Genomic DNA, 115,343 nt, shown 5'->3' with positions numbered 1-115,343 from the left:
GATGCAGATGTGAAGCCACGACGACGCAGACCAGATACGGTTGGCATACGTGGGTCATCCCAACCATCAACCAATTTCTCAGTTACTAGTTGGTTTAGCTTACGCTTAGACATCACTGTGTATTCAAGATTTAGGCGGCTGAATTCGTACTGGTGTGGACGACAATCAATTGTGATGTTGTCTAAAACCCAGTCGTACAGACGACGGTTATCCATGAACTCTAGAGTACAGATAGAGTGCGTAATGCCTTCTAGCGCATCAGAGATACAGTGTGTGAAGTCGTACATTGGGTAAATGCACCACTTATCACCAGTCTGGTGGTGAGTCGCGAAACGTACACGGTAGATTACTGGGTCACGCATAACCATGAATGAAGAACCCATGTCGATCTTCGCACGAAGACACGCTTTACCTTCTTCGAACTCACCCGCACGCATTTTTTCAAATAGCGCTAGGTTTTCTTCGATTGGGCGATCACGGTATGGGCTTGGTTTACCCGGAGCCGTTAACGTACCGCGGTATTCACGAATCTGCTCAGGACTTAGCTCATCAACGTACGCTAAGCCTTTATTAATCAATTCAATTGCATATTCGTAAAGCTTGTCGAAGTAGTTTGATGAGTAACATACTTCACCATCCCACTCGAAGCCCAACCAGTTTACATCTTTCTTGATAGACTCAACGTATTCGATGTCTTCTTTTTCAGGGTTTGTATCGTCGAAACGTAAATTACATTGGCCCTGGTAGTCCTGAGCAATACCGAAGTTCAAACAGATAGACTTAGCATGACCGATGTGCAGGTAGCCATTCGGCTCCGGCGGGAATCGAGTATGCACGCTAGTGTGTTTACCATCCGCTAGATCTTTATCAATGATCTGGCGAATAAAGTTTGATGGACGAGCATCAGCTTCACTCATCTATAGCACCTCAAAAATATTAGTATTGTCAGAGAAAACAGTACTCCGTAACCGTACTCGGTTTACAGAGTGCATTGTTCCTAATGATCCACAATTCTTAGCGATTAGACAACAAGAACCGTCGTTAAAACGGCAATATTTCTCTTCTTCGCTTGAAAGCACAGCATATTAAATCTGCACAAACAAAAAAAGACCTCCCGAAGGAGGTCTTTATAGAGAGTCATTAAGATGTAATTAAGGCAGTTTTACATCTGATAGGTCTTCACCTGCACCGATTGCTTTCATTTCACCAGCAACGATTTCTGCAAGAGGACCAAGGATAACTTGAAGGTTGTTTTCGCCAAGCTTAACCACACCTTTCGCGCCTAGTTTCTTAAGTACTGCTTCGTCAGCAACAGAGCGGTCTTTAAGCGTTAGACGTAGACGAGTGATACACGCGTCGATTGAAGTTAGGTTATCGTGACCACCTAGCGCTTTCAGGTATTGACGAGCTAGGTCACCTTTTGCTGCATCACCAGCTGGAGCAGCTGCAGCCTCGTTATCGTCGTCTTCACGACCTGGCGATTTCAGGTTGAAAGCGCGGATTGCGAAGCTGAATGTGAAGAAGTATAGAGCACCGAAGCCAAGGCCTATTGCTAGAAGTACTAGAGGTTTTGTCGCTAGACCCCAGTTCAACAAGAAGTCGATAAAACCAGCTGAGAATGTAAAGCCATATAGCGTACCAAACATATTTGCAATAACTAGAGATAGGCCTGTAAATACCGCGTGGATTGCATATAGAGCAGGTGCAAGGAATACGAACATGAACTCTAGAGGTTCAGTGATACCTGTTAGGAATGAACAGAATGCAACTGAGAATAGCGCACCACCAACTTGGCTACGTTTTTTAGCAGGAGCTGCTAGGTACATAGCAAGTGCCGCACCTGGTAGACCAAACATCATTACTGGGAAGAAACCGTTCATGAATACACCAGCGCCTTTATCACCACCGAAGAAACGGTTAAGGTCGCCAGATTTAACAATGTCAGTTACTTCTTTTACTGTTGCAGTAATCTCTGGAGTTACAGAGTTAGTAAATTCGAATGTGTGAGTTTGACCAGCAACAAGCGTCTTAGCTAGAGCTGGGTCAACACAAAGCTGTTGTAGTGCAGGAAGCGCTTGACCAGCCGCAGTTGCGCCGGACACTAGAACTTCTTGACACGTGCCCATACCGAACCAGAAGTATGAGTTTAGTACGTGGTGTAGACCTACAGGAATAAGTGCACGGTTAAGAGTACCGTATACGAATTGACCGATAGCACCAGAAGTAGAAATTGCGTGCGCTAACGAGTCAAGACCGCCTTGGATTGTTGGCCATACAACACCAGCAATTGCACCAGCTACTAACGAGAATAGACCCGCCATGATCGGTACTAGACGTTTGCCTGAAAAGAATGCCAACCACTCAGGGAGACGGGTCGCATTGAAGGCATTGTAAGAGTGACCAGCGATAATACCTGCGAAAATACCGCCGAAGAAAGACATATTGATATCAGCGTTAATTGTTGTCGCTGTCGCTGTTAGAACAAAGTAAGCAACTGCACCAGCTAGACCTGCTGCACCGTTACCGTCTTTAGAGAGACCAATCGCGATACCTAGACCAAATAGCAATGGCAGATTGCCGAAGATCGCTCCACCAGCTTGCGCCATAAATGCAATGTCTAATACATCACCTTGACCAAGTCGAAGCAAAAGGCCAGCAATTGGAAGCGTCGCGATAGGCAACATTAATGCCTTGCCCAGCTTCTGTGTGTACCCGAGAATATTCACCTTAAGTTCCCCCTATAGGATTTTATGTTTTGTTGAATGACTTATTTCAGTCGTTCAATTTAGTCGTTACCAGTTTATGACATTAATTTTGCCCCGCAAATTAAAACCTCATTGTTTGTGATCATAATCACCAGAAACTGGTCATTCAGAAGGTTTTTGCTAGCGAGATCATAAAACTTATTTTATTATACGAAAAAATGGCGTTTTAGAGATAAGATTCTCGGACTTTATGCAAGACAGAATCAGTGTTATTTTGGTATCTCTACAGATGATTCGCAGTAACTTTGCTCTGGAAAACAATCATAAAAACTAATTCATTTATTATTTTTCAGTTAGTTACTCTGATAATGACATCGATAAAACGCGACTTGCTGTATGTGACTCGTTATCTAATTCAGTGATACAAACTAAGTACCAGCCCGACTCATGGAGTCGCCAGTTAGATAACGGAACAGAAAATGAATTCTCATCTATAAGGACTAGCTGACTATGTACGCGCTAAGTAACTGTAAAATCTATACCGGTAGTGATGTTCTTACCGATCATGCTGTCATCATCGACAATGACCAGATTCAATCAGTTGTGCCAGTGACTCAACTACCAGAAGGTATTGAAGTAAAAGATCTGGACGGTGCTAACCTAAGCCCTGGTTTTATCGACCTACAGCTAAACGGCTGTGGCGGTGTGATGCTTAACGACGAAATCACACCAGAAACGATGCAAATCATGCATGAAGCAAACCTTAAATCTGGTTGTACAAGCTTCCTACCTACTCTAATCACATCTTCAGACGAAGACATGCGCGCTTCGATTGCTGCAGCTCGTGAGTACCACAACAAATACCAAAACCAATCGCTAGGTTTGCATCTTGAAGGTCCGTACCTAAACGTAGCGAAAAAAGGTATTCACAGCGTTGACTTCATCCGCCCTTCTGACGACGGTATGATTGACCTGATTTGCGCAAACGCAGACATCATTGCAAAAGTAACGCTAGCTCCAGAACAAAATGACCCTGAGCATATCTCTCGTTTGAAAGCGGCTGGCATCGTGGTTTCTATCGGTCACACCAACGCAACATACGCAGAAGCACGTCAAGGTTTCGAAGCAGGTATCACATTTGCCACTCACCTATTCAATGCGATGACGCCAATGGTTGGCCGTGAACCAGGTGTGGTTGGTGCGATTTACGACACCCCAGAAGTTTATGCAGGTATCATTGCAGACGGTTTCCACGTTGATTACGCAAACATTCGAATTGCTCATAAAATCAAGGGCGAAAAGCTTGTTTTGGTGACGGATGCCACAGCTCCAGCAGGTGCTGACATTGATCACTTTATTTTTGTCGGTAAGAAAGTATATTACCGAGATGGTAAGTGTGTTGATGAAAATGGCACACTAGGCGGCTCAGCTCTGACTATGATCGAAGCAGTTCAGAATACAGTTGAGCACGCAGGCATCGCTTTAGACGAAGCTCTACGAATGGCTACACTGTACCCAGCAACCGCAATCGGTGTTGAGGACCGTCTTGGCCGAGTTCGAAAAGGTATGGTAGCAAACCTTACTGTTTTCGATCGTGACTTCAATGTAAAAGCGACGGTTGTTAACGGACAATACGAGCAAAATTAAGCATGAATGGCGGACAGATTGGTAATGTAGATTTAGTAAAACAGCTTAACAGCGCTGCGGTATACAGGCTGATTGACCAACAAGGTCCAATCTCCCGTATTCAAGTCGCGGATGTTAGTCAGCTCGCCCCAGCGAGTGTTACCAAAATAACCCGCCAACTTTTAGAGCGCGGCTTAATTAAAGAAGTCGCGCAACAAGCTTCTACCGGTGGTCGTCGAGCAATCTCGTTGACCACTGAAGTAAAACCTTTCCACTCTATCGCTGTTCGATTAGGTCGTGACTACGTGCAATTCTGCTTGTACGACTTAGGCGGCACAGCATTGGCACAAGATCAACACGAGCTTCATTACAGCAACCAAGCTGATTTGATTGCTGGATTGATTGATTTACTGAAAGACTTCGTTAATCGTTGCCAAGACAAGATCGACCAACTTATCGCGATCGGTATCACACTGCCTGGTTTGGTGAACCCAACCACAGGTGTTGTTGAGTACATGCCGAATACAGATATCGATAACCTCGCTCTAGGCGAAATCATTCGTGAAAAATTCAATACCGCGTGTTTTGTTGGTAACGACGTGCGTGGTATGGCACTAGCTGAACACTACTTTGGCGCGAGCCAAGACTGCCAAGATTCGATTCTGGTCAGTGTTCACCGCGGTACTGGTGCAGGTATTATCGTGAACGGTCAGGTATTCCTTGGTTTCAACCGCAACGTCGGTGAAATCGGTCACATCCAAATCGACCCACTTGGCGAGCAATGCCAATGCGGTAACTTTGGCTGTCTAGAAACGGTTGCTGCCAACCCGGCCATCGTACAACGAGTGAAAAAGCTGATTGCACAAGGTTACGAATCAAGCCTTACTCAGCTTGAACACATCACCATTGATGACGTTTGTACTCATGCGATGAATGGTGACGAGCTGGCGAAACAAAGCCTAGTTCGCGTAGGTAACCAACTTGGTAAAGCTATCGCAATCACGATTAACTTGTTTAACCCGCAAAAAATCGTCATTGCTGGTGACATTACTGCCGCGGAAGAAATTGTGTTCCCAGCAATCCAGCGCAACGTAGAAAACCAATCTTTAAAGACTTTCCATAACGAACTTCCTATTGTTGCCTCTCACATTGATAAGCAACCAACGATGGGTGCATTTGCGATGATCAAGCGCGCTATGTTGAACGGAGTTTTGTTACAAAAGTTACTAGAAGACTAAGTTTATACAACCAATTGCGTTACAATCTCGGGCTGTGGTTTCACAGCCCGTTTTTGTATATCAGGAATATAGCTCAACAGTATGGAAATTATTCTAATTACAACGGCGTTTCTCGCCGGCTTCGTCGCTCTAAAATGTAACCTCCCCCCTTTGGTCGGTTTCCTACTTGCAGGTTTTGGCCTTCATGCGTTTGGCTACCAAAGTAATGACGTCATTGTCACGCTCGCAGACCTTGGTGTGACCTTGCTGCTTTTCACCATTGGTTTAAAGCTGGATGTAAAAACGCTGCTTTCTAAAGAAATTTGGGGCGGTGCTACAGCGCACAATATTCTCTCGACTCTTCTCTTTGCGCTGGTTCTCGTTGGGCTGAAGCTGCTTGGGCTTTCATCCCTTGCCACCATGGATCACAGTCAGATCCTACTGCTCGCTTTCGCTCTCTCTTTCTCTAGTACCGTATTTGCAGTTAAAACGCTGCAAGAGAAAGGTGAGATGAACGCCACCTACGGCACACTAGCCATTGGTATCTTGGTTATGCAGGATATTTTTGCTGTGGTCTTCCTTACCGCTTCCACAGGTAAGATTCCTGAATGGTACGCCATTGGATTATTTGCCTTGCCGTTTCTCCGCCCATTGTTCTACAAGCTGCTAGACAAAGTTGGTCACGGCGAGATGCTGGTGCTGTTTGGTATCTTCTTCGCGCTCGTGGTCGGTGCCGGCTTATTTGAACTGGTCGGCATGAAGCCAGATTTGGGTGCTTTGATATTGGGTATGCTATTGGCTGGGCATCGTAAAGCATCAGAGTTATCAAAATCGCTCTTTAATATGAAAGAGCTATTCTTAGTCTGTTTCTTCCTTAACATCGGTTTATCTGCGTCATTGAGCTTTACGGGTGTTGGCTTAGCACTGCTATTTATTCTGCTGCTGCCAATCAAGGGCTTGCTCTACTTCCTCACCATCAACCACTTTAAGTTCCGAGTACGTACTTCATTGCTGACGTCGCTATCGCTTTTCAACTACAGTGAGTTCGGTCTGATTGTTGGTGGTCTGGCTTACAAGATGGGTTGGATGCCGAGCGACATGTTGGCCGCAATTGCTGTCGCTGTGTCTATCTCGTTTATTATCTCTGCCCCGCTAAACCGATTGGGTCATCAGATTTACCAACATTCAGGTAAATGGCTACAAGAAACCGCAGCAGAGAAACTGAACCAACGAGACCAACTCATCAATCCTGGTCATGCTCAAGTACTGATCCTTGGTATGGGACGAATTGGCACTGGCGCCTACGACGAACTGCGCGCTCGCTATGGCAAGATTTCACTGGGTGTTGAAGTTCGTGAAGAGGCCGCACACAAGCTTCGCTCTGAAGGCCGCAATGTCATCTCTGGCGATGCGACTGACCCAGATTTTTGGGAGCGTATTTTGGACACTGCTAATGTCAAAATGGTGCTTCTTGCAATGCCACATCACCAAGGTAACCAAACCGCACTGGAGCAACTGCAAAGTCGAAACTATAAGGGACAAATTGCAGCGATTGTTGAATACCCAGACCAGCTTGAAGGCTTATTAGAGACAGGGGTCGATGCTGCATTTAACATCTATAGTGAGGCTGGTAGCGGTTTTGCACGTCATGTTTGCGATCAACTTCAACCTCAATTTACACCGATGAAATAAGCATTGAGGTGGATATATTTTCAGAGCCCTCTTTTAACAAGAGGGCTTTTTTGTACGTTTTTCAAACCAAACCTTGATTTCATTCATCAAAATTAGACATTTTTTAAATACTATCTAATCAACAAGGCTTTTTATCATTTTTTTAATCATCAAACGTTGCTTTTTTTACTCAGAATGGCAAATTGAACCTATACCAATTAAAAATTGTTTAGTTTAAAAAGGATGTTGTATGTGTTCAGTATTTGGCATTTTAGACATTAAGAGCGATGCAGCGACATTGCGCCCTATCGCACTTGAGATGTCGAAAAAGCTTCGTCATCGCGGTCCAGACTGGTCTGGTATTTACTCATCAGAGCGCGCAATCCTAGCGCATGAGCGTCTGGCGATCGTTGGTCTAAATAGTGGTGCCCAGCCACTATACAGCCCTGATAAAAAACTCATCCTTGCGGTAAACGGTGAAATCTACAACCACAAAGAGATTCGTGCTCGCTATGAAGGCAAATACGAATTTCAAACCGATTCAGACTGTGAAGTTATCCTAGCGCTATACCAAGACATGGGCGCTGACCTTCTTGAAGAACTAAATGGTATTTTTGCATTCGTGCTTTACGATGAAGATAAAGATGAATACCTAGTTGGCCGTGACCACATTGGCATCATTCCGCTTTACCAAGGTTACGATGAGCACGGTAACTACTACGTTGCGTCAGAAATGAAAGCACTTGTTCCTGTGTGTAAGACCGTGAGTGAGTTCCCTCCAGGCTGTCACTACGGCAGTGCCGATGCAGAACCTCAACGCTACTACATCCGCGACTGGAACGAGTACGCAGCAGTGCAAGGCAATAGTACAAGCAAAGAAGAATTGACTGAAGCGCTAGAAGCAGCAGTGAAACGCCAACTGATGACTGACGTGCCATACGGTGTGCTTCTTTCTGGTGGTCTGGATTCTTCTATCACTTCAGCAGTTGCAAAACGATTTGCAGCGATGCGTATTGAAGACGATGAGAAATCTGAAGCATGGTGGCCACAGCTGCACTCATTCGCAGTGGGCCTAGAAGGTGCACCAGACTTGAAAGCCGCTCGTGAAGTTGCAGACCAGATTGGTACGGTTCACCACGAGATGACCTACACGATTCAAGAAGGTCTGGACGCGATTCGCGATGTGATTTACCACATTGAAACGTATGACGTAACGACTATCCGCGCTTCAACACCAATGTTCCTAATGGGTCGTAAGATCAAAGCAATGGGCATCAAGATGGTACTGTCTGGTGAAGGTGCAGATGAAATCTTTGGTGGTTACCTGTACTTCCACAAAGCGCCAAACGCAAAAGAGTTCCACGAAGAGACTGTACGTAAGTTGCTTGCTCTGAACATGTTTGACTGTGCACGTGCTAACAAATCACTAGCAGCATGGGGCGTAGAAGGACGTGTACCTTTCCTAGATAAAGAGTTTATTGACGTAGCAATGCGCTTGAACCCAGCAGATAAGATGTGTGGCAACGGTAAGATGGAAAAACACATTCTTCGTGAGTGTTTCGAGCACTACCTACCAGAATCAATCGCATGGCGTCAGAAAGAGCAGTTCTCTGATGGTGTAGGTTACAGCTGGATCGATACTTTGAAAGAAGTGGCAGAACAGAAAGTAACGGATCAGCAAATGGAAACGGCGCAATTCCGCTTCCCTTACAACACACCAACAACCAAAGAAGGTTATGTATACCGCGAAATCTTTGAAGAGTTGTTCCCGCTACCATCTGCAGCAGAATGTGTACCTGGTGGCCCTTCAGTAGCATGTTCTTCAGCGAAAGCGATTGAATGGGATGAGTCGTTCCAAAACTGTGTTGACCCTTCAGGTCGTGCAGTACAGACCGTTCACAACGACGCATATTAATTATTCGTTGTTTCAAAGAGGGTTGGCTTCACCAACCCTTTTAAAGCAAACACAATAGATACGATCAAAAAGAGGTGCTTACGCACCTCTTTTTATATTTGATGGAATCAGGCTATTTTAAGTCTAAATCGCTGTTGTCTATGCTGACAGGCACACGCTTGGTGATCATCTGAACCAACATTATTGAGCGCTTCTCACCATCTTGTTCTTGGAAGATGGCATCAATACCGGCAAACTGCCCGCTCTTCACCCGTACTTGATCACCAGGTTTTGGCATGCTCTCAGCATCGGCCTGGTCGTCGATACTTTTATCCAGCTGCTTAAGCTCATAAACCAAGTCACCCTGTATCTCTTTCGGCTGTGCACCAAAGCGAACAAAGTCTACCACGCCTCGCGTAGAGCGAACTGATGTGAAGTTTGGGCCTTCTTCATAGTCAAATCGGGCAAACACATAGCAAGGGAACAGTGGCTCTTCGACTTTCTGTCGTTTACCACGTAAGATCTTTTCGACTTCGACAGTAGGGTAAAAACACTCCACACCTTGGTTTTCAAGGTGCTGCTTCGCCCTAACTTGCTCCCCTCGCTTACAATACAATAAATACCAACGTTTCATTAAAAGCCTTATTCATAAAACAAACGGTTCTACTTAAAAGTGGGTCATAAATTATAAATTCATTTATGAAATTTAAGTTTTCAGCCAAAAGAAAATGCAAAAACACCAAACAAACCCTCAAATAATCAGCAGGTTAAGTCCGAAAAATCACATTCAACATGTTGACTGCAATTTGTAAAGAACTAATCAAAAGTGTATACATACTCGGCATTAGATTTGTGTTAACTAAATATAAGAATAACTAATGCAGGTTGTTCAATGAGTGCTTCTCTTTTGAACCACAATAACAAATACAGGAAACTTCAAATATGTCTGACTTGAATATACTCAAGCAACCTAAACCATTCTACCTCATTTTTTCCATAGAGTTTTGGGAACGCTTTGGGTTTTATGGTATGCAAGCGATCCTCACAGTTTACCTTGTGCAAGTTATGGGGTTGGCTGAATCAGACTCCTTCGTTTTATTCGGCGCATTCTCCGCTTTACTATACGGCTTCATGGCTGTTGGTGGGTGGATAGGCGATAAAATCATAGGAACCAAACGCGCCATTACCCTCGGGGCTGTAATAATGATGGTTGGCTACATTTTGCTAGGCATGTCAACAGCAGATTTGCACATGGGCGGAGAAAGTTTAATTTACTTGGCGATGGGTTTTATCACTGTCGGCAACGGCCTGTTCAAAGCTAACCCTTCTAGTCTCCTAGCGAAAGTCTACCCAGAGAATGACCCTAGACTTGATGGAGCATTCACACTTTACTACATGGCAATTAATTTGGGTGGTCTAATTTCAATGATTCTTACTCCGATCGTTGCAGAAAAAGCGGGGTACGGACTCGCCTTTGGTATGAGTGCTGCTGGGCTTGCTATTACCGCTATTAATTTTTTATTGTGTAAAAAAATGGTTTCAGATGTAGGTTCCCCTGCAGACCTCAAGCCACTTGTGATTTCTAGATTAGCTCTTGTTGTAGTAGGCTCAATCATGGCCAGCTTTTTATGTAACTTTTTGCTGCAAAATCTAATGCTAGCTCACAGTATTCTCCTTGTTGCGGGTATTTGCATCGTAACACTTTACTTCAAAGAAGCTCTAAAGATAAAAGGCCAAGAAAGGAGTAAGATGCTAGTCGCGTTTGTTCTGATGTTGCAAGGTGTAGTTTTCTTTGTACTTTATTTCCAAATGCCGACTTCTCTGAACTTCTTTGCGATTCACAATGTAAGTCATGACCTCTTTGGATTTGCAGTTGAGCCTGAGCAATTTCAAGCTCTTAATTCCTTCTGGATTATGTTGGCTAGCCCTATTATGGCTATGATTTATGGAAAGTTAGGAGACAAGGTCTCTATGCCTTTCAAATTTGCAATGGGAATGCTCCTATGCGCATTATCGTTCTTAATTTTGGGTTGGAGCGTCAACTTTGCAAACATCGACGGTATCGTTAGTTCTAACTGGTTGGTGGTAAGCTACCTATTCCAATCACTGGGGGAACTACTTGTTTCTGGTTTAGGGCTAGCGATGGTTGCACAGCTAGTACCACAAAGGCTGATGGGATTTGCCATGGGTATGTGGTTCCTGACTTCTGCAACCGCAGCGGTAGTGGCTGGCTGGGTTGCTAGCTTGACGTCAGTTCCAGAGGGCGCCGAGAGTGCGGTTGAAACATTAACTCTCTATGGTGAAGTCTTTAGTAAGATTGGATATGCCACCTGTGGGATTGCAATCATTACCTTCCTGATAGCTCCAAAGTTAACAAAAATATGTAAGGGTGACGAAGTTCCAGAGCTTAGCGAAGCCTGCGCATAGTAATTAATAGCCTTACTTAGCCAGTACTGTGTTTCTTGCAATAAAGGGGCATTATCAATAAACATGATTGAAAGGGTCGCGATTGCGACCCTTTTTGTTTTCTACAACCCAAACTAACTTGGAAGTGGATACAAGTTTCGCTTTAAAGCTTAGAGCGAACGAGCTCAACCATCATCTCGATGTGCTCATCATTGTCATTCAAGCACGGGATGTAACTAAAGCTCTCACCACCGGCTTCCAGGTAAATCTCTCGGCACTCTTCTGAGATTTCTTCCAATGTTTCCAAACAGTCTGCAGAGAAAGCTGGCGTAATCACGTTAAGTTTCTTCTTACCTTGGCTTGGTAATACTTCCAGCGTCTTATCCGTGTATGGCTGTAGCCATTCTTCACGACCAAAACGTGATTGATATGTCATTCCAATTTGTGCTTCACTCAAACCCAGCGCTTCACCAAGCAAGCGAGTCGTCTCTTCACAATGCTTAGGATAAATATCACCATTGTCTGCATAACGCTTAGGGATACCATGGTAAGAGCAAAGTAGGTAATCGCCTTGACCATGCTCTGCCCAATGGTCACGAACCGATTGCGCAAGTGCTGCAATGTATAAGGGATGGTTGTGGTAATCACGAATAAAGCTGAACTCAGGCATTACTGGCATCTTTTTGAATGCCTTCGTCATACCGTCTGAGACTGCGGCCGTAGTTGTACTCGAGTATTGCGGGTAAAGCGGTAATACAATCACTTCCTCTACGTCTTGTGCAATCAGCGATTCAAAACCAGATTGTAAGCTTGGATTACCGTAAGTCATACCCAGTTCAACTGGCATATCGAGTGCTACAGCTAACTTGTGAGCTTGTCGTTTTGAGTAAACCATCAGAGGAGATCCCTCTTCCATCCAGACGGACTGATACAGCTTAGCGACTTTCGGCGAGCGAATTGGCAAGATGACACCGTGAAGAATCGGACACCAAAGCCAACGCGTCATATCAACGACACGATGATCATGAAGAAACTGACTTAAAAAGCGTTTTACTGCTGGTGCAGTTGGCTCATCAGGCGTACCTAAGTTAACCAATAACACACCCTGTTTATTATTGTTGTTTTTCATAATATCCTACTCATGGTGAACGGCTTGCATTGTACGGTGGAGCAAACCAGATGGTTCATCGTACTTACAGGCAAAAATAAAAAAGCGACCCGAGGGTCGCTTTTAAATATATCAAAATATTAAATTTCGCCGTTAGCTAATTATGCTAGTGCTTTCTCAATATCTGCGCTTACTTCTGCAACTTGCTTAGTGCCGTCGAATTTAAGGTACTTAGTGTTACCAGCTTCAGCTTCTTTACCGTAGTAGTTGATAAGTGGTGCTGTTTGCTCGTGGTAAACACCTAGACGTGCACGTACTGTTTCTTCTTTGTCGTCATCACGAACAACAAGATCTTCGCCAGTTACGTCATCTTTACCTTCCACTTTTGGTGGGTTGTAAACAACGTGGTAAGTACGACCTGAAGGAAGGTGAGCACGACGACCAGCCATACGCTCAACAATCACATCGTCAGCTACGTCAAATTCGATTACGTAATCAACGTCAACGCCCATCTCTTTTAGGCCGTCAGCTTGAGGGATAGTACGAGGGAAACCATCAAGTAGGAAACCTTTTTCGCAATCGTCTTGAGCAATACGCTCTTTGATTAGACCAAGGATGATCTCATCAGAAACTAGCTGACCAGCGTCGATAACAGCTTTAGCTTGTTTACCAAGCTCTGTACCTGCTTTGATAGCAGCACGAAGCATATCACCAGTAGAGATTTGTGGAATACCGTATTTATCCATGATGAAGTTTGCTTGTGTGCCTTTACCTGCACCTGGAGCACCTAGAAGAATGATGCGCATGATTTATCCTCTTTAATATTTAAGATTTATACCGAAGCTCACAATAGCTGGACTTCTAGGAATAACCCCACGAAGCACTGGCAACGATAAGTTTCGGTATAACGTTTAGGCGAGCCAAAATACACGCCTTATTACTCACATTCAAGTGTTGAGATTCTAACACAGGTTCACTGCGCTATGAGCAGATTAAGACTAAAGAATGTTAGCGATGCCAGCTTTCACGTCTTGTTGATTACTAACTCAACACTTAAAGTGTGAATCTATGCGTTTACAAACAAAAAGCTCGCATTTCGCGAGCTTTTTAGGGGTATTGAGTTATTAAACCTTAGTCAAAAGCTTGTTGATGGCACCAACGAATTGCGAAGGATCTTCCATCGAACCACGCTCAGCGAGCATCGCTTGGCCCAGTAACACCTCAACCCAGCGACCAAACACTTCTTCGTCCGCTTCATCCGCCATGCGTTTCACTAGTGCATGCTCTGGGTTAATTTCGAAGATGTATTTCACTTCTGGTACCGCTTGGCCAGCCGCTTCAAGAAGCTTCGCCATCTGCGTGCCCATTTCGAAATCATCCGTCACGACAACAGCGGGTGTTGTTGCCAGTTTAAAGGTGGTGCGAACTTCTTTCACACGGTCACCTAGGTAAGACTGAGTGCGTTCAACAACAGACTTAAACTCTTCTTCCGTTTCTTTCTGTTTTTCTTTTTCCGCTTCGTCTTCAAACTTGCTTAGGTCTAAGCCCGCTTTCGTGATCGACTGGAACTGCTTACCATCAAACTCTGTTAGGTAGTTCATCAACCACTCGTCAATTCGATCGAACATCAAAATAACTTCGATGCCTTTCGCTTTGAATTGCTCTAGGTGTGGGCTGTTCTTCGCCGCAGCGTAACTGTCTGCCGTTAGGAAGTAGATCTTGTCTTGACCTTCTTTCATACGTTCAACATAAGAAGCCAAACCAACGGTTTGTTCTGCTGAGTCCACTTCAGTAGATGCGAAACGCAATAGACCAGCAACTTTCTCTTTGTTTGCCATGTCTTCTGCAACACCTTCCTTCATCACAAGGCCGAACTCTTTCCAGAATGATTGGTATTTCTCTGTATCATTCTTTGCCATGCGCTCTAGCATAGTAAGCACACGCTTGGTACAAGCATTACGTAATGACTGAGTGACTTTGTTATCTTGTAGGATTTCACGTGATACGTTCAAAGGCAGATCGTTTGAATCGATCAGGCCACGCACGAAGCGCATGTAAGAAGGCATAAACTGCTCAGCGTCATCCATGATGAACACGCGCTGTACGTACAGTTTCAGACCCGATTTATGATCGCGGTTCATCATATCCCAAGGTGCTTTCGCTGGGATGTAAAGCAGACTGGTGTAGTCGTTCTTACCTTCTACGCGGTTGTGGCTCCACGTAAGAGGATCTGCAAAATCGTGAGAAACGTGCTTGTAGAACTCTTGGTACTCTTCTTCAGAGATCTCTGACTTATTGCGCGTCCAAAGTGCTTGAGCTTTGTTGATCTGCTCCCACTTCTTCTCACCCGTTTCTTTGCCTTCATCATCACGAACCGAAGTTTGGATAGAAACAGGGATACCGATATGGTCAGAGTATTTGCTGATCACATCGCGTAGACGCCATTCGTTTAGGAACTCTTTACCTTCTTCACGCATGTGAAGCTCGATGTCCGTACCTCGAGAATCTTTGGTAATGGTCTCAACGGTGTAGTCACCTTCGCCAGCAGACTGCCATTGCACCGCCTCATCAGCAGCGAGACCAGCCGCGCGAGTGCGCACAGTCACCGCATCTGCAACAATAAATGCTGAGTAGAAACCCACACCAAACTGACCGATAAGTTGAGAATCTTTGCTCTGATCATCTGACAGCTTAGAGAAAAATTCTGCAGTCCCTGATTTCGCGATGGTACCTAGGTGTTCAATCACATCATCACGGCTCATACCGATGCCGTTGTCAGAGATGGTTAATGTGTTCGCGCTTTCATCGAACGCAAGCTTCACGCCTAAGTCAGCGTTGCCCTCATATAAATCTGGCTTAGATAGCGCTTGGAAACGAAGTTTATCTGATGCGTCGGACGCGTTTGAGATCAGCTCTCGTAGAAAAATCTCTTTGTTGGAATAAAGAGAGTGAATCATCAGATGAAGTAGTTGTTTTACTTCCGATTGAAAGCCACGAGTTTCTTTGTTGTGAGATACGGTTTCGCTCATGTTTGCTCCATAACATCTAAACTAATTAGACTTTTAATGACAAAGCCCTAACCGCCGCTTCATAAAAGCGGCATTACTAAGATGTCATTTAACATGTGGCTGACAAATGTAAATTCAAGGTCAATATTGCTAAAAACGGTGTTTTTTTAGAAAATTTTAATTATCCTACATGTCTAAAAGCATCTAAAACGTGGCACATGTCCTTTTGCGTACGCCTTGTTATGTGACGCAAATCACTATAATTACAGAATCATCCATCTAAGAAGAACTAAATGACTAACATCGGCACCAAATTTCTGCTTGCTCAAAGATTCGTCTTTGACCCAAATAGTAATTCGCTCGCTGACCAACAAAATGGCAACGAAGTTGTACGATTAGGCAGCAACGAAAGCCGTATTCTCCTCATGTTGGCAGAGAGACCTAACGAAGTGATAACACGTAACGAACTGCATGAGTTCGTTTGGCGTGAACAAGGCTTTGAGGTGGATGACTCAAGCTTAACTCAAGCGATCTCTACACTGCGTAAAATGTTGAAGGATTCAACAAAATCACCAGAATTCGTTAAAACCGTGCCAAAACGCGGCTACCAACTTATTTGCTCTGTTGAGCGTTTAAGCCCGCTTTCTGCTGACTCTACCCCTGATATTGATGATCAAGAAGAAGAGAACGAAGCGCCAGTGGTTGATTTAGGGCAATTTGCCGAAGCTACCACAGAAACGCAAGCAGACATCGCTCCAGAAGCCGCCGCTCCAGTAGAAAAGCCGAAGCCAACACCAGCGCAGAAGAACGCGAACTGGCTATTCCGTATTTTGGTTGTCGTTGCTTTGCTGCTGCCAGTCTGTGTACTGATGTTGACTAAGCCAGCAGAATCTCAATTCCGTCAAATTGGTGAATACCATAATGTGCCAGTAATGACGCCAATTAACCACCCTCAATTAAATAATTGGTTGCCTTCCATTGAGCAATGTATCCAACGTTATGTCGAACACCACGCCGCGGAATCTTCACCAGTCGAAGTCATCGCGACAGGTGGTCAAAACAACCAACTGATTCTGAACTATATCCACGATAGCGATCATTCATACGAGAATGTCACGCTGCGTATTTTCGCTGGTCGTAATGACCCAACCGACATCTGCAACTAAGGGAGGCTGAAATGAAGATTAAAATAGCATCTGCGGTTTTGGCCGTATCCATCCTTTTTAGTGGCTGGCTATATTGGGGCAGTGACCTAAAAGTGGAACAGGTTCTGACTTCAAACGAATGGCAGTCAACCATGGTGACACTCATCACCGACACTCTGCCAGACGATACAGTTGGCCCACTACGCAAAGTTAATGTTGAGTCGAATGTGAAATACTTACCTAACGGTGAGTACATTCGTGTGGCGAACATTCAATTGTTTGCTCAAGGCTCAAATACTGAATCAACCATCAATATCTCTGAGAAAGGTCGTTGGGAAGTAAGTGATAACTACTTGCTGGTTTCGCCTTCTGAATTCAAAGATATCTCAGCATCGCAATCGAAAGACTTCTCTGAGTCACAGCTTCGTCTCATCACACAAATCTTTAAGTTGGATGCAGAACAAAGTCGCCGTATTGATGTAGTCAACGAAAAAACACTACTACTGACTAGCCTGAACCACGGTTCTACGGTACTGTTTAGAAACTGATTTTGATTCAATGATAAGGGGCCAAGATGGTCCCTTTATTTTTCGCATGGATTGGCTAGATACTCTCACTCTCTTCTTCGGTTCCCTCGTTGCAAATACACTCGCTTCTCTCTCTGGCGGCGGTGCAGGATTATTGCAATTTCCATTATTGATCTTTCTCGGCTTACCCTTTTCTGTCGCTCTTGGAACACACAAAGTGGCTTCCGTCGCGCTGGGGCTTGGCGCTGCAAGCACGCACCTCAAAGCCGGCACAATAAAACCGAAGATCGCGCTTTATCTGATTCTAGTCGGTAGTATTGGTGTCGTGATTGGTGCAAATCTGATTGTCCAAATATCTGACGATATCGCAGAGAAAATGCTCGGCGCGATGATCCTTGCTCTCGGCATCTATTCCCGCTTTAAAAAAGAACTTGGCCAAGTCGAGCTTGCGATCCATCGAGACACATTGGGTTGGATCATCGGCGGATTAGGATTGATGCTGATAGGCGTCGTGAATGGTTCGCTAACTGCAGGTTCAGGTCTCCTCGTGACGCTGTTCCTCGTGCGCTGGTTTGGTTACGATTACAAACAAGCAGTGGCTTACACCATGATCTGTGTCGGTCTGTTTTGGAATGGTATTGGTGGTGTTGCCGTCGTACAAGCAGGCGCTCCGATTCATTGGGCATGGCTACCCGTGCTGTTATTGAGTTCATTTTTAGGTGGCAGTTTAGGTGCGTGGGCAGCAACTCGATACAGCAATCGCGTTATCAAGATTGCGTTTGAGCTCCTCACCTTTGCAGTCGGCATCAAACTGCTACTTTAGTCTTTTGAGAAAGGAAATGAGAAATGGATAAAGCCATTATAGACATTTACTACTGTCGCCAGTGCAATTGGATGTTGCGCTCTAATTGGCTATCGCAAGAGCTGCTTCATACGTTCAGTGAAGAAATTGAGACCGTCAGCTTGCACCCTGACACAGGTGGTCGTTTTGAGATTTTATGCAATGGCACGCGTATTTGGGAGCGTAAAAAAGACGGCGGTTTTCCTGAGGCTAAGGTCCTTAAACAACGAGTAAGGGACATCATCGACCCAGAGCGTGATTTAGGCCATTCAGATACAAAATAGGGAGCCAGTGGCTCCCTATTGTTTGATATCTATGTGCTCTATGACTCGTTGATTAGATCGTGGTTTGAGCCAACACTTCACCTTCCGGGGTTTGCACCATGAGTGTATTGCCTTCCATTAGACCAAAGCTACGCGACAAACCATTTCTTGGGAAAGTCATCGAACCAGGGTTGAAGATCACTGCCCCGTCCTGCATTTCGGCAACAGGCACATGAGTATGACCATGAGCAATGATGTCACCTTCACGCAGTGGTGGACGTTTTGCACTGTTGTACAAGTGCCCATGAGTAAGGAACATGCGCTTACCAGATTCGAGTAGTATCCACGAATAATCCATCATCATCGGGAAACTCAACAGCATTTGGTCAACTTCGCTGTCACAGTTACCACGTACAGAAATAATCTGATCGCTGTATTGGTTCAGTAACTCAGCGACTTGAGGTGGGTTGTAACCTTCTGGGATAGGGTTTCTTGGCCCATGGTTTAGCGTATCCCCCAACAAGATGAGATGATCGGCACCAGAGGCCAAGTAAAGCTGAATAGTTTCTTCGGTTGCTGGCAAAGAGCCGTGCAAGTCTGAGGCAAAAAATAGTTTCACGACATCGTCTCCTCAAAAAATATGAGGCTATTCTACGGCATTCTTATAGAAGCTCAACCGAAGTACCTATTAATGGCTGCGTAGCATTTCCACCAGCATTGGCACTAGATAGAACCAAGCGACATAGCCAACACCAGCTAAAACGACGATCCAAAAAATGAACGATAGAAACTTCGACTTCGCTAAATGGTTGAGCGGATCAGGCTCACCACATCCGGGGCAAGTATGAGCTCGTTTTGAAATTTGTTTTTCACAAACAGGACAAGCAACTAGCGGCATGACATGACATCCTCAATTATTCTTTAATTCTCAAAGAATAAGCCTCAGATTGCAGATATGCAATGGCACAACTAAGCCATAAATGCTTCCATACACACCACCTACCCGAGTGCCTTTTTCTTTTAGAATCAGCATCGCATAGTTTCTCCATGCTAAGTGTGAGCAACACTCAAAGTCTGATAACATTTGTTACACTTGTTCAAACGGCGAACTTCGCACCGCTTGGGAAGAAAACACTTCTAACTCGTTAGGAACTAATAATAAAATCGACATTGCAAGTCATTGATATGATCATGCAAGACGGTTAACGACTATAATGTCTGAATGGTTTCACACTCAAAGGGATGACATGAAGATACTACTGACTGGCGGAACAGGCTTTATTGGTTCTGAGCTACTCAAAATGCTCACCACTCATCAAGTCATTTTGCTGACGCGCACCCCCGCGCAGGCAAAACAGCGACTTCAGCATGCCGATGTCGGTAATATTGAATACCTTGATTCCCTCGATTCACTGGAAGATCTCAATGATGTTGACGCAGTAATCAACCTTGCAGGTGAGCCCATCGCAGACAAACGCTGGAGTCAGGAACAAAAAGAGATCATCTGCAACAGTCGCTGGAAAGTGACCGAGCGCATTGTTGAACTGATCCACGCCAGTACCGAGCCCCCTTCAGTATTCATAAGCGGCTCTGCGGTTGGCTATTACGGCGATCAACAAGACCATCCCTTTGATGAATGTCTACACGTAAACAGTGAGGCCTTCGCTCATTCTGTGTGTGCTCGATGGGAGCAAATCGCCAAACGAGCAGAATCGGAGCAGACACGTGTGTGCCTATTACGAACTGGGGTTGTTCTTGGCCCTAATGGTGGTGCTCTCGCCAAGATGCTGCTGCCTTATAAACTGGGCTTAGGTGGCCCGCTAGGCAGCGGTAGACAGTACATGCCTTGGATTCATATCTTGGATATGGTTCGCGCCATCATGTACTTAATCGAAACGCCGCATGCGCATGGCGAATTCAACTTGTGCGCTCCACACCCAGTTAGCAACAAAATTTTTAGTGGCACATTGGCCAAGACTCTTAAGCGTCCGCATATTTTGTTCACCCCGAAATGGGTGATGAACGTGGCAATGGGGGAATCTTCTTGCCTGCTATTTGATAGCATACGCGCAAAACCGAAAAAGCTTACCGAGCTTGGCTTTAAATTCAGTTACTCCCGAGTGGAGCCTGCACTCAAGAACTTGCTTCAAGATAGAAGTTGTTGAATCATAAGGCTCATGAACTCTCAGTGAGCCCTAAACTATGAAAAAGTCTGTTCTTATCACCGGATGCTCTACCGGCATCGGTTACGTATGTGCCCACGCTTTGCAAAAGGAAGGCTTCCATGTCATTGCTTCCTGCCGACAAGACCAAGACATTGAACGCCTAACCAACGAGGGCTTAACGTGTATTAAGCTGGACCTGAATGATCCTAAGAGTATTTCGTCCGGCGTCGCTCAAGCGCTCGAGTTTGCTGAGGGTAAACTTTATGCCGTCTTCAACAATGGCGCTTACGGCCAACCAGGTGCTTTGGAAGATTTGCCGACAGTTGCCCTTCAAGCACAATTTCAAACCAACTTCTTCGGCTGGCACCAACTCGTAAGAGAAGTGCTGCCGCACATGCGTAAACAAGGTGAAGGGCGCATCATCCAAAACAGTTCCGTACTCGGCTTTGCCGCCATGAAGTATCGTGGCGCCTATAACGCCTCTAAATTCGCGCTAGAAGGCTGGACAGACACCCTACGTTTGGAACTGATGGACACCAACATCAAGGTAGCATTGATCGAACCAGGGCCGATAGAGACCCAGTTTAGACAAAATGCCTTAAAGGCGTTTGAGCAATGGATTGATGTGGAAAGCAGCGCCCACAGAGCAGCTTACGAGGGCCAAAAGCAGCGTTTAGATAACGACAAGTCGAACAACAAGTTTGTGCTTCCTGCTGAATCTTGTATTGAGCCCGTGCTTCACGCACTCACCAGCGATAAGCCTAAGATTCGCTACAGAATCACCACACCAACCAAAGTCTTTGCCGTTTTAAAGCGCCTATTACCCACTCGTCTTCTTGATAAAATTTTGCGACAAGCAGCATAAAAACTTTTTATCACAATGTAATTTTACCGTAACAATGTGATGTCATTATGAGCATGTAGGTTAAAAAAACCTCAATGTTCGAATCAATTTCTAGGTTAGTATCTTCATCCATCGAGCCTGAACGCGATGTGGATACTCACTTTAGATTTGGTATCGCCACCCTTTCTGTTTTGTATTTTCGCGAGACAATAATGACATTAAATCAGCTTAACTGGCTTAGTGTGGGTGTAGTGTTGACCATGTTCATCCTATTTTGATACCACACCCAGCACACAACGATAACGTCTAACAAGACTCTTTAACCCGTGCTGGACTTGCCAAATTTAATAGCACTTTCGCTTGCTATCAAGAATACGCTGCTTCGGCAGCGTTTTTCCTTTCTATCGCTTGAATTTCCCAAATATCAACTCCATATCTACAATCAACAACAAGAAACAAAAAGCAAGGATACTCTGATGCAATCCCCATTTATCGTTGAGTTAACAGAACAAAACTTCCGTGAAACGCTTGAAGGATCAATGAACACGCCGGTGTTGATTCATTTTTGGGCGAGCGCTCAACCAGAAAGTGCGCAAGTGATTCCTGAATTACAAATGCTGGCTCAGCAATACAACGGCGCTTTCACCCTTGCTCTATTGAACTGTGAACAGCAGCCTGCTCTTGCTTCTCAATTCGGCGTACAAGTGCTACCGACCATCGCATTGTTTATGAATGGTCAAGCAGTCGATGGGATGGGTGGCCCTCAGCCAATTGACGCGATTACGGCAATGCTGCAAAAGCATCTACCAAGCCAAGATGAAATGCAGTTGAAGCAAGCCAGCGAACTGCTCCAACAAGGTGAACATGCTCAAGCTTTGGCGATTCTACAAACGTTATCGGAAGAGCTTCAAAACCGTGGTGATGTCAAACTAGCGATGGCAGATTGTTTACTGGAAACCAAGCAGTTTGAATTGGCACAAACGCTGTTGGGTACGATTCCACTGGAATACCAAGACAACTACTACAAAGGTTTGATCGCAAAGTTAGATCTACATCTTCAAGCCGCAGATAGCCCAGAGCTTCAACGCCTTGAACAAGAGCTAGCCGCAAACCCTGATAATTTAGAACTCGCGTGTGAGCTTGCCGTTCAATACAACCAAGTCGGCCGTGATGAAGAAGCTCTTGAGCTGCTTTGGAACATTCTCAAAGCTAACCTTGGTGCCCAAGACGGTGAAGTGAAGAAAGTCTTTATGGATATCTTGAGCGCACTTGGCCAAGGTAACGCATTGGCAAGCAAGTACCGCCGTCAACTTTACTCGATTTTGTACTAATCAAATCTTCGTAAAGTTAAAGAGTTTGAATAGAAAAGGCCGAGAAAAATCGGCCTTTATTTTGTCTGGAATTTATCGAGCCTCTCACTTCTACGATTGTTTCATCAGCCTAAATGAGTAAAAATGAATCAACACTATGCACTTAAGGGAATAGCACATGCCAATTGACTCATTGATCACCATCGGTATTTTCGTTGCTCTAGCCGTTATCCTCCTCGCTTCTGCAGTAAAAACCGTTCCGCAAGGCAACAACTGGACGGTCGAACGCTTTGGTCGTTACACCCATACCCTCAAGCCAGGCCTTAACCTCATCATTCCTTTTGTTGACCGTGTCGGACAAAAGGTCAACATGATGGAGCGTGTACTCGACATTCCAGCACAAGAAGTGATTTCGAAAGATAACGCCAATGTAGTCATTGACGCGGTAGGGTTTGTTCAAGTCATCGATGCCGCGAAAGCCGCTTATGAGGTTAACGACCTAGAACATGCGATTCGTAACCTAACCCTCACTAACATTCGTACCGTACTTGGCTCAATGGAATTGGACGAGATGCTTAGCCAACGTGACATGATCAATACCAAACTGCTCTCTATTGTCGACCAAGCAACCAACCCTTGGGGCGTAAAAGTCACTCGTATTGAAATCAAAGATGTTCAACCACCAGCGGACCTAACAGCAGCAATGAACGCTCAGATGAAAGCAGAGCGTAACAAACGTGCGGAAATTCTCGAAGCTGAAGGGGTTCGCCAAGCTGAGATCTTACGTGCCGAAGGCCAAAAACAGTCAGAGATTTTAAAAGCGGAAGGTGAAAAGCAATCTGCTATCTTACACGCGGAGGCTCGTGAGCGCGCCGCACAAGCAGAAGCAAAGGCGACTTACATGGTATCGGAGGCAATCGCTAAAGGTGACGTAAAAGCCGTGAACTACTTTATAGCCCAAGGTTACACCGAAGCATTGAAGAGTATTGGCCAAGCTGAAAACGGCAAAATCATCATGCTGCCAATCGAAGCCACTGGCCTAATGGGCTCTGTCGCGGGTATCGCAGAAATGTTCAAACAAAGTAAAGACTAAGGTCTGCTTATGGATTTATTTAGCCTATTAGAAGGTGTCACCTTTTGGCATTGGATTGCGTTTGGTCTCGCGTTACTCGCAGTTGAATTGCTCGGGACAGCCGGCTACTTTTTATGGCTCGGCCTCTCTGCACTAATTGTGGGTGCTATCCTGTCTTTCTTACCGATTAGTTGGCAAATGCAATGGTTAGCATTTGCTGCTTTCAGCCTAGTGACAACTTGGCTTTGGTGGCGAAAACAATTGTCGAAGGATCGCAAATGCGATAAAGCTCGCGACCTCAATCAAAAGCATAAACAATTGATCGGCAATATTGTCACTTTGGAAGAAGACTTCACTGTAGGCATGAACCGCTTAAGAGTTGCCGATACGACTTGGTCTGCCGAATCAGAACACGACTTACCGGCAGGAACTCGAGTCGAGATTGTGGCTGTAGAGGGCATCATTCTCAAGATTAAGCCGGTTTCTCGCTGATTTGTGTCAAAATAATAGGGTGCAAAGCACCCTATTTCATATTTATTCTAACTACCTCTTTTATTTCATTGAGTTATTTAAATTATCCATAAAAATTAAGTAACAGAAATATTATCAACATCCTCTCTTTTTCATCCAATCTTCATTTATTAAAATTGCACAATTCAGACACATAGAAAAATATAACTCCTTTTTCGAAATCTAAATTTATTTTAAAAAATAAAACACTGTTGAATTTAATTTTGATCTTTCTAGTTCTCTATACATACTTAACGCATAAGCATGTCAATTAGGTGCTTATATTTTTTAAGGTAAGTAAGAGGAAGTACTATGAAAAAGACAATGATGTTATTCGCTGTCGTCTTGTTTTCATCGAGTGTGTTTGCCTACACAGGCTCTAACGGCAACAGCGCGACAGGACCTAACGTGCAATGCTACCTGCCAGATGGGACTAGCGATTACATGCCCATAGTATTATGCCAACATCAAAATGGTACGATAAAGAAATAAAACAATTCTAACTTTAAATTGAAAGATCAGTTAATTATTCAGCCTAAGCTGGGTATTAATGAGTGGGAGGATTCACCATGAAAAAGATTGCTGCTTTATTTATCGCGTGCTTTATTTTTGCATCTCCAATTTCTTTAGCACAAAGCTCAGCGGGGCACGTATTCGGTGCCGGCGTAGATTGCACATTTGATGATGGTACAGTAAAACATTTGCCACGTGAATTATGTACAATGTACGGTGGTACATTTAAATAAATAACCTTATCAATGGTTATAACGAAGTTTATCTACTTTTACGTTGATAAGCTTCGTTGGCCATTAAATGAATAAATTTAGAACTTGTAGAAGTCAGAACCGATAAATGCATCCCACCCTCTTTGCCATTCCGCTTTGATCATGACTTCTTGAGGCTGACCTGCACATTGGTCAGTGTAACGAGCACCTTGGATACCTTTTTCAAATGCTTTGAAAGGATCACAGAACTCTGCTTTACCTTCTTCATAGCCCGCCTTGTAGGATGCTTCGTCAAAAGAAACACTTTCTTTTAAGTTAGCTAAAACATCGTTGTCGTAGCGGTAGCCATTTGAACCAAAACGTTCACCTTGCCCATACCAATACTCGGCTGGAGTTTTAGGTGCAGTACTACAAGCTTGAAGAGATAATAATACAAATGGAATAATCAGTGCTTTCTTCATAGTTAGATCCCTGGCCTCTGAAACAAAAAAAGCTGAGCGTTTGCTCAGCTTTTTAGACACTATCTAGCGTTTACAGTTCGATTATTTAACAGCAAAAGGAATTGTTAGTGCTAGCTTGAAATCTTCTTCATCTTGGAACAAGTTAGTGTAACCCGTCCAGTTCGGAGCATTTGTATCGTTGTAGTAGTTGGTGTAGTAGAAGCTAATGTTAGCATCTTTTAGCGCACCAGCTTGAATTGCGTAGTTTGCAAATAGGCTGTACGCGTATTCAGTAAGATCATCGTAGCCTTGAGCAGATGAACCGAAGCCGTAAGCACCACTTAGACCAGCGCTAAAGCCTTTACCACCGATGTCAGAGAAGTCACGAGATACAGAACCAAATACCGCTAGCTCTTCATCGTGGTTAAAGTCAGAACGGTTATTCCACCAGATTTCGTATGCACCGTTTGAACCACCATATTGGCTAGTTAAACGGTAAGCCATGTTACCAACATTTGCTGGGTCACCAGAGTCTGCGCCAGTGTATGTTGCTTCAGCGCGGTATGAGTATTGACCAGAAGAGAAGCTTGTCAAAAGTGCTAGCTGGTATGCAGTGCTATCATACTGTTCGCTATCATCAACGATGTACAGTTGAGGAGACCAGTATAGACCACCTTCTGTTGTACCTTTCAATTTGAAGTGAGCGTTCCAACGGTCACCATCAGATAGACCACCGTATGCCGCATCTAGAGAGATACCGTTATCTAAAGTGTAACGACCACCTACAGAGTAAAGTGTTCCTGCGTCTTCACCCTTAGTTGTTCTGAATTCGTAAGTTTCTTTAAACCACGGTGCTTTGTATTCAGTCGCAACAACCAAACCTAGGTCAAAACCACCGATTTTTCCGCCAACTTGACCACCTAGGTAAGTACCAGGAGCGAATGACCAGTTAACACCTAGAGAGCTAGGTACAGATGGTTGAAAGTAACCAAGTTTCGCAGTAGCAGAATCGCCTAGTTTGAACTTCGCTGCCGCAGTAGCAAATGAAACGCCATTGTCTGTACAGTCAGTCCATACATCAGAACATGCGCTGTCTTTCGCTTTTTTATCGTATGGGTTGTTAACACCCCAGAAGTTCATTTCGTGATCTGCACCACCGTTTTGCCACATGTCGAATGTGCTGTAGATAACAATATCAAGACCAGCAACACCGCCAACATAGCCAGAGTTGAAGCCTAGGTTTGCAAAGATAGAACCATGGTCTAGGTTCGTTACCTTTTTGGTGTCGTTACCATTTGCATCTACATTACCACGGTCACGAGCACGCATCCAAAAGTTAAGGTTACCGCTAATAGTCGACTCAGAGAAAAACTCTGAAACTGCGCCAGCGTACTCTGGGCCTAATGGGTCTTCAGCCATTGCTGGTGCAGCTACTACTGCTCCCATCATTGCCGCCGAAAGAGCTGATACTTTAAAAAATTTGTCCATGGAAAAAAACTCCTAAAAATGGGTATAGCTGTATTTTTTTATCTCACCTTAAGTTGGCCGCCGAAGGGGAGAAGTAAGTTCCTGAATAAACCTAAATCATCTCTAATTTAGTTATTTTTAGCTCCTGCATACACACCGTGTATCCACGCCATTAAGACTAACTTCGCATCTAAAAACATCCAAACGGAACTTATTTTTTTTCTAAAAAAATATGACCAACGCCAAAGTTCCATATAAGTTGTTGATCCAGATCTTATTTTTAACACCAAAGACACAATTAAACTCCAACCCCTTATTATTCAGTTACTTGAAGAGATTCGACAACGCTCAATTTGAAGTCGATCGCAGACTTTTTTGCTATGAGAGATGAATAACTGAAGGAGAGATCCTGATCACTGAAATCAGTAAAAGGCGCATTGGATGGCTATTAGGTGACTTTTTAATTGCAAAGAAAAAGCCCTAAACGACTGGCATTTAGGGCTTTTAGTTATTTTTTAGCTTTTTTGATAAGCGCTATTTCATTAAGTTGAGCAAGTCTTGTTCAGTTTGAATCTCAATACCTAGCTCTTGTGCTTTTGCAAGCTTAGAACCAGCATTCTCACCAACAAACAAAATGTCTGTTTTCTTCGATACACTACCCGTTACTTTCGCGCCTAGATTCTGTAATGCTTCTTTCGCTTCTGAGCGACCTAGTTGAGAAAGGGTGCCAGTTAATACAACCGTCTTGCCTTCCAATGGTAATTCAACACCTTCTTGTGGTGCTGCAATCTCTGGCCAGTTGATGCCTTGTGCTAGCAAGTCTTGAACAACGGCTTGGTTTTTCTCTTCACCAAAGAACGTCGTAATGTGTTTTGCTACAATCACACCAATGTCCTGAACTTCAATCAATTGCTCTTCTGTTGCTTGCTGAATTGCATCTAGGTTTTTGAAGTATTGTGCTAGGTTGGCCGCTGTCGCCTCCCCGACTTCACGAATACCCAGCGAGTACAAAAAGCGTGGCAACGTTGTGAGTTTTGATTTTTCAAGCGCATTAACAACGTTGGTTGCCGATTTAGGCCCCATACGCTCTAGTACTGTTAAGACACCCGCAGAAAGCTTGAATAAATCAGCTGGGGTTTCCACCATCTCACGATCCACTAGCTGTTCAATCACCTTGTCACCCAGGCCATCTACGTCTAACGCTTTGCGGGAAACAAAATGCTTTAACGCTTCTTTACGTTGTGCCTGACATACTAAGCCACCAGTACAACGTGTTACCGCCTCCCCTTCGATACGCTCAACGTGAGAGCCACATACCGGACAAGCATCTGGGAAAAGGATTTCACGAGCCGTTTCAGGGCGACGCTCTTTGATAACAGACACCACTTGTGGAATCACGTCACCAGCACGACGAATAACAACTTGGTCACCGACCATCACTTGCAAACGCTCAATCTCGTCTGCGTTATGAAGTGTCGCGTTAGATACCGTTACGCCGCCAACAAATATTGGCTCAAGCTTGGCTACTGGTGTAATCGCGCCAGTACGACCAACTTGGAACTCTACTTCGTTCAGTGTGGTGATTTCTTCCTGAGCCGGGAATTTGTAGGCAATCGCCCAACGAGGAGCACGAGCAACAAAACCTAAACGCTCTTGAATCGCAATGTCGTCCACTTTGATAACGACACCGTCAATTTCGTAAGCCAAAGCTTCACGGCGAGTAAGAATATCTTGGTAGTACGCTTTAACCTCTTCCAAGCTATCGACTCGCTTGGTTTCTGGACACATCGGCAAGCCCCACGATTTGATTTGCAAGAATCGTTCGTAGTGACTGTTAGCAAGAGTTGCCCCCTCCACAACGCCAACACTGTATGCATAAAAGCTTAGAGGACGTGAAGCCGTGATACGAGAATCTAATTGACGTAGGCTACCTGCTGCCGCATTGCGTGGGTTAACAAAAACTTTCTCGCCTTTTTTTCGTGCGTTCTCGTTAAGTTTGTCAAAACCGGCTTTTGGCATGAATACTTCACCGCGCACTTCTAGACGCGTCGGCCAGTCTTTACCTTGTAACTTTAATGGAATAGCACTGATGGTTCGTACGTTCTCAGTGATGTTTTCACCCGTCGTACCGTCACCACGAGTCGCAGCTTGCACCAATACACCATTTTCATACAGTAAGCTCACGGCCAAGCCATCAAGCTTAGGCTCGCAACAGTATTGTTTAATGGTATGGCCAACGACACGGTCTTGAGCTCGTTTATGAAAGCCATCTAGCTCTGCATCATCAAAAGCATTGTCTAATGACAGCATTGGCACTTCGTGAGTAACTTGGCTGAATTCAGACAATGGCTGCCCACCAACACGTTGGCTTGGAGAATCAACAGTAACCAGTTCTGGGTGTTCGGCTTCAATATCCAATAGTTCACGCATCATACGGTCGTATTCTGCATCTGGAATCTCTGGGTTATCTTCCACGTAGTAACGAACAGCGTGGTAATGCAGCGACTCTTTTAGTTCTTCTAGTCGCTGAAGTACTGATTCAGACATATTAAAGCCCCGTGTATATTCATCAATGAGGTTGGGAATCTAAGAAAAAAGGCTCCTAACGGAGCCTTTTCATTATTTGGTGTTAAGGTTATGCGTTAGCAGCATTAAACTCAACTATTTGACGGCGATATGATGCTAATCGATCTGGTGTCATCAAGTTTCGTTGATCATCCAGAACGTTACCGCCCATATCGTCAGCGATTTGTTGCGCAATGCGCAGCATTAGGTTGAAGTTTTGGTCTGCTTCACCGTAGCAAGGTAGCGTCATGAAGAACGAAATACCTTTGGTGCTAAATTCTGCTGGGTCGCCATGCTCTAGCGTACCTGGTTGCATCATATTGGCTACGCTGAATAGCACTTTGCCGTTACCAGACAAATCTACATGACGATGGAAAATGTTCATCTCGCCATAAATGAGGCCATTTTGTTGCATGCTGTCGAATAATTGAGTGCCCACAAAAGGCTCGTCGCCAGCGCAGTGGACGTTCAATACAATCACTTGCATTTCTGGTTCAGGCTTCGGTTCTTCGACAACCGGATCAACGACCACTGGTGTAACTTCCTCTTCTGGCGTTTGCGCTGCTAAAGGAGCTTCAAACACTGGCTGGAGAGTTTCTTCCACAACTTCTGCGACTTCTTCTTTTTCAGCAAAAGCCTTCGCAGGTTCTTGTAGTACAGGTTCGACTTGCTCGTCATCCGTCTTCGTCGCAACAAACGCTGGAATCTCTTGCTCTTCTCTCTGCTCTTTGTCTTCTTTTGCCTCAAGGACATCATCGATCAGAGGATCAGACGAGAATTTGTTATCGAATGAATTTTCCATCCCAAAATCTGGCTCTTTGCGATCTTTACGAATGATTTCAAAATCGTCTTCTGGAGCAGGAGCAAAATTGCGCTCTTGTTCAGGAGTGTCTTTATCCTCTTGGTCAACGTCCAACTTGCCAAGTGGCTTGTTACCAAATTTTGCTTTGCCTTCTTTTTTGCTTGTCCACAAACCATGAAACAGCAACGCGGCGATGGCTAATGCGCCAACAACAATGAGTACGAATCGCAATTCCTGCATTATTTACTCTCAATCTACTTGTTCTTACTACTCGCACATCCTTGAGCAGCAACCCAAGTGCAATAAATCCGAATGATGCTTTTACTTTACCAAAACTATATGTAGGTTTAGAACAACTTAATGCAAGAAGTTCCGCTTTTTGTTGTGATTCTTGCCACGATTCCACTTTACAAGACCTAAATTGTTAGGGCATTGAAAGAAAAGCATCCACAGGTACAATGAGTTTTCACTTACACGAAGCAAAATGGATATGAAGTCGAATAATCAGCCTAGAACCGGATTCGGTTACTTCCTATATGGAATTCAAATAGCACTTTCTCCAGAGATACGTCGCTTTGTCGTCTTGCCACTGCTTGCCAACATCTTGCTTGTTGGTGGTGCTATCTTCTATTTATTCTCTCATCTCGATGTTTGGATCGAGAGTTGGATTGGCAAATTGCCTGAGTTCCTCTCATGGCTTACCTACATCTTGTGGCCAATTTTGGTGTTGACCATTCTTGCCACCTTCTCTTACTTCTTCAGCACATTGGCGAACTTCATCGCCGCACCATTTAATGGTTTGTTGGCTGAAAAGGTCGAAGAGTCCCTCACTGGACAAAAAGTCAATGACGATGGCTTTGCAGCTTTGATCAAAGATGTGCCTCGAGTCATAGCCCGAGAATGGCGCAAGCTGCTATATGTGTTACCAAAGGCGATCGGTTTATTTTTGCTGCTACTCATCCCAGCATTAGGCCAAACCGTTGGGCCTTTCTTGTGGTTCATCTTCACTGCGTGGATGTTGGCAATTCAGTACTGTGACTATCCATTTGATAACCATAAAGTGCCTTTCAATGACATGCGTTACAAATTGAAACAAAAGCAAGGTAAGGCATACGGCTTCGGTGTACTGGTTTCTGTCTTTACGACCATTCCAATTCTTAACCTCATTGTGATGCCAGTTGCAGTATGTGGTGCGACAGCCATGTGGGTGACAGAATTTAAACATCAACAGTAGCCCACTTTTAAACCTATTCAGGGAAGGCAGAATCAGCCTTCCCTTTTATTTTGCTCATTTCTCGACCAACCTCATAAGATATAACTTTTTAATCCTTTTCCCTTTTTTTTATACCGCATATTCTTCTAACCATATTCACAAAACGTGTAATGAAGGAACATCACTATGAGCAAGATCTACGAAGACAACTCTCTTACCATTGGTAACACGCCACTCGTTCGCCTAAACAAAGTGAGCAACGGTAAAGTTCTAGCGAAAATCGAAGCGCGTAACCCAAGCTTCAGTGTTAAATGTCGTATCGGCGCGAACATGATTTGGGAAGCAGAAAAAGCGGGAACGCTTAAGCCAGGCGTTGAGCTAGTTGAACCAACAAGTGGTAACACAGGTGTTGCGCTTGCATTCGTAGCAGCAGCTCGCGGTTACAAGCTAACACTGACTATGCCTGAGTCTATGAGCCTTGAACGTCGTAAACTTCTTAAAGCACTAGGTGCAAATCTAGAACTAACAGAAGCAGCAAAAGGCATGAAAGGCGCGATCGCGAAAGCAGAAGAAATCGTTGCAAGCAACCCAGACAAATACCTTCTTCTACAACAGTTCAACAACCCTGCTAACCCAGAGATTCACGAAAAGACGACTGGTCCAGAAATCTGGGACGCAACTGACGGCGAAATCGATGTATTCGTAGCAGGTGTGGGTACGGGCGGTACGATCACAGGTACAAGCCGTTACATCAAAGGCGAAAAAGGCAAAGCCATCACTTCTGTGGCAGTAGAGCCAGCTGAATCACCAGTGATTGCACAAGCGCTAGCGGGTGAAGAAATCCAACCAGCACCACACAAAATCCAAGGTATTGGCGCAGGTTTCATCCCTGGCAACCTAGATTTGGAACTTCTTGACCGCGTCGAGCAAGTCACTTCTGAAGAAGCGATCGAGATGGCTCGTCGCCTAATGGAAGAGGAAGGCATCCTAGCAGGTATCTCTTCGGGCGCCGCCGTTGTTGCAGCAAACCGTCTTGCAGAACTCCCTGAATTTGCAGGAAAAACTATCGTAACCGTTCTACCAAGCTCTGGTGAACGTTACCTAAGTACAGCGCTATTTGCTGGTATCTTTACCGAGAAAGAGAACCAACAGTAATATGTGGTCAAATCAATTTTTCGTTTAAAAAAGCCCCGTTCAGGGGCTTTTTTGTTGATCCCTGCCCCACCTTTGGTAATATCAGGGTGTTTTATTTTTAGGTTCAAAATAAAGAATCTAAACCAAAAAGGTTTCAGTGTGATTACGCACGCAAACAGTTGCGTAATGACCAAACTTTTGACTAGTATCAGTTCTGACACGCTTTGAACTCTCCCGTGCTAGCGCACAAGGTGTAAAGCAGTTAAGCTAAAACTTAGTCATAAACTAACAAAAAAATACATTTATTGGGGTATATCACATGTACGAGAAGCAAGTAGAAATCACAGCAGAAAACGGTCTTCACACTCGTCCAGCTGCGCAGTTCGTAAAAGAAGCTAAAGCATTCGACGCGGACATCACTGTGACTTCTAACGGTAAAAGCGCAAGCGCTAAGAGCCTATTCAAGCTGCAAACACTAGGCCTAGTAAAAGGTACTCTAGTAACTATCTCTGCTGAAGGCCCACAAGCTCAGCAAGCAGTTGACCACCTAGTTGCTCTAATGGACCAACTACACTAATTCGGTCTACTATTTCAGAAGCCATTTTGTGAAAGCAAAATGGCTTCGTTGGAAATAGGCTCAAAACTAAGCTAATACTATTCGTTAGCGCACCCATTATTCTCCCGTTTTATAAAGTTGACCAACTTAAGGTAAGGCTATGATTTCAGGCATCCTAGCATCTCCTGGTATTGCAATCGGTAAAGCACTACTACTTCAAGAAGATGAAATTGTCCTAAACACAAACACTATTTCTGATGATCAAGTAGAAGCAGAAGTTGCACGTTTCTTTGACGCTCGTAACAAATCTGCAGCTCAGCTAGAAACTATCAAGCAAAAAGCGCTTGAAACTTTTGGCGAAGAAAAAGAAGCGATCTTTGAAGGTCACATCATGCTCCTTGAAGACGAAGAGCTAGAAGAGGAAATCCTAGCACTTATCAAAAACGACAAGATGACTGCTGATCACGCGATTCACTCAGTGATCGAAGAGCAAGCATGTGCTCTTGAGTCTCTAGACGACGAATACCTGAAAGAACGTGCAACTGACATCCGTGATATCGGTTCTCGTTTTGTTAAAAACGCACTAGGTATCAACATCGTTTCTCTAAGCGATATCGATCAAGAAGTTATCCTAGTAGCTTACGACCTAACACCATCTGAAACAGCGCAAATTAACCTAGACTACGTTCTTGGTTTCGCTTGTGACATCGGTGGTCGTACTTCTCACACTTCAATCATGGCTCGCTCTCTTGAGCTTCCAGCTATCGTTGGTACTAACGACATCACTAAGCAAGTTAAGAACGGCGACATGCTGATTCTTGATGCGATGAACAACAAGATCGTCATCAACCCATCTGACGCTGAACTAGAAGAAGCAAAAGCAGTTAAAGCTGCATTCCTTGCTGAAAAAGAAGAGCTAGCTAAGCTAAAAGACCTATACGCAGAAACAACTGACGGTCACCGCGTAGAAGTTTGCGGTAACATCGGTACTGTTAAAGACTGTGACGGTATCATCCGTAACGGTGGTGAAGGTGTTGGTCTGTACCGTACTGAATTCCTATTCATGGACCGTGATGCGCTTCCAACTGAAGAAGAGCAATACCAAGCTTACAAAGAAGTTGCTGAAGCAATGAACGGCGAAGCTGTGATCATCCGTACTATGGATATCGGCGGCGACAAAGATCTTCCTTACATGGATCTTCCAAAAGAGATGAACCCGTTCCTAGGCTGGCGTGCAGTACGTATCAGCTTGGATCGTCGTGAAATCCTACGTGACCAGCTACGTGGTATACTACGTGCATCTGCACACGGTAAACTACGTATCATGTTCCCAATGATCATCTCTGTTGAAGAAATCCGTGAGCTTAAGCAAGCAATCGAAGAGTACAAAGCAGAACTACGCGCTGAAGGTCATGCATTCGACGAAAACATCGAAATCGGTGTAATGGTTGAGACTCCAGCTGCAGCAGCTATCGCGCACCACCTAGCGAAGGAAGTTGCTTTTTTCTCTATCGGTACAAACGACCTAACTCAGTACACACTAGCGGTTGACCGTGGTAACGAGATGATTTCTCACCTATACAACCCACTATCTCCAGCTGTACTTACTGTGATCAAGCAAGTTATCGACGCTTCTCACGCTGAAGGTAAGTGGACTGGTATGTGTGGTGAGCTAGCTGGTGATGAGCGTGCAACACTTCTACTTCTAGGTATGGGTCTGGACGAATTCTCTATGAGCGGCATCTCTATCCCTAAAGTGAAGAAAGTTATCCGTAACTCTAACTTCGCAGAAGTGAAAGCAATGGCTGAAGAAGCACTTTCTCTACCAACAGCAGCAGAAATCGAAGCAGTTGTAGAAAAGTTCATTGCAGAGAAAACTCAATAATCAACTAATTCCAATGAGATAGGCGCTCAAAAAAAGTCGTCTATCTCGAAAGATTGGTATACTATAATTCGACAGAATTAAATAAAACGTTAGGAGCATGACACAATGGGTCTGTTTGACAAACTTAAGAAGCTAGTATCTGACGACAGCGCTGACGCAGGTGCAATCGAAATCATCGCACCACTTTCTGGTGAGATCGTGAACATCGAAGATGTGCCAGATGTTGTTTTCGCTGAGAAAATCGTTGGTGATGGTATTGCTATCAAACCTGCTGGTAACAAAATGGTAGCTCCTGTAAACGGTACTATCGGTAAGATCTTCGAAACAAACCACGCGTTCTCTATCGAGTCTGACGACGGTGTTGAGCTATTCGTTCACTTCGGTATCGACACTGTTGAACTGAAAGGCGAAGGCTTCAAGCGTATCGCAGAAGAAGGTCAAACTGTTAAAGCTGGCGACACTGTAATTGAATTCGATCTAGCTCTTCTAGAAGAGAAAGCGAAATCAACGCTAACTCCAGTTGTTATCTCTAACATGGACGAAATCAAAGAGCTGAACAAGCTTTCTGGTTCTGTAACTGTTGGTGAAACTCCAGTTCTACGTGTAACTAAGTAATTTTTACTTAGCCGAACACGAAAGAAACGCTGCCAATGGCAGCGTTTTTTATTACCTGAAACTTTTGTTCTTGAGCGATGTTCATCGCTGCAACCTATTCAACTAAGTAAGCCAAGTGCCGAGCTCGGTCTCTGCTTCGCTTGGGCTAGCAATGCGGTAGTTGCATCTTGCAGTACTTGTGAACGCACCATCTCCGTCGCTTCTCGCGCAAAATCCGTATCTCGTATCCGCCCTTTTGATTCGGTCACACTTCGGTTCACCGTGTTAAGGTTATCCATGGTGCCACTAATCCGGTTTTGAAAGCCGCCTATTTCACTTCGATGTGAATCAACGTACTTAATCGCGGCATCAATTACCCCAATTGACAGCTGTGCACCACCAGCAGTCGACATATCGATATCGTCCATGGTGACTAACCCACCAGCAGTAACGTCAAGCTCATCCGCTAAACTGCCCTTTAGTTCCACACCCTCTGGCGCATTCAGCGTTGAAGCAAAAAATTGCAGCTCATTGTTTTCCGTTACTGAGGCACTCACTATCGATTGCTGCGCATTGATGTAAGTGGCAACTTGCTCGATGCGGTCTCCTAGTTTGAGCCTAATAGATTCAGTTTGAGATTGCCCTTTGCTGTCTTGATATTCAAGTTTGAGGGTTTGATTATCTTTAGTGACTCGCCAATCTTTATCGACCGCATCACTTACATAATGCTGTCCTCCCATCTCTGGAATATGGCTACGCATGTTGCGTAGCGTCAAAGAGATTGAGTTGGCATTCGCGCCAATATGGAAGCTTTGTGAACCGTAAGATCCATCAAATAGGTTTTTATCTGCAAATGTCGTCGTGATCGCGACACGATCTAGCTCATCTTGCAGCGCTACAACCTCGTACTGAATACTTTGCCGGTCACTTGAATCATTGCTGCCATTTGCTGCTTGTAGCCCTAGAGAGCGTAAGCGTTGCAATATATCGCTACTCTCATGCAAAGCGCCTTCTGCGGTTTGTGCCACCGAATATGCGTCGTGCGCATTTCTCAAGGCGACATCAAGCCCTCTTGTTTGAACATTAAGAGTATTGGAGATCTGTAGACCAGCAGCGTCATCACTGGCGGAGTTAATCCGATACCCCGAAGTGAGATTGCGCTGCGATTCTATGTTTTGCTCAGCTGCGTGACCGAGGTGTCGCTGCGTCATCATCGCAGTGACATTGGTATTTAAAGAGACCATCTAATCGATACGAACTCCTTGTTCCCGTCCTGTACGGTGTACCTAATGCGTGATTTGAATAAGCAAAAAGCCAGGGTTTAGCCTGGCTTTTGTATCACGTCGATTAGGTTATTAACCTAGTAGGCTTAGCGCTGAGTTCGGCGCTTGTTTCGCTTGCGCAAGGATAGAACTTGACGCTTGCGATAGAATTTGTGACTTAGTCATTTGAGTCGTTTCTTTCGCGAAGTCAGTATCTTTAATACGGCTCTTCGACGCGTTCACGTTCTCGTTGATGTTATCCAAGTTGCTGATTGCGTGGTTGAAACGGTTTTGGAAAGCACCCAGCTCTGCGCGGTGGCTGTCTACGTATTTCAGTGCCGCATCAATGATAGCCACAGATTCTTGTGCGCCACCTACTGATGTTACGTCGATAGTATCAACCGTTACGTTATTGCCGTCGCTTAGACCTAGCTCACCAGATAGGCCGCCTGAGAATTCAACGTCACCTTCAACTTTGTTGTTACCCGCAAACACTTGCAGTTTGCCGTCTTGGTCTACTGACGCTTTTACTAGGTCAGTTTGACCATTGATGTACGTCGCTAACTCTTCGATATCGTCACCCGCTTTCGCGCTGATGTTGATTTCTTGCTCTTGACCAAAGCTGTCAGTCAGGCTGATTTTCAGGTCGTTTTTGCCCGCTTCAACGTTCCAGTTTTTGTCTTTACCGTTGTCAGCTTGGTAGCTCACGCCGCCCATCATTTTATTGTCTGAGCGCATGTCTTTTAGGTTAAGCATTACTGCTTCACCGTTGTCCGCACCGATTTGGAAAGACTGAGTACCGTAAGTACCGTTTAGAAGCTTGTTACCACCGAAAGAAGTCGTTTCAGCGATACGGTTTAGTTCATCGTTCAGTGCTGTTACTTCTTCTTGAATCGCAACACGTTCTGCTTTTGAGTTAGAACCGTTTGCTGATTGAAGAGACAGGTCACGCATACGTTGTAGGATGTTAGTGGTCTCGTTCATTGCACCTTCAGCAGTTTGTGCAATAGAGATACCGTCGTTCGCGTTACGAACAGCCACATCCAGGCCACGGCTTTGTACGTTCAAGCGGTTCGAGATTTGAAGACCCGCAGCGTCGTCTTTCGCGCTGTTGATTTTGAAACCTGAAGACAAACGCTCCATAGAAGTTTGTTGTGCTGAGTTTGCGTTGTTTAAGTAACGCTGAGCGGTCATCGCTGATACGTTTGTGTTTACATTCACTGCCATGGTGATTTCTCCAATTGATTTTCCGATGTAGCGGTTTCCGACGTCTCGGAAAACCAAGTAGTTCTCTCAAAGTTACTTCTATTAACGACTCGGTTTTCAGAAGCTTTAGAAAAAAATCAAAAAAAGTGAATTTGCGAGATTTGGCTAGAAAAATTGAAGAAAAGTAGAAAAAAGGCCTCAAGTTTCTGCAGTTTAAGCCGAGCGCTGTAAATTGAACAAAGAACAACCAAAAGCCAATAAAAAGCAGTGAGTTAGATGAGATTTAGGAAGACTTTATCTGGACGATAGAAAAGAAAAAGCCCCTTTTCCTTTGAGAGAACTGGGGCTAGGTTGGCAGCCAGAGCCTATGTGGAGATCAAGAGAAATGAACACATAACCGGCACACCGGGTGCAACCTTACATTGAAAATGATTGGCAGGTGAGAGATGAGAGAGCCGCACATTCTATTATAACGTTGCTTGCCATAAGCCTGCATTCCCATCCACGTCTGAATGTATTGAATACAGGCTAGGTAAACTACTGCAATAGTGACATCGCAGAGTTTGGCAATTGTTTCGCTTGAGCAAGAATCGAAGTACCTGCTTGTTGCAAAATTTGAGCTTTGGTCATTTGCGTGGTTTCTTTCGCAAAGTCCGTATCTTTAATTCGGCTGTTTGACGCATCAACGTTTTCTTGAATGTTCGCCAAGTTATTGATGCTGTGGTTTAGACGGTTTTGTTTTGCACCTAGGTCAGCACGTTGTGAATCGACGTACTTAAGCGCTGAATCCAGTACAGAAATCGCGTTTTGAGAACCTTGCACGGTTGTCATATCGATGTCTTGCACTGATGTGCGCACTGCTTCATCACTTAGACCTAAATCTGATGCTAGACCACCAGAGATTGAAATATCACCTTGCACGTTCGGGTGCGCGACGAATACTTGCAGTTTACCATCTTCGCTTACCGATGCGTTGATCATATCAGATTGGCCGTTGATGTACGTTGCCAACTCTTCAATATCGTCGCCTGTTTTTGCGTTGATGTTGATCTCTAGGTCATCTGGATTGCCGTCTTCATCTTCACCCATGCCTGGAAGGGTGATTTTTAGATCCGCTTTAGTAGGATCGACGCCCCAGTCTTTGTCTTTGCCATTCTCAGAGAAGAAAGTCACACCGCCCATACGCTGGTCATCCGCGCGGATGCTCGTTAGTGCCATGATCATCGCTTCACCAGAGCTTGAACCAATTTGGAATGCCGCTTCACCGAACGAACCGTTCAATAGACGACGACCACCAAATGATGTTGTTTCGGCGATACGGTTTAGTTCATCCGTCAACGCAGATGACTCTTCATTGATCGCTTGGCGTTCTGCAGGAGAGTTAGTACCGTTTGCAGATTGAATCGCCAAGTCACGCATACGTTGCATGACTGACGTCGCTTCGTTCATCGCACCTTCTGCCGTTTGGGCAATCGAGATACCGTCGTTCGCGTTACGCATCGCCACATCAAGACCACGAGACTGCGCAGTAAGACGGTTAGAGATCTGTAGACCTGCCGCATCGTCTTTTGCACTGTTAATCTTGTGACCAGATGATAGACGCTCCATTGAGGTGTTAAGTTCGTTGGTCGCCTTGTTTAAGTAACGCTGCGCGGTCATCGCGGAGACGTTAGTACTAACTGTTACAGCCATTATGCTCTCCTGTTGAGTTCGCAAGCTTTTGCGAAGCGGCCAGCTTTACTCTCATTTGGATAAGCACTGACCGTAAAAAATTCGTTGCTAAATCTGCTTATATGGCAAGATTTAGGATCTCGTAAGTCTGTTCTGACAACATCAATACAATTTGTGTGCCAACTTGTTTCAAACTATTTGTTCTTTTAATAATGAACAAATAAACAACAAGTTATAGCGCATATGGGGCACGAGCCTTGTCTTGCTCATATTTTGTTGTGTTGCCGAGTTGCTGTTTCTCTATTGCCGCTCAAATTACCGTTGGCTTGATTGCCGCTTTCGGTCAAATCATGCCGCTTGGCTCGCATTACTCGGTGCTTTTCGTTGATTTCTCGCACTTAAGGCTTGGCACATAAGGCATTAAAATCGAACGTTTCGAGCACCGAACGCACTGCATAGACGATAGGCGCGTTAAATATAGTTAAACAACGTCAGGTCTTTGGTTTTGCCAAATGCCTGTTGTGAGGCTTGCAATGCACGTGAATTCTCACTGAACTCAATCACTGCCTTGGAGTAATCCAAGTCCTCAAAATTGCTCTTCGCTTTCGCCAGAGACAAATTAAAATCTTCGTGGTTTTGCTCTTGAATATCGAGCGTGCTCAACTTAGCACCCACATCGGTTCTCACTTTGTTCATGTGAACAAATGCCGCTTGGAATTCTTCCGTCATTTGATGCAGCTTTGCCGTCGCCGATGCGTCAGATACTGAGCTCTCTGACCACTGCATGGTTTCTTTGAATGCATCAAAAACACTGAAGGTTTGGCGCGGCTCCAGCGTGATGCTATCCCCTGCGGATACTTGCCCTTTCAGCTGAATGTTGACGCCTTCATATTGGATGCCATCAATTGGCGAATAGTCATCGACCTGAACAATGCTGCCGTCTTTTTCCAGTTGGTAACCAAACTTGCCATTGCTCATATCTACAAAAGTCACTTTGTAATTTGAGTCACTTCTAGATTCATCGGTCGCTTGTCCAAGCAACAGTTCAGAACCCTCTTGCAGGTCGTATTGCGGTTCAAAATCACCAAAAGGGTTTGGTATCTCCGAGAACACTTTATTACCCGGATAGTTGATACCCAGCTCAATATTGCTGGCGATCTTCATCTTGCGTTGATAACCGTCACCGGTATAGACCACGCTACCGTCATAATCACGAAAGAAAGGCTGTGATTTTGGTTTCGTTCCAGCAAACACGTAGTTACCCGACTCATCTTGAGAGTTCGCAAGCGCCATGAAGTTGTTGGCAATTTCTTCCAGTTCGCGCTTTTTCGCTGCGCGGTCTTCTGGAGAAAAGGCACCGTTGATCATTTCCATCGAAATACGCTTCGACTCATCAACAAACTGCTCTGCGTTAGCAACAACCACTTCTTGGTTTTCTAGACGGTTACGAACCAGAACGATCGCATCTAGGTACTGCCTTAACTGCTCTTCTTGCTGACCGATACTTTGAATGTAATGTGTCGCCAGAGGATCATCGCTTGGCTTAGTCAACTGCTTACCAGAAGCCAATTGCTCCTGATTATGGTGAACTTTGTTTTCCTGACGGCGCAGGTCATTCTGCACCGACTGGTAGTTATGGAAGCTAGAAATTCGCGTTAACATCTAAAGCCTCCTTTAGCGCAACTGCAAGATGGTATTGAAGGTGTCATTGGCTGCCTGCATCACACGAGAAGAGGCCATATACGCCTGTTGGAACTTCATCATATTTGCCGCTTCTTCATCGAGGTTTACGCCCGATATCGACGCCACGCGCTCTTGTGCTGCCTCGCTTTCTAACTGAGCAACATCCGCTAATCGACTTGCAGTTGATGTCTTCAAACCCACATCAGTGTTCAAGTTGAAGTACAAGCTCATGATGGTCGACTCATTGCCATTCATCTTCTTGTCAGTTTGGATGTTTTGCATCTTACGCAAGTTGCCATTATCACCCTCAGACGGCACTAAGTTGGCGGTAAACTTATCGTTCGCCAATGCGCCTGCACTTAGCTCAAATACGGTTGCGCCGCCGTTGTTATAAGCAGGGTGATTACTCGGAAGGCTGACTGAGACCGGCCCAGTCGGTGGATATGGCTGCGGAGCCATAAGCACATTACCTTTGGTATCTGTCACTGCGAATTGGTCACCTGTTGGAGACACCACCACTTCAAATTCACGCAAGTCACCCGCATCAAGGATTTCAAACTTCGCATTACCTTGAGCAAAAGTGGTCGATGCTTCGTAACTTTGCGCGGCGATCGCTTTTGGATCAGTTGTTTCGACTTTCATTTGTGCTGCGCTGCTACGCGTAGGACGAAGTAACACGTGCTCGCCGACCTTTGGTTCATTGCGAACTTCAACACGCATTCCGTCGATGTAGAACGCATTGCCTGCATCGGTATTAAGTTTGACGGTCTCGCCATTTGGCTTAGTCACCGCATAGCTGTCACCATCGTAACGCAACGAGTACTCACCACCTTTCAGTGCACTGATATCATTGATGTAAACCGCCATATCAGCCGTCGATTGAGGGCCTGCAACGACACGAGATTTGGCTAGTCGCTCTGAGTTCACATCGGTAAACAATGAGTCACCCACATTACCGTAGTGATCCAAACCTTGCGATTGCAGGTGGTTTACCTCACTAGAAAACGCCGTCGCTAAGCGGCCAAGCTCATCCATCACTTGTGGTATGTGCTCGTCACGCATCTTAAGTAACGCGCCAATTTTGCCGTCAATATCGTCTGATTTGATGGCTTTAATGCCGCCACCTTCAACCATAGCCAGGCGACGTTGATGAACATCTGGTGAGCCATCAATCATTTTCAATTGGCTCGCTTCGGTTCCCGAAACTAGCGTATGACCATTACCGATATGAACATTGAAGCCTTCTGAATTTTTGCGCGGGGTCACCGTCACCTTGGTATATTCAGACAGCTCTTTTATTAGTTTTTCATGTTGGTCCATCAAGTCATTATGAGGACCTGGGGTACGCATCATCAATCGATGAACATCGCGGATTTCAACGGCAAGTTGATTCACGCGTTCAATGCCCATATCCAGTGACTTATTCGTCACGTCCGATTGCTGACGCACGGTTTCATGGAATTCGTTGAGGGTATCGCTGAGTAATTTGGCTTTTTCCAGCACCACTTTGCGCGCGCCCATGTCATTTGGGGTATCCGCCATGGTTTTCACCGCATCGAACCACTCGTTCATGTTCTCTGGGATCTTTTTCGATGCCACTGAAGACAACATGCTAGAAAGCAAATCAAGGTTCTTCTCGTTATCGAGCTTGTTGGCATAATTGGTTGTGGAGAGGTTCAGCTCTTTAACGGCAAACTCATCCCAAGAGCGGCGAACATTTTCCACATGCACGCCCATGCCGTAAGTCGAACCACCAAATTGACGCGGATCGTTGGTGCCTTGGATAACAGACTGACGACTGTAACCCTCTGTATTTGCATTAGAAATGTTATGACCAGTCGTATTCAACTGTCGCTGAGCGGTAAGCACACTTTGTGTACCTACATTCAACAAATCTGACGCCATACATGCCCCCAAAAACGAAATAAAATCGGTATTGACCGATCACCTAGTTAACAATTAGCAAAAGGTGTGCCAGTTTAGGAAAGAAAGAGAAAGCACGAAAAAAGAAAGGCTTGCACTGTGGCAAGCCCTCTCAAAATGTCTATCAAGCATTCGTAATCGGGTGAATTACATACTCTCGATTTTTTGTTTCACTTGCAGCACTTTGTCTGCATAGCTTGGGTCAGTTGCGTACCCTGCGCTGTGAATTCCACGAATGAAGGATTCAGAATCACCGCCTTGTTGAAGAGCAGTCTCGTAGCGCGGGTTCTCATTCAAGAAGCGGACGTAGTCGTTAAAACTATCTTGGTAGTTCGAGTAAGAACGGAATGCCGCCGTCTCTTTCACAGGCGTGTTATCGTGGAACTCTAGTGTTTGAGTCGTCACTTTATCACCCTGCCAACTACGGTCAGCTTTAATGTTAAACAGGTTGTTGCTGCTGCCACGTGCGTTCTTAACGACTTTTTGCCCCCAGCCTGTTTCTAGCGCGGCTTGGGCCAATAGCAATGAAGGTTCAACACCCAAGGCTTTCGCTGCACGATCTGCGTATGGCTTCATCGAATTAACAAAAGACTCTGGCGAATCAAAACGTGATGGCTCTGAACCCGTTCGTGATAGCTGACCTGATTCAATTAAGCGCTGCTCGATTTCACGCGCTTTCTTCGGATCCACACGGCGGTATTCCACAGCATTGTTTGCTGCATCGCGCATTGCTGTTTCAGCCTTGTCGTCGCCTTGCCCAACCGTCAACTGCTTAACAATCATGTCAGCCAAACCCATCGAACCCGATGCACTTAAGTTACTCGCCATTTGCTCGTCCAGCATTTGACGGTAGAACTTTTCGTTTTGGCTGTTCATTAAGTTTGACTCAAAGCCTTCGTTCGCTTCGCGCATCGACTTCAACATCATCGAAGTAAAGATCGATTCAAACTGACGAGCGGCCGCTTGCAATGCTTCATGCTCACCATCTTTGCCCTCTTTCACCGCTTTTTGACGAAGGGTATCAAGGGAACTGATGTCATGAATAAAACCGATATCGTTAGGATTGTTGACCATGGTTTCTCTCCTAATCGATTAGATGATTATCAGCTGGCCTTCAATGGCACCAGCTTGTTTCAATGCTTGCAGAATTGCCATCAAATCCGACGGAGCTGCTCCGACTTCATTCACCGCACGGACAAGGTCATCCAGTGTCAAACCCGGTTCGAATTTGAACATCTTGCCTTTCTCTTCATTCACTTCGATATCAGAGTCCGGCACAACCACAGTTTGGCCACCAGAGAAACCGTTTGGTTGGCTTACATTGAGATTTTCTTTGATTGCTACCGTCATACCACCGTGCGTCACTGCCGCAGGTTTCAGGCGAACATGCTTGCCAACCACAATGGTACCGGTACGAGAGTTCACGATGATTTTCGCCGCGCCATCTGCAGGGTCGAACTCTAGGTTTTCGATTGCCGATAAGAAGGCAACACGTTGGCTCACATCACGTGGAGCACGGACACGAACAGACGTCGCGTCAACCGCACTGGCCATTTGAGGACCAAGGAAATTATTCACCGCATCCGCCATACGTTGCGCAGTGGTAAAGTCAGAATCAAGCAGGTTGAATGTGATGTAGTCACCACGTCCGAATGGGTTTGGAATTTCACGCTCTACGGTTGCACCGCTTGAAATAAGACCAACCGTTGGGTTGTTGCCCACGATTTTAGAGCCATCAGCACCTTCTGCACTGAAACCGCTCACGACTAGGTTACCTTGCGCGACAGCGTACACTTGGCCGTCTAGACCTTTTAGGAAGGTTTGTAGCAAGGTGCCACCACGCAAGCTTTTTGCACTGCCGATCGAAGAGACCGTAACGTCTACTTGCTGACCCGGCTTAGAAAATGGTGGCAAAGTTGCCGTTACCATAACTGCGGCAACGTTCTTAATTTTTGGTTTGGTACCCGGCGGCATTTGAATGCCGAAGTTTTGCAGCATTGCCGCGAAGCTTTGTTCTGTAAACGGGTTTGATTCACCCGTACCCGGTAAGCCTGAAACCAAGCCATAACCCACAAGTTGGTTGCTACGCACACCTGCCACTTGCGCGACGTCTTTAATACGTGCGCCTTGGGCTGTGGTTGCAAATAGCGCAACGCTCAACAGTGCTAATAGGATTCTTTTCATGCTTACTCAATCTCTTGCAGTCAATTTGCCGTCTTTTCGACGTCTTACAGGGCTACATTAAAGAATCGTGCCAAGAAACCTGGCTCTTGCATATCTTGTGGCGAGCCTGTGCCAGAGTATTGGATTCTTGCGTTAGATACGCGATTTGACGCAATAGTATTGTCGAAATTGATGTCATCAGGGCGAATTGTGCCGCTTAGACGAATATACTCATCACCCGTATTCAGCGTCATCCACTTCTCACCACGGATCACTAGGTTGCCGTTTGCCAGCACCTCAATGACTTCTACCGTGATGTAACCGCTGATGCTGTTGCTTTGCTTAGCCGAAGAGTCGCCTGCAAAGGTGTTGGTGTTGTTCAGATCGTAGGAGAAGTTGTATTTACCACCAATTTTCAGCTCCTGACCACCAACAGACAGAGGTTCCATCTTCGCATCGTTGGTTTTTGATAGATCGGCGTTGGCACTCTTAGTCGCACGAGTGGTTTCGTCGAGCGTTACGGTAATGATGTCGCCGATGCCTCGTGGTTTAGAATCGTCGTATAGGTCGGTAATGTGCTCAGTGCTAAACAAAGAGCCCGTTGCTGCCGCATAGTGCTCCGGTTTTTGTTTAGGATGAATCGGTGCCCATGCCGGATCGCCTGCCACCGGATCGGTTCTGCCGCGCATTGTATCAATGATGCCGCTGCTCTCTTCTTTCGACTTATCGCCTTCAACCGCATCCACCACCGTTGTCGCTTGGCTGACTTCGTCGGTTTCAATCGGTTCTAGCATCGCACAACCAGACATGGTCGTGATAAGTGCAAGTAGACAAATACGTTTCATCATTGGCTCCCTAAATCCCGATCTTAGTAATTACAACTGCTGGTTAACGAAGCTCATCATCTTGTCGACAGATGAGATTACTTTTGAGTTCATTTCGTACACGCGCTGCGCTTCGATCATGTTGACCAGCTCTTCCGTCACGTTCACGTTAGATGCTTCCAGCATGGATTGACGAATTTCGCCTAAACCATCAAGACCAGGGACACCTTCTTGTGGGTCACCGCTTGCGCCAGTCGGTAGGTAAAGGTTCTGACCGATTGGCTCAAGACCACCAGGGTTTACAAAATCAGTGATAGTTAGCTGACCAACTACAACGTTGTTTTGCTCACCACGAATACGCACTGAGACTTCACCGTCGGTACCAACCGTGATAGAAATTGCGTCCTCAGGAATCACAATCTCCGGCTCTACTGGGTAACCAGAGCCAGAAGTCACTAACGTACCTTCACCATCCAACGTGAACTGACCATTACGGGTGTAACCGATGTTGCCGTCTGGCAAAGTTACTTGGAAGAAGCCGTCGCCTTCCACCATCATATCGAGTGCGTTAGTGGTGGTTTGCGCGTTACCGTGCGTGTGCACTTTTTGCGTCGCAACCACTTTAGAACCAGCACCCAGCATCAAACCACTTGGCAGTTCTGTGTTCTGAGAAGACTGGCCGCCTGGCTGGTTGATGTTTTGGTAGAACAAATCTTCAAATACCGCGCGGCTCTTTTTGTAACCTACGGTCGAGGCGTTCGCCAAGTTGTTCGAAATCGTTGCGATGTTGGTCTGTTGGGCGTCTAGACCTGTTTTACTTACCCATAGTGCTGGATGCATTGTGAACCTCTAACTCTGTTAACTCATACGAAGCAATGAATCTGAAGACTTATCCATCTCTTCAGCGGTGCTCATCATTTTGACCTGCATTTCAAACTGACGTTGAAGGTCAATCAGAGCGGTCATTTCACCCACGGCATTCACGTTACTACCTTCAATCGCACCGGTTTGGATGCTGATAGAGCCGTCTGCTTCGTAAGGCTGGTTTGGAGTTTTATGGCGGAATAAGCCATTGGTATCTTTAAACAAGTTTTGATCGTCTGTGCGTACGAGCTTGATACGATCAACCACTTCTAATTCTTCAGCCGGCGCACCTTGAGGCAGTACAGAGATGGTGCCGTCACGACCGATTTCGATTTTGGAGACTGGGATTGGCAAGGTGATTGGCGCATCGTTTTCGCCCAACACCACATGACCGCTTGCATTCGTTAGCAAGCCGTTTTGATCCACTTTTAGGTTACCGTTACGCGTCAAACCTTCTTTGCCAGTTTGGTCCATAACAGAAATCCAGCCGCTGCCTTCTACCGTAATATCTAGGTCACGACCGGTTGTGATCACACTGCCTTGCGCAAAGTTGTGTCCCGGGCGTTCCGTCATGCTGAATACACGTGAAGGCAAACCTTCACCATAAGCTTGCATAGAGCGAGCTTGTGCTAAGTCAGCACGGAAGCCAGTTGTACTCACGTTTGCCAGGTTGTTGGCACGCAATTGCAGGGCCTGCATATTTTGCTTGGCGCCGCTCATTGCGAGAAACAGTGCGCGATCCATAAATTACTCCAAAAGTCCTCTGTACAAGGGAGTAAAAGCAATAGTTATGCCAACATTAAAATAATGTTATTAATCAAAAGCTTGAATATAAATTAAGAGTTTTCAGATGGCAATTCAGGATGAATCAACCAAGAGAGAGGCAATGTTTTGATCCGTCTAGCGGCAACAGCGGCAAGTCAGAGATCAAAGCATGCCCAACCTGAACTGAGGTATTTTCAGGTTGAGCACCAGATGAATGTCATGATGTCATCAAACGATACGACAAGTGCACGCAGTGTTTGATTAAGCAGATGATAGAGCTAACTAACGAGTGCTCTAACGGATCTGCAGGATATTTTGTTGTAGCTGGTTGTGTACTTCTAGCGCACGTGAGTTCGCTTGGAAGTTACGCTGAGCAGAGATCAGATCCACCAGCTCCTGAGTCATATCAATGTTTGATTGCTCTAGCATACCGTTGTTGATAGTACCGAAAGAGCCTTTGTTTGATTCACCCCAGATCTTGTCACCAGAGAACTGAGTTGAATCCCATTGAGTGCCGCCTTTCTTATCCAGACCTTGCTCGTTTGGAACACGCACTAGCGCCACACGACCCAATGTTACGTTTTCACCGTTTGAGTAAGTACCCAATACGCTGCCGTTTTCATCAAAGTCTACTTTAGTCAGGAAGCCCGTTGTCGCGCCATCTTCATCGAACTTAGTCAGTTCAAATGGCGCAGCAAACTGAGTCGCTGAGCCTAAACCAAAGTTAAGTGTTTGCGCTGGATCTGCACCGTTTAAATCCACAGGGTTAGTGTTTGTCGCAGGATCGCCCAACGCTACCGATGTGATTGGCTGACCGTTGTTTAGGCTTGCCAATGTACCATCGTTGTTGAACTTCATCGTGTGACCAACGTGACCCGTTGGCGTCGCAGCATCACCGTTAGCAACGTTCAATGGCTTCTCACCGCCTTTGTCTGTCACTGTGTAGTAAGTTTGCCACGTGTTCGGCTGAGTTTGGTCTTTCAAGTAGTAAGTCGTTAGCTTGTAAGACTGACCCATCGAGTCATAAATCGTTGAAGAAGTCGAACGGTTGTATGTATCTGGATCTGAGAAATCAAACTGAGTCGGATCTTTCAAATCACCATTAGCCGGTAAGTTCACACCCACTTCAATGTTCGCTGTTTGCTTTGGTTTACCAAATTCGGCAGGAATATTGATTGGTTGTGGCTCGTAAGATGAAACCTCACCAGACTCAGGGTTTACTTGGTAACCCAGTAGGAACTCATCGTTCGCCGTTACCATGTAGTTGTCTTTGTTCAAATGGAACGCACCGTTACGTGTCATTTCATTTTGTTGTGGGATAAGGCGATCTTTCGCTACCGCGAAGAAGCCCGTACCCGATACACGCAAATCCATTGGGTTGTTGGTGTAGATGCTTGAACCTTCGTGGAACTGTTGCGCTACTTGGTTCGCTTGTGCACCGCCACCCGGAGTGGTTTTTGCGTTAGTGAACAAAGAGTTTGAGTACACATCGCTGAATTCCGCACGAGACTCTTTAAAGCCGTACGTGTTGGCGTTCGCAATGTTGTTACTGGTGGTGTTCAAATCCAGTTGAGCGGAGGACAAACCGCTTAAAGATACATATGACATTCCAAAATCTCCTAACCTGACGCGCTATTGAATTACGCTTTGCCGACTTCCAATACTTCTGCAAGTCGAACTGGCGATTCATAACCTGCCAGATTGAGTAATACGTTTCCGTCGCCCTTACCTAGCAATACACTGTTCACGTTCGCGTAAGTAGACACTGGGAACTCTTGCGACTCCCCATCTACTAAGCCAGACGCTTTCACATTGTATTTGCCAGCAGGCATTGGATTTCCGTTTTCATCATTACCGTCCCAAAGCACACGAGTGTCGCCGGCTGGTTTCGCACCTACCTCAAAAGTACGCACCAATTGGCCCGCTTCGTTTTCCACTCGAACAAACAGGTTGTCGAGAGGTTGTGCAAGCTTAACCATTGCCGCCATTGTTGCATTGTCTTGCTTTACACCCGCCGCGCCAGGGACCAACACGTCACGACCAACCAAAGAGGAAGCTTGTAACGCTTGGTTTGATGTCATTGACGAGTTCAAACTCTCGAACTGAGAGTTCATCTTGCCGATGCCATCTACGGTCGCAAATGACGCCATTTGCGCAATCATCTGGTCATTACCTACCGGCTTAAAAGGGTCCTGCTGAGACAATTGCTTGGTGAGCAAAGATAGGAAGTCTTCCTGTTTCAGGTCCTGCTTACCCGTGCTCTCTTCAGTCTTCTTGTTCTCTTGTAGGCTTTTAAGCTGGTCGATATAGGACAAGCCGCTTTGACCAACGTTATTAATTCCGGCCATACGCTACCCCCTTATCCTTATTGACCCATCTGCAGCGTACGCAGCAGCATTTGTTTACTAGAATCAGCTACTTGCACATTGGTTTGGTAAGCGCGAGAAGCCGAAATCATGTTTGCCATTTCTTCCATTACATTCACGTTAGGCTTGTAGATGTAGCCTTCGTCGTTTGCAAGGGGATGGTCTGGGTTGTACTCCGCATTCAGCGGTTTGTCGCTTTCTACAATACCCATCACTTTCACTGGCACCGTATCACCGCCACGCATGGCGTTACTTAACTCAGCACCAAATACAGCATGACGCGCTTTGTAAGTGTCTTTCGCAGAGCTGCTGACACTGTCGGCGTTCGCCAAGTTGCTTGAGGTAGTATTCAGACGAATGGATTCAGCGCTCATTGCGGAACCTGTCACATTGAAAACGTTAAATAAGCTCATCTAAATTATTCCCCTTTGATTGCTTTGGTTAAGTTCTTGAATTTACTGCCTAGAAAGTCGAGTGATGCTTGGTGTCTGATTTGGTTTTGCATAAACAAGTTACGCTCTAAATCCAAATCTACCGTGTTGCCATCGCCCGTATCTGGTTGCGTAGGAAGACGATACAGCTTGTCCCCGACCAAGGTTGTAGTGGCAGGAATGTGCCGACCATCTGTGCGGCTAAGACCAATGCTTGCCCCGGATGTTGCCGCCTGCAATTCCTTAGCAAAGTCTAAACCTCTTGATTTGTAGCCAGGCGTGTTTGCTTGCGCGATGTTAGTGGAAATCACCTCCGCGTTGCGCTCACGTACGCCCACCGTGTACTGGTGGATGCCTAATGCATTGTCAAAAGATATAGCCATGTTTGCCTCTACAGTAAGAACTGACCGTTATTAATAACTAAAGAGCAATTAGTGTGCCAAAAATAGAGCATGCCGTTTTGCCGCTTCAGTTACCGACGTCATGGATTGCAATAAGCAAGCCAAAGTGATTGATGGAGTGTCATATCGAACCGAGTAATCAGCTCGGCTCACTAAAAATATACACCCTATGCTTGTGCGCAGGCAAAAATGGTCGTGGCTTTTACAACAGAGATGGGAAAACGACAGCAACAGTTGGGAAACAAGGGCGAGAGTGAAATCAAGCGAATGAAGAATAGTGAGAAAAGAAAAGCCTGACACGAGGTCAGGCTTTTTAAGTCATTAAAAGAGTCAGCTAGTAAGCGTGTTGCTACTTTAGCTTATAAATAATGCCCGGGTTGCAGCGCACCATTTCAAATTTGTCCGTTAAACCCGTCAGTGACTCTGACGCCCCCAGCAGCAAGTAACCGCCTGGGTTTAGGCTGTTTGCCATTTGGTTTAGTACTTTAGACTTCATCTCTGGTGAGAAGTAAATCAGTACGTTACGACAGAAAATAATGTCGAACTTACCCATCAACGCGTAGCTGTCCATCAAGTTTTGAGGACGGAAGTTAACTAGGCGTTTAACGTTGTCTTTCACTTTCATGCGGCCATCGCCTGCATCTTCAAAGAAGGTGCGACGACGCTCAGGCGAAAGCCCACGTCCTAGCGCTAGGTTGTCGTAAACACCGGCACGACACATCTCTAGCATGCTTGCAGAAATGTCAGTCGCGGTGATCGACACGCTTGGCAATAAACCTGGTTTACGCTGCTGCGTTTCCAAAATGGTCATTGCCATTGAGTAAGGTTCTTGACCTGACGAGCTGGCTGCTGACCAAATTTTGATTGGTCGCTTGTTTGCCGCCATCTCCGGCAACAGTTTGTCAGCTAATACCGTGAACGGATAAGTATCTCGGAACCACAATGTTTCGTTAGTCGTCATCGCATCAACAGCGGCAACTCGTAGTTCACGATTGCGGCCAGTCACGACATCACGTAGCAAATCCGACAGCGAAGCCAGCTTGAATTTTGTCACAAGTGGGCTCAGTCGGCTGCGTACTAGGTATTGCTTACTGTCACCCAATACGATGCCACATTGTGATTCTAGAAAACGGCTAAAGTCACGATACTCTTGATCACTGATTGTAATAGCAGTCATTAATGTCTCTTTTATTGTGTTAATGCAGATTTAACCGCGTTACCCAATTCATCTGGGTTAAATTTCGCAATGAAGGTGTTAGCACCTACGCGCTCAACCATGGCTTGGTTGAAGACGCCACTCAATGAGGAGTGCAGGATAACATAAAGGTTCTTCAAATCTGCATTTCGGCGAATTTCGGCCGTTAGTGTGTAGCCATCCATCTCTGGCATTTCGATATCTGAAATGACCAAAGAAATCTGATCGTAGATGCTACCTTCTTGTGCCATTTCAAGCAGCTTATTGTACGCTTCTTTACCATCTTTCACAGAGACAACTTCAAAACCGATTGAAGTAATTGCACGCTCAACCTGTTTACGCGCTACCGTCGAGTCATCCGCGATCAATACGCGGCGCACGATTGGCTTCTCTTGTTCAGCAACTGCGATCTCTTCGCCGATGCTTGAATCCATGGTTTCGTCTACTGGTGCAATCTCTGCCAAGATTTTCTCAACGTCCAGAATTTCTACTAGCTCGTTGTCGATGTTTGTTACCGCTGTTAGGTAGTGCGCTTTACCTGCACCATCTGGCGGCGGCAAGATCGCCTCCCAATGCATGTTAATAATGCGCTCAACCGAAGACACCAAGAACGCTTGGATAGTACGGTTGAATTCAGCAATCACAACAAAACATTTATCAATATCTGTGGTTGGACGGCCACCGATTGCCAGACTTAAATCAATCACTGACACAGTATGGCCACGGATATGAGCGACACCTTTCACTAGTGGATGCAGATTTGGCATCGAAGTCAGCTTGGGGCACTGTAGTACTTCTTTTACTTTGAATACGTTAATGCCGTAGCGCTGTCGTCCCATCAACCGAAAAGTCAGTAGTTCCAATCGGTTTTGGCCGACGAGTTGCGTACGCTGATTCACCGAATCAAGAATCCCCGTCATATGCTCATCTCCATCTCAAACTTTTTGTTTTTAAATGATACTCTACGGCTGGCAGGCATAATACCAGAGAAACAGTATGGCGTATCATAATATGAAATCGACACCATTTACTATGACAATATGTAGAGCGTTATTTACAAAGTACGCTAAGTCTATCGGCATTTTGCTCAGTATGTTTAGCTTTTTTGTTCATTCAGCAACGGAAAGTCAGATCGAGCAAATCCGAACCGCCGCTGAGCAGCACATTCTTAGCACGGTAGAACAGCCAGCGGGAGGAAATTTGTCGGTCAATGCGGCAAATATTGATCCACGTATCAAAGCGACAGATTGCCCATATCCCCTTGATACATCCGCATCGTCAACCAGTAGCACGCGCAGCAACATTAACGTGTTGGTTGAGTGCCCTGCTGATGACTGGAAAGTTTATGTGCCTGTGAGGATCTCAGCGTCTGTACCGATGATCGTTTCGACTCGTCAGCTCGGTCGCGGTGAGATCATCAGCGCTTCAGATGTGACAACTTCAATGATCGAATTGCAGCGTTTCCGTAAAGATGGCTTTACCACCTACGATCAAGTCATCGGCGCCAAGCTAAAACGTAACGTTCGCCTTGGCGATGTGGTTGAGCGCAATGATGTCTGCGTGGTTTGCCGTAATGAGAAGGTGACGATTCAAGCCGTAAAAGGTGGTATGACGATCACCACGCAAGGCACGGCGCTACAGGACGGATCTGCCGGCGATCAAGTAAGAGTGAAAAATGATAAGTCCCAACGTATAATAGAAGGAATTGTGACAGGCATTGCGGAAATCACCATCACCTTCTAGGGTTGGCTGGTGTGCGGCAAATCGATCAATAAAAATGCAAAAAACCACTAAAGTTATTTTGCCCTTGGTCGATAGTCTGGATACCAGTATTACGATACGAGTTTAAGGTTGAAATATGGCAGGTATAGATAATATACGTTCAGGTCAGATGATGACGACAACCAGTCGCGCACCTGCACGTACTGATTCTAGTGCTACTAGCACTACAGAATCGAATAAAGCGCCAGCACAACAAGACGCGGTATCACTAAGCCAACAAGGCAAAGCAGTCAGCAAACTCCAAAAGGACATGGCAGCTTCACCGGCTTATGACAGCGCGAAAGTAGCGGCAATCAAAGAAGCAATTGCAAACGGTTCATACAAAGTTGACCCAGAAAAGCTGGCGGACAACATGATCAAGTTTGAAAACGAATTGCAAGGCAAAAGCTAACTGACTTAGGCCCAAGGTAAGTATTCATGGCAGCATTAGTCGATCTTGTTAACTTCCAGCTAGAAAATGCAAAAGCACTTTCTGGAGTGTTACGTCAAGAAACACAGGCGATCAGCGCACGTGTATCTACTGAGATCGAGAAACTTGCCAAAGAAAAGATGACACTCATTGGTCAATTGAGAACCACTGACCAGCGAATCGCCTCTCACCCGCACGTCAATCAACTTACCGAAGACGAAAGCCTAAGTCAGGTTGTCGCACAGATCCAATCCATCATTCTCGATTGTCAGCAAGTAAACCAAATGAACGGTGAATCGCTCAATCGTGCCCAATCCAGCTTCAATAAGCTTAACAACATGCTTCAGCGTACCCACGGTAAGGTCGGTATGACCTACAATGCCGGCGGCAAAACTCATACCATTTCAACACTAGGCACTAATATCAAAGCCTAACTCTTTGAATCAATCCCACGACTACCCTATCGACGTTATCTTGTAGCCAGCTGCTTTATTCCTCTGAGCTTCTATTACTCTAAGCGTAGCCAAACAGTATCCAAAAGCTGATACACGTAAAACTAACGCACATAAAAAAGCGACCGATTGTTGCCAATCCGCCGCTCAACTCGGTTATCTGTTTGTGAAGTTGTATTAGAACAAGGTCTGCTGACGCTTCTCAGGCACCTGTTGCACTTCACCGTAGTCACGCAGTTTATCCATCTTACGGATATCCAAACGTAACTCAGTGACATAGCTGTCTTCGACTAAGTAACTGCGCACAACCTCAGCGCCACGAATCACACCGTCAACGGCACCAGTTGTACTTTCAATGCCTAAGCGCTGGTCGGCAAGTTCCGCACGGCCACTCACTCGCATACCATACACTTGCTCAGCAAGTTCACGGTACGCATCAATCTTAGATGCACGCATCGCACGAACGCGCTTCTCTTCCATTGTGCGACCGGTTTGCTCACTCACGCTTGCATAACCCACCGCCACTAAAATTTCGTTTTGACGCATCTGCTGCAGAGGCTGACAGCCCACCAGCACTATGGTCGCGATAATAAATAATAACTTCTTCATGTCGGTTTCCTACGGGCGGAGAATCACTGTGTATGGCTGACGGATGGTTGGGTCAGAACGAATCAATACACCATCTTGAGTACGGATACTATTAAGTGTATCCAGATCACGGCCGATGCGGTCCGCAGGTAAGAAGCCTTGCGCCGTAGCAACAACAATGCGGCTCTGCATACCGACAATGCGTGCGTTGACGAGCACACCGCCTTCTTGACGTAGCATTGTGCCCGTCAATACGTACTGGATCTCTTGCTCTTGCGCCAGATCTTGCCAATCTCGGCTCAGAGCGAAATCACCCTGTTGGGTTACTTGTATTGAACCTGTCGTTTTAAAGTCAACAACCTTAAAACCGCGACGTTGGAACTGGTGGATAAACCCTTCCGATACCGAGTTACCAAGCCAGTTAGTTGCGTCCATGTTTTGCAGGTCGACAAAAGAAGTAATCGCAACAGGCGTACGTGACGACACTGCAACGTTTGAAACCATCAACTCTTCAGTCATACTTTCAATAAAGAAATCCATCGTATGGCGTGGACTGTCCATTAACATGAACTGACTGCCAGAATAGGGTTCTTTACCATTATAAATTGGTGAGTAGGCGCACGATGTTAAAAGCGTCATCATCGATGCGGCAACAAGCCATCTTTTCATGGTTTGATTCTCCAGATAATCTCAGGTGTGACTGCTCTTTCGCGACTTCATTTCAATAAAACGTAATCTTGGAACAGTCCTTGCTTTTCTTCTGTTTGTCGAACGAAAGAAAAGCCCACCAAACTTCACTGAAATTGGTAAAGCAATATTTATACCCGAACGGTTACTAACAATGAAAAAAATATTTTTTAGCCTAATATCAGTCACTTTTATATTGATGATGCCATTTCGAGCAGTTGCATCTTGGTATGAAGTGACAGGCGTTGCCACGATCGTTTCCTCAGAAGAAGCGGCAAGGCTGCACGCGTTAGAAGACGCACTCTTCAAGGCCGTCAACTTTTCGGGCGCTGACATCGGCAGCATCAGCAACTTGATGCCTTTGCTGGAAGAAAACCGCAAAGAGTACCAGTTCACCAACCACGAAGTGCGTTACATCTTGGTCGAGTCAGAGCGTAAACGCAGCGGCAAAATGGAAATGAGGATCCGAGTGGACATTTATCCATCGGCAACGGGTTGCCACGTGGATCAATACAAGAAGACCGTATTGGTCGGTAATATCGATGTCGCCTCTCCTCAACAAGCCGTTATGGGCCAGATCTACAGTGTGGGTGATGACTTTAGCCACGTGGTCAATCGCCAATTAGATCAAAACTCGCGCAGTTTTGTCTCGGTCGGCACCACAGACTACTCCATCAGCGCCAATTACCCAGAACGTACAAAGATGATTGCGCAAGACAATGGCGCGCAGTACATCATCGGTGGTGTCATCACTGACTTAACCGCCACCATTGATGCGAAATTATTGAAAGACGACGTGATTAACCGCCAGTTTGCCATGGAGATGAAGGTCTTTGACGGCAAAACGGGACACGAGGTTTACCACAAAAACTACCGCGAAGTGGCGCGTTGGCCTTTTGCTAAAACCAGCCAAGTTGATACCCGCAGCGCACGCTTCTGGGCATCAACTTACGGCGAGATGATGCTGCGCGTTAGCCGCAACATTATGTTGGATTTGGAATCTGAACTGTCTTGTAAAATCACCCTGCCAGAAGTGGTGGCAGTTTTTGGTAACACGGTGACGATGGATCTTGGCCGCATGCACGGCGTACAAGAGGGTGACCAGCTGCAATTGTGGCACACAGCATCATTCATTGACCAAAACGGTCTACCACGTAATAAGGTCTCTCAGAGCGATATTACCCTGAGGGTAACTCGTGTTTATGAACACGAAGCAGAACTGACGATTGAACAGCCAAATCTAGCTTCTAGCGTGCAGATTGGCGACGTAATGAACAAGATGCTTTAGCAACGCGTATAATGCCTTGCGATATGCCTACTTTTGAATATCATAGGTAACGCATCTTATTTGATTACGCCCCCATGGCACAGCTGGATAGCGCAGTCCCCTCCTAAGGGACAGGTCGTAGGTTCGAATCCTACTGGGGGCGCCATTCATCGCTTTAGCTTACCGAATTTAAGCTAAGGCTTTTTTATGTCTGCTATTTCGGTAAAGCGCGCTTGCTGAGAGCGCCTAAACAAAACTACTTAAGATCAATGCTGTTGAGACGCCCCATAAAGGTCAGAATTTCGAGGTTGTCTTTGTGGGCATCGAGCAAGGCTTTTTTGGTCTGCATATAAGCGGCAAGCTTGCCGTATTTGTTGATAGACCGCACCACCGTTTTGTACTTGTATTCGCCCGCGTCATTAAACTCACGCCATTTTGCGATATAGCAGGTGTCACGGTTGTCCGGGTCTTCCAATGTTGGATTTGGCTTATGGACTATTTTAGGCTCAACGCTGTGTGGCAGCCTTGTCATCAGGTACGGGTCTTTCAGTAGACGACGCCAAAACTTGCCCCACATCTCTCGCCCAAGCTCGTTACGCAGTTTGATGGCCTTCTTAAGCCCTTTCTTTTCCCCAATGCGAACAAAACCCACAGAGCGATGCAATACCGTATCGTCCGGTGTATGAATATGGATCTTAAAGGCTGTCTTGCCTTTTGAGATGAAGCGGTGTCCAGTATTTGTAATTAAATTGCTCTTAGACATAGTGCTAACTAATAATTTTATTAATAGCCAAAAGGGTAAGCAAAACTCATAGATAATTAAAGTAATAAAATACAAAACTGTAAATAGCATGTATGTTTATTCTTTTTTAATACTTCTAATACAGATATAAAAAAGCCCCAAAGAGCGAACTCTTTGGGGCATTCAGCGCTTAAGGCTTCTAACGGTCAGATAGGAGCTTATTGCTGAACTTGGTATTCAAACTCAGGAACAACAACTTCTACGCGACGGTTCTGTTCACGGCCTTCACGAGTCTCGTTTGAAGCGATTGGGTTGTTTTCACCTTCGCCACGAGCGTGGATGCGAGAAGCATCGATGCCTTTTTCTACAAGAGCGTGAGCTACAGATTCAGCACGTTTTTCAGAAACTTTTTGGTTGTAAGCTGCTGGGCCTGAAGTATCTGTGTAACCAATTACGTCAACGTTCGCTTGTGGGTACTCGTTTAGGAATGCTACTAGGTCGTCTAGTTTCGCAGCGCTCTCTGGTTTAAGAGTTGTGCTGTTTAGTGCGAAGCTACCAGTACCGATTGTTTGAGCTTCGAAAGTCTTAGTTACTACTACTGGAGCAACTTCTTCTACAACTACTTCTTCAACGATTGGCTCTTCTTCTACAACAACTTCATCGTTGCCGCCGAACTTGAATGCAACACCTAGCGTTGCAGAGTTGCCCATTGCTTTAACTGAATCGTTGTTGATGTCTGTGATTGTTTGGTATTCCGCACGTGCTGTTACGTTTTCGCTGATGTTGAATTCAAGACCAGCTGCACCTAGGTAAGAGTAGTCATCTTTACCATCGTTCATCATTAGGTAAGCACCACCCACTTTACCGTAAAGTGCGATGTCTTCTGTGATTGGTAGGCTGAACTTAGGAGCAAGAGTGATTGCTTCTACGTGACCACCGAAAGAAGTTTGGTCGAAGTCACCTAGGTTGTCGAAACCAGCTTCTACTGAGAAGTAGTCATTCATTTCGTAACCAACAAAAGCACCTAGAGTAGAGCCATCCTTGTCACAAGCTTGACCAGCTACACAAGCGTCTTCCATCCAAGACTTACCCATCTTACCGCCCACGTATACTTCTGCGTGCGCTGCTGAAGCCATAAGTAAAGAAGCTGAAATTACCGCTGCTAGTTTTTTCATTATTGATTCCTCTAAAAGAAGTTCTCTTGTTCGTAACGAAATGCGCCGCCTGACTGACGTTGTATTTCAATGCTTTTATTTAGTTCCCTTGAGCTTGATACCGAAGTGACTTCCGACTGTTTGCATATCTGCATAAAAGTCACTTGGGTATGTCTCCTGGTCAGTGGTGCATATCGCTCCCTCACTGACGGCGAACACTATAACTCCAAGAAATCCCGAGACAAATCCCAAAACTGTCAATTTAGTGTCATCGAAAAGCATGATTTTATGTGATCTAGAGCACCTTAAAGCGAGCAGCAACAAGCACGCAAACGTTTGTTCTATATTTCAAAAAAAGAAGAGGTAAAGAAAATTAACTTCTCATTAATGAGACGATAATTACGGAACTTTTAGGATTGTGCTTTTAATTCAGAGAGATATTTCGTATGGGAAAGCAAAAGTGTATTTACAGAGGTTATGTTTGGATAAGTAAAACTTATCAATTTTTAAGCATTTTGATGAAAAAGTTCCCCAAAGAAAGCGGAAATGATGTCGAATTACCTCTTTCTTCCAAAGTGAAATACAAAAAAACCGCGGTATTTTCCGCGGTTTTTTGACTAATTATTCAAGCAATTATGCGTTCGCTTCACGCTCGGCGATGAACTCAAGCGCCATCTTGATGCGTGCAACACAACGCTCTTTGCCAATCAGTTCCATTACTGCATCTACAGAAGGAGACTGGCCGCCACCTGTTACTGCTACACGTAGTGGCATACCGATTTTGCCCATGCCGATCTCTAGCTCTTCACATACAGCTGCGATAACGCCATCTTTGATGTTCGCTGTCGTCCACTCAGTCAGTGCTTCTGCTTTCGCTAGAGCAAGCTCTAGAGGCTCTTTAGCCACGCCGCGTAGGTGTTTCTTCGCCGCGCCCGCTTCAAACTCAGCGAAGTCTTCGTAGAAGTAACCGATTTGCTCAGCTAGCTCAACTAGCGTGTTGCAACGCTCACCCACTAGCTTGATCACTTCAGTGATAGCAGGGCCGTTTGTTACATCTAGTTTTTGTTGATCTAGGTGCCATTGTAGGTGCTCTGCAACGTACGCTGGATCTGAGTTCTTGATGTAGTGGTTGTTCAACCATTGCAGCTTGTCAGTGTTGAATGCTGACGCAGACTTAGAAACTGCATTTAGGCTAAATAGGTTGATCATCTCTTCTTGAGTGAAGATCTCTTGGTCACCATGAGACCAACCAAGACGCACTAGGTAGTTGTTTAGTGCAGCTGGTAGGTAGCCCATATCACGGTATTGCATTACTGATACGGCACCGTGACGCTTAGACAGTTTCGCACCGTCATCACCTAGGATCATTGCACAGTGTGCGAATGTTGGTACTGGCGCACCTAGTGCTTCGTAGATGTTGATCTGACGAGGCGTGTTGTTGATGTGGTCTTCACCACGAACAACGTGAGTAATACCCATATCCCAGTCATCAACCACTACACAGAAGTTGTACGTTGGAGAACCGTCAGTACGACGGATGATCAGATCATCCATTTGTGTGTTGCTGATTTCGATACGGCCACGGATTTGGTCATCAAATACTACGCTGCCTTCTTTCGGGTTACGGAAACGGATAACACATGGATCGCCATCTTTTGCCGCTTCGTTTGCCGCTTTGATCTTTGGATGGTTAGCATCGTAACGAGGCATTTCTTTGTTTGCTTCTTGCTCTGCACGAACTTCGTCTAGTAGCTCTTTAGATGCGTAACATTTGTATGCTTTGTCTTCTTCTAGAAGCTTATCAACCATCTCGTTGTAACGATCAAAACGTTGAGTTTGGAAGTAAGGACCTTCATTCCACTCAAGACCTAGCCATTCCATACCTTCTAGGATCGCATCAACCGCTTCCTGAGAGTTACGCTCAAGGTCAGTATCTTCGATACGTAGAACGAATTCACCACCTTGGTTTTTAGCGTATAGCCAAGAGTAAAGTGCAGTACGAGCACCACCAACGTGTAGGTAGCCAGTTGGGCTAGGAGCAAAACGAGTTTTAACCGTCATTTGAGTTCCTTAGGGATAATGAGCAACGAGAGGGCTCTCGTTGTAATGTCAAGGATAAAAGTGGCGACATTTTACCATCGTAAGTCAATACTACAATCCTTCCGTGTGGTTTAACGCCAGAAATACAAACAGGGCAGTCACCGAAGCGGCGCTGCCCTGTTATTTATACCAGCTTAAGAGCGGTTATAACTGTGCACAACCGCTATAGTAAGAGAAAGAGTATATACCCAAGTGACTTCAAGATGCAGGATTCAGAGCGTTGTCATTGATTCGAGGTCAAGGAAAACGACGCCGCGTAATAGCCAGCTCTTTCCAAGTTGTTTGACGCAGAGATCGGGGCAATGACACGCTCCCGAAGGGCGAGCTGTCTTGGCTTGTATACTTTGTTGTCGATTCTTGATTTAGAATGACTAGATCTTTAAATCGCCGCCGCTTCTACAAACCAAGTCATTCTCGCTGAACCTAGCATCTCGAGGTTACTTGGGTATATAGAGGAAGATAACCGAATTACTTCAGGTTACGCATCGCCCACTGCATGAACTCTTGCTGCTCTTCACGGCTTAAATCATGGAACGATTCTTTCAACGTTTTGGTTACCGCAGGAGAAGCAGCGATACTTGCCTTGGTTGATTCCTTGTTCATAGCCTTGTTGTAATCGGCCACCTCACGCTCGTAATCGCGGAAACCTTGTAGGCCACCTTTGCGCAGTTGAACCATCGAGAACTCAACGTCTTTACCGTTTGCGTCTTTTAGCGTCAGTTTTGGGTCCATTTCAAAAGCATTTGCTTCTTCAATGGTACGGAACTTGTTGTAAGTCAGCGTTAGCTCCGCATCTTTCGGTGCATCAAACTCTAATAAAAGCGGCTGCGAATCGAACTTACGACGCTTGCCATCTTCAAACACTATTTGGCCCACATTCACAGCCAGTTGGTTTGCACCATTTTCAACTTTGATGCTGTTGTTGTCAGAGATCCACTCAGGGTAGACGAAATCACCGTTGATAACGCGAGGAACCAATTCCGCTTGCAGAGTCAGTTGAGCAGCAAATGCAGGCGCAGAAAGTAGTGCGCAAAATCCTAATAGTGTGGTTGTTTTTTTCATCATGGTTTTCTCGTCTTATACCAATTTAGATAAGCCACTGAAACTAACAGGACGGTCATTTCAATGGCTTATGTGAATAAGTATCAATACAAAAAGGGCGTTTCCGCCCTTTTAGCTGCTTCTGGATTAGAAGTAGTACTCAACACCTACAGAGAACTCATCGAAGTCAGCAGACTTACCACGTGCTTCCGATGGCTTGTCTAGTCGAGGTGCACCGTCACCGAAATCTAGAGTGCGAGCGCGAGCGTAAAGTACTGCAGATGGGTCTACGAAGTACATGATCTGTGCAGATAGTACATCATCTGCTGTGTTGTCGATTGTCTTGCCGTCACGTTCTAGATCAAAGTTTGCTGCGTAAGCCAATTTGTACTGCCAATCTCCCGTTGTGTACATCAGACCCGCAGACATTGCATCTTGCTTCTCGCTTACACCGTTGCTTGCATCAGCTTCCATGTATTTGTATTGAGCAAATAACGAGATACCGTTTTCAAACCAGCCTTGAACACCTACTAGGTACGTGTTGTTTTCCCAGATTTCATTTTCAGATTGGATATTACGGTTACCCTCGTAAGCAGCATCCAACTGCAGTGGACCTAACTTGTAGTGAGCCGCAATGCCGCCCCAGTAATCGTTGCCCTCACCTAGACCAGCTTTGTCACCTGCACCCGCTGCGATATCTAGAGAAAATTTGTCAGCAAACATTGGAGAGTCCCAACGGATTGTGTTTGATTGACGGTCTTGGTACTTAGCACCACCGATTGCACCACCCCAGTCGTAAACATCGCCTAGACCTGGGTTAGATGCTGGCCAGTCAACCAACTCGTACATTGGAGTAAGTACGCGACCTAGACGAACTTGACCCCAAGAAGCGCTTTCAAAACCTACGAATGTATCACGCTCACCAAGACCTGCACCTTCACCACCGAAGCTTGGGTCTACGTAGCCACCTTCGATTTGCCAAATGAACGTTGGTTCAAAGTTAGCGAATTGCTTTTTACCACGGAAGCCGATACGAGATTCGTTGTTTAGCTGCATGCCGCCCAAATCGTCGTCAGTTGCTTTGCTACCAGAATCGTAATCGCGGTACGCGGCCTGCATCGCGATAATGCCGTAAACTTCGTAAGAGAAAGAGTCTTTAGTTAGGTACTCTTTCGCTGCATCACTGTTTGCACCATCAGCAAAAGCTGAACTACTGAACATCATGCCTGTGATTGCACTAGCAAGTAGGCTTTTCTTTAGGTAAGACATTTTAAACCCCTATATTTTTAGTTTTTTCCATTTTCAAATTCGCTAACTAGGACATTGCAGGAACTTGAATCTGTGTTTGGACGGAGCAAATATGACAAACTTTTTTCGCAGTAAAAAACTTTCCCCACGGCAATCTGAGCAACTTCAAAATTAGAAGATCAAAAATAATATAAAGCAATACAATACAACAATTTAAGATGTTAACTAAAAATATAAAAACGTCAAAACCATTCCACGTCACGCCATTTTTATATAAAAACCTCAAAAGTCGTGATCTAATTCACTCATGTTTTAGGTGTTTTAACGGAACTTTATATTCAGAGAGAAAAAACTTTGAGATAACTCGCAACAATAACTGCATAAAGTCAGGGAAATAACGGAGATTTTGACGAATTTGTTTCGCGTCGAAAAACTTGACCTTCCCCTTGCAGGAAGGTTTATGCTCTCCACATTAGTATTATTGAGGACAAATTATGTATCAGTTCGTTGTACCTATGTCGGGACTTAACTGCATGGGCTGTGCGAGAAAAATTGAGAAAGCTTTACATGCCAATCACAGTGTTGAGATCATCAATTTGTCCCCGACCATGGTTGAAGTGAAAACCGAATCCCCTCTTTTTTCTATTGTTGAATCCATTGAGTCATTGGGTTATCAGGCCGGGCATCAATATCAGTTCCACCTAGCAGGATTGAGCTGCGGCGGCTGTGTGAAGAAACTCTCTTCTTTATTAGAAGCAAACCAAGACGTCATTGCGTTTCAAGCCTCTACGACACAACTCGATATCACAACGCTACTTTCAGAACAGCAAGTGATCGATCTTGTGGCGACTCTTGGCTACACCGCCAGCCTTGATTCTATTGAAGTAGAAGAAGAAAGCTCACCAAAGATTGAACAGGTAGAAAAGCAGAGCAACATCAAAGCTGCGCAAGTGCCACCAGCAAGTATTCAATTGCAAATGCTGATTCAAGACATGACGTGTGCGAGTTGCGTCTCTTCAGTAGAGAAAGCACTTACTAACGTAGAAGGTATTGAGAAAGCACAAGTAAACCTTGCAGAGCAAAGTGCATTAGTGTTCGCCACTCAAGATACAGAAGCCCTTCACCAAGCGATCGTTCAATCCGTAAAACAAGCCGGTTACCAAGCAGAGATCCTGCAAGACGCAGCAACCCAGCAAGAAAAGCAAGCGGCTCAACAACTCGCCCAGCAAAAACGCTTCAAGCTGGATGCCATTGCTGGCTTAGTTGTCGGTGCGCCACTGATGCTTTGGGGTGTATTTGGCGGCAACATGATGATTCGCAATACGAACGACCAGCTGGCTTGGGGCTCAATTGGTATTCTGTGTCTTTTATTGCTTGCGACAGCGGGTAAGCACTTCTTTACTAACGCATGGTTAGCGGCCACTCACAAACGTGCAACTATGGACACTTTAGTGGCTTTAGGCACCGGTGCGGCATGGTTCTACTCGATGTTTGTGGTGATTTTTCCAGACTGGTTCCCTCTTGCTTCCCGCCATGTGTACTTTGAAGCGAGCGCAATGATCATCGGCTTAATTTCTCTTGGTCACTATATAGAAGCAAACGCCAAAGCAAACACCACACGCTCACTTCAGGCTCTGATTAACCTGCAACCTCAGCAAGCGACTGCGATTACAGAACAAGGTGATCAACAGATCGCAGTCGAGCAAATCACACTAGGCATGAAACTGCGCATCAAACCAGGCGAGAAAGTGCCAGTAGATGGCGTTGTGATACAGGGTGAATCGTACATTGATGAGTCGATGCTAACCGGTGAACCCGTACCAGTGTTAAAAGCGCAAGATGCGCAAGTGTCTGCCGGTACATTAAATACCGATGGTGGATTAGTCATTGAAGCAACAGGCATCGGCGCGAACACTATGCTGGCTCGAATCATTCGCATGGTACGCTCGGCGCAAAGCAGTAAGCCCGCCATAGCCAAATTAGCAGACCAGATTTCATCGGTATTTGTTCCGGTCGTGGTTGGCATCGCAATCCTAGCGGCTTTGGTTTGGTTTGCCGTAGGTCCAGAACCTAAAGCCAGCTACATGCTTGTCGTAACGACCACCGTGCTGATTATCGCTTGCCCTTGTGCGCTGGGGTTAGCAACGCCACTGTCGGTCACCGTTGGTGTCGGTAAAGCCGCGGAGCTTGGCATTTTAATCAAAGACGCTGACGCACTGCAATTGGCGAGCAAAGTCGACACCGTGGTATTCGATAAAACTGGCACGCTGACGCAAGGCAAACCAAGTGTGCAGCAAGTGTTTACTCATGCCACCAGCCAAGAGCACTTATTAGCTTTGGCTTACGCAGCTGAACGTCAATCTGAGCACCCGCTCGCTAAAGCCGTGTGCGATTACGCTAAGCAACACAATACCGACATTGTGGAATTGGACTCATTCGAGAATATCCGTGGCCGCGGCATCACCGCAGCTTACCAAGCACAACCACTATTCATTGGCTCATTGCAATTTATGCAAAGCGAGCAGATTGATACCAGCCCAATGGGGCAAGCGATTGAAGATTGTGCAAACAACGCATGGACACCTGTGGCTGTGGCGCTTAACAATGAACTGATTGGTTTAATTGCCATCGCTGACCCGATTAAATCTGATGCCAAGCAAGCAGTGTCTGCATTAAAATCGCAGGGCATAAAAACCGTCATGCTCACAGGCGACAACCAACACGTAGCCAATGCTATCGGTAAAGAGCTCGGCATTGATGAAGTCATCGCTCAGGTAATGCCCGACGAGAAAGCACAACATATTGAACTGCTGCAATCTCAAGGCCGCACAGTGGCGATGATCGGTGATGGCATTAATGACGCCCCAGCCCTTGCGCTGGCAGATCTTGGTGTCGCAATGGGAAGCGGCAGTGATGTGGCGATCGAAAGCTCACAAATGACCATTCTCAATACATCACCAATGGCGGTTGTACACGCAATTGAACTCTCTCGAGCTACACTTAAGAACATGAAACAAAACTTGTTCGGCGCCTTTATTTATAACTCGCTGTGTATTCCTATCGCCGCTGGCGTACTTTACCCCGCGTTCGGATTTTTGCTCAGTCCTGTTGTTGCTGGCGCAGCGATGGCACTGTCTTCAATCACGGTAGTCAGTAATGCAAATCGACTACGACTGTTTACCATTAAGTAAGCGACACTTCTTCTCGAGGATCTTATGAAGTTGAAACTATTAACCTTTACAATGCTTGCTGCCACATCAGCGAACGTATTAGCTGCTGATGTCATCAACCACAAATCACCATACTGTGGCTGTTGCGGTGAATGGACAAAACACATGGAAGAGAACGGCTTTATCGTGGAAGAAAAGCTGCATGATGATATGAATGCGATCAAAAGCGACTTAGGTCTGAAAAAAGAACAGCTATACTCTTGCCACACCGCAGAGATCGATGGCTACGTGTTTGAAGGTCATATTCCTGCCGACGATATTAAAGCGTTTTTGGAAAACCCACCTCGCAACGCAAAAGGCCTGACGGTACCGGGTATGCCAATGGGCTCACCGGGCATGGAGTACGGTGATAAGAAAGACAGCTACGCTGTTTACGCCTACAACGACAAAGGTCAGGTATACGAATACCGCTACCACAAAGGTAACGACCAGTAAAAACAAAGCCCAGCGAGACAAACCGCTGGGCTTTTTCTTAATGGACAGTTAAGACAAACTTTTTAATTAGAAGCCGTAAGACGCGCCGAACACGAACGCATTGTTTACTAGGCTATCACCTGCTGCATTTTCTGCACCGTGAGCTTGGCTACGGAACTCAAAGTAAGGTTGTACACCTTGACGAGTCCATGTTGCACGTAGCTCGTGGTCCATGGTCTCTGCTTCAATCATGTAAACGTTATTGTAGCTGAAAGTCACATCTTCATTCATCGCGTAACCAATGCGGTTATCCATGCGGTAGTCTGTTTTCGCATCTGCGTCTGTTGCATCAATGTGTGCACGAGTACGGTTGCTTAGAGAGATACCGTTATCGAAGTTGTAGCCGATTTTAACTAAAGGACGGTATTGGATGCTCTCACCCGCAGAGAATAGATGCTGGTAGCCTGCTGCGACCCATAGGTGATCAGTGATGTTGAATGCTTGCTCACCACCTACAGTGATAGCTGGAGTTGTGTTACCTGCGCCACCATTTTCTGTTTCTAGTTTGCCCAGTTGAATGCCGTCAAACTCAGTGTAAACCGTGAAGCCGCCGAATTGGTTATCAAAAGTGTGGCCAGCTTCTAGCGTTGATGTCATGTCCGAACCATGGATTCGGCCATCATCGTGAAATTGGATGTTACCCGTTACGTAAGATGAGCCTGCGAAAGCGCTTGATGCGAAAACAAGAGAAAGTGCACTTAGTGCAAAAACGTTTTTCATAATTACTGCCTTTATTTGTTCACGTTATGCGATGAGATGTCCGGCTATCACTTGCCCTTCATCGCAAACATTGGGATGTGCCTCCCTGGCGACAGCAATACTGCGCGATTTAATTCGCATTAAAAAATAAATCATTTAAAACAGTGATCCAATTCAAATCGACATTTTCGAAATCAAAAAAAGTTTATTAAATACAGAGACTTGCTATAAAACCTAAAAATTCACAAAAAAAATAAAGTGTGACATCAAACTTATTAACCTCTCCAATTAGGCACAAAATAACTATCTAGATCACACAATGGTTCTCTTTCTAAATACCCAACTTAATTATCTTTGAAAAATAATTAGACATTGATCACGCTTATTTTCCGTAGAAAAATAAAAAAAGCCCCCAAACATACGTTGAGGGCTTTGCGTAAGGAACAATGATTTTAGTGAATGGTTAGCAGAATTACTTCACGCTAGTCACACGGCTTGTTTTCTCACCTGCCGCAGATACAGAGCGGATAAACACTTCACCTTTCACATTTGGACGAGCATTGTCTGCGTAAGTTAGCCAGTTTTTGCCGTCTAGAGAGTATTGAAGCTTCACACCAGGGAACTGAACGTTCATTGCTAGCTTGCCATTTTCTACTTTCGCACCTGGTACAGGTAGGCGGTAGTCGATGCCTGATTTCTCTAGCTTAGCCAGTTCACGTTGACCAAGTACGTTCGCAAAGCGGTTGTAGTCTTGGTTTAGCGCAGCTTTGTCTACTAGGTTAGAGTTTTGCGAGTATTCAACACCCACTTTGTAGTCGTTTTCCCAGTCTGCACGGTGCCATGCACGCTCAGCGGCTGCCAGTACGCGAGGGAATACCATGTACTCGTATTGCTCATCGTTACGTACTGTCTCAGACCAAAGCTGTGCTGATAGACCGTAGAAAGGTTTCGCTTCGATTTCACCTTTACCAGTAAAGCCATTGCCATCGCGGTCTAGAGACGTTTCTGCGTTCTGAGGCATGTTCTCTGGTGCAAAGCCAAACATCTTACGAGTGTCTGTTGCACGCGTTGCCCAGTAGTAACCGCGCTCTTTCGGGTCCACTTCGTATGGCATGTCCATGTAAACGTAGTCTGGGTTAGAAACGATCACGTCGTAACCTTTCTTAGACCACTCGTACACTGATGATGTGCCACCCCAGTAAAGAACGTCCCAGAAGTTAACACGTGTGTTTTCTGTTGCGAACGCTTTCTCACCTTCACTGTACTTAAGGCCATCTTGCCAAGCTTGGAAGTTTGGAATGCCTTTCTCAGACACAATCTTCGACACTTCTTCTGCGAAGTGGCTTGGTAGATGAGCGAAGTCGCTTACCGTACCGTCTGCAATTAGCGTCTGACATTGTGGAGATTGTGCGAACGGCTTGTCTTGTTTAGACAGGTCAATCGTACCCTTCCAGCTTACTTTGTCTTCAGCGTTCACATCTTGGAAACCAGCGCCTAGCTTAATGTTCTTCGCTTCGTCACCACCAAAATGCCATGTTGTTAGCGGTGCGCCCGCTTCTCGGTGCATTGCTGCGACTTCTGAAATCACTTTATCAACAAAGCGAGTTGAAGATTCCATACATGGGTTGATGAAGCTTTGCTTGTTGTAGAACTGAACCGTCGTTACATTCGATGCATCTTTAGGATCCATCAGGCGGTATTCGTTCGCTTCTGCTTCTTTACCTTCTTCCATTAGACGGTCGTAACGCGCTTCCATTGATACTACCGCTGCACGAGCGTGCGCTGGCATATCGATTTCTGGAATCACTTCAATGTTACGTGCTTTCGCGTATTTCAAGATTTCCACGTAATCTGCTTTGCTGAAGTAGCCAGAGCCAAAGTTGTCTGTCGTTGGACCAGAGCCAAGCTGAGGCAGTAAACAGCTTTTCTCTTGTGTATCGAAACAACGGTTAGCACCCACTTCTGTCAGCTCAGGCAGACCCGGGATTTCTAAACGCCAGCCTTCATCATCCGTTAGGTGAAGGTGTAGTTTGTTCATCTTGTACGCTGCCATTTGGTCTAAAGTTGCAAGAATCGCGTCTTTAGAGTGGAAGTTACGAGCCACATCCACCATCACACCACGGTAATCAAAACGAGGCGCGTCTTTAATAGACAGTTGTGGTAGAGAATCAGCATTTTGGCTATCTACCAGGCCAAAGATAGATTGTACTGCATAGAAAGCACCTGCTTGGTCAAACGCTTTAATCACAATACCGTCGCCTTTGATGCTCATCTCGTAAGCACCAGATTTTGCTAATTCACCGGTGAAGTCTGCAGGAACAACAGTGATACTTACAGGAAGATCACCACGAACATCCACACCTACCACTTCTGCACGATCTTGAATTGCTGCGTATTGAGTCGCATCGAATGCGTCTTTAGGCAGCGCAATACCCGCCGCGATATCTACTTTGCCTTTACCTGCTTCAACAGACATTGGCGTTGGTAGTAACGTGGTTGATACATCTTGTTTTGCTAGGTCTTCGTTCTTCTCGAAACGAGACACAGCGTTTGCAAATACGTTGTTGTCATCTGGCGTACGTTTTAGGTTGTTACCCTCAAGGCCAGTTACGAAAGATGCAACGTCCTCTGTGTTAAGAGAAGCGATCATCTTAGGCTCTGCATTTGGTGCAGCAACGAAAGCGCCTGGCATGAAGTCAGTTTCAAATAGCTGCCAGTATTCAGCAACAAGAGGAAGCACAACTTCTTCACCCGCAGCAAAACCATCAAACTTATCGGTCGGTTCTAGTTTGTGTAGGTCACCCGTTACGCGAGAAATTTTGAATTGCTCGTTGTCTACATCCAGAATCAGACGAATGCTGTGGAAGTAAATAGCCCAATCTTTAGAGTCAACCGCTTCACCTTGGTTAACTAGCGTCATGTTTACCTTGTTACAAGACGCCCACTCTGCGCCCATGTCTTGACATACAAGACCTTCGTTAGCACCGTGGTTTGTGAGTACTTCATATTGAATATCAAGGTTGTCAGCCAATGAGTTTACAACTTGTTGCTCAGAGTTCTGCAGTGAAGAGCAGCCTGCCAATGTAGCAATAACAGAAGCAGCAATCAGACTATGTTTCAACATCTTACTTTCCCCAAAAAGTCAGTGGTTCAAAACGACATTTATCAAAAATGGTGAGCACCTAAATGCGAGGCGCTTAACAGTTACATTCAACATACAAGCAGTTATTTCTAAGCGTAAAATTAATGGAACTAAGAAGTGATCAAGCTCAAATTCGGCTAGACACTGAAAAATATAAACACATTAATTTCAATAAGTTAGTTAAAACGTCAAAAACGAAAAACTTTTTTTGACGAGTTTGTTGCGATCACTGTCACGCATATTGGTGGGTTTAAGCTGGTTTTATAGGATTTTGATCACTATTGGTTATTAAGCGAACCATTAACAACAAACTCAATTGAAACACTTTCGTGAATTAACTCTCATTTCTCCGCCGTTAAAACTCGTCAATATTTTTAGAAATGACGATTTTGCCGAACCGTGTTATAGATAAGATGCATATTGAATTCGAGGAGCAAAATATGTTTCGACTCTTGTCCGTGATGTCATCTCTGATCGTCTTTTTTACTTCTTATTCAGTTCAAGCCGAGCCACAGCATTGGCTCGCAAAGAAAGGCGATATGGAATACATGATTATTGGCTCCGTCCATGTGGGTGACAAAACCATGTATCCATTGCCAAAAGCCGTCACTCAGTTTCTCAAAAATAGCGATGGCTTAATCATCGAAGCAGATGTTCGCAACACCGAAGGCGTGACCTACCCAAAAACAGCATTTCTGGCCAAAGATGTTTTAGATAGAACTCAGCGTAAACACCTTGCTGAGATAGCCAATGACTTAGGTCTACAAGAAGTACAGCTGCTCAATGCGCCGCCATGGTCAGCAGCTTTAACCATTCAGCTGATGCTAGTGAACAAGCTAGGTTATGCATCCGACCAAGGCGTCGACATGCACTTGATTAACCTAGCTGATAAACAGCAAGTGCCGGTACGGCCTTTGGAAAGTGTGCAGTTTCAGTTGGATTTAATCGCGGGACAAAAAGATGGCGGTAAAGAGTTTCTGCTCTCTTCTATTGAAGAATATGACGGTGGCGACAAACTAGTACAGTGCTTAATCGACAGCTGGAAGAGCGGTGACGGCAGAACATTAGAAGAAGCATCCATGAGTGAACAATCAAGTGATGAGTTTAATCAAGCTTTCTTGTACGACCGTAACCGAGATTGGGCTGAGAAATTAGATTCTGGCAGAATGCTACCGAAGAAGTCAGGCCAATACACAATTGTTGTCGGCAGCTTGCATTTAGTCGGCAAAGACAACCTCGTTGAGCTGCTCGAAGAACGTGGTTTTACTGTTGAGCCTCTCGGCAATACACACAAAGCCCACTGCGATATCTAATCATCACTACCACATACCCTGCCGACATCTGTGCCCTGACTATCGGGGCACTTACATCCTCTTACACCGCCCCCTCACCGTTAAGTCTACACTTACGCTTCGCTGACAAATCCAGCAATCTATCCGATACTATCGATTCATTCTGTAGACAATCTCAAATCTGATAAAAGCCTTTATGAAATTCAAAGCCACATTATTATGCCTAGCCAGTGCACTACTTTTACCTTCGTTAGCGAATGCTAAACCTTCTTGCACAATTGAAAGCTTCGAGCCTATCGATATTGCCCCAGAAACTAAAGGCGGCGTATTCGACAAAGAAAGCGGCCAGTTTTTAGTTACCCAAAAGCCAATGATGCGATGTGCGAACATCACTTTTACAACGGCTCACACTCGTAACCGTGTTGCTCATCTGTTGACCCAAAACTTTGAAGCCAGCTACTTTGATGGCAAAACTGGACAATCCCACTCAGTGACTTTTGACGAAGATGAATTAGAAGCAGGCTATATCCGTATCGGCCCAAACAATCCGCAAACCGCTTACGTGTGTTTCACGACATCCGAAACGCCGATTAAAGACATTAGTTGTGATGTGAAGTAACAGGATTCGGGATTCGGGATTCGGGATTCGGGATTCGGGATTCGGGATTCGGGATTCGGGATTCGGGATTCGGGATTCGGGATTCGACTTATTTTGTTTTTCTAGGAACAAGTTCCGTCAATACCCTTCTTAATCAAGATACCTTGTCTCTTTAATCTCAACGAGTACCCCTCAATTCCTAAAGCGAAGCGCTCCCAACTCTCGAAGTGTAGCGTTCCTAACTGAGAGATTCCCGACTGCGCTCCTTCGTCGCTTTCGGGAATGACGCCTTTGAATTCAGTGCTTTTTATTCGTCATCCTCAAGAGCGAGGGACGAGCGAGTTGGGGATCTCTTCCGTTTTCATTTACAAATGGACGAAAGCCGATTTGCTTCAAAGCGTTCCTCCTCTCGCATCTCGAAGGACGAAGTCCGTTCCCGAAGCGAAGCGTTCTCGATTCGGAAGCCTCAAATGCAAAAAAGCCGTAGCATTTCTGCTACGGCTTTCTCTAATACGGTCGATGAAGAGCCATATTCTAACTTCAGGCGAACCCCATTTGGTTCGCTACTATCAAACAAATTTGCAACCGCTGAAACGACGAAAGCCTGCTCATTGAGCAGGCTTTCTAAAGTGGTCGGTGAAGAGGGATTCGAACCCCCGACCCTCTGGTCCCAAACCAGATGCGCTACCAAGCTGCGCTATTCACCGAGATGTTTAACTGAGGACTTATGCCCGTCAACGGATGCGTATATTACGGATTCTTTAGAGAGACGCAAGCGCTTTTTACAAAAAAACGTAATGTCTTAATTCGTTTGATGATTTACTGAACACTAGCACGTGAAATGTGACTAAGAACCCACAATAAAATACAGATTATTAACCTCGGCAACATAATTGATCCAGATCAGTGTGCAAGAAAACGCCACCCATTAACGTTATCCATGTCGGAAATATCTTGGAGGAAATATATGGACTTTTGGCTTGATCTCCTATTTGGTAATGCGGTGGGACTATCGTCAATGATTGTAATCTTTGGAGCAATTAGTCTAATGCTGTTTTACGGCGGTTTCTTCGTGTACAAGGTTATGAACGACAAATCTCCTCACTAGATCTCGCTTAGCTCTAGAAACGCTTTGCACCGGAGTTGGTTACTTGCCCACTCCGGCTTTTTATTTGATCCCAATACACCACTCATTGATATAATCTTACTATTCCTACCCTGTTCTTTATGAGATTGCCGTTATGTCTCAAGACGACGATTTTGATCTGTTCCAACAGATGATGGGCGATGTAAAGCCTATCGACCAAGACACTGCCGAGCATAAAAAAGTGCACCAAGTGACGGATGCTCAACTGGCGAAACGCGAAGCTGCAATTTGGCTTACGGAAGATGATCCAGAATACTTATCAATTGACCATGCAGAAATGCTCAAACCCGATGACTTTATCGAGTTCAAACGCGATGGTGTACAAGATGGCGTATACCGCAAGCTGCGCCTTGGTAAGTACCCGATTCAAGCTCGACTTGATCTGCACCGTAAGACGCTAAAAGAAGCGCGCGACGAAGTCGTTAAATTCCTCAAGCAATGTATCGAGATGGACATCCGAACGGTCGTCATCGTGCATGGTCGTGGTGAACGTTCAAATCCACCAGCACTAATGAAGAGTTTTGTCGCGAGTTGGCTACAACAAATCCGAGAAGTGCAATGTGTTCACAGTGCACAACGATTCCACGGTGGCAGCGGTGCTGTGTACGTTCTATTAAGAAAGAGTGCTGAAAAGAAAATGGAGACGCGTGAACGTCATCAAAAACGTTTAGGCTAACCGGAATCTCGGTGCTAGAATGCCCGACCTTATCTCACCTTGCTGCTTTAATTAGCAGCAGGTACTTCTATTAACCGCCGTTGTGAAACGTTAGGAGGCTCACATGTCACAAGACAACGCAAAACGCTTAAACAAATACATCAGCGAAACGGGCTTTTGCTCACGTCGTGAAGCAGACCGTCTTATTGAGCAAGGCCGTGTCACTATTAATGGTCAACAACCAGAGATGGGCACAAAAGTACTGCCAGGCGATGATGTGTGCGTGGATGGCAAACCTGTTGCAGCGAAAGAAAAACCAATTTACATCGCGTTGAACAAACCAACCGGTATCACTTGTACTACTGAGCGTGATATTCCGGGCAACATCGTTGATTTCATCGGCCACAAAAAGCGCATCTTCCCTATCGGTCGTCTGGATAAACCTTCCGATGGTTTGATCTTCCTTACTAACGATGGCGACATCGTAAACAAGATTCTGCGTGCGGGTAACAACCACGAGAAAGAATACGTAGTGCGTGTTGATAAGCCAATCACCGGTGAATTCCTCAAGCAGATGTCGAGCGGCGTGAAGATCCTCGACACAGTAACTCTGCCTTGTAAAGTAGAGAAAGAAACCAAATTCTCTTTCCGTATCGTACTGACTCAAGGTTTGAACCGTCAGATCCGTCGTATGTGTGAAGCGCTAGGCTATGAAGTATTCAAGCTGCGTCGCGTACGTATTATGAACATCTCACTTGATGGCATTCCTAACGGTAAATGGCGTTACCTGAGTGACGACGAAGTGGCAGAGATCCTAGCAATGTGCGAAGGCTCTGTGGGCACAGAAGAAGCATCGAAAACAGATTCTAGAGGCCGCAACATTCGTAAAGCGACCGACGCGAAGCTGTACGATAGCCGTGAAGAGAACCAAGGTTCAACGGCGCGCCGCAACCAAAAAACACGCACGTTCCGTGGTAACAACGCGGATGAGTTCCGTCATGCCCCGAACTCGAAAAAAGGCCAACAGCGCCGTCAGCGTGATGATGAAGGCGGACGTCCAGCAAAAGAACATTACAAAGCGAAACCACAAGGTGAACGCAGCAGACCGCAAGGCGAGCATGGTAAATCGCATCGTAAACCAGATGCATCAAGCAATACGCACTCAGCAAACAAACCTCAATCACCGAGTAAGCCGAAGCAGCATTACATGAACCCAAATGCTGCGAAGCCAAGCAAACCAGCTAAACGCACTGGTGGTACATTGAGTCTGAAGAAGTAACGCTTCACTGACTAGCAAAATCAAAAAAGGACGCTCATGGGCGTCCTTTTTATTTGTCATGTATTTAGATTAGAGACAAAGAGGGGCAAACTGACCACGAGTTAAGCTCAATAAATCTTTCGGTGCTAACTCGATTTCTAAACCACGCTTACCTGCACTTACACAAATTGTGTCTTGCTCTGTTGCGCTTTCGTGCAAAAAAGTCGGCAGCGCTTTCTTCTGTCCCAGTGGGCTAATCCCACCAACAACATATCCTGTGGTCTTTTGCGCGATTTCGGGATCGGCCATATCGGCCTTTTTGCCCTTTGCTGCTTTCGCCGCCAGTTTTAGGTTCAGCTTTTGATCAACCGGGATAATCGCAACCGCAAGGTTCTTTGGTTCGCCGTTCAAACAGAACAACAAGGTTTTAAATACTGTCTTTGGATCTTGTCCCAATACCTCAGCCGCTTCTAATCCATAGCTGTCTGCTCTTGGATCGTGCTCGTATTGGTGAATGGTGTGTGTAACTTTTTTCTTTTTCGCAAGATTAATGGCCGGAGTCATCAAGATTCTCCTTATAAAACAAAAAACGCTGCACCTAGTGAGGGGCAGCGCTTTAAGTTAATGGTATCAGCGACTTTGAGTCAATCGCTTTTTACTTGTAAACGATGTCACCAGAAGGCGCGTACTCATTTACATCAATTGGACTGTGTGATTCCAAGAACTCTTTCAGTACCTCTGCATCCGTAAAGCCCGTGTTGACGTAACCCGGATGAGTATTCACTTTCGGGTAACCATCACCACCTGACGCGTTGTAGCTTGGTACGGTAAAGCGGTATTGACCATCTAGGCGAAGCTGTTTATCACCAATAAAGACATTGGATACTTTGCCGTTTTCTACCGTCATTGAGATACCAGCAAACTGAGCGTAAGCACCTGAATCAACGGGTTTTGTCGCCACCACGTTTAAGTAATCAAGAACTTCTTTACCCGACATATCGATGTAAGACACCATGTTGCCAAATGGCTGAACCGTCAGCACGTCTTTGTAGGTGATATCGCCTGCTTCAATCGAATCACGCACACCGCCCGAGTTCATCACAGCGAAGTCCGCTTTAGCACGCTCCATGTGGGCAGTTGCAATCAAACGACCAAGGTTGGTTTGTTGGAAACGAACAACGTTGCGGTCACCTTCCAGCTTGCCGTTAGATTCAGCAATTTTCACAGACAACTGGCCCTGACCTTTTTCTTGGTAAGGACGAAGGAAATCCAGCATTGCCGAGTCTTGTGCAATTTCATCTTGAACCAATACACGTTGAGACTCGCCGTTCACTTTGATTTTCTTTTTCAAGTTAACCGGAATAAGATCGTAGCTCACCATCGATAGTTCGCCGTTGCGGAACTCGTAATCAGCACGACCAACGAACTTACCCCACTCGTACGCTTGCACAATGTAAGTGCCGTTTTGCTCATCTGGCTTACATTCGTCACCCGGCTTAAAGTTCTTCTTAATGACGTTAGGGCCTTCCATACATACAGGCTCTTGTGAGTGGCCACCCACAATCATGTCCAAGTCACCCTCGTTTAGGTAGCGAGCCAAGGCCACATCACCAGGCGCATTCACACCACGGTTGCCGTTTTCGTAGTGACCCATGTGTGTCACTGCAAAGATAAGGTCTGGCTTTTCAGTTTGCTTTAGTTCAGCAATCAGCTTTTTCGCTTCTTCTTTCGGGTCGCGGAAATCAACCTCGCCGATGTACTCTGGATTACCCAGTTTTGCCGTGTCTTCTGTCGTGAGGCCAATCACAGCAATCTTAATGCCCTGCTTGTTGAACATGGCATAAGGTTGGAACAGACGCTCGCCGGTTTCTTTGTCGTAAATGTTGGCAGACAGCATTGGGAAGTTTGCCCACTCTTGCTGCTTGAATAGCACGTCAAGTGGGTTATCGAACTCATGGTTACCCAACGCCATCGCGTCGTAACCAATTTTGCTCATGCCTTTGAAATCTGGTTCCGCATCTTGCAGGTCAGACTCAGGCACACCTGTGTTGATATCACCACCTGATAGTAGAAGCACGCTACCGCCTTCGGCTTGAATCTCTGCACGCAGTTCATCAATCAGCGTCTTACGTGCCGCCATGCCGTACTCACCGTACTTGTTTTGCCAAAAACGACCATGGTGGTCGTTGGTGTGCAGTACGGTCAGTTTGTAAGTTGTATCTTCATTCCATTCATGTGCTGGTTGCGTTGCACATCCGGCAAGAGTTGCCAGAATCGCCGCGCTCAAAGCGGTTTTTACAATCAGGCGTTGCTTCATTGTTTTACCTTTTTATCGTCTGGGGTCCACTGCAGACGCTCTTAACCCTTTAAAGGATCCGTCCATATAATTAAGAGCGCTAAAACTTGACGTAGTTTAAAGGAAGAATTGCACGCTAACATATTGATTTCATAATTATGATGCATGGATCACTAATGACTATTTTAACAACTGCAACTCTGACGCTACGTTTCAACAGATTATAGACCCATTCACAGGCAATCGTTTTGCTGTGACATGTGCAGGCATTTCAATGCAATTGGTAAGCGAGAAGCGAGAAGCGAGAAGCGAAAAGCGAAAAGCGAAAAGCGAAAAGCGAAAAGCGAAAAGCGAAAAGCGAAAAGCGAAAAGCGAAAAGCGAAAAGCGAAAAGCGAAAAGCGAAAAGCGAAAAAAGGATAGTGAGACAGAGTCGATGTGTCTATACAAAAATGGCCAGCACATAGGCTGACCATTTCATTCAGACATTCACAATAACCGATTATTCGATATCGATGTCTGCAAAGCTCTTGATTAGATCGTCTAGCGATTTCATTTGCGCTAGGAACGGTTCTAGTTTGTCTAGAGGCAGTGCAGATGGGCCATCACAACGTGCTTGATCTGGGTTCGGGTGCGCTTCAATAAACAGACCTGCAATACCTGTTGCTAAGCCAGCTTTTGCAAGCTCAACAGTCTGCTCACGACGACCGCCAGATGCCGCGCCTGATGGGTCACGCATTTGTAGTGAGTGCGTTACGTCAAAGATGATTGGGCTGCCTTTCGATGCGTTTTTCATCACACCAAAGCCAAGCATGTCTACAACTAGGTTGTCGTAACCCATACACGAGCCGCGCTCACAAAGGATGATGTTTTCGTTACCACACTCTGCAAACTTCTCAACGATGTTACCTACTTGGCCAGGGCTCATGAACTGAGGTTTCTTCACGTTGATAACCGCACCTGTTTTCGCCATCGCTTCTACAAGGTCAGTTTGACGAGCTAGGAATGCAGGAAGCTGGATAACGTCAACGACGTCAGCGACTGGTTGAGCTTGTGCTTCAGTGTGAACGTCAGTGATGATCTTCACACCGAATGTATCCTTCAGCTCTTGGAAGATTTTCATGCCTTCTTCCAGGCCAGGGCCACGGTATGAGTGAACAGAACTGCGGTTTGCTTTGTCGAACGACGCCTTGAATACGTAAGGGATGCCAAGCTTGTCCGTCACTTTTACGTAGTGCTCACAGATCTGCATAGCAAGATCACGAGACTCAAGAACGTTCATACCTGCAAATAGGGTGAATGGCTTGTCGTTAGCAACCTGAATGTCGCCAATATTAACGATTTTCTGTTCCATTTTGATTCTCTTTTGTCTGTCTTCGGCACGCCGGTTTCAGCATGCCGATAAAATTAGTGAAGCGTAACGTGCTTTTCGCTCATGGCGTTAACTTGTGATTTTAGTAGTTCTGATGCCGGATCGTCTGGGCATTGGTCAATAAAGTACTGAAAATCTGAAACCGCCACCTGATGACACTCTAACTGCTGGAAGATGAAACCACGGTCACGAATCTCGTATGGGTCATCCGGTACGAAAGTCAGTGCGAGATTGGTGCATCGCAGTGCCAGTGTGTAACGCTCTTCACGTAGCATCGCGCTTTTAATTAACGCGAGCCAACGACCAATCACTGTCGGGTTGTCCGCTTCTTCAAAGTGTTCAGGCTTCAATGTTGCCAATGGGCCTTCTTGACCAATCAACCAAGCTTGAAGGATTTTCTCACCAACATACTCACCGTTAAACGGGTTAATGTAGTCTGGTGTTTTGTGCATCCAATCCACTTTGATCAAAAACTGAGTCGGGAATGTCACCCCTTTCATCGGGAAGCCAAGACGGTTGCCCAAGTAAAGCAAGATGGCACCAAGGCTTACCGGAATGCCTTTTTTACGCTCCAACACCTTGTCGATAAAGCTGTTGTCAGAGATAAAGTATTCTTGTTCATCGCCTTTAAAGCCCCATTCGTAAAAGAATAGGCGCAAGAAAGAGTCAAAACGCTGCTCTTCGTCCGTCTCATGAACCAGAATCGCTTCGGCCTCTTCGTAGAGACGTTCTAGTTCAAGTTTTGCCCAATGCACATTAGTGTCTGGGTTGATGGAATGGTTCAGTTCTAACGCGCCTTCCACCAACGCCATGTTGTCAAAATCTTCGTCAAAAAACTCAAGCATTGAGATTACCCAAATAGGTTTGGATTTTTAGATACGGCAATATTAGCGGCCATGACTAACCAGCCTAGAGCGCCAAAGAAGGCAAAAATTCTCAGCAGCTTGTTTTTCGCCATTTTCAAAGCGAAGAAACCAAGAGCGATGTACGCAAGCACACATGTAATCTTGTTGGTTAGCCAAGGCGCAGCATCCGTAAACGGAATGAAACCAGTCACCATGATTAGGCCGATACCTGACAGCAATAGCGCCGTATCAACAATGTGTGGGAAAACTTTCAAGAAGCGTTTGTTGCGTTTTGGAGAGTCCATCATCAACAACGCGAATCGGATCGATAGTAGCGTCGCGCTCAATGCGATCGTTACTAAGTGAATGTGTTTTAGAGCTACGTACATTTTCTTTCTCTTTTATAAGTTACTGCTGACTTGCTCGTTATTATTGAGGCTTGTAACAACCGAGCGTCACTCGGTCATTACCACCATAGTCTTTTTCCGTGACGACTTGCTCATAACCAAAGTTCGTCATGATCTCACGAACGGCGTCGCCTTGATCATAACCATGTTCAAATGCGAGCCACCCCCCCTCTTCCAGATATTGACGTGCAAGATCAGAGATATGGCGAATATCTGCCAAACCATTTTCATCAGCGACCAGCGCAGATTTTGGCTCAAATCGCACATCACCTTGAGAGAGATGCGGATCTTGTTCGTCGATATACGGTGGGTTGGAGACAATTAAAGCAAACTTTGTTCCGCTGACAATAGGTTCGAACCAGCTACCTTGATCAAACGTCACATTTTTGATGTTTAACTGCGACGCGTTGTACTCAGCAAGCTCTTTTGCTTCTTGCTTTAAGTCAACGCCCATCACTTGGCGTTTCGGCATCTCAGACGCGAGCGCTAACGCAATCGCCCCTGTGCCAGTACCCAAGTCAAGAATTGGTCCAGTCTGCTCGTAAGTTTTATCCAATGCGACTTCAACCAAACGTTCAGTGTCTGGTCTTGGGATCAGCGTGGATGGAGAGACTGTCAGTGGCAGCGACCAAAACTCGCGCTCTCCGATGATGTAAGCTACAGGCTCACCAGCAATACGTCGCGCTAAAAGGTCATCGAACTGAGCTTGTTGCTCTTCTTCTAATGCTTTTTCTGGCCAGGTCAGTAGGTAGGTTCGTGGTTTGCCAAGGACATGGCAAAGAAGGACAGCTGCATCGAGAGAAGGCGACTCTTTGCCGCCTTCTGTCAGAATTGCCGTCGCACTTTTCAGTGCTTGCTCAATAGATTGAACTTGGCTCATTCGATTAGCCGTTCTCAGCTAGCGCCGCTAGTTGGTCTGCTTGGTGCTCTTGAACAACTGGGTCGATCAAGCTTTGTAGGTCACCTTCCATCACTTCATTCAAACGGTAGATGGTTAGGTTGATACGGTGGTCAGAAACACGACCTTGTGGGTAGTTGTAAGTACGGATACGGTCACTACGGTCACCAGAACCTAGTAGGTTACGGCGTGTGTCAGACACTTCTGCCGCACGGCGCTCTTCTTCCGCTTGAACGATACGCGCAGCAAGTACTGCCATCGCTTTCGCTTTGTTCTTATGCTGTGAACGCTCGTCCTGACACTCTACTACTGTACCAGTTGGTAAGTGGGTAATACGTATTGCCGAGTCAGTGGTGTTAACGTGCTGACCACCCGCGCCAGATGCACGGAATGTATCGATTTTCAGGTCTGCTGCTTTGATTTCTGGCAGATCCGCTTCTGGGATTTCCGCCATAACCGCTACGGTACACGCAGAAGTATGAACACGACCTTGAGATTCTGTAGCTGGTACACGTTGTACACGGTGACCGCCTGACTCAAACTTCAGCACGCCGTATGCACCGTCGCCGCTCACTTTCGCGATCATCTCTTTGTAGCCGCCGTGTTCTGCTTCGCTTGAAGACATGACTTCGATACGCCAGCCACGCTTTTCTGCGTATTTGCTGTACATACGGAACAGGTCACCAGCGAAGATACCTGCTTCATCACCACCCGCACCTGCACGGATTTCTAGGAAACAGTTACGATCATCGTTTGGATCTTTCGGAAGAAGAAGAATTTGTAGCTCATCAGTCAGACGCTCGATCGCTTCTTTTGCTTCTTTGATTTCTTCCTGCGCCATTTCACGCATTTCTTCGTCGTCTTCGTTCGCCATATCTTCAGCAGCCGCAAGATCGTCTTGCGCTTGTTGATACGCTTGGAAGCACTTAGTAACTTCTTCTAGCTGAGAGTACTCTTTTGATAGAGCGCGGAATTTATCCTGATTTCCAATTACATCAGGATCACCAAGAAGATGTTGAACTTCTTCGTAACGTTCTACTAGCGTTTCTAGCTTAGTCAGAATAGAGGCTTTCATAGTATCGTTTTCTTAATAAAAAGCGTGAGTTACAGATCATCCAAACCAAGGGTCTGGCGGATAACCGTTAATTTTGCTGGTTCGCCCTGCTCTGCCGCACTTTGCAGCGCACGAGTTGGGGCGTGAATCAGTTTGTTGGTGAGTTTATTACTAAGCTCGCGCAGCACTTTTTCTGGGTCTGCACCAGTTGCCAATGATTGTAGGCTCTTACTTAGTAAGTCTTCACGAATTTCGTTAGCCGATTTGCGATAATCACGAATACTGTCCACGGCTTGGAGTGAACGCAGCCACGTCATAAATGCCGCACTTTCTTCGCTGACGATCGCTTCTGCTTGAATCGCTTCTACTTTACGTTGTTCGATGTTGCTATCGATGATCGACTGTAAGTCATCCACCGAGTACAAGTAAGCGTCACTCAATTCACCCACCTGCGCTTCCACATCACGTGGGACCGCAATATCCACCAAAAGCATTGGCTGATGACGACGTTTCTTCAACGCTGTCTCTACCATGCCCTTACCAATAATAGGTAATGGACTCGCCGTTGAGCTGATGACGATGTCTGCCTTTGGTAAATGGTCAGGAATTTCATTCAAGCTGATCACTTCTGCGCCAAATTGCTCACCCAAACCAAGAGCACGCTCTCGCGTTCGGTTAGCAACAATCATTTTAGTACAGCCGTTAGACGCTAAGTGCTTCGCCACCAGTTCGATGGTTTCACCCGCACCAACCAACAATACCGTTGAGTCAGACAGTGATTCAAAGATGTGTTTCGCCAATGTACAGGCAGCATAAGCCACCGACACCGCGTTACCACCAATATCAGTTTCTGTTCGAACACGTTTTGCGACTGAAAAAGTCTTTTGGAACAACTTATCAATCGACGTATCCACCGCCTGATGATCTCGGGAATCAGAAAACGCTTGTTTTACCTGACCCAAAATCTGAGGCTCACCAAGTACCAGTGAATCAAGGCCACAAGAAACACGCATCAAGTGCTTAATCGCCGCTTGCTCTTCATGGATATAAAGGCTCGGCATCAAGTCTTCTTGATTAACTTGATGGAACTGGGCTAACCAGTCGATAAGTTTATTTCGCGCTCCTTGCTTCACGTCGCAGTACACCTCGGTACGGTTACAGGTAGAAACAATCACACTGCCATTGACAGCTTCGTGCTCTCTGAGTTGCTCAAGTGCTGGGCCCAATTTATCGGGTCCGAACGCCACTTTCTCTCGCAAGTCAACAGACGCTGTATTGTGATTGATTCCAATAGCAAGCAAGGACATCTAACGTGGTATCTCTGAGATCGGTTATAAAATAGGTTCAGAATTTTACTGTAAGCACGCATTTATTGAAAGGGTAAGCCGGATTTGTTTTCCTTCGCTCGGCTTTTCAATGCTATAGTTGTGAGCAATTACCGATGAAACTGATTAATAAGCCATCAAACATGACCTTACGCTCCTTTCTCATCTTGCTCTTATCGAGCATAGTACTCGCGGGTTGTAGTTCTGTTCCTGAAAGTGTCACCAACGTAGAGTGGCAAGCGCATGAACAGCGACTGGAAACCATTGATAACTTTCAAGCTACAGGCAAACTTGGCTATATTGGCCCCGATCAAAGACAAAGCCTGAATTTTTTCGTGAAGCACTCTTCCGCTCAAACTCAATATCGTTTTACGGGTCCATTGGGTCTAACTGCATTAAAGCTCACCATTACCCCACAAGGTGCGACGGTCGAAACTATCGACGACCAAGTCCTCTCCGCACGTGATGCTAACCAACTGATTTACCGATTAACCGGCTTAATGATTCCAGTTGACAATTTACCTGATTGGCTACTTGGCTTACCTACAGATGCCGACTCTTTCCAACTATCACCGACCCATACCCTCCAAGCACTGGATAAACAGATTGACTTGAATGATTGGAACATCGCTTATCAGCGTTACGGTGACATTGAATGGCATGAGCAGACCTTGCCGCTGCCGAACAAGTTAAGAGTGAGCACATCTGACGTAAAAATTAATTTTGTGATCACAAAATGGAACATCACCCAATGATCGATCTTTCAACCTGCTGGCCATCACCAGCGAAATTGAATCTCTTTCTTTATATTAATGGCCGAACAGAAAACGGCTATCACGAGTTACAGACCTTATTCCAATTCGTCGATCACGGCGATGAGCTAACCATTCAAGCAAACGATTCTGGTGAGATCACGATTTCGCCAGAGATCGAAGGTGTTCCTCTAAAAGACAACTTGATCTGGAAAGCAGCAACTGCACTTCAACGTTTCGCGAACTGCTCATACGGTGCACATATCGATCTACATAAGATCCTACCGATGGGCGGCGGAATTGGCGGCGGTTCTTCCAATGCAGCAACGGCGTTGGTTGCGCTTAATTACCTATGGCAAACCAATCTGAGTGATGACGAGTTAGCCAAAATTGGCCTTGCACTTGGTGCGGATGTGCCAGTATTTGTGCGTGGTTTTTCCGCATTTGCTGAAGGTGTTGGCGAGAAACTTTCTCCCGCTCATCCAGATGAGAAATGGTATTTAGTGGTACGCCCGAACGTTTCCATTGCAACTTCCGACATATTCAGACATCCAGATTTGACCCGAAATACGCCAAAACGCGATTTAGAAACGCTTTTAAACAAGCCAAGCGTAAACGATTGCGAAAAAATTGTACGAATGCTCTACCCAGAGGTTGATAAGCAACTTTCATGGCTGCTACAATACGCGCCGTCAAGATTGACGGGGACAGGATCTTGCGTTTTTGCTGAATTTTCGAGCAAATCCGAAGCAGAAACTATCCTTGCACAACTCTCTGATAAAGTCTCGGCATTTGTCGCTCAAGGGCGAAATATTTCGCCACTAAAAGAGACTTTGGCTGAATACCAATCAGCCTCACACCGACCTATTTAAACTGGACGCAAACCCGAGGTTTCCACCGTGCCTGATATGAAGCTATTTGCTGGTAACGCAACACCTGAACTAGCCCAACGTATTGCTGATCGTCTTTACATCTCTCTTGGTGATGCATCTGTTTCTCGCTTTTCTGATGGCGAAGTTGCAGTTCAAATCAACGAGAACGTTCGTGGTAGTGATGTTTTCATCATTCAATCCACTTGTGCACCGACTAACGACAACCTAATGGAATTGGTTGTTATGATTGATGCAATGCGCCGTGCTTCAGCAGGTCGTATCACTGCAGTAATTCCTTACTTCGGCTACGCTCGCCAAGACCGTCGTGTACGTTCTGCGCGTGTGCCAATCACTGCAAAAGTTGTTGCTGATTTCCTATCTAACGTTGGCGTAGACCGCGTTCTAACTATCGACCTACACGCAGAGCAAATCCAAGGCTTCTTCGATGTACCAGTTGATAACATCTTCGGTACGCCAGTACTTCTAGAAGACATGCAATCTCGTGGTCTAGAAAACCCTGTAGTGGTTTCTCCTGACCTAGGTGGCGTTGTTCGCGCTCGTGCAACTGCAAAAGCACTAGGCGATATCGACATTGCTATCGTTGATAAGCGTCGTCCACGTGCAAACGTTTCTGAAGTAATGAACCTAATCGGTGACGTTGAAGGTCGTGACTGTGTGATCGTTGATGACATGATCGACACTGGTGGCACACTATGTAAAGCAGCTGAAGCGCTAAAAGAGCGCGGTGCTAAGCGTGTATTCGCTTACGCAACTCACGCTGTATTCTCTGGTAACGCTGCGGACAACATTAAGAACTCTGTTCTTGACCAAGTTATCGTAACTGACTCTATCTCTCTATCTAAAGAGATGGCTGCAACTGGCAAAGTAACTACACTAAGCCTTTCTCGCATGCTAGCTGAAGCGATTCGTCGTATCAGCAACGAAGAGTCAATCTCTGCAATGTTCAACTAATCCGAACATTTCAGTTAGACTGATTTCAAAAGCACCCCTCTATGGGGTGTTTTTTTATTTGTATCGATAGGCAGAAAATCCCTTGGTCGCCCACTGCGAGAATTCTGTGCTATCATACTGCGCTTTTTGAGATTCCAGAGAGATCCTAACCTTGACTCAACCAATCAAACTTCTTGTTGGTCTTGCTAATCCGGGACCAGAATACGCCAAAACTCGCCACAATGCGGGCGCTTGGGTTGTAGAAGAACTAGCACGCGTTCACAACGTTACCCTGAAGAATGAACCAAAGTTCTTTGGCCTAACAGGACGCATTATGGTCAATGGCCAGGATCTCCGTTTGCTAATCCCAACTACCTTCATGAACCTATCTGGCAAAGCGATCGCAGCACTTGCGAAGTTTTACCAAATTAAGCCAGAAGAGATCATGGTTGCTCACGACGAGCTAGACTTACCGCCAGGTGTCGCTAAGTTTAAGAAAGGTGGCGGTCACGGTGGCCACAATGGTCTGCGTGACACCATTAGCAAACTGGGCAATAACAAAGATTTTTATCGTCTTCGTATCGGCATTGGCCATCCGGGACACAAAGATAAAGTGGCGGGTTTTGTACTAGGCAAAGCTCCAGCGAAAGAGCAAGAGCTACTAGACGCCGCAGCTGACGAATCAGTGCGCTGTCTAGACATCCTAATTAAGGATGGCCTATCAAAAGCACAAAATCGCCTCCACACGTTCAAAGCTGAATAAGGTTACTATCATGGGTTTTAAATGTGGCATCGTTGGTCTACCTAACGTCGGTAAATCAACTCTGTTTAACGCACTAACTAAAGCGGGTATTGAAGCAGCAAACTTCCCGTTCTGTACCATTGAACCAAACACTGGTGTGGTTCCTGTGCCAGATCTACGTCTAGATGCTCTAGCAAAGATCGTTAACCCACAGAAAGTTCTGCCTACCACAATGGAATTCGTAGACATCGCTGGTCTAGTTGCTGGTGCATCTCGTGGTGAAGGTCTAGGTAACAAATTCCTAGCGAACATCCGTGAAACTGACGCAATCGGCCACGTCGTACGTTGTTTCGAAAACGACAACATCGTTCACGTTGCAGGTAAGGTATCTCCAATCGAAGATATTGAAGTTATCAACCTTGAGCTAGCGATGGCTGACCTTGATTCTTGTGAACGCGCTATCCAGCGTAACGCTAAGAAAGCAAAAGGCGGTGACAAAGACGCGAAATTCGAACTAACCGTTCTAGAAAAACTGCTTCCTGTACTAACAGAAGGTGGCATGGCGCGTACTGTTGATCTTGCAAAAGAAGAGCTAGCAGCAATTGGCTACCTAAACTTCCTAACGCTAAAACCAACAATGTACATCGCTAACGTGAACGAAGATGGTTTTGAAGACAACGAATACCTAGACGCAGTACGTGAGTTTGCAGCGAAAGAAAACAACGTTGTTGTTCCTGTATGTGCAGCTATTGAATCAGAAATGGCTGAACTAGAAGATGACGAGCGTGAAGAGTTCCTAGCTGACCTTGGTATCGAAGAACCAGGTCTAAACCGCGTTATCCGCGCAGGTTACGAACTATTGAACCTACAAACTTACTTCACAGCTGGCGTGAAAGAAGTTCGTGCATGGACTATCCCTGTTGGCGCAACGGCACCAAAAGCGGCAGCGAAGATCCACACAGACTTCGAAAAAGGCTTCATCCGTGCTGAAGTTGTTGGTTACGACGATTTCATCCAATTCAACGGTGAAAGCGGCGCGAAAGACGCAGGTAAATGGCGTCTAGAAGGTAAAGAATACATCGTTAAAGATGGTGATGTTGTACACTTCCGCTTCAACGTATAATTAAGTGAATGAATTCTAAACACTTCATTTACATAAAAAGCCAGCCATAGTGCTGGCTTTTTTTATACCTTTCAGAAAAGACAAGAAATTAAGTCCCTTACTGCAAGCCATTTTATTTCCAGTTTTAGATCATAAACGCGCCTCTTTGTTTAAAAAGGAAGCGAACGATGGATTTTACAGGATTTATTGAAAAAAACTGTTGACGGATCTCACTCAACTTCGCATAATGCGCGCCGTTCCCGACGACAAGGCAACTTAGCGAAGAGAACAAGAAAACATGGTTTTGGCTACGTAGCTCAGCTGGTTAGAGCACATCACTCATAATGATGGGGTCACAGGTTCGAATCCCGTCGTAGCCACCATTCCTAAAGGTTCTTTTTTTAAGAGCAATTAGGAATAGATGCGGAAGTGGCGGAATTGGTAGACGCACCAGATTTAGGTTCTGGCGCCGCAAGGTGTGAGAGTTCAAGTCTCTCCTTCCGCACCATATTTTGAGTAGTTTTACGACTACTGCCTGCAGGTCTATCGCCAAGCGGTAAGGCAGCGGCTTTTGATGCCGCCATTCCCTGGTTCGAATCCAGGTAGACCTGCCATTATTTAAAGTGAGATTCCTTTGATAAAAAGGGTTGTCACTTAGAGCGTGAAGGTTTATATTGTCTCGCTCAAAAAGATGGCTACGTAGCTCAGCTGGTTAGAGCACATCACTCATAATGATGGGGTCACAGGTTCGAATCCCGTCGTAGCCACCATTCTTTCTTTTGAAAGACAAAATTTAGTTATTAGTTTTTACCAATTAACTGATAGCTTATAGAGTTCAAGATGCGGAAGTGGCGGAATTGGTAGACGCACCAGATTTAGGTTCTGGCGCCGCAAGGTGTGAGAGTTCAAGTCTCTCCTTCCGCACCATATTGAAATGCTCTAAACAATATATGCGGAAATGGCGGAATTGGTAGACGCACCAGATTTAGGTTCTGGCGCCGCAAGGTGTGAGAGTTCAAGTCTCTCTTTCCGCACCATATATTGAATAGTCTTTTGACTATTGCCTGCAGGTCTATCGCCAAGCGGTAAGGCAGCGGCTTTTGATGCCGCCATTCCCTGGTTCGAATCCAGGTAGACCTGCCACTATTTTGATTATTGAGTTTACTCAGTAATTATGCGGAAGTGGCGGAATTGGTAGACGCACCAGATTTAGGTTCTGGCGCCGCAAGGTGTGAGAGTTCAAGTCTCTCCTTCCGCACCATTATTTGATATGTCTTAGGACTATCGCCCGTAGGTCTATCGCCAAGTGGTAAGGCAGCGGCTTTTGATGCCGCCATTCCCTGGTTCGAATCCAGGTAGACCTGCCATATTCAATGTTACTGATGTTTTACCAATTACATCAATAACTACAGATCAAGTTGCGGAAGTGGCGGAATTGGTAGACGCACCAGATTTAGGTTCTGGCGCCGCAAGGTGTGAGAGTTCAAGTCTCTCCTTCCGCACCATCTTGATTTAAAGAATATAGAATGGCTACGTAGCTCAGCTGGTTAGAGCACATCACTCATAATGATGGGGTCACAGGTTCGAATCCCGTCGTAGCCACCATTTATTTCGTTATTTAGGTTTTTACCAATTACCTTTATGACGACAGAAAAGTTGCGGAAGTGGCGGAATTGGTAGACGCACCAGATTTAGGTTCTGGCGCCGCAAGGTGTGAGAGTTCAAGTCTCTCCTTCCGCACCATACTTTTCTAACTTGATTAGTCTTTATGACTGTCGCCTGCAGGTCTATCGCCAAGCGGTAAGGCAGCGGCTTTTGATGCCGCCATTCCCTGGTTCGAATCCAGGTAGACCTGCCACTATTTTGATTATTGAGTTTACTCAGTAATTATGCGGAAGTGGCGGAATTGGTAGACGCACCAGATTTAGGTTCTGGCGCCGCAAGGTGTGAGAGTTCAAGTCTCTCCTTCCGCACCATTATTTGATACGTCTTAGGACTATCGCCCGTAGGTCTATCGCCAAGTGGTAAGGCAGCGGCTTTTGATGCCGCCATTCCCTGGTTCGAATCCAGGTAGACCTGCCATATTCAATGTTACTGATGTTTTACCAATTACATCAATGACTACAGATCAAGTTGCGGAAGTGGCGGAATTGGTAGACGCACCAGATTTAGGTTCTGGCGCCGCAAGGTGTGAGAGTTCAAGTCTCTCCTTCCGCACCATACTTGATTAAAGAATATAGAATGGCTACGTAGCTCAGCTGGTTAGAGCACATCACTCATAATGATGGGGTCACAGGTTCGAATCCCGTCGTAGCCACCATTAATATAGATTTTAGATGCGGAAGTGGCGGAATTGGTAGACGCACCAGATTTAGGTTCTGGCGCCGAAAGGTGTGAGAGTTCAAGTCTCTCCTTCCGCACCATCTAAAAATAATCTATACTTTGCGGAAATGGCGGAATTGGTAGACGCACCAGATTTAGGTTCTGGCGCCGCAAGGTGTGAGAGTTCAAGTCTCTCTTTCCGCACCATACTTTCCTTTACAGGAAAGCACTTAGTTGAAAGGCTAAGATTAGTAGGGCTATCGCCAAGCGGTAAGGCAGCGGCTTTTGATGCCGCCATTCCCTGGTTCGAATCCAGGTAGCCCTGCCATCACACAACGTTGTTGAGGTTTTACCAATTACCTTGATAACTACAGAATAAGTTGCGGAAGTGGCGGAATTGGTAGACGCACCAGATTTAGGTTCTGGCGCCGCAAGGTGTGAGAGTTCAAGTCTCTCCTTCCGCACCATTCTTGAAAAACCCAGCATTAATTTGCTGGGTTTTTTCTTTTTTCTGATTCTGGACTCGGTAGATCTCTGATTTATCGAATTAAAAAAGCGAGCTCATGGCTCGCTTTTTTTCTATCTATTGCTTTTTATCGACTGCTTTCTATGTGCTCTGAAGTCTTTTACATACCTAGCGCATACTTCAATACTTGCGCTTTGATCGGCCCTGAGTTTTCTGCCAGCTTCAATGCTGCATTACGAGCGAACTTCAACGGACCTAAATCATTACTGAAGCCTTTGTAGAACACATCCATGCCCGTTTGCATTAACAAGTTATCTGGTCGACGAGCGCGCTCATATTTGGCAAGCAATGCATCGTTAAGTTGTTCTTGCTGCTCGGTAACCGCAAGCAGAACAGCAACATCTTTAAAGCCGAGATTCACGCCTTGCCCAGCAAGTGGGTTGATTGTATGAGCAGAATCCCCCACTAACACGCAATTCTTGTTTGAATAGCTTTGGGCATGGCGGCGAGTGAGTGGGAATGAGCCAAATTGTAGAACTTCAATATCACCCAACTCGGCAGGGAAATGACGTAGGATCTCTTCTCTTAACTGAGGTTTATTCATCGCGCATAATTGTTTAATGCGTTTTGGCGAGTCATACCAAACCAACGAACCCTGCCCAACTTCTTGACCGTCTTCAATTAATGAGCATAACGGCAAGAATGAGCGTGGACCTGACGGAGTAAATTGTTGCCAAGTGATGTCTTGTTGCGGCAGCTCAGTTTTCACGTTGATCAGCATGCAGTGTTGACGGTAATCCCATGCGGTTACGCCAATACCCGCCAATTGACGAACTTTTGAGTTCGCGCCATCGGCACCAATCACCCAATTAGCTTCAAACTGCTCGCCGCTTTCTAGCGTTACACGGTTTACCTCGGCAAATTCGATGTCTTTCAATCGCTCTGGGCACATCACCGTTAAGTTGTCGTGTTGTGCGAAAGCTTGCCAAAGACCAAGTTGGATTAGTCGATTTTCAACGATATAGCCTAACTGCTCCAACGAAAGCTCATCAGAGTGAAAACGTGTACGGCACTCAGGATGTTCCCACGTTTCCAAACGGCGATAAGGGCACACTCGCATGCTTTCAATCGCAGACCATGCACCTAATGAATCAAGTAACTTCACCGACTGATGAGAAATCGCGGAAACGCGAACATCCAACGCTTGAGAAGCCTCAAACGCCTTTGGCTCTGCGCCTTCGACCACTACAACACTTCTGCCTTGCTTGGCAAACCCAACAGCCACTGCTGCTCCGACCATGCCGCCACCGATTACGGCGATGTCATACTTGTTCATTTTTTGCTCTTCATCGTATTGATTAATTGGCGTTTTTTAATTGTACGTTCCATGGCTATTTTTACAAAATTGTTTAACAAAAAACCTTGCTGTATATAGGGCAAAAAACTAGATTTCATCAGGGTTTGCAGAGAATTCGTCAGATCACTAGTCAGGTGCTTTTTAAAGCAGTACAATACGCCGCTTACCGCCGAGATGGCGGCTATAATTTGAGCAATAGCTCTCCGATTTAAGTACAACTGAACGAGCGAAAGTGAGATGAGTAAGAAACTGCTAATTAAAACCTGGGGCTGCCAGATGAACGAATACGATTCATCAAAAATGGCCGACCTGCTTAATGCTGCAAACGGCTACGAGCTGACAGAAGAGCCAGAGGAAGCAGACGTACTTCTACTTAACACCTGTTCGATCCGTGAAAAAGCGCAAGAGAAAGTTTTCCACCAGCTTGGCCGTTGGAAAACACTAAAAGATAAAAAACCTGGCGTAGTTATCGGCGTAGGTGGTTGTGTAGCAACTCAAGAAGGTGATCACATCCGTCAGCGTGCACCATACGTTGACGTGATTTTTGGTCCGCAAACTCTTCACCGTCTTCCTGAGATGATTAAACAATCTCAATCGAATGAAGCACCAGTAATGGACATTTCGTTTCCAGAAATCGAAAAGTTCGACCGTCTACCTGAGCCTCGTGCTGAAGGTGCAACGGCATTCGTTTCTATCATGGAAGGCTGTTCTAAGTACTGTACTTACTGTGTAGTACCGTACACTCGTGGTGAAGAAGTAAGCCGTCCAATGGATGACGTACTGTTCGAAATCGCACAACTAGCAGATCAAGGCGTACGTGAAGTAAACCTACTGGGTCAAAACGTAAACGCATACCGTGGTCCTATGCACGACGGCGAAATCTGTTCATTTGCAGAACTGCTTCGTTTGGTTGCGTCTATCGATGGTATTGATCGTATCCGCTTTACAACAAGCCACCCATTAGAGTTTACTGATGACATCATCGCGGTATACGAAGACACACCTGAACTAGTGAGCTTCCTTCACCTACCAGTACAAAGTGGTAGTGACCGAGTGCTGACTATGATGAAACGTCCTCACACTGGGATTGAGTACAAGTCGATAATCCGTAAACTGCGTAAAGCACGTCCTGATATCCAAATCAGTTCAGACTTTATCGTTGGTTTCCCTGGTGAAACAGACAAAGATTTCCAAGACACAATGAAGCTAATCAAAGACGTAGACTTTGACATGAGCTTCAGCTTCATCTTCTCTCCACGTCCAGGTACCCCAGCGGCAGATTACCCTTGTGACCTATCAGAGCAAGTGAAGAAAGAGCGTCTATACGAGCTACAACAAACAGTAAACACGCAAGCAATGCGCTACTCTCGTCAAATGCTAGACACTGAGCAACGCGTTCTGGTTGAAGGTCCTTCTAAGAAGAACCTAATGGAGCTACGCGCTCGTACAGAAAACAACCGTGTAGTAAACTTTGAAGGTAGCGCAGACCTAATTGGTCAATTCGTTGACGTGAAGATTACGGACGTATTTGCTAACTCACTACGTGGTGAGCTAGTACGTACAGAAAAAGACATGGACCTTCGCAGTGTGATTTCACCAACGCAAATGATGGCGAAAACACGTCGCGAAGATGAGCTAGGTGTAGCTACTTTTACGCCATAAGCTCGTACAAATAGCCATTGAGAGCCTGGTCGTTATCAGGCTCTCGTTAAGTGGCATAAAATGAGAGGCAACATTGAGCAATAAAATCGTAACGCTAGAAATCAATCTAGAACCTTCAGACAACCGCCGACTAGCAAGCCTGTGCGGTCCATTCGATGACAACATCAAGCATTTAGAACGTCGTCTAGGCGTTGAAATTAACCACCGCAGCGACCTTTTCACCATTGTCGGTAAACCTCATACCGCAGCAGCTGCGCTGGATATCCTAAAAACCCTTTACGTAGACACCGCTCCTGTCCGCGGCGAAACCCCTGATATCGAACCAGAACAGATCCATCTGGCAATCAAAGAATCGGGTGTTCTGGAGCAAAACACCGAATCGAATTTCGAACACGGTAAAGAAGTCTTCGTTAAAACGAAAAAAGGCGTGATCAAGCCTCGTACACCAAATCAGGGCCAATACCTGATGAACATGGTGACGCACGATATCACTTTCGGTATCGGTCCTGCTGGTACTGGTAAAACGTACCTAGCGGTTGCGGCAGCCGTTGACGCACTAGAGCGCCAAGAGATCCGCCGTATTCTACTTACTCGTCCTGCGGTTGAAGCAGGTGAGAAACTGGGCTTCCTACCTGGTGATTTGAGCCAGAAAGTCGACCCTTACCTACGTCCGCTGTACGATGCCCTGTTTGAAATGCTGGGCTTTGAGCGCGTAGAAAAGCTGATTGAACGTAACGTGATTGAGGTAGCACCTCTTGCTTACATGCGTGGTCGTACTCTAAACGACGCCTTCATCATTCTTGATGAGAGCCAAAACACCACCGTCGAGCAGATGAAGATGTTCCTGACGCGAATTGGCTTCAACTCTCGCGCAGTTATCACTGGTGACGTCACACAGATTGACTTACCTCGCGGTGCGAAATCGGGTCTTCGTCATGCGATTGAAGTGCTAAACGAAGTTGACGACATCAGCTTTAACTTCTTCCAAGCTGACGACGTGGTGCGCCACCCAGTGGTTGCTCGCATCGTTAACGCTTACGAGAAGTGGGAAGCGCAAGACCAGAAAGAACGTAAAGAGTTCGAAAAACGCCGTCGTGAAGAACGTGATGCCAAACTGCTAGAAGCAGCCAAAGCAGAACTGAACGCACAAGTTGCGGCAACTAAGGAATAACCATGGCAATTGAACTTGATTTGCAACTGGCAGTCGAAAATGAAGAAGGCTTACCTTCTGAGCAAGATTTCCAATTGTGGCTAGATAAGACTATCCCTTTATTTCAGCCTCAAGCGGAACTGACAATTCGTATTGTCGACGAGCAAGAAAGTCACGAGCTAAACCACGAATACCGTGGTAAAGATAAGCCGACCAATGTGCTGTCTTTCCCATTCGAAGTTCCACCTGGTATGGAAATGGACCTACTAGGCGATTTGATCATCTGTCGCCAAGTGGTTGAAAAAGAGGCAGTAGAGCAGAACAAGCCTCTACTAGCACATTGGGCGCATATGGTTGTACATGGCAGCTTGCATCTGCTAGGTTATGACCATATCGAGGATGATGAAGCTGAAGAGATGGAATCCCTCGAAACAGAAATCATGCAAGGTATGGGTTATGAAGACCCGTATATTGCTGAAAAAGAGTAACTTTGGTTGCTCGACAGGGAAAGGCGAACCACCCGGATAACCATCTCGTGCTCGTCTTTCTATGTGAGCTATCACACATCTGATAGCGTTACTTAATTGAGAAACAATGAACGAAGATAATTCTCCCTCTTCTAATGAAGGCAAGAAAGAAAAGGCAGAAGGTCCGAGTAGAAAGTCCTTCTTTGAACGTCTAGGTCAACTATTTCAAGGCGAACCAAAAGACCGCCAAGAGCTTGTGGATGTAATCCGCGACTCAGAAATCAATGATCTGATTGACCACGACACCCGCGACATGCTTGAAGGTGTTATGGAAATCTCCGAAATGCGCGTGCGTGACATTATGATCCCGCGTTCGCAAATGGTTACTGTTGAGCGCACAGACGATCTAGATACTTTGATCGCACTGATCACTGATGCTCAACACTCTCGCTACCCTGTGATCAGCGAAGATAAAGACCATGTGGAAGGCATTCTACTAGCGAAGGACTTACTCAAATACTTGGGCTCAGGCAGTAACCCATTTGATATCGAAGAAGTAATTCGACCAGCAGTCGTGGTACCGGAAAGTAAACGCGTCGACCGCCTGCTAAAAGAATTCCGTGAAGAACGTTATCACATGGCGATTGTTGTCGATGAATTCGGTGGTGTTTCTGGTCTTGTGACTATCGAAGATATCCTTGAAGAAATCGTAGGGGATATTGAAGATGAGTTTGATGACGATGAAGAAACCGATATCCGTAAGCTGAGCAAACACACGTTTGCTGTCAGAGCTCTGACAACCATTGAAGAGTTTAATGAGACATTCGGTACCAACTTCAGCGATGAAGAAGTGGATACCGTTGGCGGCATGGTAATGACTGCTTTTGGTCACCTACCATCGCGTGGCGAAGTCGTGGATATTGAAGCATACAGCTTCAAAGTAACGGCTGCCGACAACCGTCGTGTCATTCAACTTCAAGTGACGATTCCAGACGAAGAAAAGCTGGTTGAAGCCACTCAAGAGTAACGCGATACCCTAACATCGGGAATATCAGAAAAATAAAATGATGAATGTACTCTTTCATCGCCTCAAGCGGCCCTTAGTGGCCGCTTTTGTTGGCGCCTCCACTACCCTAGCATTTGCCCCTTACCAGTTATGGCCAATCGCCATACTCAGCCCTGCCATTCTACTTATTCTTCTTGCAAACCAATCACCTAAGCGCGCGCTTTGGATCGGTTATGCCTGGGGGTTAGGTCAATTTGCGACGGGTGTAAGCTGGGTTTACGTCAGCATTGCTGGCTTTGGCGGCATGCCGCTAATTGCAAACCTCTTCCTTATGGGCCTACTGATCGCTTACCTGTCGGTTTACACCGGCCTGTTTGCATGGCTTAGCAACAAGTTCTTCCCAGAATTTACCCTAAGCAAAGCACTGCTTGCAGCCCCTGCATTATGGCTAGTCACCGACTGGCTACGCGGCTGGGTAATGACAGGCTTCCCTTGGCTATGGCTTGGCTACAGCCAAATTGATGCGCCATTGGCTAGCTTTGCGCCTATTGGTGGTGTAGAGCTATTAACCCTGTTTATCATGATCAGTGCTGGCGCATTGGCGTACGCATGGATCCACAAGCAATGGTTAATGCTCCTCATCCCTGCGGTGCTATTAAGTGCGGGCTTTGGTATCCGTCAGTACGATTGGGTCGCTCCACGTGTGGAAGACACCACCAAAGTTGCGCTGATCCAAGGTAACGTTGACCAGAACCTAAAATGGCTACCGAGCCAACGCTGGCCAACCATCATGAAATACGCAGACCTCACTCGTGAGAACTGGGATGCTGACATCATCGTATGGCCAGAAGCCGCGATCCCTGCATTTGAAATTGAAGTACCATCGTTCCTAAGAAACATTGATGCTGCTGCGAAGATGAATAACAGCGCAATCATTACTGGTGTCGTTAACCAAGGTGAAGATGGCCAGTTCTACAACAGCATTCTATCGCTCGGTGTGAATCCATACGGCGATTACAGCTTTGATATGGATAAGCGCTACCATAAACACCACCTATTACCATTTGGTGAGTTTGTGCCGTTTGAAGATGTACTGCGTCCACTAGCACCATTCTTCAACTTACCGATGTCATCGTTCAGCCGTGGCGACTTTGTTCAGCCAAACATCGTGGCGAACGGTAAGCATATGGCCCCAGCACTGTGTTATGAAATCATCTTCAGCGAACAAGTGCGCCAGAATGTTACCGACGATACTGATTTCATTCTAACGCTGTCTAATGATGCGTGGTTTGGTCATTCGATTGGTCCATTGCAACACATGGAAATCGCTCGAATGCGTGCTCTTGAGCTTGGTAAGCCACTTATTCGTTCGACCAATAACGGCGTAACAGCGGTAACCGACCACAAAGGTAAAATCATTGAGCAAATCCCTCAATTTGAAACCGCAGTACTTCGTGCAGAGCTTGTTCCTACCGACGGACAAACTCCGTATCGTATCGTGGGCACATGGCCGCTCTACATTTGGGCTGGATTGAGTTTAATGTTGGCTTGGTGGTTACCAAGAAAGAAAAAGTCATAAACGCAAAAAAGAGGCTCTAGGGCCTCTTTTTTATTCCATCACGTTTTAACGTCTCACTATGGTTTCAGTGACTGACGACTAAAGCCAGTATGATTGCACTTAATGCATGGAATGATCACGGTTGGGTGGTTATATGTCGTCTTGTGACCACATTCTTCACAGACTAAAGTACCAAGGCCAATCACCTCGCCTGCTTCATAAAGCCCTTGATGCTCTAAATCATCAAATAGCTCTACCCACTCCACTTTGGTTCTATCAGTAATATCGAGCAGACCTTGCCAAATCGAATCAGCAATCGTGAGATAGAAAGGCCCACTCTTACCTTCTTCATAATTGTCCGAGAACGCTTTTAAATCCGCTTTTACATAAGCTGATATCAATGAGAGTTCGTCTTGGGTCATGTCGTTGGCAGCATCCACCACTTTGCCCGACGTTTCGAATACTTTGTTAACTTCATCCGGACTGTGCTTCAAGGTTTCGATCACATCCTCGAGCATTTCCTCATAACCTGCTTTACGTTTAGGCATAACTGACCTCCATCTTTCCACTACCAAGCATCACTTCAGACGCATGGGTATAGATTGGCTATTGTTGTGATCCCTAGCTTTAGGTATTCTATGACGATCTATTTAAGTCTGTTCTAACCGAACTCACAAATTCCAAGATAACCGGATACCATCGATGCAAGAACAATACAATCCACAAGACCTTGAACAGAAAGTTCAAAAGCACTGGGATGACAACAAGACCTTTGTTGTAAGTGAAGACCCAAATAAAGAAAAATTCTACTGTCTATCCATGTTCCCATACCCAAGTGGTCGACTGCACATGGGTCACGTGCGTAACTATACCATCGGTGACGTAGTATCTCGTTTCCAACGCCTACAAGGAAAAAACGTAATGCAACCAATTGGTTGGGATGCGTTTGGTCTACCTGCAGAAAACGCAGCGGTTAAAAACAATACCGCGCCTGCACCTTGGACTTACGAAAACATCGAGTACATGAAGAACCAACTTAAAATGCTTGGTTTAGGCTACGACTGGGAGCGCGAATTCGCAACATGCACGCCTGAGTATTACCGTTGGGAACAAGAGTTCTTCACAAAGCTTTATGAAAAAGGCCTCGTTTACAAGAAGATGTCTACTGTTAACTGGGATCCAGTTGACCAAACTGTTCTTGCAAACGAACAGGTTGTTGACGGCCGCGGCTGGCGTTCAGGTGCAATCGTTGAGCAAAAAGAGATCCCACAGTGGTTCATCAAAATAACTGAATACGCTCAAGAGCTAATCGATGACCTAGACAAGCTTGAAGGTTGGCCTGAAATGGTGAAAACCATGCAGCGCAACTGGATCGGCCGCTCTGAAGGTGTTGAGCTCACATTTGAAGTGAAAGGTCAACAAGACCTAGAAGTTTACACAACTCGCCCAGACACCCTTATGGGTGTGACGTACGTCGGTATCGCTGCAGGTCACCCTCTGGCAGCAGAAGCAGCTAAGACAAATCCTGGTCTAGCAGCCTTCGTTGAAGAGTGTAAGAACAACAAAGTCGCAGAAGCCGAAATGGCGACAATGGAGAAGAAAGGTATGGCGACTGGCCTTACTGCAATTCATCCATTGAATGGCCGTGAAGTTCCTGTGTACGTTGCCAACTTTGTATTAATGGACTACGGTACAGGTGCTGTGATGGCAGTACCAGCACACGATCAACGTGACTTCGAATTCGCGACTAAATACAGTCTAGACATCGTGCCGGTTATCAAGCCTGTTGACGGCAGCGAGCTAGACATCTCTGAAGCGGCATACACAGAGAAAGGTGTCCTGTTCGATTCAGGTGAATTCGACGGTCTAGAATTCCAAGCGGCGTTCGATGCAATCGCAGCAAAACTTGAAGCAGAAGGAAAAGGCACTAAGACAGTTAACTTCCGCCTCCGTGACTGGGGTGTATCTCGCCAACGTTACTGGGGTGCGCCAATCCCTATGGTAACGACTGAAGACGGTCAAGTTCACCCGGTACCAGCTGACCAACTACCTGTTATTCTTCCAGAAGACGTAGTAATGGACGGCGTTACTAGCCCAATCAAAGCAGACAAAGAATGGGCGAAGACTACTTTCAACGGCGAACCAGCTCTACGTGAGACAGATACGTTCGACACGTTCATGGAATCTTCTTGGTACTACGCACGCTACTGCTCACCGCAAGCTGACGATATCCTAGATCCAGATAAGGCAAACTACTGGCTACCAGTAGACCAGTACATCGGTGGCATCGAGCATGCTTGTATGCACCTATTGTACTCTCGTTTTTTCCACAAACTGCTACGTGATACAGGCTATGTAACGTCTGACGAGCCGTTCAAGCGTCTATTATGTCAGGGCATGGTATTAGCTGATGCATTCTCTTATGAGAACGAGAAAGGCGGTACTGAGTGGGTTGCACCAACAGATGTTGCTGTTGAGCGTGACGGTAAAGGCCGCATCACTTCTGCGAAAGACACTGAAGGCCGCGATGTTACACACTCAGGCATGATCAAAATGTCTAAGTCAAAAAACAACGGTATCGACCCTCAAGAGATGGTAGATAAGTACGGTGCAGACACAGTACGTCTATTCATGATGTTCGCGTCTCCTGCAGACATGACACTTGAATGGCAAGAGTCTGGCGTAGAAGGTGCTAACCGCTTCCTGAAACGTGTTTGGAAACTAGTAAACGAGCACACATCAAAAGGTGCAGCAGAAGCAGTAGATGCAGCAGCACTTTCTGGTGACCAAAAAGCTCTTCGTCGTGATGTTCACAAAACTATCGCGAAAGTGACTGATGATATCGCTCGCCGTCAAACGTTCAACACAGCAATTGCTGCAATCATGGAACTGATGAACAAGCTAGCGAAAGCGCCTCAAGAATCTGCACAAGATCGTGCAATCCTTGATGAAGCGCTAAAAGCTGTTGTTGCCATGCTTTACCCAATCACTCCGCACATCTCATACGAACTATGGGCTGCGCTAGGTGAAGCTGACATCGATAATGCAGCATGGCCAACGTTCGACGAGAAAGCACTGGTTGAAGACGAGAAAACTATCGTTGTTCAAGTAAACGGTAAGCTACGTGCGAAACTGACTGTTGCTGCAGACGCAACGAAAGAACAAGTAGAAGAGCTTGGTCTAAACGACGAAAACGTTACTAAGTTCACAGATGGCCTAACTATCCGTAAAGTAATTTACGTACCAGGTAAACTGTTGAACATCGTTGCAAACTAGTCTTTCGCTAAAAACGAAACGCAGCTTGCAATAACTCAAAGCAACGCGAACCAATTCGCATGCTAGGAGTCATTAAACAGGGTAGTTCGCTACCCTGTTTATTTACCTCAAACCATTCATGCCGAGTGGTTTAAGGTAAATAACCCCTTCAATTTAGGATGAATACGATCAATGCGCTTTTTCTCTTTGATTAAACTACCAGTGGTTTTGGTATTAGCGGGGCTTCTTTCTGCCTGTGGTTTTCACCTTCGTGGCGAGTACTCCGTTCCAGAAGAGCTCCACACCATGTCTTTCACTAGCTATGATGAATACAGCCCATTGACGCGTTACATCCGCGCTCAACTTGAATTGAACAAGGTCGATTTAGTAAAACCGTCATCAAATACTCCGAACCTACACCTTAGTGAAGCGACCATTGACGAGCGTACGCTATCGCTTTACCAAAACAGCCGAGCAGCAGAAAAAGAACTGACTTACGTGGTGAAATACCGCGTGACGATCCCTGGCTTCGGTGCAAAAGATTTCACGACCACTGTTAACCGTAACTACCTAGATAACCCGCTAACTGCACTAGCGAAATCAGTAGAACGTGACGTTATCGAAGATGAAATGCGTCAACAAGCGGCTGGCCAAATGATGCGCCAACTAGGTCGAGTTCGTGCTGAATACGAACAAGGCCACGTTGCTCCTGAAGCGACAAACGCTAACTCTACGAACACAAACTCTTAATCAGAATGCGAATTTTTGCCGACAAGCTGGCTGATCACCTAGCGAAACACATCAAGCAGGTTTACCTGATCTTTGGTAACGAACCGCTGTTAATTCAAGAAAGCCATCAAGCGATCCAAAACATGGCTCGCCAACAAGGCTTTGAAGAAAGACACCGTTTTGCCGTCGACGCCAGCTTAGATTGGAATCAAGTCTATGACTGCTTCCAAGCGCTAAGCCTATTCTCTAGCCGTCAACTGATTGAGCTTGAACTACCAGAGGCTGGTGCAAACGCAGCCATCAGTAAAGAACTGGTCAATCTGTGCGAAATGCTCCATGACGACATCATGTTAGTGGTGGTTGGCAGCAAACTGACTAAAGCACAAGAAAACGCTAAATGGTTCAAAGCACTGAGTGCCAAGGGTGACTGGGTAAGTTGTCTAACACCTGATTTGCAGCGACTGCCAATGTTCGTGCAGGCACGTTGCCGAGCGTTGGGATTAAAAGCGGATCAGCAATCTCTGCAAATGTTGGCACAATGGCACGAAGGTAATTTGTTCGCGCTATCGCAAAGTTTAGAAAAGCTAGCTTTACTCTACCCAGATGGCGAGCTGACGGTAGTGCGTCTTGAAGAAGCGCTGAGCCGCCACAATCACTTTACGACGTTCCATTGGATTGACGCTCTACTAGCAGGTAAAGCAAACCGCGCGCAGCGCATTCTGCGACAGATAGAGGCGGAAGGCATCGAAACCATCATCCTGATCCGAAGCGTACAGAAAGAGTTCAACCAACTACTAAACATGCACCGAGACCTTACTCAAATGGGCATGAGTCAGGTGTTTGAAAAACATCGAGTGTGGCAAAACAAACGCCCATTCTATAATGCAGCGCTGACTCGTCTGTCAGCCTCCCGAATTTGTGCACTTTTGTCTCTTTTGGCGCACGCCGAGATAAAAGCCAAAACCCAATATGATGAGTCTGTGTGGCCAACTATCCATCAATTGAGCCTAGAAACCTGCTCTCCTGATATTAAGCTGGCAATTTAGCTTTTAAAGCGTGATATAGTGCGCGACCAGTTTTAACCCAGCTTAGTTAAAACACCCACAGACAGAAAAGAAAATACCGAGGAAAACCGAGTGCTTCGCGAAGAACTTAAAGACTTTTTAGCCGATAAAGCCGACGACATGAAAGCGGAAGAGATTGTTATTCTAGATGTAGAAGGCAAATCAAGCGTGACAGATTACATGATCATTTGTACTGGCACATCTAAGCGTCACGTTTCATCTATCGCTGATCACGTCGCATCTGAAGTGAAGAAGGCAGGTCTAGAGCCGCTAGGTATGGAAGGCGAAAATGAAGGCGAATGGGTTGTCCTCGACATGGGCGACGCAATGCTTCACGTGATGCAAGAAGAGCACCGCGAGCTATACCAACTAGAAAAACTCTGGGGTTAATCGTTTGAAAATTCAACTAATTGCCGTCGGCACAAAAATGCCAAAATGGGTCGAAGAAGGTTTTCAAGAATACCGTCGTCGTTTCCCACATGATATGCCACTTGAGTTGGTTGAAATCCCTGCGGGTAAACGCGGCAAAAATGCAGACATCGCGCGTATCTTGCAAAAAGAAGGCGAAGCGATGTTGTCAGCCGTACCTAAAGGTGCTCGTATCGTCACACTCGATATCCCAGGCAAAAAGTGGGATACCCCGCAACTGGCCGAACAGCTAGAAGCGTGGAAGCTCGATGGTCGTGATGTGTCGATTCTGATCGGCGGCCCTGAAGGTTTAGCGCCAGCTTGTAAAGCCGCAGCAGACCAAAGCTGGTCACTGTCTGCATTGACACTGCCGCACCCACTTGTGCGCATCGTGATGGCAGAGAGCTTATACCGAGCGTGGAGCATTACTGCTAACCACCCTTACCACCGCGAATAATCGCTACTTAGCTGTAGAGACAAGCGTTAATGATTCGTAAACGCCGCAGTCAAATTCGAGATTACCAAGCAGAAGCGCGTCTATTTTCTAGCCGCGCTATTGTTGCATTTTTAGGTATCGTCATTTTGATGGGCTTGCTGGTTGCCAATATGTACAACATTCAGGTAAACCAGTTTCAAGACTATAAAACCCGCTCTAATGATAACCGCATTAAAGTGGTTCCAATCGCTCCTAACCGTGGTCTTATCTATGACCGCAACGGTGTATTGCTCGCGGAAAACCGTCCAGTCTTCAACTTGGAGCTAACTCCAGAGAAAATCAAAGACATCGACAGTACTATTGAAGCGCTGCAGACCATCCTTGAGATCACGCCAGAACAAGTTGAGCGTTTCCACCGTGAACGTAAGCGCACTCGTCGCTTCAAGTCTGTGCCACTGTTAACTCAATTGAATGAAAACCAAGTCGCTGTTTTCTCAGTGAATCAATACCGTTTTCCTGGTGTTGAAATCAGTGCGACATTGAAACGCTACTACCCATTCAGCGAAGTCCTGACTCACGTCATTGGCTACGTGTCACGAATCAATGACCGCGATATGCAGCGCCTAATCCGTGAAGGAAAAGACGCCAACTACCAAGCGACACGCGACATTGGTAAGTTAGGCATCGAAAAGTATTACGAAGACTTACTGCACGGCACAGCGGGCTACCAAGAGGTTGAAATCAACAGTCGTGGTCGCGTCATTCGTACCCTGAAATACGTTCCGCCTATTGCGGGGAAAGACATCGTCTTAAACCTTGATATCAACCTACAGCTTTACGTGCACCAACTGCTTGATGGCCGACGTGGTAGTGCTGTTGTGCTTAATCCTCGTGATAACGGCGTACTTGCGATGGTTTCAAGCCCAAGTTACGACCCGAACGCATTCGTACACGGTATCTCCGGTAAAGCGTACCGCGCACTACTGAACGACAAGAACCGTCCATTGGTGAACCGTACAACGCTAGGTATTTACCCACCAGCTTCGACCATCAAACCCTTCATTGCTGTAGCAGCGCTGGAAGAAGGAGTCATTACTCCGAAAACCACACGTAATGACCCTGGATACTGGCGTATTCCAAACTCCGACACTCGCCCATTTCGAGATTGGCTGCGTTGGGGGCATGGCCGCGTAGACATCATTAAGTCGATTGAAGAATCGGTCGATACTTTCTTCTACCAAATTGCCTACGACATGGGCATTGATCGGCTATCAAATTGGATGATGATGTTTGGCTTTGGCGATTACACAGGCATCGACATTTACGAGGAAAGTAAAGCCAACATGCCGACTCGTGAGTGGAAGATGGCTCGTCATAAGACGCCTTGGTACAAGGGTGACACGATTCCGGTTGGTATTGGTCAAGGTTACTGGACGGCAACACCAATGCAGATTGCCAAAGCAACCTCAGTACTGGTCAACGAAGGTGCAGTGACCGCTCCTCATTTATTGAAAGCCACAATCGATAATGGCGGTGATTTCGAAGAGCAAGAAAATTCGGAATACGTCACCTACCCACCGATTCAAAATGTGCCAGACAAGTACTGGAATATGGCGAAAGAAGGCATGCGTTTAGTAAACCATGGTACGAAAGGCACCGCTCGTCGCTCTTTCTACAACATGGATTACCAAACGGGTGGTAAATCCGGTACCGCACAGGTCTTTGGCCTTGGTGAAGATGAAGAATACAACGCGGATGAAGTCGCAGAGCACTTACGTGACCACGCCTTGTTTACTGGCTTTGCACCCTTTGATGACCCTGAAGTGGTGGTATCTGTGGTGCTAGAAAACGCCGGTGGTGGTTCAAGTAATGGTGCGCCAGTCGCGAGAAAGATCTTCGACCGAGTCATTATCGGCCCTGAAAAAATTGAACCTGAAGAAGAGCAAAACAACGCGAAGAAAGAGGTAACGCAGTGATGAAAATGGATCCCTCTACAGGCAAAAACCGCGCCCTGTTTGAACGCTTCCATATCGACTTGCCGTTATTACTCGGCATCTTTGCATTGATGGGCTTTGGCCTAGTCATTATGTACAGCGCAAGTGGCCAAAGCTTGGCTATGATGGATCGCCAAGCGATGCGTATGGTGCTGTCTTTAGTAGTCATGATCGTTTTGGCGCAAATCTCACCGAGAACGTATGAGAGTCTCGCTCCGCTGATGTTCGTTGGCGGGGTCATACTCCTCTTTGGGGTGCTGTTCTTTGGTGAAGCATCCAAAGGTGCCCAACGCTGGCTAAACCTTGGCTTCGTCCGCTTCCAACCATCTGAACTTCTCAAGCTTGCCGTGCCTTTGATGGTCGCTCGCTACATCGGCCGCCAACCTCTCCCACCGACATTCAAAACCCTGATTGTGGCGCTGATTATGGTCTGTTTACCGACTATTCTTATCGCCAAACAGCCTGATTTGGGTACCTCTATCCTGATCGCGGCCTCCGGTATTTTCGTTATCTTCCTTGCTGGTATCAGTTGGAAAATCATTGCTGCCGCGGCAGTGGCACTCGGTGGATTTATCCCCATTCTGTGGTTCTTCTTGATGCGTGAATACCAAAAGGTTCGCGTACGAACGCTGTTTAACCCGGAGTCGGACCCACTTGGTGCGGGCTACCACATCATCCAAAGTAAGATTGCAATTGGTTCTGGTGGTATTTCCGGCAAAGGCTGGTTACAAGGCACGCAATCACAATTGGAATTTCTTCCAGAGCGACACACTGACTTTATCTTTGCAGTAATTGCAGAAGAATGGGGTATGATTGGCTTCCTTTGCCTATTAGCCATCTATCTATTCATTATTGGCCGTGGTCTCTACCTCGCGAGCCAAGCGCAAACCGCGTTTGGTCGAATGATGGCAGGCAGTATTGTACTCAGCTTCTTCGTGTATATTTTTGTAAATATCGGCATGGTAAGTGGCATCCTACCTGTAGTAGGCGTACCTTTACCGTTGATCAGTTATGGTGGTACCTCAATGGTGACACTGATGGCTGGTTTTGGCATTCTGATGTCGATCCACACGCACCGAAAAGCATTCTCTAAGGCGACCTAGACCATGCAAAAACGCGCTTTATATTCCTTAGTTTTTTCTGCTGTGATTTTGGCGGGCTGTTCTTCTACCGACCAAAAAACACAGGAAGGCCGTTATGATCTTGAATCCGATGTAGCTCCTGATAAACCACTATCGGTCGAGCACATTGAGGATGCGCATCCTAAATACGAACCTTACAGCTTAGGTGGTAACAGCGATTACAACCTACGCGGTTCGGACTACAAAATCGTTCGTGATGCAAAAGGCTTTACGGAAAAAGGTCGTGCCTCATGGTATGGCAAAAAGTTCCAAGGCCATTTAACCTCGAACGGCGAAATCTACGACATGTACTCAATGACAGCGGCGCATAAAACCCTGCCACTACCGAGCTACGTGAAGGTAACCAATACCGACAATGGCAAGTCAACCGTAGTCCGCGTGAATGACCGTGGCCCTTTCCATGATGGCCGTATCATTGACTTGAGCTACGCAGCGGCACATAAGCTAGATGTCGTGAAAACCGGTACCGCAAACGTAGAGATTGAAGTCATCACGGTAGATAAACCGACAGATGAGAAGTCGCTCGCTGCACACCCGAGATACGTGATTCAGGTTGCGTCATCAAAATATGAAGATCGAGCGCGAACTTTAGGCCAAGAGCTTGGTCAAAAGCTGGATACGGAAACTTTCTTGGAGTCCTCGAAAGATACGTATCGCTTGCTGCTAGGCCCATATACTGACTATTCCCTGACGCAAGCCACTCTGGATAAAGTAAAGTTGCTCGGCTATTCGACCGCATTTATTAAAAAACACAAAACTGACAAATGACCTTGGTGTCATGATTTTCTATGCAGAGCCCCTCTTACATAAGTGGGGATTCTGTTAAGATGTCGGCAGTTAACCAAAAAATTTGAATTACCATGAATAAAAATAAGTTTGTGAAATCTATTCTCGTTTCTACGGTTGCACTATCTGCAACCATCGCTCAATCTGCTTTTGCTTCACCAGTTGTTGTCCCAGATGCACCTCAAATCGCTGCCAAAGGCTACGTTTTGATGGATTACAACTCAGGTAAAGTTCTGGCTGAGAAAGAGATGAACACAAAGTTGTCTCCTGCTAGTCTGACAAAGATGATGACCAGCTACGTAATTGGCCAAGAGCTAGCGCGTGGTAATATTTCAGAAGACGATGATGTGACCATCAGTAAGAATGCTTGGGCGAAAAACTTCCCTGATTCTTCGAAAATGTTCATCGAAGTCGGTACAACGGTTAAGGTTCATGACCTAAACCGCGGCATCATCATTCAATCAGGTAACGATGCTTGTGTGGCAATGGCTGAGCACATTGCTGGCTCTGAAGACGCATTCGTTGATCTAATGAACGCATGGGCAAACACACTGGGTATGAAGAACACGCATTTCGCGAACGTTCACGGCCTAGACAACCCGAACCTATACTCAACGCCTTACGATATGGCACTACTTGGTAAAGCACTGATCCGTGACGTGCCAGACGAGTACCGTATCTACTCTGATAAGAAATTTACTTACAACGGCATCACTCAGTACAACCGTAACGGTCTACTGTGGGACAAGAGCATGAACGTTGACGGTATCAAAACTGGTCACACGAGCAATGCAGGTTACAGCCTAGTAAGTTCTGCAACAGAAGGTCAGATGCGTCTGGTTGCTGTTGTAATGGGTACAAAAGATGCAAACGCACGTAAGTCAGAGAGCAAAAAGCTACTGAGCTACGGTTTCCGCTTCTTCGAAACAGTGGCACCACACAAAGCCGGTGAAACTTTCGTAGAAGAAAAAGTATGGATGGGTAACAAAGACACTGTAGCACTGGGCCTTGACCAAGATACTTACGTGACACTGCCTCGCGGTGAAGCAAAGAACCTAAAAGCAAGCTTCGTACTTGAAAAAGAGCTAGAAGCCCCAATTAAGAAAGGTGATGTAGTTGGTAAGCTATACTATCAAATTGATGGTGAAGATATTGCTGAGTACCCACTAATGGCACTGGAAACAGTGGACCAAGGCAGCCTATTTAGCCGCATGTGGGACTACATCGTATTGTTGTTTAAGAGCTTCTTCTAACAGTCGCTTCTGACCAACAAACAAGTCTGCAAAGCCGCCAACTAGGGCGGCTTTGTTAATCTTGAGTTCACCCTAATTTGACTGTACTATTTCGCACCGCAACGAATACCAACTGGAGTTACCGATATGCTAACCATCAACTCTGATGCAAAATTGAAAGACCTGCTTGAGTTCCCTTGTTCATTTACATACAAGGTAATGGGTCATGCAAAGCCTGAGCTTCCAGAGCTAGTTCTAGAAGTTATCCAGCGCCATGCTCCAGGCGACTACAGCCCAACAGTAAAACCAAGTGCTAAGGGCAACTACCACTCGGTGTCTATCAACATCACTGCAACCTCTATCGAGCAAGTTGAAACCCTATACAAAGAACTGGGTGAAATCGACATCGTACGCATGGTTCTATAATTTTTTGATAAATTAAATTTTTTTTGAAAGCAGCTTAGGCTGCTTTCTTTTTATTTATCATGTAGATAATGCAAAACAGCGAGTCTTTCAGTTAAAAATCTGTTACTCAGCTGTAGAGCATCAGGTTCATCCGGTTTATAATCCAAAAACTTTATATATTAGCGACAGGAATTCCCATGCAACACCAACTTGTTGTGAAACGACTTGGACGCCAAGATTATGAGCCTGTATGGAAGGCGATGCATGAGTTCACTGACCAACGCACAGACGACACGCCTGATGAAGTTTGGTTGGTAGAACACAACCCAGTATTTACACAAGGTCAAGCGGGTAAAGCCGAGCACCTGATTAACACTGGTGATATTCCTGTTGTTCAAAGCGATCGTGGTGGTCAAGTGACTTATCATGGCCCTGGTCAATTAGTCGCGTACTTCCTGATCAACCTACGTCGCAAAAAATTAGGAGTGCGAGATCTCGTTACACACATCGAGAACCTCGTTATTAACACTCTTAAGGCATACAATATCGATTCTGCTGCGCGACCTGACGCTCCGGGCGTTTATGTCGACGGTAAAAAAATATGTTCTCTCGGACTTCGCATTCGAAAAGGATGCTCATTCCACGGCCTAGCGTTGAACGTCAATATGGACTTAGGTCCGTTTTTACGTATAAACCCATGTGGCTATGAAGGAATGGAGATGGTTCAGGTTAGCCAAGTTGGTGGACCAGAAGACATCGAAGCCGTGGAAAAACAACTAATACAAGAACTCGTTACTTTGCTTGATTACGAGCAAGTAGAATTCAGCACAGAAGCACCTTCTCAAGGTAACAAAGCATGAGCAAACCAATCCAGATGGAAAAAGGCGTTAAATACCGCGACGCCGACAAGATGGCATTGATTCCCGTAAAGAACATGCCTTCAGAGCAGAAAGAAGTGCTACGTAAGCCTGATTGGATGAAGATCAAGCTACCAGCCGACAGCCAACGTATTCAAGACATCAAATCAGCGATGCGTAAGAACAACCTTCACTCTGTATGTGAAGAAGCATCTTGCCCTAACCTAGCTGAGTGTTTTAACCACGGTACGGCCACTTTCATGATCCTTGGCGCGATTTGTACTCGCCGTTGCCCTTTCTGTGACGTTGCCCATGGTCGCCCGCTTCCTGTTGAAGCTGAAGAGCCTAAAAAGCTAGCGAGAACCATCGCAGACATGAAATTGAAGTACGTTGTAATCACTTCAGTTGACCGTGATGACTTGCGTGATGGCGGTGCTGAGCACTTTGCTAACTGTAACCGCGAGATCCGCGAACTAAACCCGCACATCAAGATTGAAACGCTGGTTCCTGACTTCCGTGGTCGTATGGATGTGGCACTTGATCTTATGAAAGACAACCCGCCAGATGTCTTCAACCACAACCTAGAAACGGCACCTCGTCTGTACCGTAAAGCTCGCCCAGGCGCGAACTACAAGTGGTCACTACAATTGCTGCAAAAATTCAAAGAGCAGCATCCAAATGTACCGACGAAATCAGGTCTAATGATGGGCCTTGGTGAAACGAAAGAAGAGATCGTCGAAGTACTGAAAGACCTTCGTGCACATGGCGTAACTATGCTGACTCTTGGTCAGTACCTAGCGCCAAGCCGTCACCACTTGCCAGTAGAACGTTACGTTCCACCTTCAGAGTTTGACGAGCTAAAAGAAATCGCCCTAGAACTTGGCTTCACCCACGCAGCGTGCGGTCCATTCGTTCGTTCTTCTTACCATGCCGATATGCAGGCTCAAGGTATCGAGATTAAATAAGCACTCGCTTGTTTTGAAAAGAAAGGTTGGCTTAGTGCCAACCTTTTTTGTCTCTGCTGAATCTAAACTACTGTCGCCTGGATAACGAGCCTATCTCCTCAAACCAATAGCGCATCATTCCGAAGAGCCTAGGCGATATCAGGAATCTCGCTTCAACGCGCTCTAAGCTGATATTTCCATACGCTAGAAAAACAAAAAGGCCCTCAAATGAGGACCTTTCATCAATCAAATAATCAAACCGAATCACAGAAATAGAACGAGTCCGCCTGAGTTATTTTCAAAAAACGTTACGCGTAAACTGGTAGACGCTTACAGATTTCTAGAACTTTCTGTTTTGTTGCTTCGATAACTTCTTCGTTGCCGATGTTATCTAGAACGTCACACATCCAGTTTGCTAGCTCTTTCGCGTCATCTTCAGTGAAGCCGCGACGAGTAATTGCTGGCGTACCAACACGGATACCAGACGTTACGAATGGGCTGCGTGGGTCGTTTGGAACAGAGTTCTTGTTTACTGTGATGTTTGCTGCACCTAATGCTGCATCTGCATCTTTACCAGTGATGTCTTTGTCGATTAGGTCAACTAGGAATAGGTGGTTCTCAGTACCGTTAGAAACGATCTTGTAGCCACGCTCTTGGAATTGACCGACCATTGCTTTCGCGTTTTTCACAACGTTAGCTTGGTAAGCTTTGAATTCAGGCTCCATCGCTTCTTTGAACGCTACCGCTTTACCAGCGATAACGTGCATTAGAGGACCACCTTGACCGCCAGGGAATACTGCTGAGTTCAGCTTCTTGTAGAGCTCTTCACCTTCGTTAGAAAGGATAAGACCGCCACGAGGACCTGCTAGCGTTTTGTGCGTAGTCGTAGTTACTACGTGAGCGTGTGGAACTGGTGTTGGATACTCGCCAGCTGCGATTAGACCAGCAACGTGTGCCATGTCTACGAATAGGTAAGCGTCAACTTTGTCCGCGATTTCACGCATGCGTTTCCAATCAACGATTTGTGAGTAAGCAGAGAAACCACCGATGATCATCTTAGGCTTGTGCTCAAGCGCTAGCTGTTCCATCTCGTCGTAGTTGATTTGACCTGCTTCGTCGATACCGTAAGGAATCACGTTGTAGTGCTTACCAGAAAAGTTTACTGGAGAACCGTGAGTTAGGTGACCACCGTGCGCTAGGCTCATACCTAGAACTGTGTCGCCTGGGTTTAGAAGCGCCATGTAAACTGCGCTGTTTGCTTGAGAACCTGAGTGAGGCTGTACGTTCGCGTACTCACAACCGAACAGTTGGCATGCACGATCGATTGCCAGAGCTTCAGCTTTATCTACGTACTCACAACCGCCGTAGTAACGCTTGCCTGGGTAGCCTTCAGCGTATTTGTTCGTTAGCTGAGAACCTTGAGCTTCCATTACACGTGGACTTGTGTAGTTTTCAGAAGCGATTAGTTCAATGTGTTCTTCCTGGCGAAGTGTTTCTTCCTGGATAGCTGCGAACAGTTCCGCATCGTAATCTGCGATGTTCATATCACGCTTAAGCATCTGTATCTCCTGATTCAGATTGGTACTGAAAGTTGCAAAAAAACTGGATAACGACCTAACGCAAACGTTTTCGTCGACCTAATGGCGCGCATTCTACATAATTTGATCTAGGTCATAAAGAGAAATTTACAATTTTTCTCATGCAGTTTTTCCATGGTGACAAGCAAGAAATATCATGACGATGTTGCAATCGTTTAACCATGATCCGTTGACTGTCAATTTTGTGCTTTACACCCTGTAAAACGACAATTACATAGGTTTACCGCAAATTTTACCCTCTAGCTACCGAAAAGATCATCTTTTTACTACTATGCACGCCCGATTTATCACTAACGACTGCATAATAGATGGAAAAACACTCAAGAAAAGAAGACTGGATGGCAATTCTTACGGGGACCTTTTTGGTCGCTCAAGGCGTTTTCTTTCTCCAATCCGCGAACCTCTTAACCGGAGGCACCACAGGATTGGCTCTGCTTATTAGCCAATTTACACCTTTTACGTTTGGTGTGCTGTACTTTTTAGCCAACTGTCCTTTTTACTTGCTAGCATGGAAACGCTTCGGCCGTCATTTTGCGATTAATAGTGCAATTTCTGGCGCTTTGGTTTCTATCTTTGCGGATAATCTGTATTTGCTGATCTCACTCGAGTCGATTAATGAGATTTACTGTGCAGTTGCTGGCGGGCTGTTGATGGGCTTGGGTATGTTGATCCTGTTCCGTCACCGTTCAAGTTTGGGTGGCTTCAACGTGCTGTGCTTGTTCATTCAGGACAAATTCGGTATTTCGGTCGGGAAATCTCAGATGGCGATCGACGCGTGTATTTTGTTTGCGTCTTTCTTCTTCGTCACACCTTGGGTGATCGGCTTATCGATTCTTGGCGCCTTCGCACTGAACCTTGTACTTGCAATGAATCACAAACCGCATCGCTACTCAGTAAGTTACGGTTCATAGGATGAAAAAATAAAAGGCTTTGGGGAGCACTCCAAAGCCTTTTTTAGGACCGGATTCTTTAGGGGAAGCTTAATTTTAACCTTCAATCAGCAAGATGCGAGTTTCGTAAGGACGCAGTACTTGGTGATTGGAAGCAATCGCGCTGGTCGCATTCTGATAGTTGGAAAGCAGATTTTTGGCTTTGTTCATATCCAAGCGCTCTGGTAATGCACACTCCACTGCTTCGCCGTAGTAGTTGTTAATACACAGCAGCGTTTGCTTGTCGTTCTGACGTGCGTAAGCAAAAATACGTTTGTGCTCAGGCAGTAAGTCTTCGTAACGACCATCGGTGATGACTGGAACCTGTTTACGCAGCTCAATCAAGCGCTTGTAGAAGTAGAACACTGAGTTCAAATCAGCAATCGCGGTATCCGCGTTGATCTCAGAATAGTTCTGAGCCACCTCTAGCCACGGCGCGCCTTTAGTAAAGCCCGCATGTTTCGCGCTGTTCCATTGCATTGGAGTACGTGAATTATCACGCGACTTCTGCGCCAAAATCGCCATCATGTCGTCGTGAGATACGCCATCG

General features: G+C 45.8%; 104 protein-coding genes and 23 tRNA genes (2 of these 127 only partly in view). 77 read left to right on the top strand and 50 right to left on the bottom strand.

Annotated elements, in window-relative coordinates; genetic code table 11:
• Together glnS and nagE are read right to left on the bottom strand one after the other, a co-directional pair.
• Positions 1 to 917, bottom strand: the 5' portion of a protein-coding gene (gene glnS, locus A8140_RS04515) for a glutamine--tRNA ligase (RefSeq protein WP_005535193.1). It extends 754 nt beyond the left edge of the window; the window shows 917 of its 1,671 coding nt (coding positions 1–917); its start codon is at positions 915 to 917; its stop codon lies off the left edge, out of view.
• 234 nt (positions 918 to 1,151) lie between these two features.
• Complete coding sequence (gene nagE / locus A8140_RS04510) at positions 1,152 to 2,684, bottom strand: N-acetylglucosamine-specific PTS transporter subunit IIBC (protein ID WP_231692825.1); 1,533 nt, start codon at positions 2,682 to 2,684, stop codon at positions 1,152 to 1,154.
• A 531-nt stretch (positions 2,685 to 3,215) separates the two neighbouring features.
• Between nagE and nagA the strand changes: the two genes are divergently transcribed.
• The 4 genes from nagA (at position 3,216) to asnB (ending at position 9,134) form a co-directional block, all read left to right on the top strand.
• A complete protein-coding gene (nagA, locus tag A8140_RS04500; RefSeq protein ID WP_005535197.1) occupies positions 3,216 to 4,352 on the top strand; it encodes an N-acetylglucosamine-6-phosphate deacetylase in 1,137 nt (378 codons plus the stop codon).
• Between the two features lie 2 nt (positions 4,353 to 4,354).
• Positions 4,355 to 5,569 (top strand): DNA-binding transcriptional regulator NagC, encoded by a 1,215-nt coding sequence (gene nagC, locus A8140_RS04495; RefSeq protein WP_005425462.1) that lies wholly within the window; start codon positions 4,355 to 4,357, stop codon positions 5,567 to 5,569.
• An 81-nt stretch (positions 5,570 to 5,650) separates the two neighbouring features.
• Positions 5,651 to 7,240, top strand: a complete 1,590-nt coding sequence (locus A8140_RS04490; RefSeq protein ID WP_005535200.1) for a cation:proton antiporter family protein — start codon at positions 5,651 to 5,653, stop codon at positions 7,238 to 7,240.
• 229 nt (positions 7,241 to 7,469) lie between these two features.
• Positions 7,470 to 9,134, top strand: a complete 1,665-nt coding sequence (asnB, locus tag A8140_RS04485) for an asparagine synthase B (RefSeq protein WP_005535201.1) — start codon at positions 7,470 to 7,472, stop codon at positions 9,132 to 9,134.
• A gap of 112 nt (positions 9,135 to 9,246) precedes the next feature.
• Here asnB and rfaH read toward each other — a convergent pair whose 3' ends face one another.
• Positions 9,247 to 9,747: a transcription/translation regulatory transformer protein RfaH gene (rfaH, locus tag A8140_RS04480; protein WP_005535203.1), complete on the bottom strand. Its 501-nt coding sequence runs from the start codon at positions 9,745 to 9,747 to the stop codon at positions 9,247 to 9,249.
• Positions 9,748 to 10,055: 308 nt separating this feature from the next.
• Between rfaH and dtpA the strand changes: the two genes are divergently transcribed.
• The gene (gene dtpA, locus A8140_RS04475; RefSeq protein ID WP_005537062.1) at positions 10,056 to 11,540 is read left to right on the top strand and encodes a dipeptide/tripeptide permease DtpA; all 1,485 of its coding nucleotides are present in this window, start codon (positions 10,056 to 10,058) and stop codon (positions 11,538 to 11,540) included.
• 142 nt (positions 11,541 to 11,682) lie between these two features.
• Here dtpA and hemH read toward each other — a convergent pair whose 3' ends face one another.
• The 3 genes from hemH to htpG form a co-directional block, all read right to left on the bottom strand.
• Positions 11,683 to 12,648 carry a ferrochelatase gene (gene hemH / locus A8140_RS04470; protein WP_005537061.1) on the bottom strand — a complete coding sequence of 322 codons (966 nt, stop codon included), beginning with the start codon at positions 12,646 to 12,648 and terminating at the stop codon, positions 11,683 to 11,685.
• A gap of 140 nt (positions 12,649 to 12,788) precedes the next feature.
• Positions 12,789 to 13,433, bottom strand: coding sequence for an adenylate kinase (adk, locus tag A8140_RS04465; RefSeq protein ID WP_005425498.1), 645 nt, complete (start codon positions 13,431 to 13,433; stop codon positions 12,789 to 12,791).
• 318 nt (positions 13,434 to 13,751) lie between these two features.
• Positions 13,752 to 15,656, bottom strand: a complete 1,905-nt coding sequence (gene htpG / locus A8140_RS04460) for a molecular chaperone HtpG (protein ID WP_005534635.1) — start codon at positions 15,654 to 15,656, stop codon at positions 13,752 to 13,754.
• 272 nt (positions 15,657 to 15,928) lie between these two features.
• Here htpG and A8140_RS04455 point away from each other — a divergent pair, with 272 nt between their 5' ends.
• From A8140_RS04455 to A8140_RS04440, 4 genes are read left to right on the top strand one after another with little or no spacing between them, the layout of a single operon-like run.
• A complete protein-coding gene (locus A8140_RS04455; protein ID WP_005534638.1) occupies positions 15,929 to 16,801 on the top strand; it encodes a winged helix-turn-helix domain-containing protein in 873 nt (290 codons plus the stop codon).
• 11 nt (positions 16,802 to 16,812) lie between these two features.
• On the top strand, positions 16,813 to 17,328 hold the full coding sequence (toxS, locus tag A8140_RS04450; RefSeq protein WP_005534641.1) for a transmembrane regulator ToxS: 516 nt from the start codon (positions 16,813 to 16,815) through the stop codon (positions 17,326 to 17,328).
• 46 nt (positions 17,329 to 17,374) lie between these two features.
• A complete protein-coding gene (locus A8140_RS04445; protein ID WP_005534643.1) occupies positions 17,375 to 18,130 on the top strand; it encodes a sulfite exporter TauE/SafE family protein in 756 nt (251 codons plus the stop codon).
• Positions 18,131 to 18,153: 23 nt separating this feature from the next.
• Positions 18,154 to 18,432 (top strand): Rdx family protein, encoded by a 279-nt coding sequence (locus A8140_RS04440; protein ID WP_005534646.1) that lies wholly within the window; start codon positions 18,154 to 18,156, stop codon positions 18,430 to 18,432.
• A 52-nt stretch (positions 18,433 to 18,484) separates the two neighbouring features.
• On the opposite strand, the gene yfcE is transcribed toward A8140_RS04440, so the two are convergent.
• Positions 18,485 to 19,030 carry a phosphodiesterase gene (gene yfcE, locus A8140_RS04435; RefSeq protein WP_005534648.1) on the bottom strand — a complete coding sequence of 182 codons (546 nt, stop codon included), beginning with the start codon at positions 19,028 to 19,030 and terminating at the stop codon, positions 18,485 to 18,487.
• A 69-nt stretch (positions 19,031 to 19,099) separates the two neighbouring features.
• Positions 19,100 to 19,309 (bottom strand): hypothetical protein, encoded by a 210-nt coding sequence (locus A8140_RS04430; protein WP_005425482.1) that lies wholly within the window; start codon positions 19,307 to 19,309, stop codon positions 19,100 to 19,102.
• Between the two features lie 349 nt (positions 19,310 to 19,658).
• Between A8140_RS04430 and A8140_RS04425 the strand changes: the two genes are divergently transcribed.
• From A8140_RS04425 to A8140_RS25350, 6 genes are all read left to right on the top strand, one after another.
• The gene (locus A8140_RS04425) at positions 19,659 to 20,576 is read left to right on the top strand and encodes a TIGR01777 family oxidoreductase (protein WP_005534650.1); all 918 of its coding nucleotides are present in this window, start codon (positions 19,659 to 19,661) and stop codon (positions 20,574 to 20,576) included.
• 37 nt (positions 20,577 to 20,613) lie between these two features.
• Positions 20,614 to 21,441, top strand: coding sequence for an SDR family oxidoreductase (locus tag A8140_RS04420; protein WP_005534652.1), 828 nt, complete (start codon positions 20,614 to 20,616; stop codon positions 21,439 to 21,441).
• Between the two features lie 455 nt (positions 21,442 to 21,896).
• Positions 21,897 to 22,751, top strand: a complete 855-nt coding sequence (locus A8140_RS04410) for a thioredoxin family protein (protein ID WP_005534654.1) — start codon at positions 21,897 to 21,899, stop codon at positions 22,749 to 22,751.
• Positions 22,752 to 22,908: 157 nt separating this feature from the next.
• On the top strand, positions 22,909 to 23,823 hold the full coding sequence (locus tag A8140_RS04405; protein WP_005425470.1) for an SPFH domain-containing protein: 915 nt from the start codon (positions 22,909 to 22,911) through the stop codon (positions 23,821 to 23,823).
• A gap of 9 nt (positions 23,824 to 23,832) precedes the next feature.
• Positions 23,833 to 24,294 carry an NfeD family protein gene (locus tag A8140_RS04400; RefSeq protein ID WP_005534656.1) on the top strand — a complete coding sequence of 154 codons (462 nt, stop codon included), beginning with the start codon at positions 23,833 to 23,835 and terminating at the stop codon, positions 24,292 to 24,294.
• A gap of 587 nt (positions 24,295 to 24,881) precedes the next feature.
• Positions 24,882 to 25,058, top strand: coding sequence for a hypothetical protein (locus tag A8140_RS25350; RefSeq protein WP_005534657.1), 177 nt, complete (start codon positions 24,882 to 24,884; stop codon positions 25,056 to 25,058).
• Positions 25,059 to 25,135: 77 nt separating this feature from the next.
• Here the strand turns inward: A8140_RS25350 and A8140_RS04390 are convergent, their stop codons facing one another.
• The 4 genes from A8140_RS04390 to zipA all read right to left on the bottom strand — a co-directional run bounded on the left by A8140_RS04390 (position 25,136) and on the right by zipA (position 30,551).
• Positions 25,136 to 25,498: a DUF2799 domain-containing protein gene (locus tag A8140_RS04390; protein WP_005534658.1), complete on the bottom strand. Its 363-nt coding sequence runs from the start codon at positions 25,496 to 25,498 to the stop codon at positions 25,136 to 25,138.
• 81 nt (positions 25,499 to 25,579) lie between these two features.
• A complete protein-coding gene (locus tag A8140_RS04385; RefSeq protein WP_005534660.1) occupies positions 25,580 to 26,965 on the bottom strand; it encodes a hypothetical protein in 1,386 nt (461 codons plus the stop codon).
• Between the two features lie 513 nt (positions 26,966 to 27,478).
• A complete protein-coding gene (gene ligA / locus A8140_RS04380) occupies positions 27,479 to 29,491 on the bottom strand; it encodes an NAD-dependent DNA ligase LigA (RefSeq protein ID WP_005534662.1) in 2,013 nt (670 codons plus the stop codon).
• A gap of 88 nt (positions 29,492 to 29,579) precedes the next feature.
• Positions 29,580 to 30,551: a cell division protein ZipA gene (zipA, locus tag A8140_RS04375; protein ID WP_005534665.1), complete on the bottom strand. Its 972-nt coding sequence runs from the start codon at positions 30,549 to 30,551 to the stop codon at positions 29,580 to 29,582.
• Between the two features lie 250 nt (positions 30,552 to 30,801).
• Between zipA and cysZ the strand changes: the two genes are divergently transcribed.
• The 5 genes from cysZ to crr all read left to right on the top strand — a co-directional run bounded on the left by cysZ (position 30,802) and on the right by crr (position 35,714).
• A complete protein-coding gene (gene cysZ, locus A8140_RS04370) occupies positions 30,802 to 31,545 on the top strand; it encodes a sulfate transporter CysZ (RefSeq protein ID WP_005534666.1) in 744 nt (247 codons plus the stop codon).
• Positions 31,546 to 31,710: 165 nt separating this feature from the next.
• Positions 31,711 to 32,679 carry a cysteine synthase A gene (gene cysK / locus A8140_RS04365; RefSeq protein ID WP_005534670.1) on the top strand — a complete coding sequence of 323 codons (969 nt, stop codon included), beginning with the start codon at positions 31,711 to 31,713 and terminating at the stop codon, positions 32,677 to 32,679.
• A 298-nt stretch (positions 32,680 to 32,977) separates the two neighbouring features.
• The gene (locus A8140_RS04355; RefSeq protein ID WP_005436894.1) at positions 32,978 to 33,235 is read left to right on the top strand and encodes an HPr family phosphocarrier protein; all 258 of its coding nucleotides are present in this window, start codon (positions 32,978 to 32,980) and stop codon (positions 33,233 to 33,235) included.
• Positions 33,236 to 33,374: 139 nt separating this feature from the next.
• Complete coding sequence (gene ptsI / locus A8140_RS04350; RefSeq protein ID WP_005534672.1) at positions 33,375 to 35,099, top strand: phosphoenolpyruvate-protein phosphotransferase PtsI; 1,725 nt, start codon at positions 33,375 to 33,377, stop codon at positions 35,097 to 35,099.
• Positions 35,100 to 35,204: 105 nt separating this feature from the next.
• Positions 35,205 to 35,714 (top strand): PTS glucose transporter subunit IIA, encoded by a 510-nt coding sequence (crr, locus tag A8140_RS04345; protein WP_005425608.1) that lies wholly within the window; start codon positions 35,205 to 35,207, stop codon positions 35,712 to 35,714.
• 98 nt (positions 35,715 to 35,812) lie between these two features.
• On the opposite strand, the gene A8140_RS04340 is transcribed toward crr, so the two are convergent.
• From A8140_RS04340 to A8140_RS04320, 3 genes are all read right to left on the bottom strand, one after another.
• Positions 35,813 to 36,937 carry a flagellin gene (locus A8140_RS04340; protein ID WP_038863073.1) on the bottom strand — a complete coding sequence of 375 codons (1,125 nt, stop codon included), beginning with the start codon at positions 36,935 to 36,937 and terminating at the stop codon, positions 35,813 to 35,815.
• Between the two features lie 111 nt (positions 36,938 to 37,048).
• Entirely contained in the window at positions 37,049 to 38,182 is a 1,134-nt protein-coding gene (locus tag A8140_RS04335) for a flagellin (protein ID WP_087490646.1), read from the bottom strand.
• Positions 38,183 to 38,698: 516 nt separating this feature from the next.
• The gene (locus A8140_RS04320; RefSeq protein WP_005536379.1) at positions 38,699 to 39,853 is read right to left on the bottom strand and encodes a flagellin; all 1,155 of its coding nucleotides are present in this window, start codon (positions 39,851 to 39,853) and stop codon (positions 38,699 to 38,701) included.
• 236 nt (positions 39,854 to 40,089) lie between these two features.
• On the opposite strand from A8140_RS04320, the gene A8140_RS25065 reads away from it, so the two are divergent.
• On the top strand, positions 40,090 to 40,248 hold the full coding sequence (locus A8140_RS25065) for a hypothetical protein (RefSeq protein WP_155396278.1): 159 nt from the start codon (positions 40,090 to 40,092) through the stop codon (positions 40,246 to 40,248).
• Positions 40,249 to 40,303: 55 nt separating this feature from the next.
• Here the strand turns inward: A8140_RS25065 and flgL are convergent, their stop codons facing one another.
• The 13 genes from flgL to A8140_RS04255 form a co-directional block, all read right to left on the bottom strand.
• Complete coding sequence (gene flgL / locus A8140_RS04315; RefSeq protein WP_005536377.1) at positions 40,304 to 41,494, bottom strand: flagellar hook-associated protein FlgL; 1,191 nt, start codon at positions 41,492 to 41,494, stop codon at positions 40,304 to 40,306.
• Between the two features lie 12 nt (positions 41,495 to 41,506).
• Positions 41,507 to 43,420 (bottom strand): flagellar hook-associated protein FlgK, encoded by a 1,914-nt coding sequence (flgK, locus tag A8140_RS04310; protein WP_005536375.1) that lies wholly within the window; start codon positions 43,418 to 43,420, stop codon positions 41,507 to 41,509.
• Positions 43,421 to 43,585: 165 nt separating this feature from the next.
• Complete coding sequence (flgJ, locus tag A8140_RS04305; RefSeq protein ID WP_005536373.1) at positions 43,586 to 44,512, bottom strand: flagellar assembly peptidoglycan hydrolase FlgJ; 927 nt, start codon at positions 44,510 to 44,512, stop codon at positions 43,586 to 43,588.
• 18 nt (positions 44,513 to 44,530) lie between these two features.
• Positions 44,531 to 45,622, bottom strand: a complete 1,092-nt coding sequence (locus A8140_RS04300) for a flagellar basal body P-ring protein FlgI (protein WP_005536371.1) — start codon at positions 45,620 to 45,622, stop codon at positions 44,531 to 44,533.
• A 44-nt stretch (positions 45,623 to 45,666) separates the two neighbouring features.
• The gene (gene flgH, locus A8140_RS04295; protein WP_005536370.1) at positions 45,667 to 46,446 is read right to left on the bottom strand and encodes a flagellar basal body L-ring protein FlgH; all 780 of its coding nucleotides are present in this window, start codon (positions 46,444 to 46,446) and stop codon (positions 45,667 to 45,669) included.
• 30 nt (positions 46,447 to 46,476) lie between these two features.
• Positions 46,477 to 47,265, bottom strand: a complete 789-nt coding sequence (gene flgG / locus A8140_RS04290; protein WP_005425600.1) for a flagellar basal-body rod protein FlgG — start codon at positions 47,263 to 47,265, stop codon at positions 46,477 to 46,479.
• 18 nt (positions 47,266 to 47,283) lie between these two features.
• Positions 47,284 to 48,033 (bottom strand): flagellar basal body rod protein FlgF, encoded by a 750-nt coding sequence (locus tag A8140_RS04285; protein WP_005425588.1) that lies wholly within the window; start codon positions 48,031 to 48,033, stop codon positions 47,284 to 47,286.
• Between the two features lie 315 nt (positions 48,034 to 48,348).
• A complete protein-coding gene (gene flgE / locus A8140_RS04280; RefSeq protein ID WP_005425641.1) occupies positions 48,349 to 49,662 on the bottom strand; it encodes a flagellar hook protein FlgE in 1,314 nt (437 codons plus the stop codon).
• Between the two features lie 32 nt (positions 49,663 to 49,694).
• A complete protein-coding gene (flgD, locus tag A8140_RS04275; RefSeq protein ID WP_005534492.1) occupies positions 49,695 to 50,402 on the bottom strand; it encodes a flagellar hook assembly protein FlgD in 708 nt (235 codons plus the stop codon).
• A 17-nt stretch (positions 50,403 to 50,419) separates the two neighbouring features.
• Entirely contained in the window at positions 50,420 to 50,833 is a 414-nt protein-coding gene (gene flgC / locus A8140_RS04270; RefSeq protein WP_005534491.1) for a flagellar basal body rod protein FlgC, read from the bottom strand.
• A 5-nt stretch (positions 50,834 to 50,838) separates the two neighbouring features.
• Positions 50,839 to 51,234, bottom strand: coding sequence for a flagellar basal body rod protein FlgB (gene flgB, locus A8140_RS04265; protein ID WP_005425594.1), 396 nt, complete (start codon positions 51,232 to 51,234; stop codon positions 50,839 to 50,841).
• A 367-nt stretch (positions 51,235 to 51,601) separates the two neighbouring features.
• Positions 51,602 to 52,429, bottom strand: coding sequence for a protein-glutamate O-methyltransferase (locus tag A8140_RS04260; RefSeq protein ID WP_005534486.1), 828 nt, complete (start codon positions 52,427 to 52,429; stop codon positions 51,602 to 51,604).
• Between the two features lie 11 nt (positions 52,430 to 52,440).
• Positions 52,441 to 53,367 carry a chemotaxis protein CheV gene (locus tag A8140_RS04255; protein WP_005425637.1) on the bottom strand — a complete coding sequence of 309 codons (927 nt, stop codon included), beginning with the start codon at positions 53,365 to 53,367 and terminating at the stop codon, positions 52,441 to 52,443.
• 76 nt (positions 53,368 to 53,443) lie between these two features.
• Here A8140_RS04255 and flgA point away from each other — a divergent pair, with 76 nt between their 5' ends.
• The 3 genes from flgA to A8140_RS04240 all read left to right on the top strand — a co-directional run bounded on the left by flgA (position 53,444) and on the right by A8140_RS04240 (position 55,072).
• Positions 53,444 to 54,190, top strand: a complete 747-nt coding sequence (gene flgA, locus A8140_RS04250; protein ID WP_005534478.1) for a flagellar basal body P-ring formation chaperone FlgA — start codon at positions 53,444 to 53,446, stop codon at positions 54,188 to 54,190.
• Positions 54,191 to 54,305: 115 nt separating this feature from the next.
• A complete protein-coding gene (gene flgM / locus A8140_RS04245) occupies positions 54,306 to 54,620 on the top strand; it encodes a flagellar biosynthesis anti-sigma factor FlgM (protein ID WP_005534476.1) in 315 nt (104 codons plus the stop codon).
• 26 nt (positions 54,621 to 54,646) lie between these two features.
• The gene (locus A8140_RS04240; RefSeq protein ID WP_005425634.1) at positions 54,647 to 55,072 is read left to right on the top strand and encodes a flagella synthesis protein FlgN; all 426 of its coding nucleotides are present in this window, start codon (positions 54,647 to 54,649) and stop codon (positions 55,070 to 55,072) included.
• A 195-nt stretch (positions 55,073 to 55,267) separates the two neighbouring features.
• Here the strand turns inward: A8140_RS04240 and flgP are convergent, their stop codons facing one another.
• Together flgP and A8140_RS04230 are read right to left on the bottom strand one after the other, a co-directional pair.
• Positions 55,268 to 55,699, bottom strand: a complete 432-nt coding sequence (flgP, locus tag A8140_RS04235; protein WP_005534474.1) for a flagellar assembly lipoprotein FlgP — start codon at positions 55,697 to 55,699, stop codon at positions 55,268 to 55,270.
• A 9-nt stretch (positions 55,700 to 55,708) separates the two neighbouring features.
• Positions 55,709 to 56,347 (bottom strand): FlgO family outer membrane protein, encoded by a 639-nt coding sequence (locus A8140_RS04230; RefSeq protein ID WP_005534472.1) that lies wholly within the window; start codon positions 56,345 to 56,347, stop codon positions 55,709 to 55,711.
• 172 nt (positions 56,348 to 56,519) lie between these two features.
• Between A8140_RS04230 and A8140_RS04225 the strand changes: the two genes are divergently transcribed.
• Together A8140_RS04225 and A8140_RS04220 are read left to right on the top strand one after the other, a co-directional pair.
• Complete coding sequence (locus A8140_RS04225; protein ID WP_005534469.1) at positions 56,520 to 57,653, top strand: flagellar assembly protein FlgT; 1,134 nt, start codon at positions 56,520 to 56,522, stop codon at positions 57,651 to 57,653.
• A 68-nt stretch (positions 57,654 to 57,721) separates the two neighbouring features.
• Positions 57,722 to 57,798: transfer RNA gene (locus A8140_RS04220), tRNA-Arg, on the top strand.
• Between the two features lie 90 nt (positions 57,799 to 57,888).
• Here A8140_RS04220 and A8140_RS04215 read toward each other — a convergent pair.
• The 5 genes from A8140_RS04215 to chiP all read right to left on the bottom strand — a co-directional run bounded on the left by A8140_RS04215 (position 57,889) and on the right by chiP (position 63,938).
• Positions 57,889 to 58,395 carry a hypothetical protein gene (locus tag A8140_RS04215; RefSeq protein WP_005449220.1) on the bottom strand — a complete coding sequence of 169 codons (507 nt, stop codon included), beginning with the start codon at positions 58,393 to 58,395 and terminating at the stop codon, positions 57,889 to 57,891.
• 197 nt (positions 58,396 to 58,592) lie between these two features.
• Positions 58,593 to 59,549 carry an OmpA family protein gene (locus A8140_RS04210; RefSeq protein ID WP_005534466.1) on the bottom strand — a complete coding sequence of 319 codons (957 nt, stop codon included), beginning with the start codon at positions 59,547 to 59,549 and terminating at the stop codon, positions 58,593 to 58,595.
• Positions 59,550 to 60,161: 612 nt separating this feature from the next.
• A complete protein-coding gene (gltX, locus tag A8140_RS04200) occupies positions 60,162 to 61,589 on the bottom strand; it encodes a glutamate--tRNA ligase (protein WP_005534461.1) in 1,428 nt (475 codons plus the stop codon).
• A gap of 507 nt (positions 61,590 to 62,096) precedes the next feature.
• Positions 62,097 to 62,693, bottom strand: a complete 597-nt coding sequence (locus A8140_RS04190) for a YccT family protein (protein WP_010650763.1) — start codon at positions 62,691 to 62,693, stop codon at positions 62,097 to 62,099.
• A gap of 123 nt (positions 62,694 to 62,816) precedes the next feature.
• Positions 62,817 to 63,938: a chitoporin gene (chiP, locus tag A8140_RS04185; RefSeq protein WP_005534457.1), complete on the bottom strand. Its 1,122-nt coding sequence runs from the start codon at positions 63,936 to 63,938 to the stop codon at positions 62,817 to 62,819.
• Between the two features lie 473 nt (positions 63,939 to 64,411).
• On the opposite strand from chiP, the gene A8140_RS04180 reads away from it, so the two are divergent.
• On the top strand, positions 64,412 to 67,108 hold the full coding sequence (locus tag A8140_RS04180; RefSeq protein ID WP_005534455.1) for a heavy metal translocating P-type ATPase: 2,697 nt from the start codon (positions 64,412 to 64,414) through the stop codon (positions 67,106 to 67,108).
• A 24-nt stretch (positions 67,109 to 67,132) separates the two neighbouring features.
• Positions 67,133 to 67,582: a DUF411 domain-containing protein gene (locus A8140_RS04175; RefSeq protein WP_005534454.1), complete on the top strand. Its 450-nt coding sequence runs from the start codon at positions 67,133 to 67,135 to the stop codon at positions 67,580 to 67,582.
• 66 nt (positions 67,583 to 67,648) lie between these two features.
• On the opposite strand, the gene A8140_RS04170 is transcribed toward A8140_RS04175, so the two are convergent.
• Both A8140_RS04170 and A8140_RS04165 read right to left on the bottom strand, forming a co-directional pair.
• Entirely contained in the window at positions 67,649 to 68,341 is a 693-nt protein-coding gene (locus A8140_RS04170) for an oligogalacturonate-specific porin KdgM family protein (RefSeq protein ID WP_005425607.1), read from the bottom strand.
• A 451-nt stretch (positions 68,342 to 68,792) separates the two neighbouring features.
• On the bottom strand, positions 68,793 to 71,444 hold the full coding sequence (locus A8140_RS04165; RefSeq protein WP_005534451.1) for a beta-N-acetylhexosaminidase: 2,652 nt from the start codon (positions 71,442 to 71,444) through the stop codon (positions 68,793 to 68,795).
• Between the two features lie 458 nt (positions 71,445 to 71,902).
• On the opposite strand from A8140_RS04165, the gene A8140_RS04160 reads away from it, so the two are divergent.
• Together A8140_RS04160 and A8140_RS04155 are read left to right on the top strand one after the other, a co-directional pair.
• Positions 71,903 to 72,775 (top strand): TraB/GumN family protein, encoded by an 873-nt coding sequence (locus A8140_RS04160; protein WP_005534449.1) that lies wholly within the window; start codon positions 71,903 to 71,905, stop codon positions 72,773 to 72,775.
• Between the two features lie 175 nt (positions 72,776 to 72,950).
• Positions 72,951 to 73,373, top strand: coding sequence for a hypothetical protein (locus A8140_RS04155; RefSeq protein WP_005534447.1), 423 nt, complete (start codon positions 72,951 to 72,953; stop codon positions 73,371 to 73,373).
• Positions 73,374 to 73,982: 609 nt separating this feature from the next.
• Here the strand turns inward: A8140_RS04155 and A8140_RS04145 are convergent.
• Positions 73,983 to 74,059, bottom strand: a tRNA-Pro gene (locus A8140_RS04145).
• A gap of 260 nt (positions 74,060 to 74,319) precedes the next feature.
• Between A8140_RS04145 and A8140_RS04140 the strand changes: the two genes are divergently transcribed.
• The 3 genes from A8140_RS04140 (at position 74,320) to rluF (ending at position 76,433) form a co-directional block, all read left to right on the top strand.
• Positions 74,320 to 74,460 (top strand): DUF3149 domain-containing protein, encoded by a 141-nt coding sequence (locus A8140_RS04140; protein ID WP_005535730.1) that lies wholly within the window; start codon positions 74,320 to 74,322, stop codon positions 74,458 to 74,460.
• Positions 74,461 to 74,593: 133 nt separating this feature from the next.
• Positions 74,594 to 75,175 carry a DNA endonuclease SmrA gene (gene smrA / locus A8140_RS04135; protein WP_005535729.1) on the top strand — a complete coding sequence of 194 codons (582 nt, stop codon included), beginning with the start codon at positions 74,594 to 74,596 and terminating at the stop codon, positions 75,173 to 75,175.
• A gap of 103 nt (positions 75,176 to 75,278) precedes the next feature.
• Positions 75,279 to 76,433, top strand: a complete 1,155-nt coding sequence (gene rluF / locus A8140_RS04130) for a 23S rRNA pseudouridine(2604) synthase RluF (RefSeq protein ID WP_005535728.1) — start codon at positions 75,279 to 75,281, stop codon at positions 76,431 to 76,433.
• 69 nt (positions 76,434 to 76,502) lie between these two features.
• On the opposite strand, the gene ybaK is transcribed toward rluF, so the two are convergent.
• The 8 genes from ybaK to hemA all read right to left on the bottom strand — a co-directional run bounded on the left by ybaK (position 76,503) and on the right by hemA (position 84,589).
• Positions 76,503 to 76,976 carry a Cys-tRNA(Pro) deacylase gene (ybaK, locus tag A8140_RS04125; protein WP_005535727.1) on the bottom strand — a complete coding sequence of 158 codons (474 nt, stop codon included), beginning with the start codon at positions 76,974 to 76,976 and terminating at the stop codon, positions 76,503 to 76,505.
• 91 nt (positions 76,977 to 77,067) lie between these two features.
• Complete coding sequence (gene ushA, locus A8140_RS04120; RefSeq protein ID WP_005535726.1) at positions 77,068 to 78,729, bottom strand: bifunctional UDP-sugar hydrolase/5'-nucleotidase UshA; 1,662 nt, start codon at positions 78,727 to 78,729, stop codon at positions 77,068 to 77,070.
• A 479-nt stretch (positions 78,730 to 79,208) separates the two neighbouring features.
• Positions 79,209 to 80,060 (bottom strand): 3-deoxy-8-phosphooctulonate synthase, encoded by an 852-nt coding sequence (gene kdsA, locus A8140_RS04110; protein ID WP_005535724.1) that lies wholly within the window; start codon positions 80,058 to 80,060, stop codon positions 79,209 to 79,211.
• A gap of 53 nt (positions 80,061 to 80,113) precedes the next feature.
• Positions 80,114 to 80,923 carry a SirB1 family protein gene (locus A8140_RS04105; RefSeq protein ID WP_005535723.1) on the bottom strand — a complete coding sequence of 270 codons (810 nt, stop codon included), beginning with the start codon at positions 80,921 to 80,923 and terminating at the stop codon, positions 80,114 to 80,116.
• Positions 80,924 to 80,928: 5 nt separating this feature from the next.
• Positions 80,929 to 81,312: a SirB2 family protein gene (locus tag A8140_RS04100; RefSeq protein WP_005535722.1), complete on the bottom strand. Its 384-nt coding sequence runs from the start codon at positions 81,310 to 81,312 to the stop codon at positions 80,929 to 80,931.
• Positions 81,313 to 81,352: 40 nt separating this feature from the next.
• Complete coding sequence (prmC, locus tag A8140_RS04095; RefSeq protein WP_005535721.1) at positions 81,353 to 82,210, bottom strand: peptide chain release factor N(5)-glutamine methyltransferase; 858 nt, start codon at positions 82,208 to 82,210, stop codon at positions 81,353 to 81,355.
• A 4-nt stretch (positions 82,211 to 82,214) separates the two neighbouring features.
• Positions 82,215 to 83,303, bottom strand: a complete 1,089-nt coding sequence (prfA, locus tag A8140_RS04090; protein ID WP_005535720.1) for a peptide chain release factor 1 — start codon at positions 83,301 to 83,303, stop codon at positions 82,215 to 82,217.
• A gap of 29 nt (positions 83,304 to 83,332) precedes the next feature.
• A complete protein-coding gene (gene hemA, locus A8140_RS04085) occupies positions 83,333 to 84,589 on the bottom strand; it encodes a glutamyl-tRNA reductase (protein WP_005535718.1) in 1,257 nt (418 codons plus the stop codon).
• Between the two features lie 134 nt (positions 84,590 to 84,723).
• Here hemA and lolB point away from each other — a divergent pair, with 134 nt between their 5' ends.
• The 26 genes from lolB to A8140_RS03950 all read left to right on the top strand — a co-directional run bounded on the left by lolB (position 84,724) and on the right by A8140_RS03950 (position 91,815).
• On the top strand, positions 84,724 to 85,362 hold the full coding sequence (gene lolB / locus A8140_RS04080) for a lipoprotein insertase outer membrane protein LolB (RefSeq protein ID WP_005535717.1): 639 nt from the start codon (positions 84,724 to 84,726) through the stop codon (positions 85,360 to 85,362).
• On the top strand, positions 85,359 to 86,231 hold the full coding sequence (ispE, locus tag A8140_RS04075) for a 4-(cytidine 5'-diphospho)-2-C-methyl-D-erythritol kinase (protein WP_161623849.1): 873 nt from the start codon (positions 85,359 to 85,361) through the stop codon (positions 86,229 to 86,231). The genes lolB and ispE overlap by 4 nt, the downstream gene beginning before the upstream one ends.
• Positions 86,232 to 86,258: 27 nt before the next feature.
• A complete protein-coding gene (locus A8140_RS04070; protein WP_005449254.1) occupies positions 86,259 to 87,203 on the top strand; it encodes a ribose-phosphate pyrophosphokinase in 945 nt (314 codons plus the stop codon).
• Between the two features lie 151 nt (positions 87,204 to 87,354).
• Positions 87,355 to 87,945: an aminoacyl-tRNA hydrolase gene (gene pth, locus A8140_RS04065; RefSeq protein ID WP_005438598.1), complete on the top strand. Its 591-nt coding sequence runs from the start codon at positions 87,355 to 87,357 to the stop codon at positions 87,943 to 87,945.
• Between the two features lie 10 nt (positions 87,946 to 87,955).
• Entirely contained in the window at positions 87,956 to 89,047 is a 1,092-nt protein-coding gene (gene ychF / locus A8140_RS04060; RefSeq protein WP_005535711.1) for a redox-regulated ATPase YchF, read from the top strand.
• 285 nt (positions 89,048 to 89,332) lie between these two features.
• Positions 89,333 to 89,409 (top strand) — tRNA-Met (locus A8140_RS04050).
• 40 nt (positions 89,410 to 89,449) lie between these two features.
• A tRNA-Leu gene (locus A8140_RS04045) sits at positions 89,450 to 89,534 on the top strand.
• Positions 89,535 to 89,565: 31 nt separating this feature from the next.
• A tRNA-Gln gene (locus A8140_RS04040) sits at positions 89,566 to 89,640 on the top strand.
• Positions 89,641 to 89,719: 79 nt separating this feature from the next.
• Positions 89,720 to 89,796 (top strand) — tRNA-Met (locus tag A8140_RS04035).
• 72 nt (positions 89,797 to 89,868) lie between these two features.
• Positions 89,869 to 89,953, top strand: a tRNA-Leu gene (locus A8140_RS04030).
• A gap of 25 nt (positions 89,954 to 89,978) precedes the next feature.
• Positions 89,979 to 90,063, top strand: a tRNA-Leu gene (locus A8140_RS04025).
• 31 nt (positions 90,064 to 90,094) lie between these two features.
• A tRNA-Gln gene (locus A8140_RS04020) sits at positions 90,095 to 90,169 on the top strand.
• 33 nt (positions 90,170 to 90,202) lie between these two features.
• Positions 90,203 to 90,287 (top strand) — tRNA-Leu (locus tag A8140_RS04015).
• 31 nt (positions 90,288 to 90,318) lie between these two features.
• Positions 90,319 to 90,393: transfer RNA gene (locus A8140_RS04010), tRNA-Gln, on the top strand.
• Positions 90,394 to 90,446: 53 nt separating this feature from the next.
• Positions 90,447 to 90,531 (top strand) — tRNA-Leu (locus A8140_RS04005).
• 23 nt (positions 90,532 to 90,554) lie between these two features.
• Positions 90,555 to 90,631, top strand: a tRNA-Met gene (locus A8140_RS04000).
• 53 nt (positions 90,632 to 90,684) lie between these two features.
• Positions 90,685 to 90,769 (top strand) — tRNA-Leu (locus A8140_RS03995).
• Positions 90,770 to 90,809: 40 nt separating this feature from the next.
• Positions 90,810 to 90,884: transfer RNA gene (locus A8140_RS03990), tRNA-Gln, on the top strand.
• Positions 90,885 to 90,917: 33 nt separating this feature from the next.
• A tRNA-Leu gene (locus A8140_RS03985) sits at positions 90,918 to 91,002 on the top strand.
• 31 nt (positions 91,003 to 91,033) lie between these two features.
• Positions 91,034 to 91,108 (top strand) — tRNA-Gln (locus A8140_RS03980).
• 53 nt (positions 91,109 to 91,161) lie between these two features.
• Positions 91,162 to 91,246: transfer RNA gene (locus A8140_RS03975), tRNA-Leu, on the top strand.
• A 23-nt stretch (positions 91,247 to 91,269) separates the two neighbouring features.
• A tRNA-Met gene (locus A8140_RS03970) sits at positions 91,270 to 91,346 on the top strand.
• 18 nt (positions 91,347 to 91,364) lie between these two features.
• A tRNA-Leu gene (locus A8140_RS03965) sits at positions 91,365 to 91,449 on the top strand.
• A gap of 21 nt (positions 91,450 to 91,470) precedes the next feature.
• Positions 91,471 to 91,555: transfer RNA gene (locus A8140_RS03960), tRNA-Leu, on the top strand.
• Between the two features lie 46 nt (positions 91,556 to 91,601).
• A tRNA-Gln gene (locus A8140_RS03955) sits at positions 91,602 to 91,676 on the top strand.
• Positions 91,677 to 91,730: 54 nt separating this feature from the next.
• A tRNA-Leu gene (locus tag A8140_RS03950) sits at positions 91,731 to 91,815 on the top strand.
• Positions 91,816 to 91,974: 159 nt separating this feature from the next.
• On the opposite strand, the gene A8140_RS03945 is transcribed toward A8140_RS03950, so the two are convergent.
• Positions 91,975 to 93,150 carry a 2-octaprenyl-3-methyl-6-methoxy-1,4-benzoquinol hydroxylase gene (locus A8140_RS03945; RefSeq protein WP_005530724.1) on the bottom strand — a complete coding sequence of 392 codons (1,176 nt, stop codon included), beginning with the start codon at positions 93,148 to 93,150 and terminating at the stop codon, positions 91,975 to 91,977.
• A 258-nt stretch (positions 93,151 to 93,408) separates the two neighbouring features.
• On the opposite strand from A8140_RS03945, the gene miaB reads away from it, so the two are divergent.
• From miaB to lnt, 5 genes are all read left to right on the top strand, one after another.
• Positions 93,409 to 94,833, top strand: coding sequence for a tRNA (N6-isopentenyl adenosine(37)-C2)-methylthiotransferase MiaB (gene miaB / locus A8140_RS03940; protein ID WP_005530721.1), 1,425 nt, complete (start codon positions 93,409 to 93,411; stop codon positions 94,831 to 94,833).
• 73 nt (positions 94,834 to 94,906) lie between these two features.
• Entirely contained in the window at positions 94,907 to 96,004 is a 1,098-nt protein-coding gene (locus A8140_RS03935) for a PhoH family protein (RefSeq protein ID WP_005425553.1), read from the top strand.
• A gap of 2 nt (positions 96,005 to 96,006) precedes the next feature.
• On the top strand, positions 96,007 to 96,471 hold the full coding sequence (gene ybeY / locus A8140_RS03930; protein ID WP_005425552.1) for an rRNA maturation RNase YbeY: 465 nt from the start codon (positions 96,007 to 96,009) through the stop codon (positions 96,469 to 96,471).
• 106 nt (positions 96,472 to 96,577) lie between these two features.
• Complete coding sequence (gene corC / locus A8140_RS03925) at positions 96,578 to 97,477, top strand: CNNM family magnesium/cobalt transport protein CorC (RefSeq protein ID WP_005425551.1); 900 nt, start codon at positions 96,578 to 96,580, stop codon at positions 97,475 to 97,477.
• A gap of 37 nt (positions 97,478 to 97,514) precedes the next feature.
• Complete coding sequence (gene lnt / locus A8140_RS03920; protein ID WP_033000051.1) at positions 97,515 to 99,035, top strand: apolipoprotein N-acyltransferase; 1,521 nt, start codon at positions 97,515 to 97,517, stop codon at positions 99,033 to 99,035.
• 56 nt (positions 99,036 to 99,091) lie between these two features.
• Here lnt and A8140_RS03915 read toward each other — a convergent pair whose 3' ends face one another.
• On the bottom strand, positions 99,092 to 99,562 hold the full coding sequence (locus tag A8140_RS03915; RefSeq protein ID WP_005530717.1) for a zinc ribbon-containing protein: 471 nt from the start codon (positions 99,560 to 99,562) through the stop codon (positions 99,092 to 99,094).
• Positions 99,563 to 99,716: 154 nt separating this feature from the next.
• Here A8140_RS03915 and leuS point away from each other — a divergent pair, with 154 nt between their 5' ends.
• The 12 genes from leuS to lipA all read left to right on the top strand — a co-directional run bounded on the left by leuS (position 99,717) and on the right by lipA (position 112,287).
• Entirely contained in the window at positions 99,717 to 102,290 is a 2,574-nt protein-coding gene (leuS, locus tag A8140_RS03910; RefSeq protein WP_005530715.1) for a leucine--tRNA ligase, read from the top strand.
• A 171-nt stretch (positions 102,291 to 102,461) separates the two neighbouring features.
• A complete protein-coding gene (locus A8140_RS03905; RefSeq protein WP_005425837.1) occupies positions 102,462 to 103,019 on the top strand; it encodes an LPS-assembly lipoprotein LptE in 558 nt (185 codons plus the stop codon).
• Positions 103,020 to 103,024: 5 nt separating this feature from the next.
• The gene (gene holA, locus A8140_RS03900; protein WP_005530713.1) at positions 103,025 to 104,044 is read left to right on the top strand and encodes a DNA polymerase III subunit delta; all 1,020 of its coding nucleotides are present in this window, start codon (positions 103,025 to 103,027) and stop codon (positions 104,042 to 104,044) included.
• Between the two features lie 90 nt (positions 104,045 to 104,134).
• Complete coding sequence (rsfS, locus tag A8140_RS03895) at positions 104,135 to 104,452, top strand: ribosome silencing factor (protein WP_005425840.1); 318 nt, start codon at positions 104,135 to 104,137, stop codon at positions 104,450 to 104,452.
• A gap of 4 nt (positions 104,453 to 104,456) precedes the next feature.
• Complete coding sequence (rlmH, locus tag A8140_RS03890) at positions 104,457 to 104,927, top strand: 23S rRNA (pseudouridine(1915)-N(3))-methyltransferase RlmH (protein WP_005530711.1); 471 nt, start codon at positions 104,457 to 104,459, stop codon at positions 104,925 to 104,927.
• 29 nt (positions 104,928 to 104,956) lie between these two features.
• A complete protein-coding gene (gene mrdA, locus A8140_RS03885) occupies positions 104,957 to 106,882 on the top strand; it encodes a penicillin-binding protein 2 (protein ID WP_005530709.1) in 1,926 nt (641 codons plus the stop codon).
• Positions 106,882 to 108,003, top strand: a complete 1,122-nt coding sequence (gene rodA / locus A8140_RS03880) for a rod shape-determining protein RodA (protein WP_005530707.1) — start codon at positions 106,882 to 106,884, stop codon at positions 108,001 to 108,003. The genes mrdA and rodA overlap by 1 nt, the downstream gene beginning before the upstream one ends.
• A 3-nt stretch (positions 108,004 to 108,006) precedes the next feature.
• Positions 108,007 to 108,810, top strand: coding sequence for a septal ring lytic transglycosylase RlpA family protein (locus tag A8140_RS03875; protein ID WP_005530706.1), 804 nt, complete (start codon positions 108,007 to 108,009; stop codon positions 108,808 to 108,810).
• Between the two features lie 92 nt (positions 108,811 to 108,902).
• On the top strand, positions 108,903 to 110,081 hold the full coding sequence (locus A8140_RS03870; protein WP_005530703.1) for a serine hydrolase: 1,179 nt from the start codon (positions 108,903 to 108,905) through the stop codon (positions 110,079 to 110,081).
• 126 nt (positions 110,082 to 110,207) lie between these two features.
• Positions 110,208 to 110,486, top strand: a complete 279-nt coding sequence (ybeD, locus tag A8140_RS03865; protein ID WP_005384135.1) for a DUF493 family protein YbeD — start codon at positions 110,208 to 110,210, stop codon at positions 110,484 to 110,486.
• 176 nt (positions 110,487 to 110,662) lie between these two features.
• Positions 110,663 to 111,325 carry a lipoyl(octanoyl) transferase LipB gene (lipB, locus tag A8140_RS03860; protein WP_005438575.1) on the top strand — a complete coding sequence of 221 codons (663 nt, stop codon included), beginning with the start codon at positions 110,663 to 110,665 and terminating at the stop codon, positions 111,323 to 111,325.
• A complete protein-coding gene (gene lipA / locus A8140_RS03855) occupies positions 111,322 to 112,287 on the top strand; it encodes a lipoyl synthase (RefSeq protein ID WP_005530701.1) in 966 nt (321 codons plus the stop codon). Before lipB ends, lipA begins: the two co-directional genes overlap by 4 nt.
• A gap of 287 nt (positions 112,288 to 112,574) precedes the next feature.
• On the opposite strand, the gene glyA is transcribed toward lipA, so the two are convergent.
• A complete protein-coding gene (gene glyA, locus A8140_RS03850) occupies positions 112,575 to 113,825 on the bottom strand; it encodes a serine hydroxymethyltransferase (protein WP_005440106.1) in 1,251 nt (416 codons plus the stop codon).
• A 347-nt stretch (positions 113,826 to 114,172) separates the two neighbouring features.
• Between glyA and A8140_RS03845 the strand changes: the two genes are divergently transcribed.
• Positions 114,173 to 114,775: a YitT family protein gene (locus A8140_RS03845; RefSeq protein WP_005530699.1), complete on the top strand. Its 603-nt coding sequence runs from the start codon at positions 114,173 to 114,175 to the stop codon at positions 114,773 to 114,775.
• A 75-nt stretch (positions 114,776 to 114,850) separates the two neighbouring features.
• Here the strand turns inward: A8140_RS03845 and treC are convergent, their stop codons facing one another.
• Positions 114,851 to 115,343, bottom strand: partial view of an alpha,alpha-phosphotrehalase gene (treC, locus tag A8140_RS03840; RefSeq protein WP_005530698.1) — the end only. The gene runs 1,193 nt beyond the window's last position; the window shows 493 of its 1,686 coding nt (coding positions 1,194–1,686); its start codon lies off the right edge, out of view; it ends in the stop codon at positions 114,851 to 114,853.

It is taken from the genome of Vibrio campbellii CAIM 519 = NBRC 15631 = ATCC 25920 (assembly GCF_002163755.1).
Taxonomy (GTDB): domain Bacteria; phylum Pseudomonadota; class Gammaproteobacteria; order Enterobacterales; family Vibrionaceae; genus Vibrio; species Vibrio campbellii.
The sequence above is the reverse complement of the archived record's forward strand: the minus strand, read 5'-3'. Positions and strand labels throughout refer to the sequence as shown.

Bases quoted from the DNA above. Each gene is read 5' to 3' on its own strand.
- rluF (WP_005535728.1), top strand. From the start codon at position 75,279: ATGTCACAAGACAACGCAAAACGCTTAAACAAATACATCAGCGAAACG.
- A8140_RS04335 (WP_087490646.1), bottom strand. From the start codon at position 38,182: ATGGCAGTGAATGTAAACACAAACGTATCAGCGATGACCGCTCAGCGT.
- A8140_RS03845 (WP_005530699.1), top strand. From the start codon at position 114,173: ATGGAAAAACACTCAAGAAAAGAAGACTGGATGGCAATTCTTACGGGG.
- A8140_RS03905 (WP_005425837.1), top strand. From the start codon at position 102,462: ATGCGCTTTTTCTCTTTGATTAAACTACCAGTGGTTTTGGTATTAGCG.
- A8140_RS04320 (WP_005536379.1), bottom strand. From the start codon at position 39,853: ATGGCTGTAACAGTTAGTACTAACGTCTCCGCGATGACCGCGCAGCGT.
- A8140_RS04385 (WP_005534660.1), bottom strand. From the start codon at position 26,965: ATGGACAAATTTTTTAAAGTATCAGCTCTTTCGGCGGCAATGATGGGA.
- prfA (WP_005535720.1), bottom strand. From the start codon at position 83,303: ATGAAAGCCTCTATTCTGACTAAGCTAGAAACGCTAGTAGAACGTTAC.
- flgA (WP_005534478.1), top strand. From the start codon at position 53,444: ATGGCGTATCATAATATGAAATCGACACCATTTACTATGACAATATGT.
- A8140_RS04390 (WP_005534658.1), bottom strand. From the start codon at position 25,498: ATGAAGAAAGCACTGATTATTCCATTTGTATTATTATCTCTTCAAGCT.
- A8140_RS04240 (WP_005425634.1), top strand. From the start codon at position 54,647: ATGGCAGCATTAGTCGATCTTGTTAACTTCCAGCTAGAAAATGCAAAA.
- A8140_RS04170 (WP_005425607.1), bottom strand. From the start codon at position 68,341: ATGAAAAACGTTTTTGCACTAAGTGCACTTTCTCTTGTTTTCGCATCA.
- lipB (WP_005438575.1), top strand. From the start codon at position 110,663: ATGCAACACCAACTTGTTGTGAAACGACTTGGACGCCAAGATTATGAG.
- A8140_RS04285 (WP_005425588.1), bottom strand. From the start codon at position 48,033: ATGGATCGCGCACTGTTTCTCGCAATGAGCGGCGCCAAGCAAAATATG.
- ptsI (WP_005534672.1), top strand. From the start codon at position 33,375: ATGATTTCAGGCATCCTAGCATCTCCTGGTATTGCAATCGGTAAAGCA.
- lnt (WP_033000051.1), top strand. From the start codon at position 97,515: ATGATGAATGTACTCTTTCATCGCCTCAAGCGGCCCTTAGTGGCCGCT.
- A8140_RS04490 (WP_005535200.1), top strand. From the start codon at position 5,651: ATGGAAATTATTCTAATTACAACGGCGTTTCTCGCCGGCTTCGTCGCT.
- A8140_RS04420 (WP_005534652.1), top strand. From the start codon at position 20,614: ATGAAAAAGTCTGTTCTTATCACCGGATGCTCTACCGGCATCGGTTAC.
- holA (WP_005530713.1), top strand. From the start codon at position 103,025: ATGCGAATTTTTGCCGACAAGCTGGCTGATCACCTAGCGAAACACATC.
- ychF (WP_005535711.1), top strand. From the start codon at position 87,956: ATGGGTTTTAAATGTGGCATCGTTGGTCTACCTAACGTCGGTAAATCA.
- crr (WP_005425608.1), top strand. From the start codon at position 35,205: ATGGGTCTGTTTGACAAACTTAAGAAGCTAGTATCTGACGACAGCGCT.
- flgB (WP_005425594.1), bottom strand. From the start codon at position 51,234: ATGGCTATATCTTTTGACAATGCATTAGGCATCCACCAGTACACGGTG.
- A8140_RS04300 (WP_005536371.1), bottom strand. From the start codon at position 45,622: ATGAAAAGAATCCTATTAGCACTGTTGAGCGTTGCGCTATTTGCAACC.
- A8140_RS04160 (WP_005534449.1), top strand. From the start codon at position 71,903: ATGTTTCGACTCTTGTCCGTGATGTCATCTCTGATCGTCTTTTTTACT.
- ligA (WP_005534662.1), bottom strand. From the start codon at position 29,491: ATGTCTGAATCAGTACTTCAGCGACTAGAAGAACTAAAAGAGTCGCTG.
- A8140_RS04355 (WP_005436894.1), top strand. From the start codon at position 32,978: ATGTACGAGAAGCAAGTAGAAATCACAGCAGAAAACGGTCTTCACACT.
- flgE (WP_005425641.1), bottom strand. From the start codon at position 49,662: ATGTCATATGTATCTTTAAGCGGTTTGTCCTCCGCTCAACTGGATTTG.
- asnB (WP_005535201.1), top strand. From the start codon at position 7,470: ATGTGTTCAGTATTTGGCATTTTAGACATTAAGAGCGATGCAGCGACA.
- A8140_RS04260 (WP_005534486.1), bottom strand. From the start codon at position 52,429: ATGACTGCTATTACAATCAGTGATCAAGAGTATCGTGACTTTAGCCGT.
- A8140_RS04155 (WP_005534447.1), top strand. From the start codon at position 72,951: ATGAAATTCAAAGCCACATTATTATGCCTAGCCAGTGCACTACTTTTA.
- A8140_RS03875 (WP_005530706.1), top strand. From the start codon at position 108,007: ATGCAAAAACGCGCTTTATATTCCTTAGTTTTTTCTGCTGTGATTTTG.
- A8140_RS04175 (WP_005534454.1), top strand. From the start codon at position 67,133: ATGAAGTTGAAACTATTAACCTTTACAATGCTTGCTGCCACATCAGCG.
- mrdA (WP_005530709.1), top strand. From the start codon at position 104,957: ATGATTCGTAAACGCCGCAGTCAAATTCGAGATTACCAAGCAGAAGCG.
- zipA (WP_005534665.1), bottom strand. From the start codon at position 30,551: ATGCAGGAATTGCGATTCGTACTCATTGTTGTTGGCGCATTAGCCATC.
- htpG (WP_005534635.1), bottom strand. From the start codon at position 15,656: ATGAGCGAAACCGTATCTCACAACAAAGAAACTCGTGGCTTTCAATCG.
- gltX (WP_005534461.1), bottom strand. From the start codon at position 61,589: ATGACGGTTAAAACTCGTTTTGCTCCTAGCCCAACTGGCTACCTACAC.
- A8140_RS04445 (WP_005534643.1), top strand. From the start codon at position 17,375: ATGGATTGGCTAGATACTCTCACTCTCTTCTTCGGTTCCCTCGTTGCA.
- A8140_RS04165 (WP_005534451.1), bottom strand. From the start codon at position 71,444: ATGTTGAAACATAGTCTGATTGCTGCTTCTGTTATTGCTACATTGGCA.
- adk (WP_005425498.1), bottom strand. From the start codon at position 13,433: ATGCGCATCATTCTTCTAGGTGCTCCAGGTGCAGGTAAAGGCACACAA.
- leuS (WP_005530715.1), top strand. From the start codon at position 99,717: ATGCAAGAACAATACAATCCACAAGACCTTGAACAGAAAGTTCAAAAG.
- A8140_RS04340 (WP_038863073.1), bottom strand. From the start codon at position 36,937: ATGGTCTCTTTAAATACCAATGTCACTGCGATGATGACGCAGCGACAC.
- flgC (WP_005534491.1), bottom strand. From the start codon at position 50,833: ATGAGCTTATTTAACGTTTTCAATGTGACAGGTTCCGCAATGAGCGCT.
- prmC (WP_005535721.1), bottom strand. From the start codon at position 82,210: ATGAGCCAAGTTCAATCTATTGAGCAAGCACTGAAAAGTGCGACGGCA.
- A8140_RS03945 (WP_005530724.1), bottom strand. From the start codon at position 93,150: ATGAACAAGTATGACATCGCCGTAATCGGTGGCGGCATGGTCGGAGCA.
- hemH (WP_005537061.1), bottom strand. From the start codon at position 12,648: ATGAAAAACAACAATAATAAACAGGGTGTGTTATTGGTTAACTTAGGT.
- A8140_RS25350 (WP_005534657.1), top strand. From the start codon at position 24,882: ATGAAAAAGATTGCTGCTTTATTTATCGCGTGCTTTATTTTTGCATCT.
- nagA (WP_005535197.1), top strand. From the start codon at position 3,216: ATGTACGCGCTAAGTAACTGTAAAATCTATACCGGTAGTGATGTTCTT.
- rodA (WP_005530707.1), top strand. From the start codon at position 106,882: ATGAAAATGGATCCCTCTACAGGCAAAAACCGCGCCCTGTTTGAACGC.
- toxS (WP_005534641.1), top strand. From the start codon at position 16,813: ATGAAGATTAAAATAGCATCTGCGGTTTTGGCCGTATCCATCCTTTTT.
- miaB (WP_005530721.1), top strand. From the start codon at position 93,409: ATGAGTAAGAAACTGCTAATTAAAACCTGGGGCTGCCAGATGAACGAA.
- lolB (WP_005535717.1), top strand. From the start codon at position 84,724: ATGAAACTGATTAATAAGCCATCAAACATGACCTTACGCTCCTTTCTC.
- kdsA (WP_005535724.1), bottom strand. From the start codon at position 80,060: ATGGAACAGAAAATCGTTAATATTGGCGACATTCAGGTTGCTAACGAC.
- hemA (WP_005535718.1), bottom strand. From the start codon at position 84,589: ATGTCCTTGCTTGCTATTGGAATCAATCACAATACAGCGTCTGTTGAC.
- A8140_RS04410 (WP_005534654.1), top strand. From the start codon at position 21,897: ATGCAATCCCCATTTATCGTTGAGTTAACAGAACAAAACTTCCGTGAA.
- chiP (WP_005534457.1), bottom strand. From the start codon at position 63,938: ATGTCTTACCTAAAGAAAAGCCTACTTGCTAGTGCAATCACAGGCATG.
- A8140_RS04400 (WP_005534656.1), top strand. From the start codon at position 23,833: ATGGATTTATTTAGCCTATTAGAAGGTGTCACCTTTTGGCATTGGATT.
- A8140_RS04215 (WP_005449220.1), bottom strand. From the start codon at position 58,395: ATGTCTAAGAGCAATTTAATTACAAATACTGGACACCGCTTCATCTCA.
- flgK (WP_005536375.1), bottom strand. From the start codon at position 43,420: ATGGCGTCAGATTTGTTGAATGTAGGTACACAAAGTGTGCTTACCGCT.
- flgL (WP_005536377.1), bottom strand. From the start codon at position 41,494: ATGTTAACGCGAATTTCTAGCTTCCATAACTACCAGTCGGTGCAGAAT.
- A8140_RS04210 (WP_005534466.1), bottom strand. From the start codon at position 59,549: ATGAAAAAACTAGCAGCGGTAATTTCAGCTTCTTTACTTATGGCTTCA.
- corC (WP_005425551.1), top strand. From the start codon at position 96,578: ATGAACGAAGATAATTCTCCCTCTTCTAATGAAGGCAAGAAAGAAAAG.
- flgG (WP_005425600.1), bottom strand. From the start codon at position 47,265: ATGCATCCAGCACTATGGGTAAGTAAAACAGGTCTAGACGCCCAACAG.
- dtpA (WP_005537062.1), top strand. From the start codon at position 10,056: ATGTCTGACTTGAATATACTCAAGCAACCTAAACCATTCTACCTCATT.
- lipA (WP_005530701.1), top strand. From the start codon at position 111,322: ATGAGCAAACCAATCCAGATGGAAAAAGGCGTTAAATACCGCGACGCC.
- ushA (WP_005535726.1), bottom strand. From the start codon at position 78,729: ATGAAGCAACGCCTGATTGTAAAAACCGCTTTGAGCGCGGCGATTCTG.
- flgJ (WP_005536373.1), bottom strand. From the start codon at position 44,512: ATGGTCAACAATCCTAACGATATCGGTTTTATTCATGACATCAGTTCC.
- ybeY (WP_005425552.1), top strand. From the start codon at position 96,007: ATGGCAATTGAACTTGATTTGCAACTGGCAGTCGAAAATGAAGAAGGC.
- A8140_RS03870 (WP_005530703.1), top strand. From the start codon at position 108,903: ATGAATAAAAATAAGTTTGTGAAATCTATTCTCGTTTCTACGGTTGCA.
- cysZ (WP_005534666.1), top strand. From the start codon at position 30,802: ATGAAGTCGAATAATCAGCCTAGAACCGGATTCGGTTACTTCCTATAT.
- A8140_RS04440 (WP_005534646.1), top strand. From the start codon at position 18,154: ATGGATAAAGCCATTATAGACATTTACTACTGTCGCCAGTGCAATTGG.
- A8140_RS04140 (WP_005535730.1), top strand. From the start codon at position 74,320: ATGGACTTTTGGCTTGATCTCCTATTTGGTAATGCGGTGGGACTATCG.
- ispE (WP_161623849.1), top strand. From the start codon at position 85,359: ATGATCGATCTTTCAACCTGCTGGCCATCACCAGCGAAATTGAATCTC.
- nagC (WP_005425462.1), top strand. From the start codon at position 4,355: ATGAATGGCGGACAGATTGGTAATGTAGATTTAGTAAAACAGCTTAAC.
- rfaH (WP_005535203.1), bottom strand. From the start codon at position 9,747: ATGAAACGTTGGTATTTATTGTATTGTAAGCGAGGGGAGCAAGTTAGG.
- glyA (WP_005440106.1), bottom strand. From the start codon at position 113,825: ATGCTTAAGCGTGATATGAACATCGCAGATTACGATGCGGAACTGTTC.
- ybeD (WP_005384135.1), top strand. From the start codon at position 110,208: ATGCTAACCATCAACTCTGATGCAAAATTGAAAGACCTGCTTGAGTTC.
- A8140_RS04405 (WP_005425470.1), top strand. From the start codon at position 22,909: ATGCCAATTGACTCATTGATCACCATCGGTATTTTCGTTGCTCTAGCC.
- A8140_RS04430 (WP_005425482.1), bottom strand. From the start codon at position 19,309: ATGCCGCTAGTTGCTTGTCCTGTTTGTGAAAAACAAATTTCAAAACGA.
- A8140_RS03915 (WP_005530717.1), bottom strand. From the start codon at position 99,562: ATGCCTAAACGTAAAGCAGGTTATGAGGAAATGCTCGAGGATGTGATC.
- flgM (WP_005534476.1), top strand. From the start codon at position 54,306: ATGGCAGGTATAGATAATATACGTTCAGGTCAGATGATGACGACAACC.
- smrA (WP_005535729.1), top strand. From the start codon at position 74,594: ATGTCTCAAGACGACGATTTTGATCTGTTCCAACAGATGATGGGCGAT.
- A8140_RS04225 (WP_005534469.1), top strand. From the start codon at position 56,520: ATGAAAAAAATATTTTTTAGCCTAATATCAGTCACTTTTATATTGATG.
- A8140_RS04425 (WP_005534650.1), top strand. From the start codon at position 19,659: ATGAAGATACTACTGACTGGCGGAACAGGCTTTATTGGTTCTGAGCTA.
- cysK (WP_005534670.1), top strand. From the start codon at position 31,711: ATGAGCAAGATCTACGAAGACAACTCTCTTACCATTGGTAACACGCCA.
- A8140_RS04180 (WP_005534455.1), top strand. From the start codon at position 64,412: ATGTATCAGTTCGTTGTACCTATGTCGGGACTTAACTGCATGGGCTGT.
- A8140_RS04100 (WP_005535722.1), bottom strand. From the start codon at position 81,312: ATGTACGTAGCTCTAAAACACATTCACTTAGTAACGATCGCATTGAGC.
- A8140_RS04255 (WP_005425637.1), bottom strand. From the start codon at position 53,367: ATGACGGGGATTCTTGATTCGGTGAATCAGCGTACGCAACTCGTCGGC.
- flgP (WP_005534474.1), bottom strand. From the start codon at position 55,699: ATGAAGAAGTTATTATTTATTATCGCGACCATAGTGCTGGTGGGCTGT.
- ybaK (WP_005535727.1), bottom strand. From the start codon at position 76,976: ATGACTCCGGCCATTAATCTTGCGAAAAAGAAAAAAGTTACACACACC.
- flgH (WP_005536370.1), bottom strand. From the start codon at position 46,446: ATGAAACGTATTTGTCTACTTGCACTTATCACGACCATGTCTGGTTGT.
- A8140_RS04230 (WP_005534472.1), bottom strand. From the start codon at position 56,347: ATGAAAAGATGGCTTGTTGCCGCATCGATGATGACGCTTTTAACATCG.
- A8140_RS04105 (WP_005535723.1), bottom strand. From the start codon at position 80,923: ATGCTTGAGTTTTTTGACGAAGATTTTGACAACATGGCGTTGGTGGAA.
- nagE (WP_231692825.1), bottom strand. From the start codon at position 2,684: ATGTTGCCTATCGCGACGCTTCCAATTGCTGGCCTTTTGCTTCGACTT.
- A8140_RS04455 (WP_005534638.1), top strand. From the start codon at position 15,929: ATGACTAACATCGGCACCAAATTTCTGCTTGCTCAAAGATTCGTCTTT.
- A8140_RS04190 (WP_010650763.1), bottom strand. From the start codon at position 62,693: ATGATGAAAAAAACAACCACACTATTAGGATTTTGCGCACTACTTTCT.
- flgD (WP_005534492.1), bottom strand. From the start codon at position 50,402: ATGGCCGGAATTAATAACGTTGGTCAAAGCGGCTTGTCCTATATCGAC.